The 115,343-nt window shown below is 63.2% G+C and carries 96 protein-coding genes and 3 pseudogenes (1 of these 99 running past the window's edge); 38 read left to right on the plus strand and 61 right to left on the minus strand.

Annotation, left to right across the window (positions count from 1 at the left end):
• The 3 genes from hyi to G6P99_RS40250 form a co-directional block, all read right to left on the minus strand.
• Window positions 1-727, minus strand: the 5' portion of a protein-coding gene (hyi, locus tag G6P99_RS40240; protein WP_029082731.1) for a hydroxypyruvate isomerase. The gene continues 59 nt to the left of window position 1, outside the view; 727 of the gene's 786 nt are visible here — the first part of the coding sequence; its start codon is at window positions 725-727; its stop codon lies beyond the left edge, outside the window.
• 38 nt (window positions 728-765) lie between these two features.
• Window positions 766-2,553 carry a glyoxylate carboligase gene (gene gcl / locus G6P99_RS40245; protein ID WP_029082730.1) on the minus strand — a complete coding sequence of 596 codons (1,788 nt, stop codon included), beginning with the start codon at window positions 2,551-2,553 and terminating at the stop codon, window positions 766-768.
• A gap of 181 nt (window positions 2,554-2,734) precedes the next feature.
• Window positions 2,735-3,583 (minus strand): IclR family transcriptional regulator, encoded by an 849-nt coding sequence (locus tag G6P99_RS40250; protein ID WP_165126103.1) that lies wholly within the window; start codon window positions 3,581-3,583, stop codon window positions 2,735-2,737.
• 238 nt (window positions 3,584-3,821) lie between these two features.
• On the opposite strand from G6P99_RS40250, the gene G6P99_RS40255 reads away from it, so the two are divergent.
• From G6P99_RS40255 to pyk, 6 genes are all read left to right on the plus strand, one after another.
• Window positions 3,822-4,238 carry a CBS domain-containing protein gene (locus tag G6P99_RS40255; RefSeq protein WP_029082728.1) on the plus strand — a complete coding sequence of 139 codons (417 nt, stop codon included), beginning with the start codon at window positions 3,822-3,824 and terminating at the stop codon, window positions 4,236-4,238.
• Between the two features lie 85 nt (window positions 4,239-4,323).
• Window positions 4,324-5,343 (plus strand): 2-dehydropantoate 2-reductase, encoded by a 1,020-nt coding sequence (locus tag G6P99_RS40260; RefSeq protein ID WP_029082727.1) that lies wholly within the window; start codon window positions 4,324-4,326, stop codon window positions 5,341-5,343.
• Between the two features lie 5 nt (window positions 5,344-5,348).
• Window positions 5,349-6,131, plus strand: a complete 783-nt coding sequence (locus G6P99_RS40265; protein ID WP_035977426.1) for a fumarylacetoacetate hydrolase family protein — start codon at window positions 5,349-5,351, stop codon at window positions 6,129-6,131.
• A gap of 77 nt (window positions 6,132-6,208) precedes the next feature.
• Window positions 6,209-7,570: an oxalate/formate MFS antiporter gene (oxlT, locus tag G6P99_RS40270; RefSeq protein WP_029082725.1), complete on the plus strand. Its 1,362-nt coding sequence runs from the start codon at window positions 6,209-6,211 to the stop codon at window positions 7,568-7,570.
• An 81-nt stretch (window positions 7,571-7,651) separates the two neighbouring features.
• Complete coding sequence (locus G6P99_RS40275) at window positions 7,652-8,977, plus strand: glycerate kinase type-2 family protein (RefSeq protein ID WP_165126106.1); 1,326 nt, start codon at window positions 7,652-7,654, stop codon at window positions 8,975-8,977.
• Between the two features lie 3 nt (window positions 8,978-8,980).
• Window positions 8,981-10,396: a pyruvate kinase gene (gene pyk, locus G6P99_RS40280; protein WP_029082723.1), complete on the plus strand. Its 1,416-nt coding sequence runs from the start codon at window positions 8,981-8,983 to the stop codon at window positions 10,394-10,396.
• Between the two features lie 119 nt (window positions 10,397-10,515).
• Here the strand turns inward: pyk and G6P99_RS40285 are convergent, their stop codons facing one another.
• The gene (locus tag G6P99_RS40285) at window positions 10,516-11,148 is read right to left on the minus strand and encodes a LuxR C-terminal-related transcriptional regulator (RefSeq protein ID WP_245284772.1); all 633 of its coding nucleotides are present in this window, start codon (window positions 11,146-11,148) and stop codon (window positions 10,516-10,518) included.
• A 421-nt stretch (window positions 11,149-11,569) separates the two neighbouring features.
• Between G6P99_RS40285 and G6P99_RS40290 the strand changes: the two genes are divergently transcribed.
• Window positions 11,570-12,487 (plus strand): LuxR C-terminal-related transcriptional regulator, encoded by a 918-nt coding sequence (locus tag G6P99_RS40290; RefSeq protein ID WP_029082721.1) that lies wholly within the window; start codon window positions 11,570-11,572, stop codon window positions 12,485-12,487.
• A gap of 131 nt (window positions 12,488-12,618) precedes the next feature.
• Here the strand turns inward: G6P99_RS40290 and G6P99_RS40295 are convergent, their stop codons facing one another.
• From G6P99_RS40295 to G6P99_RS40325, 7 genes are all read right to left on the minus strand, one after another.
• Entirely contained in the window at window positions 12,619-14,046 is a 1,428-nt protein-coding gene (locus G6P99_RS40295) for an HlyD family type I secretion periplasmic adaptor subunit (protein WP_029082720.1), read from the minus strand.
• Complete coding sequence (locus G6P99_RS40300) at window positions 14,046-16,727, minus strand: type I secretion system permease/ATPase (protein WP_084518560.1); 2,682 nt, start codon at window positions 16,725-16,727, stop codon at window positions 14,046-14,048. The genes G6P99_RS40295 and G6P99_RS40300 overlap by 1 nt, the downstream gene beginning before the upstream one ends.
• 162 nt (window positions 16,728-16,889) lie before the next feature.
• The gene (locus G6P99_RS40305; protein ID WP_165126109.1) at window positions 16,890-19,412 is read right to left on the minus strand and encodes a glycoside hydrolase family 16 protein; all 2,523 of its coding nucleotides are present in this window, start codon (window positions 19,410-19,412) and stop codon (window positions 16,890-16,892) included.
• A gap of 381 nt (window positions 19,413-19,793) precedes the next feature.
• Window positions 19,794-20,804 (minus strand): UDP-glucose 4-epimerase GalE, encoded by a 1,011-nt coding sequence (galE, locus tag G6P99_RS40310; protein ID WP_165126112.1) that lies wholly within the window; start codon window positions 20,802-20,804, stop codon window positions 19,794-19,796.
• 44 nt (window positions 20,805-20,848) lie between these two features.
• Entirely contained in the window at window positions 20,849-21,853 is a 1,005-nt protein-coding gene (locus G6P99_RS40315) for a glycosyltransferase family 2 protein (RefSeq protein WP_165126115.1), read from the minus strand.
• The gene (locus G6P99_RS40320) at window positions 21,850-23,118 is read right to left on the minus strand and encodes a glycoside hydrolase 5 family protein (protein ID WP_156928977.1); all 1,269 of its coding nucleotides are present in this window, start codon (window positions 23,116-23,118) and stop codon (window positions 21,850-21,852) included. Before G6P99_RS40320 ends, G6P99_RS40315 begins: the two co-directional genes overlap by 4 nt.
• Before the next feature lie 337 nt (window positions 23,119-23,455).
• Window positions 23,456-24,589: a GNAT family N-acetyltransferase gene (locus G6P99_RS40325; protein WP_051346715.1), complete on the minus strand. Its 1,134-nt coding sequence runs from the start codon at window positions 24,587-24,589 to the stop codon at window positions 23,456-23,458.
• 214 nt (window positions 24,590-24,803) lie between these two features.
• Here G6P99_RS40325 and G6P99_RS40330 point away from each other — a divergent pair, with 214 nt between their 5' ends.
• The 9 genes from G6P99_RS40330 to G6P99_RS40370 all read left to right on the plus strand — a co-directional run bounded on the left by G6P99_RS40330 (window position 24,804) and on the right by G6P99_RS40370 (window position 35,789).
• Window positions 24,804-26,357: a glucosamine inositolphosphorylceramide transferase family protein gene (locus G6P99_RS40330; RefSeq protein WP_051346716.1), complete on the plus strand. Its 1,554-nt coding sequence runs from the start codon at window positions 24,804-24,806 to the stop codon at window positions 26,355-26,357.
• A gap of 272 nt (window positions 26,358-26,629) precedes the next feature.
• Window positions 26,630-27,886 (plus strand): FAD-dependent oxidoreductase, encoded by a 1,257-nt coding sequence (locus G6P99_RS40335; RefSeq protein WP_035978078.1) that lies wholly within the window; start codon window positions 26,630-26,632, stop codon window positions 27,884-27,886.
• Window positions 27,883-28,674 carry a glycosyltransferase family 2 protein gene (locus G6P99_RS40340; protein ID WP_029084520.1) on the plus strand — a complete coding sequence of 264 codons (792 nt, stop codon included), beginning with the start codon at window positions 27,883-27,885 and terminating at the stop codon, window positions 28,672-28,674. The genes G6P99_RS40335 and G6P99_RS40340 overlap by 4 nt, the downstream gene beginning before the upstream one ends.
• A gap of 39 nt (window positions 28,675-28,713) precedes the next feature.
• Window positions 28,714-29,868: a glycosyltransferase family 4 protein gene (locus G6P99_RS40345; protein ID WP_063618992.1), complete on the plus strand. Its 1,155-nt coding sequence runs from the start codon at window positions 28,714-28,716 to the stop codon at window positions 29,866-29,868.
• Window positions 29,865-31,829 carry a hypothetical protein gene (locus G6P99_RS40350; protein ID WP_029084521.1) on the plus strand — a complete coding sequence of 655 codons (1,965 nt, stop codon included), beginning with the start codon at window positions 29,865-29,867 and terminating at the stop codon, window positions 31,827-31,829. Before G6P99_RS40345 ends, G6P99_RS40350 begins: the two co-directional genes overlap by 4 nt.
• Complete coding sequence (locus G6P99_RS40355; protein ID WP_029084522.1) at window positions 31,816-32,574, plus strand: hypothetical protein; 759 nt, start codon at window positions 31,816-31,818, stop codon at window positions 32,572-32,574. The genes G6P99_RS40350 and G6P99_RS40355 overlap by 14 nt, the downstream gene beginning before the upstream one ends.
• 10 nt (window positions 32,575-32,584) lie before the next feature.
• Window positions 32,585-33,862: a glycosyltransferase family 4 protein gene (locus G6P99_RS40360; RefSeq protein WP_051346718.1), complete on the plus strand. Its 1,278-nt coding sequence runs from the start codon at window positions 32,585-32,587 to the stop codon at window positions 33,860-33,862.
• On the plus strand, window positions 33,853-35,187 hold the full coding sequence (locus G6P99_RS40365; RefSeq protein ID WP_165126118.1) for a hypothetical protein: 1,335 nt from the start codon (window positions 33,853-33,855) through the stop codon (window positions 35,185-35,187). Before G6P99_RS40360 ends, G6P99_RS40365 begins: the two co-directional genes overlap by 10 nt.
• Window positions 35,188-35,543: 356 nt before the next feature.
• Window positions 35,544-35,789 (plus strand): hypothetical protein, encoded by a 246-nt coding sequence (locus tag G6P99_RS40370; protein ID WP_029084525.1) that lies wholly within the window; start codon window positions 35,544-35,546, stop codon window positions 35,787-35,789.
• 62 nt (window positions 35,790-35,851) lie between these two features.
• On the opposite strand, the gene G6P99_RS47855 is transcribed toward G6P99_RS40370, so the two are convergent.
• The 12 genes from G6P99_RS47855 to G6P99_RS40425 all read right to left on the minus strand — a co-directional run bounded on the left by G6P99_RS47855 (window position 35,852) and on the right by G6P99_RS40425 (window position 49,284).
• A complete protein-coding gene (locus G6P99_RS47855) occupies window positions 35,852-35,965 on the minus strand; it encodes a hypothetical protein (RefSeq protein WP_414645604.1) in 114 nt (37 codons plus the stop codon).
• A gap of 92 nt (window positions 35,966-36,057) precedes the next feature.
• The gene (locus tag G6P99_RS40375; RefSeq protein ID WP_165126121.1) at window positions 36,058-37,305 is read right to left on the minus strand and encodes a dienelactone hydrolase family protein; all 1,248 of its coding nucleotides are present in this window, start codon (window positions 37,303-37,305) and stop codon (window positions 36,058-36,060) included.
• Window positions 37,306-37,454: 149 nt separating this feature from the next.
• Window positions 37,455-37,904: a serine hydrolase gene (locus G6P99_RS40380; protein WP_029084526.1), complete on the minus strand. Its 450-nt coding sequence runs from the start codon at window positions 37,902-37,904 to the stop codon at window positions 37,455-37,457.
• The gene (locus G6P99_RS40385; protein WP_165126124.1) at window positions 37,901-38,062 is read right to left on the minus strand and encodes a hypothetical protein; all 162 of its coding nucleotides are present in this window, start codon (window positions 38,060-38,062) and stop codon (window positions 37,901-37,903) included. Before G6P99_RS40385 ends, G6P99_RS40380 begins: the two co-directional genes overlap by 4 nt.
• A gap of 407 nt (window positions 38,063-38,469) precedes the next feature.
• The gene (locus G6P99_RS40390) at window positions 38,470-39,735 is read right to left on the minus strand and encodes a GNAT family N-acetyltransferase (protein WP_051346893.1); all 1,266 of its coding nucleotides are present in this window, start codon (window positions 39,733-39,735) and stop codon (window positions 38,470-38,472) included.
• On the minus strand, window positions 39,732-41,378 hold the full coding sequence (locus G6P99_RS40395; protein WP_165126127.1) for a polysaccharide biosynthesis/export family protein: 1,647 nt from the start codon (window positions 41,376-41,378) through the stop codon (window positions 39,732-39,734). Before G6P99_RS40395 ends, G6P99_RS40390 begins: the two co-directional genes overlap by 4 nt.
• A gap of 283 nt (window positions 41,379-41,661) precedes the next feature.
• The gene (locus tag G6P99_RS40400; protein ID WP_165126130.1) at window positions 41,662-44,001 is read right to left on the minus strand and encodes a hypothetical protein; all 2,340 of its coding nucleotides are present in this window, start codon (window positions 43,999-44,001) and stop codon (window positions 41,662-41,664) included.
• 100 nt (window positions 44,002-44,101) lie between these two features.
• Window positions 44,102-44,707: a DsrE family protein gene (locus G6P99_RS40405; protein ID WP_029085635.1), complete on the minus strand. Its 606-nt coding sequence runs from the start codon at window positions 44,705-44,707 to the stop codon at window positions 44,102-44,104.
• A gap of 34 nt (window positions 44,708-44,741) precedes the next feature.
• On the minus strand, window positions 44,742-45,320 hold the full coding sequence (locus G6P99_RS40410; RefSeq protein WP_245284989.1) for a hypothetical protein: 579 nt from the start codon (window positions 45,318-45,320) through the stop codon (window positions 44,742-44,744).
• Between the two features lie 32 nt (window positions 45,321-45,352).
• Window positions 45,353-46,417 (minus strand): TAXI family TRAP transporter solute-binding subunit, encoded by a 1,065-nt coding sequence (locus G6P99_RS40415; RefSeq protein ID WP_156929187.1) that lies wholly within the window; start codon window positions 46,415-46,417, stop codon window positions 45,353-45,355.
• A 709-nt stretch (window positions 46,418-47,126) separates the two neighbouring features.
• On the minus strand, window positions 47,127-47,924 hold the full coding sequence (locus G6P99_RS40420) for a MetQ/NlpA family ABC transporter substrate-binding protein (protein WP_035978718.1): 798 nt from the start codon (window positions 47,922-47,924) through the stop codon (window positions 47,127-47,129).
• A gap of 34 nt (window positions 47,925-47,958) precedes the next feature.
• A complete protein-coding gene (locus G6P99_RS40425) occupies window positions 47,959-49,284 on the minus strand; it encodes an O-acetylhomoserine aminocarboxypropyltransferase/cysteine synthase family protein (RefSeq protein ID WP_029085631.1) in 1,326 nt (441 codons plus the stop codon).
• Between the two features lie 412 nt (window positions 49,285-49,696).
• Here G6P99_RS40425 and G6P99_RS40430 point away from each other — a divergent pair, with 412 nt between their 5' ends.
• Window positions 49,697-51,100, plus strand: coding sequence for an LLM class flavin-dependent oxidoreductase (locus tag G6P99_RS40430; RefSeq protein WP_029085630.1), 1,404 nt, complete (start codon window positions 49,697-49,699; stop codon window positions 51,098-51,100).
• 40 nt (window positions 51,101-51,140) lie between these two features.
• On the opposite strand, the gene G6P99_RS40435 is transcribed toward G6P99_RS40430, so the two are convergent.
• The 5 genes from G6P99_RS40435 to G6P99_RS40455 all read right to left on the minus strand — a co-directional run bounded on the left by G6P99_RS40435 (window position 51,141) and on the right by G6P99_RS40455 (window position 55,761).
• Window positions 51,141-51,923 carry a MetQ/NlpA family ABC transporter substrate-binding protein gene (locus tag G6P99_RS40435; protein ID WP_029085629.1) on the minus strand — a complete coding sequence of 261 codons (783 nt, stop codon included), beginning with the start codon at window positions 51,921-51,923 and terminating at the stop codon, window positions 51,141-51,143.
• Window positions 51,924-51,987: 64 nt separating this feature from the next.
• A complete protein-coding gene (locus tag G6P99_RS40440) occupies window positions 51,988-52,653 on the minus strand; it encodes a methionine ABC transporter permease (RefSeq protein ID WP_029085628.1) in 666 nt (221 codons plus the stop codon).
• The gene (locus G6P99_RS40445; RefSeq protein ID WP_029085627.1) at window positions 52,643-53,767 is read right to left on the minus strand and encodes a methionine ABC transporter ATP-binding protein; all 1,125 of its coding nucleotides are present in this window, start codon (window positions 53,765-53,767) and stop codon (window positions 52,643-52,645) included. The genes G6P99_RS40440 and G6P99_RS40445 overlap by 11 nt, the downstream gene beginning before the upstream one ends.
• A 48-nt stretch (window positions 53,768-53,815) precedes the next feature.
• Window positions 53,816-54,136 carry a 4Fe-4S dicluster domain-containing protein gene (locus G6P99_RS40450; RefSeq protein WP_029085626.1) on the minus strand — a complete coding sequence of 107 codons (321 nt, stop codon included), beginning with the start codon at window positions 54,134-54,136 and terminating at the stop codon, window positions 53,816-53,818.
• Window positions 54,133-55,761, minus strand: coding sequence for an FAD-dependent oxidoreductase (locus tag G6P99_RS40455; RefSeq protein ID WP_165126133.1), 1,629 nt, complete (start codon window positions 55,759-55,761; stop codon window positions 54,133-54,135). Before G6P99_RS40455 ends, G6P99_RS40450 begins: the two co-directional genes overlap by 4 nt.
• A 315-nt stretch (window positions 55,762-56,076) precedes the next feature.
• On the opposite strand from G6P99_RS40455, the gene G6P99_RS40460 reads away from it, so the two are divergent.
• The gene (locus G6P99_RS40460) at window positions 56,077-57,417 is read left to right on the plus strand and encodes an LLM class flavin-dependent oxidoreductase (RefSeq protein WP_029085624.1); all 1,341 of its coding nucleotides are present in this window, start codon (window positions 56,077-56,079) and stop codon (window positions 57,415-57,417) included.
• A 5-nt stretch (window positions 57,418-57,422) separates the two neighbouring features.
• Here the strand turns inward: G6P99_RS40460 and G6P99_RS40465 are convergent, their stop codons facing one another.
• A complete protein-coding gene (locus tag G6P99_RS40465; RefSeq protein WP_029085623.1) occupies window positions 57,423-58,514 on the minus strand; it encodes an LLM class flavin-dependent oxidoreductase in 1,092 nt (363 codons plus the stop codon).
• A gap of 272 nt (window positions 58,515-58,786) precedes the next feature.
• Here G6P99_RS40465 and G6P99_RS40470 point away from each other — a divergent pair, with 272 nt between their 5' ends.
• The 3 genes from G6P99_RS40470 to epsC are packed head-to-tail and all read left to right on the plus strand — an operon-like array spanning window position 58,787 to window position 61,602.
• Window positions 58,787-60,016 carry an acyl-CoA dehydrogenase family protein gene (locus tag G6P99_RS40470; protein ID WP_029085622.1) on the plus strand — a complete coding sequence of 410 codons (1,230 nt, stop codon included), beginning with the start codon at window positions 58,787-58,789 and terminating at the stop codon, window positions 60,014-60,016.
• Window positions 60,017-60,057: 41 nt separating this feature from the next.
• Complete coding sequence (locus tag G6P99_RS40475) at window positions 60,058-60,630, plus strand: flavin reductase family protein (protein ID WP_051346892.1); 573 nt, start codon at window positions 60,058-60,060, stop codon at window positions 60,628-60,630.
• Between the two features lie 18 nt (window positions 60,631-60,648).
• Window positions 60,649-61,602, plus strand: coding sequence for a serine O-acetyltransferase EpsC (gene epsC / locus G6P99_RS40480; protein ID WP_084518895.1), 954 nt, complete (start codon window positions 60,649-60,651; stop codon window positions 61,600-61,602).
• 115 nt (window positions 61,603-61,717) lie between these two features.
• On the opposite strand, the gene G6P99_RS40485 is transcribed toward epsC, so the two are convergent.
• From G6P99_RS40485 to G6P99_RS40505, 5 genes are all read right to left on the minus strand, one after another.
• Window positions 61,718-62,587: an ABC transporter permease gene (locus tag G6P99_RS40485; RefSeq protein WP_198031310.1), complete on the minus strand. Its 870-nt coding sequence runs from the start codon at window positions 62,585-62,587 to the stop codon at window positions 61,718-61,720.
• Entirely contained in the window at window positions 62,580-63,446 is an 867-nt protein-coding gene (locus tag G6P99_RS40490; RefSeq protein ID WP_029085618.1) for an ABC transporter ATP-binding protein, read from the minus strand. Before G6P99_RS40490 ends, G6P99_RS40485 begins: the two co-directional genes overlap by 8 nt.
• Window positions 63,443-64,498, minus strand: a complete 1,056-nt coding sequence (locus G6P99_RS40495) for an ABC transporter substrate-binding protein (RefSeq protein WP_029085617.1) — start codon at window positions 64,496-64,498, stop codon at window positions 63,443-63,445. The genes G6P99_RS40490 and G6P99_RS40495 overlap by 4 nt, the downstream gene beginning before the upstream one ends.
• Window positions 64,499-64,525: 27 nt before the next feature.
• On the minus strand, window positions 64,526-65,455 hold the full coding sequence (locus G6P99_RS40500; RefSeq protein WP_029085616.1) for a TauD/TfdA dioxygenase family protein: 930 nt from the start codon (window positions 65,453-65,455) through the stop codon (window positions 64,526-64,528).
• Between the two features lie 103 nt (window positions 65,456-65,558).
• A complete protein-coding gene (locus G6P99_RS40505) occupies window positions 65,559-66,995 on the minus strand; it encodes a flavin-containing monooxygenase (RefSeq protein WP_165126136.1) in 1,437 nt (478 codons plus the stop codon).
• Here G6P99_RS40505 and G6P99_RS40510 point away from each other — a divergent pair.
• The 5 genes from G6P99_RS40510 (at window position 66,987) to G6P99_RS40530 (ending at window position 70,484) form a co-directional block, all read left to right on the plus strand.
• Window positions 66,987-67,244 (plus strand): hypothetical protein, encoded by a 258-nt coding sequence (locus G6P99_RS40510; protein ID WP_156929186.1) that lies wholly within the window; start codon window positions 66,987-66,989, stop codon window positions 67,242-67,244. The two genes, G6P99_RS40505 and G6P99_RS40510, sit on opposite strands and share 9 nt — an antisense overlap.
• Before the next feature lie 149 nt (window positions 67,245-67,393).
• Window positions 67,394-68,008 (plus strand): class I SAM-dependent methyltransferase, encoded by a 615-nt coding sequence (locus G6P99_RS40515; protein ID WP_246709771.1) that lies wholly within the window; start codon window positions 67,394-67,396, stop codon window positions 68,006-68,008.
• The gene (locus G6P99_RS40520) at window positions 67,996-68,217 is read left to right on the plus strand and encodes a hypothetical protein (protein ID WP_246709774.1); all 222 of its coding nucleotides are present in this window, start codon (window positions 67,996-67,998) and stop codon (window positions 68,215-68,217) included. The genes G6P99_RS40515 and G6P99_RS40520 overlap by 13 nt, the downstream gene beginning before the upstream one ends.
• Window positions 68,218-68,244: 27 nt before the next feature.
• Window positions 68,245-69,585, plus strand: coding sequence for an LLM class flavin-dependent oxidoreductase (locus G6P99_RS40525; RefSeq protein WP_029085613.1), 1,341 nt, complete (start codon window positions 68,245-68,247; stop codon window positions 69,583-69,585).
• A gap of 80 nt (window positions 69,586-69,665) precedes the next feature.
• Window positions 69,666-70,484 (plus strand): MetQ/NlpA family ABC transporter substrate-binding protein, encoded by an 819-nt coding sequence (locus tag G6P99_RS40530; RefSeq protein ID WP_029085612.1) that lies wholly within the window; start codon window positions 69,666-69,668, stop codon window positions 70,482-70,484.
• A gap of 64 nt (window positions 70,485-70,548) precedes the next feature.
• Here the strand turns inward: G6P99_RS40530 and G6P99_RS40535 are convergent, their stop codons facing one another.
• The 12 genes from G6P99_RS40535 to aceE all read right to left on the minus strand — a co-directional run bounded on the left by G6P99_RS40535 (window position 70,549) and on the right by aceE (window position 89,088).
• Window positions 70,549-72,267, minus strand: a complete 1,719-nt coding sequence (locus G6P99_RS40535) for a PHA/PHB synthase family protein (RefSeq protein WP_029085611.1) — start codon at window positions 72,265-72,267, stop codon at window positions 70,549-70,551.
• A gap of 151 nt (window positions 72,268-72,418) precedes the next feature.
• On the minus strand, window positions 72,419-73,792 hold the full coding sequence (locus G6P99_RS40540) for a sigma-54-dependent transcriptional regulator (protein WP_029085610.1): 1,374 nt from the start codon (window positions 73,790-73,792) through the stop codon (window positions 72,419-72,421).
• Complete coding sequence (locus tag G6P99_RS40545) at window positions 73,782-75,680, minus strand: sensor histidine kinase (protein ID WP_165126139.1); 1,899 nt, start codon at window positions 75,678-75,680, stop codon at window positions 73,782-73,784. Before G6P99_RS40545 ends, G6P99_RS40540 begins: the two co-directional genes overlap by 11 nt.
• Entirely contained in the window at window positions 75,673-75,822 is a 150-nt protein-coding gene (locus G6P99_RS40550; protein ID WP_156929185.1) for a hypothetical protein, read from the minus strand. The genes G6P99_RS40545 and G6P99_RS40550 overlap by 8 nt, the downstream gene beginning before the upstream one ends.
• 26 nt (window positions 75,823-75,848) lie before the next feature.
• Window positions 75,849-77,171: an NAD(P)/FAD-dependent oxidoreductase gene (locus G6P99_RS40555; RefSeq protein WP_029085607.1), complete on the minus strand. Its 1,323-nt coding sequence runs from the start codon at window positions 77,169-77,171 to the stop codon at window positions 75,849-75,851.
• Between the two features lie 49 nt (window positions 77,172-77,220).
• Window positions 77,221-79,497 (minus strand): NADP-dependent malic enzyme, encoded by a 2,277-nt coding sequence (locus tag G6P99_RS40560; RefSeq protein WP_165126142.1) that lies wholly within the window; start codon window positions 79,495-79,497, stop codon window positions 77,221-77,223.
• A gap of 140 nt (window positions 79,498-79,637) precedes the next feature.
• On the minus strand, window positions 79,638-80,363 hold the full coding sequence (gene phbB / locus G6P99_RS40565; RefSeq protein ID WP_029085605.1) for an acetoacetyl-CoA reductase: 726 nt from the start codon (window positions 80,361-80,363) through the stop codon (window positions 79,638-79,640).
• Window positions 80,364-80,428: 65 nt separating this feature from the next.
• Window positions 80,429-81,601 (minus strand): acetyl-CoA C-acetyltransferase, encoded by a 1,173-nt coding sequence (locus tag G6P99_RS40570; protein ID WP_029085604.1) that lies wholly within the window; start codon window positions 81,599-81,601, stop codon window positions 80,429-80,431.
• 66 nt (window positions 81,602-81,667) lie between these two features.
• Entirely contained in the window at window positions 81,668-83,002 is a 1,335-nt protein-coding gene (locus tag G6P99_RS40575; protein WP_029085603.1) for a dicarboxylate/amino acid:cation symporter, read from the minus strand.
• A gap of 48 nt (window positions 83,003-83,050) precedes the next feature.
• A complete protein-coding gene (gene lpdA, locus G6P99_RS40580) occupies window positions 83,051-84,796 on the minus strand; it encodes a dihydrolipoyl dehydrogenase (protein ID WP_029085602.1) in 1,746 nt (581 codons plus the stop codon).
• 17 nt (window positions 84,797-84,813) lie between these two features.
• A complete protein-coding gene (aceF, locus tag G6P99_RS40585) occupies window positions 84,814-86,382 on the minus strand; it encodes a dihydrolipoyllysine-residue acetyltransferase (RefSeq protein WP_029085601.1) in 1,569 nt (522 codons plus the stop codon).
• 24 nt (window positions 86,383-86,406) lie between these two features.
• Window positions 86,407-89,088, minus strand: a complete 2,682-nt coding sequence (gene aceE / locus G6P99_RS40590) for a pyruvate dehydrogenase (acetyl-transferring), homodimeric type (RefSeq protein WP_029085600.1) — start codon at window positions 89,086-89,088, stop codon at window positions 86,407-86,409.
• Window positions 89,089-89,730: 642 nt separating this feature from the next.
• Here aceE and lipA point away from each other — a divergent pair.
• From lipA to G6P99_RS47865, 3 genes and pseudogenes are all read left to right on the plus strand, one after another.
• Window positions 89,731-90,699 (plus strand): lipoyl synthase, encoded by a 969-nt coding sequence (gene lipA / locus G6P99_RS40595; protein WP_029085599.1) that lies wholly within the window; start codon window positions 89,731-89,733, stop codon window positions 90,697-90,699.
• A gap of 765 nt (window positions 90,700-91,464) precedes the next feature.
• Window positions 91,465-91,746 (plus strand): annotated as a pseudogene (locus G6P99_RS47860) (GAF domain-containing protein); the annotation flags it as partial.
• 486 nt (window positions 91,747-92,232) lie between these two features.
• Window positions 92,233-93,135, plus strand: a pseudogene (locus tag G6P99_RS47865) (sigma 54-interacting transcriptional regulator); the annotation flags it as partial.
• 96 nt (window positions 93,136-93,231) lie between these two features.
• Here G6P99_RS47865 and G6P99_RS40605 read toward each other — a convergent pair.
• From G6P99_RS40605 to G6P99_RS40650, 10 genes are all read right to left on the minus strand, one after another.
• Window positions 93,232-94,860 carry a molecular chaperone GroEL gene (locus G6P99_RS40605; protein ID WP_029085597.1) on the minus strand — a complete coding sequence of 543 codons (1,629 nt, stop codon included), beginning with the start codon at window positions 94,858-94,860 and terminating at the stop codon, window positions 93,232-93,234.
• Window positions 94,861-94,938: 78 nt separating this feature from the next.
• Window positions 94,939-95,637, minus strand: coding sequence for an iron-sulfur cluster assembly protein (locus G6P99_RS40610; RefSeq protein WP_245284988.1), 699 nt, complete (start codon window positions 95,635-95,637; stop codon window positions 94,939-94,941).
• Between the two features lie 95 nt (window positions 95,638-95,732).
• The gene (locus G6P99_RS40615) at window positions 95,733-96,776 is read right to left on the minus strand and encodes an amidohydrolase family protein (protein WP_165126148.1); all 1,044 of its coding nucleotides are present in this window, start codon (window positions 96,774-96,776) and stop codon (window positions 95,733-95,735) included.
• Between the two features lie 112 nt (window positions 96,777-96,888).
• Window positions 96,889-97,245 (minus strand): MmoB/DmpM family protein, encoded by a 357-nt coding sequence (locus G6P99_RS40620; RefSeq protein WP_029085595.1) that lies wholly within the window; start codon window positions 97,243-97,245, stop codon window positions 96,889-96,891.
• A 44-nt stretch (window positions 97,246-97,289) separates the two neighbouring features.
• Window positions 97,290-98,393, minus strand: coding sequence for an aromatic/alkene monooxygenase hydroxylase subunit beta (locus tag G6P99_RS40625; protein WP_165126151.1), 1,104 nt, complete (start codon window positions 98,391-98,393; stop codon window positions 97,290-97,292).
• A gap of 49 nt (window positions 98,394-98,442) precedes the next feature.
• Window positions 98,443-99,486, minus strand: a complete 1,044-nt coding sequence (locus G6P99_RS40630) for a 2Fe-2S iron-sulfur cluster-binding protein (protein ID WP_029085593.1) — start codon at window positions 99,484-99,486, stop codon at window positions 98,443-98,445.
• Between the two features lie 95 nt (window positions 99,487-99,581).
• Window positions 99,582-101,252 carry an aromatic/alkene/methane monooxygenase hydroxylase/oxygenase subunit alpha gene (locus G6P99_RS40635; protein WP_165126154.1) on the minus strand — a complete coding sequence of 557 codons (1,671 nt, stop codon included), beginning with the start codon at window positions 101,250-101,252 and terminating at the stop codon, window positions 99,582-99,584.
• Between the two features lie 183 nt (window positions 101,253-101,435).
• Window positions 101,436-101,651 carry a hypothetical protein gene (locus tag G6P99_RS40640; protein WP_029085591.1) on the minus strand — a complete coding sequence of 72 codons (216 nt, stop codon included), beginning with the start codon at window positions 101,649-101,651 and terminating at the stop codon, window positions 101,436-101,438.
• Window positions 101,652-101,671: 20 nt separating this feature from the next.
• Window positions 101,672-102,043 carry a hypothetical protein gene (locus G6P99_RS40645; protein WP_029085590.1) on the minus strand — a complete coding sequence of 124 codons (372 nt, stop codon included), beginning with the start codon at window positions 102,041-102,043 and terminating at the stop codon, window positions 101,672-101,674.
• A 57-nt stretch (window positions 102,044-102,100) separates the two neighbouring features.
• A complete protein-coding gene (locus G6P99_RS40650; protein ID WP_029085589.1) occupies window positions 102,101-103,144 on the minus strand; it encodes an NAD(P)-dependent alcohol dehydrogenase in 1,044 nt (347 codons plus the stop codon).
• A gap of 338 nt (window positions 103,145-103,482) precedes the next feature.
• Here G6P99_RS40650 and G6P99_RS40655 point away from each other — a divergent pair, with 338 nt between their 5' ends.
• Both G6P99_RS40655 and G6P99_RS40660 read left to right on the plus strand, forming a co-directional pair.
• A complete protein-coding gene (locus G6P99_RS40655) occupies window positions 103,483-105,360 on the plus strand; it encodes a sigma-54-dependent Fis family transcriptional regulator (RefSeq protein WP_029085588.1) in 1,878 nt (625 codons plus the stop codon).
• Between the two features lie 95 nt (window positions 105,361-105,455).
• Window positions 105,456-105,878, plus strand: a complete 423-nt coding sequence (locus G6P99_RS40660; RefSeq protein ID WP_029085587.1) for an SseB family protein — start codon at window positions 105,456-105,458, stop codon at window positions 105,876-105,878.
• Between the two features lie 65 nt (window positions 105,879-105,943).
• Here the strand turns inward: G6P99_RS40660 and G6P99_RS40665 are convergent, their stop codons facing one another.
• Genes G6P99_RS40665 through madL form a run of 3 tightly spaced genes read right to left on the minus strand, consistent with a single transcriptional unit; the run spans window position 105,944 to window position 107,866 of the window.
• The gene (locus G6P99_RS40665) at window positions 105,944-106,660 is read right to left on the minus strand and encodes a GntR family transcriptional regulator (protein WP_029085586.1); all 717 of its coding nucleotides are present in this window, start codon (window positions 106,658-106,660) and stop codon (window positions 105,944-105,946) included.
• Between the two features lie 7 nt (window positions 106,661-106,667).
• Window positions 106,668-107,429, minus strand: coding sequence for a malonate transporter subunit MadM (madM, locus tag G6P99_RS40670; protein ID WP_029085585.1), 762 nt, complete (start codon window positions 107,427-107,429; stop codon window positions 106,668-106,670).
• The gene (gene madL, locus G6P99_RS40675; RefSeq protein WP_029085584.1) at window positions 107,426-107,866 is read right to left on the minus strand and encodes a malonate transporter subunit MadL; all 441 of its coding nucleotides are present in this window, start codon (window positions 107,864-107,866) and stop codon (window positions 107,426-107,428) included. Before madL ends, madM begins: the two co-directional genes overlap by 4 nt.
• Before the next feature lie 193 nt (window positions 107,867-108,059).
• Here madL and mdcA point away from each other — a divergent pair, with 193 nt between their 5' ends.
• From mdcA to G6P99_RS40710, 7 genes are read left to right on the plus strand one after another with little or no spacing between them, the layout of a single operon-like run.
• Window positions 108,060-109,706 (plus strand): malonate decarboxylase subunit alpha, encoded by a 1,647-nt coding sequence (mdcA, locus tag G6P99_RS40680; RefSeq protein WP_029085583.1) that lies wholly within the window; start codon window positions 108,060-108,062, stop codon window positions 109,704-109,706.
• Between the two features lie 10 nt (window positions 109,707-109,716).
• Entirely contained in the window at window positions 109,717-110,034 is a 318-nt protein-coding gene (gene mdcC / locus G6P99_RS40685; protein WP_029085582.1) for a malonate decarboxylase acyl carrier protein, read from the plus strand.
• A complete protein-coding gene (locus tag G6P99_RS40690) occupies window positions 110,031-110,945 on the plus strand; it encodes a biotin-independent malonate decarboxylase subunit beta (RefSeq protein WP_029085581.1) in 915 nt (304 codons plus the stop codon). The genes mdcC and G6P99_RS40690 overlap by 4 nt, the downstream gene beginning before the upstream one ends.
• A complete protein-coding gene (gene mdcE, locus G6P99_RS40695; protein WP_029085580.1) occupies window positions 110,932-111,669 on the plus strand; it encodes a biotin-independent malonate decarboxylase subunit gamma in 738 nt (245 codons plus the stop codon). Before G6P99_RS40690 ends, mdcE begins: the two co-directional genes overlap by 14 nt.
• A 55-nt stretch (window positions 111,670-111,724) precedes the next feature.
• Complete coding sequence (gene mdcG / locus G6P99_RS40700) at window positions 111,725-112,309, plus strand: malonate decarboxylase holo-[acyl-carrier-protein] synthase (RefSeq protein ID WP_246709776.1); 585 nt, start codon at window positions 111,725-111,727, stop codon at window positions 112,307-112,309.
• The gene (mdcB, locus tag G6P99_RS40705) at window positions 112,306-113,154 is read left to right on the plus strand and encodes a triphosphoribosyl-dephospho-CoA synthase MdcB (RefSeq protein WP_165126160.1); all 849 of its coding nucleotides are present in this window, start codon (window positions 112,306-112,308) and stop codon (window positions 113,152-113,154) included. The genes mdcG and mdcB overlap by 4 nt, the downstream gene beginning before the upstream one ends.
• On the plus strand, window positions 113,154-114,074 hold the full coding sequence (locus G6P99_RS40710; protein ID WP_051346890.1) for an acyltransferase domain-containing protein: 921 nt from the start codon (window positions 113,154-113,156) through the stop codon (window positions 114,072-114,074). The genes mdcB and G6P99_RS40710 overlap by 1 nt, the downstream gene beginning before the upstream one ends.
• Window positions 114,075-114,256: 182 nt before the next feature.
• Here the strand turns inward: G6P99_RS40710 and G6P99_RS47870 are convergent, their stop codons facing one another.
• Complete coding sequence (locus tag G6P99_RS47870; RefSeq protein ID WP_084518898.1) at window positions 114,257-114,622, minus strand: penicillin acylase family protein; 366 nt, start codon at window positions 114,620-114,622, stop codon at window positions 114,257-114,259.
• Window positions 114,623-114,690: 68 nt separating this feature from the next.
• A pseudogene (locus G6P99_RS47875) lies at window positions 114,691-115,161 on the minus strand (penicillin acylase family protein); the annotation flags it as partial.
• Window positions 115,162-115,343: the final 182 nt, after the last annotated feature.

Here is a 115,343-nt window from a genome sequence, read left to right on the forward strand (position 1 = left end):
GCTTGTATTCGCATCCGATCCAGCCGCGATAGCCGATGCTGTCGAGATGCTTGAACAGATATGAATAGTTGATCTCGCCGGTCCCCGGCTCATGACGGCCCGGGTTGTCGGCGAGCTGGACATGCGCGATCCGGCCGAGATGCTTCTCGAGGGTTCGCGCCAGATCGCCCTCCATGATCTGCATGTGATAGATATCGTACTGGATGAACAGGTTGGGCGACCGCACGTCGGAGATCAGCTGCACCGCCTGTTCCGTCCCGTTCAGGAAGAAGCCCGGAATGTCGAGCGTGTTGATCGGCTCGACCAGAAGCTTGATGCCATGCTGGGCGAGCGCGCCGGCGGCGAAGCGCAGATTGGATACGAGAACTTCGTGCAGCTCTGCCGCATCCGCGCCAGTGGGGGCGATGCCGACCAGGCAGTTCAGCTGCCGGCAATCCAGTGCCTTGGCATAGTCGATCGCCCGCGCGACGCCGTCGCGAAATTCATCGGTTCGATCGCGCAGGATCGCAATGCCGCGCTCGCCGGCAGCCCAATTGCCGGCCGGAAGATTGTGCAGCACCTGGGTCAGTTCGGATCGCGCCAGTTCCTCGCGCAATTCGCCTTTGTCGTAGTCATAGGGAAAAAGATACTCGACCGCGTTGAAGCCGGCGGCTTTGGCGGTCGCGAACCGATCGAGGAACGGCAGCTCGTTGAAGAGCATGGTGAGGTTGGCAGCAAATTGGGGCACGGTTGGTATCTCCGCTTGAGGCAGCGCTAATGATGTCGTCAGGCCGGCAACAGCGTTCCGGATCGTGCTGCACTCGGCACCTCATCGAGCGGAAGGTCGAGCACCTCCTCGAATTCGACGATGTTGTCGATCTCCGTTCCCATCGCGATGTTGGTGACCCGCTCGAGGATGAACTCCACCACCACGGGCACGCGGTGCTTGGCCATCAATTCGCGTGCGGTCGCGAACGCCGCCTGGGCGTCGTTCGGGTCGGTCACCCGGATCGCCTTGCAGCCCAGCCCCTCTGCGACGGTGACGTGGTCGACACCGTAGACGCCGATCTCGGGTGCGTTGATGTTCTCGAACGAGAGCTGCACGTGATAGTCCATGTCGAAGCCGCGCTGGGCCTGCCGGATCAAGCCGAGATATGAATTGTTCACGACGACGTGGATGTAGGGCAGATTGAACTGCGCCCCGACCGCAAGCTCTTCGATCAGGAACTGGAAGTCATAGTCGCCCGACAGCGCGACAATGTCGCGATCGGGGTCGGCGGCGCGCACGCCGAGCGCGGCCGGCAGGGTCCAGCCGAGCGGACCGGCTTGGCCAGCATTGATCCAGTTGCGCGGACGATAGACGTTGAGGAACTGGGCGCCCGCGATCTGCGACAATCCGATCACGGTCACGTAGCAGGTGTCGCGGCCGAAGGCCTTGTTCATCTCCTCGTAGACGCGCTGCGGCTTGATCGGGATGTTGTCGAAGTGGCTCTTGCGCAGCATCGAACGCTTGCGGTCGCGGCAGGCGGCAGGCCAGGCCTGCCGATCCCGGAGCTTCCCTGACTTGCGCCACTCCTTGGCGACGCTCACGAACATCTCCAGCGCGGCCTTGGCGTCCGACACAATGCCGAGATCCGGATTGAAAACGCGTCCGATCTGGGTCGGCTCGATGTCGACATGGACGAATTTGCGCCCCTTCGTATAAGTCTCGATCGAACCGGTATGCCGGTTGGCCCAGCGGTTTCCGATGCCGAGCACGAAGTCGGATTCCAGCATGGTGGCGTTGGCGTAGCGATGACTGGTCTGCAGGCCGACCATCCCCGCCATCAGCGCGTGATCGTCGGGAATGGCGCCCCACGCCATCAGCGTCGGGACCACCGGGACGTTGACCGCTTCCGCGAAGGCGACCAGCAACTCGGATGCATCGGCGTTGATCACGCCGCCGCCGGCCACGATCAGCGGCCGCTCCGCGGCGTTGAGCATCTCGAGCGCCTTCTCGATCTGCTTGCGGGTCGCCGTCGGCTTGTAGACCGGCAGCGGCGAATATGTCTCGTCGTCGAATTCGATTTCGGCCAGTTGCACGTCGAGCGGAAGGTCGATCAACACCGGCCCCGGCCGTCCCGACCGCATGACATGGAAGGCCTGGCTGAACACGCGCGGCACCAGCGCCGGCTCGCGCACGGTGACGGCCCATTTCGTCACCGGCTTTGCGATCGCCTCGATGTCGACGGCCTGGAAATCTTCCTTGTAGAGCCGCGCCCGCGGCGCCTGACCGGTGATGCAGAGGATCGGGATCGAATCCGCGATCGCCGAGTAGAGGCCGGTGATCATGTCGGTTCCGGCGGGTCCCGATGTGCCGATGCAGACGCCGATATTGCCCGCCTCCGCCCTTGTATAGCCTTCCGCCATGTGCGAGGCGCCTTCGACGTGCCGCGCCAGAATGTGCCGGATCGAACCGTTCCGCTTCAGCGCGGAGTAAAGCGGGTTGATCGCGGCGCCGGGAACGCCGAACGCGCACGTGATCCCTTCGCGTTCGAGAATGCGCACTGCTGCATCGATTGCTCGCATTTTCATCTGATGATCCCGCTTCGCTAGGAGTTGGCCTGAGCATGATCATCAGACCCGCACGCATCGATCTCAACGCAATCGATGGGATTTTCCACGCTATGGCAGCGCACGCGATTTCTTGCGCGGCTTCAAGCGATTAACGTCGGCGAAGAAATGGAAATCGTGATGGACGAAAATGCGGAAAGCCTCACGCCTGCTCTTGCTGCGTGCGGCTCCCGCGAAGCTCGGCCGTGAGTTCGGCTGCGATCTGGTGCACGATCGTACCGATGTCCGGCAAGCGTTCGTTCGTCAGCCGGTCCGCCGTGCCCGATACCGAAACCGCGGCAAATGGCTCGCTGCAGTCGTTGAAGACGACCGCAGCCACGCAGCGCAGGCCGAGGCGGGCCTCTTCATCATCCACCGCATAACCCTGGCGCCGCACGTTCTCCAGTTCCTTGAACAGCTCGCCTGGCCGCACGATCGACTTTTCCGTCAGCCGCGGCATGCCCTGACGGCGGATGATCGCGTTGACGTCGGCATCGGAATAGGTCGCCAGCACCGCTTTGCCCACGCCCGAGGCGATCATTGCGACGCGTCCGCCCACCTTGGTCAGCGAACGCATGATCTCCCTGCTTTCAATGCGGGACACGACGATGATGGACTCATCATCGACCACGGCCAGGTTGGCGGTTTCCCTGGTCTGGTCGCGCAGCTTGCGCAGATAGGGCAAGGCCTGCGCCGCAAAATTCCGCCGGCGCATGAAGGTCGAGCCGACCACGAAGCTTTGCGCGCCGATGTGCCATTTGGATTCGTCGCGGTCGAACTGCACGAATCTGCGGTTCTCGAGCGTCGTCAGCAGCCGATGAACGGTCGACGGCGACAAGCCGGTGCGGATCGCGAGATCGGTCAGCCGATAGCCTTCGTCGTCCTCTGCAAGCGTCTCCAGGATCTGCAGCGCACGATCGACAGATTGAACGCCGCCGTCTCGTGCGTCCGGGTCCGGCTGCGCGCGAAAATCGGGTTCGGTCGGCTTGCGCCGGATCGGCTCTCTTTTCATCACGACCCTGCCCCTAACCAGTTGCGATTCAGAACGGTATTGCGTCCGAAGGACGAGCGTCAGGTTTGGTATATGGCATGCCAATTACATCAGGAGTCAAGCTGCAGAGATCACCAGATAGGTCAGTATATTTGCCGTTTTCTTCAAAATCTTTCTGATTCTTTCGTTTGACAACTGGGATAATGTATACCACGATTATTTTACAACGACCTGATCAGACAAACGGGAGAACGCTGCCATGTACGTCGGGGACATCCTTCGCAACAGCCCGCTCCTCGTGACGATCGGCTCGAACGAAACCGTGAGCATTGCGGCGAACCTGATGTACGCGAGCAATGTCGGCGCAGTCGTGGTCAGGAACGTCTCGCGCAGCAAGGACGCCGCGGTGATCGGAATGTTCAGCGAGCGCGACGTTGTCGCTGTGATCGCCGAGCACGGCACCGGTGGGCTTGCCATGAAAGTCGCGCAGTTCATCTCGCGGCCGCTGGTGTCCTGCAATTCGCAGGACACGCTCGCGGATGCCGAACATCTCATGGGCTGTCACGGCATCCGCCATGTCCCCGTCATCGACAACGGCCGGCTCGTCGGCGTCGTCAGCATGCGGGACATCACCACTGCTTACGACGAGGCCACCTGCGCAGTGCAGGCGGCCTGACAGAATTTTCCAAGACAATTGCCACGCAACCCGGTTCGAGCCGCTGCGGCTCGAACTGTGTCCCCACTCTGCTCGCGAGGATTTCATGAGGATCTGCATCTACGGCGCCGGCGCCATCGGCGGTTATCTCGGTGTCGAATTCATGCGCGCTGGCGCCGATGTCAGCCTGGTCGCGCGCGGCGCGCACCTTGCCGCGATGCGACAGAACGGTCTGAAGCTCCTGATCGGCGACGAGGAGCGCGTGGTGCATCCGCGCTGTACCGACGACCCCGCCGAGCTCGGCGAGCAGGATTTCGTCATCGTTTGCCTCAAGGCGCACTCGATCACCGGCGTCATCGAACGCATGCAGCCCCTGCTCGGTCAGCGCACCCGCATCGTCACCGCCGTCAACGGCATTCCCTATTGGTATTTCTACAAGCACGGCGGACGGCACGAAGGATCGGCGCTCGAGAGCATCGACCCCGGCGGACGGCAATGGAAGGAACTCGGCCCCGAGCGCGCGATCGGCTGCGTGGTGTATCCCGCCACCGAAATCGAAGCGCCCGGCGTGATCCGCCACGTCTACGGCAACAACTTTCCGCTGGGCGAACCCTCCGGCGAGATCACCCCCGAGGTCGAGAGCCTGTCCGCCCTGTTCGCGGCAGCCGGCATGAAGGCGCCGGTTCTCGATCGCATCCGCGACGAGATCTGGCTCAAGCTGTGGGGCAATGTCTGCTTCAACCCGATCAGCGCCCTGACCCATGCGACCCTCGACGTGATCTGCAGCAACCCCGGCACGCGCGCGCTGTCGAAAGCGATCATGCTGGAAGCCCAGGCGATCGCGGAAAGCCTTGGCGTCAAGTTCCGGGTCGATGTCGAACGCCGCATCGAAGGTGCGCGCAAGGTCGGCGCGCACAAGACCTCGATGCTGCAGGATCTCGAGCGCGGACGTCCGGTCGAAATTGATCCGCTGATCACCGTCGTCCAGGAGATGGGCCGGATGACGGGGATTGCAACGCCCGCCCTCGATGCGGTGCTGGCCCTGGTCGCGCAGCGTACCAGGCTGGCGGGCCTCTACGACGGGGCGGCCGGCGTTGCCGAAACAAAATCGCTTGCGGTGGCGTGATCCTGATGAGCAACGTCACACGCTGGGTCCGCTTCCGCCACCATGCCGACATCGGCTTCGGGCAACTCACACCATCCGGCATCTCGGTGCACGTCGGCGACATGTTCGGCGACGCGCGGCCGACTGGACGAACGCTGGCACTCGACGCCGTCGAGCTGCTCGCACCGACGCAACCAAGCAAGATCATCGCGCTCTGGAACAATTTTCACGCGCTGGCCGCCAAGCTGAATTCGCCCGAGCCGGCCGAACCGTTGTACCTGCTGAAGGCGCCGACCAGCGTCACCGCGCCCGGCGCCGTGATCAGGCGTCCCGCGGGTTACGATGGCAAGACGACCTACGAGGGCGAGCTCGGCATTGTCATCGGCAAGACCTGCACCGCGGTCGCGCCCGAACAGGCCGACGCCTTCATCTTCGGGTACACCTGCACCAACGACGTCACCGCCGCAGACATTCTCAATCGCGATCCGACTTTCCCGCAATGGGCCCGGGCCAAGGGCTTCGATGGCTATGGCCCCTTCGGTCCCGTTGTTGCGTCGGGCCTCGATCCGGCAAGCCTTGTGGTGCGCACCATCCTCAACGGCGTAGAGCGCCAGAATTATCCGATTGCAGACATGATCTTCAGCGCGCAGGCGCTGGTCAGCAAGATTTCACACGACATGACGCTGTTGCCGGGCGACCTCATCTGCTGCGGGACATCGATCGGTGTCGGCGTGATGAAAGAGCCGGTCAATACGGTCACCGTCGCGATCGATGGAATCGGCGAACTGACCAACGAATTTTGCCAGTAAGCGGCCGCGGGACGAGAGCCCGACGCCGCCGGACTAGCAGCCATTAATACCACAAACTCCTGCTTTGGGGGGGACTTATGAACTCCAGCACGAAACCGGTATCATCGCCCGGCGGCTTCCGCTGGCTTCAACTGGCGATCGGCATCGTCTGCATGGCGATGATCGCCAACCTGCAATATGGCTGGACGCTGTTCGTCGACCCGATCGACGCGCAATATCATTGGGGCCGCGCCGCCATCCAGCTTGCCTTCACGATTTTCGTGATGACGGAGACCTGGCTTGTGCCGGTGGAAGCCTGGTTTGTCGACAAATACGGCCCGCGTATCGTCATCATGTTCGGCGGGCTGATGATCGCCCTGGCCTGGGTGCTGAACGCATACGCCTCCTCGCTCGTCACGCTCTATGCGGCAGCTGTCGTCGCCGGCATCGGCGCCGGCGCCGTCTACGGCACGTGCGTCGGCAACGCGCTGAAATGGTTTCCGGACCGGCGCGGCCTGGCCGCCGGCGCAACCGCCGCCGGGTTTGGGGCAGGCGCGGCGCTGACCGTCGTGCCGATTGCCAACATGATTGCCGCGAGCGGCTACCAGAGCGCCTTCCTGACGTTCGGCATCGGGCAGGGACTGACTGTTATCCTGCTCGCCACGTTCGTCCGTCCGCCTGATATCACCGTGTCCGCCAGAAGGAAGCAGCTCAATCTGCCGCAGACCGCCGTCGATTACACGCCGGTTCAGGTGTTGCGCGCCCCGATCTTCTGGATGATGTACCTGGTGTTCGTGATGGTGGCTTCCGGCGGCCTGATGACCGCCGCCCAGATCGGGCCAATCGCCCATGACTTCAAGATCGCCGATACTCCGGTTACGTTGGCCGGCTTCCAGATGGCGGCGTTGACGTTCGCCATCTCGCTCGATCGCGTGTTCGATGGTTTCGGTCGCCCGTTCTTCGGCTGGATCTCCGACAATATCGGCCGTGAGCACACCATGTTCATTGCGTTCGCGACGGCGGCGCTGATGTTGCTGACGCTGTCGGTCTACGGCCACATTCCGGTTGTCTTCGTGTTGGCGACGGCCGTCTATTTCGGCGTTTTCGGGGAAATCTACAGCCTGTTTCCGGCAACATCGGGCGACACGTTCGGCGCCAAATACGCGACCACCAACAACGGCATGCTCTATACCGCGAAGGGCACTGCTGCGCTGCTCGTGCCGCTGGCGAGCATCATCTCCTCCCGGTTTGGCTGGCAGGCCGTGTTCATCGTCGCAGTCGCGCTCAATGCCACCGCAGCCCTCATGGCCGTGTTCGTGATCAAGCCGCTGCGCCGCGCGTTCATTCTCGGCAGTGAAAGCACGGCACGTGCCGTGGTTGCTCGTGCGACGGCAGCTCACAGCGAAAGCGATCTGCCAAAGGGACAGCTATCGTACGACAGCCTCGAGAAGGCTCCCTGACGGAGGACTTCTCCCGGCCCGGAGCTGGGCTCGATTTGAGATGGCTGCGTCGTTCGAGAGAGCCATTGACCGTTGGACCATATGGCCGGAGTGCAGCGATTGAACGCGAAATGGACTGACCTGCGAGCCCGCACTGCGCTACGACGAATCTTCGACGCCGCAATCGCCAGCGCCGATCCAAGGATCACGATCGCATCTGCGCTGCCGGCAAAGCCCAGGGGCAGATGCATCGTCATCGGCGCAGGCAAGGCTTCGGCGGCGATGGCAGCCGGCCTCGACGCGGCATGGCCTGACGTCGACCTTTCAGGCGTCGTGGTCACACGCCACGGCCATTCGGTTCCCGCGGGCCGGATCGAGGTGCTGGAGGCATCTCACCCCGTGCCGGACGATACGAGCAAAGTTGCCGCCCTTCGCATGCTGCGTGCCGTTGAAGGACTGTCGTCGGATGATCTTGTGGTCGTGCTGATGTCCGGCGGCGGCTCGGCGCTGATGACGCATCCTGCATCCCCGATGACGCTCGCCGACAAGCAGGCGGTCAACCGGGCACTGCTTGCAAGCGGCGCGACGATTGCCGAGATGAATGTCGTCCGCAAGCATTTGTCCGCGATCAAGGGCGGGCGGCTGGCGCTGGCCGCGCGTCCCGCCCGCGTCGCGACCCTGGTGATATCGGACATTCCCGGCGACGATCCGGCGGCGATCGGTTCCGGTCCCTCACTCCCGGACAGCAGCACAAGAGCCGATGCGCAGGAGATCGTTGACCGGTTTGCAATCGACTTGCCGGCAGCAGCGCGAGTTGCACTCGAGCAGGCCGACGAGACACCCAAGCCGGGCGAGATCGACGCGGATGTCCGCATCCTTGCCGCGCCGTTCCAGGCGCTCGACGCTGCGGCCGATGTGGCCCGGGACGAGGGCCTCACCCCGATCCTCCTTGGAGATGCTATCGAGGGCGAGGCACGGGAACTCGGAGCCGTGATGGCCGGCATCGCCCGGTCGGTCGCGATGCATGCTCAGCCAGGCCAGGCCCCCGCGGTGCTGCTGTCGGGGGGAGAGACAACGGTCACGATCGGACGCGGGCCGGCGGGCCGCGGCGGCCGCAACACCGAATTCTTGCTGGGACTTGTCATCGCCCTGTCGGGCGCAGCCGATATCTGGGCCATCGCGGGAGACAGCGACGGCATCGATGGAACGGAAGATGCGGCTGGTGCTTTGATCGGTCCGGATACACTCTCGCGCGCCGCCGCGAAACGCCTCGACGCACGGGCTTGTCTGGCGGCCCATGACAGCTACACGTTCTTCGATGGCCTTGGAGACCTCGTGCGCACCGGGCCGACACTGACCAACGTCAACGATATCCGCGCCGTGCTGATCGGAGCCGGCAAGCCGGGAATCAAGTTAAGGATGAGGTGACCCATGCGTCGTCATCGACGGGCCAAGATCGTTGCAACCGTCGGCCCCGCAAGCAGTTCTCCCGAAATGCTCAAGGCGCTGCTGGAAGCGGGCGTCGATACGTTCCGCCTGAATTTCAGCCACGGAACCCAGAGCGATCACGCCAGGATTCACGCCGCGATCCGAAAGCTGGAACAGGAAGTCAACCGGCCCATCGGCATTCTGCTGGATCTGCAAGGCCCGAAGATCCGCGTCGGCACCTTGCGCGATGGCAAGATCACCGTCGCGGCCGGAGAGACCATCCGCTTCGTACTGTCCGGGTCGGATGGGGATCGTGGCGCGATTCCGCTCCCGCATCGCGAAATCTTTGCGGCCGTGGCTCCCGGTCACGATCTCTTGATCGACGACGGCAGGGTCCGCGTTCGCGTCACCGGGCTGGGTGACGATTTCATCGAAGCCAAGGTGATCGTCGGTGGCACGATCTCGAACCACAAGGGCGTCAATCTGCCGGGGACGGTGCTTGATCTTTCACCGCTGACGACAAAGGACCGTCTCGATCTGGAGTTCGGCCTGAAACTCGGCGTCGACTGGGTCGCCTTGTCGTTCGTGCAAAAGCCCTCCGATATCATCGAGGCGAGAAGCCTGATCGGCGACCGCGCCGGTCTGATGGCCAAGATCGAGAAGCCAGCAGCGCTTGAGCGGATCGACGATATCATCCAGCTGTGCGACGCCATCATGGTTGCGCGGGGCGACCTCGGCGTCGAGATTCCACACGAAGACGTGCCGGGCCGTCAGAAAGAACTGGTGCGGGCCTGCCGGCTTGCCGTGAAGCCCGTGATCGTCGCAACGCAAATGCTGGACTCCATGGTCGCCGCCCCCACGCCGACCCGCGCCGAGGTCTCCGACGTTGCGACCGCCATCTATGATGGCGCCGACGCGGTGATGCTGTCGGCGGAATCTGCCACCGGCCGCTATCCGCAGGAGGCGGTCGAGATGATGGACCGCATCATTCGCAGCACCGAGCAGCACAAGATGTACCGCTCCATCGTCGAGGCGACCCAGCCGGGCGAAGAGCAGACCGCGCCCCATGCTGTGGCAACGGCCGCGGCCGACCTCGCTTCCGTCGTTCACGCCAAGGCCATCGTGGCCTATACGTCGAGCGGAACGACCGCCGCGCGCGTGGCGCGCAAGCGGCCGAGCTTGCCGATCCTCGTCATCACCCCGAGCCGCGAAGTGTCCCGCCGCCTGTGCCTGCTGTGGGGCGCGCACAGCGTGCTGTCCGACGACGTTCGCAGCTATGAGGAGATGGTCGAACGCGCGACTGCATTCGCGCTTGCGGAGCAATTCGCATCAAGCCGGGATCTGCTGGTTGTCGTCGCCGGCATTCCGTTTGGACAAGCGGGTACGACAAACAATCTGCGCGTCGTTTCGCTCCCGTGACAGAACCAGGATTGCGTCATCAGCCCATCGCCAAGCTCGTGGTTTGCCGGAGCAACGCGTGGGCCATGCCAGCGAGAAAGCGCTGCCGTTCCTCCCAAGATCAGCCGGTATCTCATCCGTCAGGTAGAGGATGAGATCGCGAGCGTGGCAAGAACGGTCCTGTTGCTGATCTCGAGCTTGCGGAAGATGTGGTGGAGATGAACCTTGATGGTTCCGTCGGCCACCTTCAGACGGCGGCCAATCTCCTTGTTCGACAAGCCTTCCGACACCAAACGCATGATCTGACGTTCGCGCTCCGTCAGCACCGCAAGATACTTCTCCGGGATTGCTGTTCGCTCACGAGAGATGACTTCCTCGGACGCGGGCGACGGCAACACTCGCTGGCCGTCGGCGACCTGCCGCAACATCTGTATGAGCGTTTCAGGCTCCTCCTCGCTCAGGATGACGCCGTAAGCGCCCGCTGCCGCCAACATGGCGAGATCGGGATCCTCAACAGAGGTAGCGAGGAACACGAGCCGCACACCAGGCGTCCCGGAATTTGCGATATCGGGCGTGGCCTGCGCAAAAATGTCAGGCATCGACATGTCCAAAATAGCGATGTCGGGCGCGAGGCTCCGGATTGCCTTGAAACAGCTCGCTCCATCATTGCAGCGAGCAACAACTTTGAAATCACGCTCTGCTTCGAGCAGGCAATTCAGACCCAATAAAACGACCGGATATCTGCTAGCAATTACCACACGACTGAAATTCATTTACGTCCAATCCTCAGTCCCTCCAATTCAGCAAGGCGCCCATTTCATTAAGAAGCTACTCCAATATGAGGCTTTTCAGTAAGCTTTTGTTGTTGCGGCGCCCCGTGAATTTACTGGCCGAGCGCCCAAGCACAAGCGATTTTGCGCAACGTTTGATTGCAGCGACGGACCAAATTAACCCTAAGCGAGCGTCCAAAATGCCTATAACCAACGGTATATAGGGATATTGGGGATTAGCATTTAAAATTCCTAAATATTGAGAGACTGGGCTCGGGATTTTTCGTCCCAAATTTGTGTCCAAATCTACCAAGTCTGAAGAGTGGTTTTGTTGCGTTTTTTTAGCTGGGCGGTCCATCAAGAAGAATGAGCCGGATTCAACTGACCCGCCCCCTGTATCATTGTAGCGTCCGGGAGAGTTTCCATGAGACGGCGATATCCTTTTACTGCTGTGCTTGTTGGTGAAAATAGTCTTCGTAAAGAAGGTCTTGCCAGAATTCTAAATTCCGAGAATTTTCAAGTCCTTACTTCAATAACCGATGCCAACGATTTGCTAGGCGATGACGCGCTTCAGAAGGTGCCCGTTGCTTCGGCATTGTTTCTGATTGTTCACAATGGCGATGATTTTCGCCCGACAATCGAGCAAATCGACTCCCTCAAGCGCCGTCACGCGGACGGACGCGTGGCGGTCGTCGCAGATCAATATCGACTGAGCGATCTGGCGGCCGCATTCCGGGCCGGTGCCACCGGATATTTCATCGACGTGATGAACTGTGACGCGTTCATCAAGTCCATCGAGCTCGTCATGATGGGCGGGACGGCATTCCCGCCGGCATTCCTCACCTCCGCCCTCGATGCCGAGAAGCGCGACGTGGACGATGCTCCCGCACCCGCCGATGCCAATCATGTCGTCGCAAAGGCGGATGACAAGCTTGCCCAGCAACTTTCGCCGCGGGAAATTTCAATTCTGCAGTGCCTGATCGAAGGCGATTCCAACAAGTGCATCGCGCGCAAGATCAGCATTGCCGAAGCCACGGTGAAGGTTCACATCAAGGCGATCCTTCGGAAGATCCGGGTTCAGAACAGAACCCAGGCAGCGATCTGGGGGTTGAACCATCGGTCTGCGGCGTGGGCGAACAACAACAGGGCCACGCATCAGGCCGCTGATGGAGCTGAGCGGCCTCTCCCTCCTCAGAGAGAACTTCCCAAGATCGCGCTGGCGGGTCGGCCGGCACCACTTGGCACAATCGACCACGCAGCGAACTATTTTGACGTGTCGCTCACAAACGGCCACGTCCGCAAGGACTCAAAAATTGACGGGGCGATCCGGCTACGTAAATAGCCGAAACCCGTCCAGTTCGGCATCCCGCCGGGTAACCTTCGGCGGGATGACGGGCTTCGACTGTATGCCGCACAGATCGATGCGATGCGCGACGGCCAACACGGCGGTTCGCGCAAACGTCGGCGGTTTGCTTATCGTTCCCGCAACGATTCCTGCTGGTGTCTTGCCAACGGCGAGAGCAGATAGCTGATGATCCTGCGGGTACCCGTCTTGATCTCAACCGTCACCGCCATGCCAGGACCGAGCTTGACTTGCTTGTCCTCGACCTGCATCTGCGTGCGGTCGAGGGAGACACGCGCAGCATATTCCAGCTCCTGGCCTCTCGACTCGCTGCCACTCTGCACGCTCCCCTGCGCCCGATCATTCGACGCGCTCTGCGGTCTGTCGCGCGTGATCGCGTCCGACGATACGCTGAGGACTTCGCCGTGGAGGAGCCCGTAACGGGTGAAATTGAATGTATCGACCTTGATCTCCACCTGCTGTCCCGGATGAACAAATCCGATATCGCGATTGGAGAGCATGGCTTCGATCTCGAGATGGCTCTCGCTGGGAACCACCACGGCCAGCGCCTGCGCCTGCGCGACCACGCCTCCTACCGTGTGAACGGCAAGTTGCTGCACCACGCCATCGACCGGCGCCGTCAAATGCTGCAGCTTTGTACGCTGCTCCGCCTTCACCACCTCTTGCGCAACGCCCGCAGCCTTCTGCTCCGCTTTCGCAAGAGCATCATAGGTCGTACGCCGATATTCGGCGGCGGACCTTTCCCTCGTTTCCTTCAGCAAGGCAATGGCGGCGTCGGACTCGTGCAGCCGGCTCTGCTGCAGGATGAGATCCTGCTGAAGGCCGACCAGGTCCTGATACTCGGAGAGATAGGTAACCTTGGAGCCGAGCGCCTTGTCGAGCAGCGTTTTCCGGATTTCGACCCGCTCGGTGAGCACCGGTATCGTGGCCTGGATCTTCCCGACGTTCGCAGAAATGGTCGACCGTTCGGCGTCCTTCTGGCCTTGCTGCCGCTCGATCTCGGCAAGCTTGGCCTGCTGCTCCGCGCGCTGGCTGATCAGAAACTGACGATGCAGATCGATATCCGCGGCGCTTGCGCCGCGCGGCGGCTGGAAAGCCGCGAGCGGATCGTCCGCGAGCGCCGCGCGAAGCCGCGCAACTTCCAGTTCGGCGGCCAGGAGATCGCTGCGGTAACGTTCCTGATCGGCTCCCGTCATCGTGGGATCCAGCTCGATCAGGACATCGCCGGCCTTGACCCGCTGTCCGTCTCGCACATGGATCGCACGCACGACGCCCGACTCGAACGGCTGAATGAGCTTGGTGCGCCCACCCGGCACGATCTTGCCGGTCGCCGTTGCGACGATATCGACGTGACCGAGCGATGCCCATAGCAGCGCGACGCAAAATGCCGCGATAATGCTCGCCCCAATCGCGCGCCCGATCGGTGACGGCGGCGATTCGGTGATCTCAAGCGCCGCTGGAAGAAACGCTATCTCCTGCTCGCGTCGGCGAACCTCGGCTTTTGGAAACGGGATGATGTTCCGGCTGGCGAGCGTCATTAGATACCTGCCTGCAGCTGGTGCAGTCTCGCGTAGCGCCCATTCGAGCGGATCAACTCATCATGGTTGCCGTCCTCGACGATGCGGCCATGTTCGACCGAGATGATCCGGTTTGCGTGACGAACGGTGGAAAGCCGATGCGCGATCATGAAAACGGTCCGGCCGGCAGAAATACGCTTCATGTTCTGCTGGATCGCGCGCTCGCTTTCGTAGTCCAGCGCACTGGTCGCCTCGTCGAAAATGAGGATGCGTGGATCGGTGACCAGCGCCCGGGCAATCGCGATGCGCTGGCGCTGTCCGCCGGAGAGACTGCTGCCGCGTTCGCCCACGACGGTGTCATACCCCTCGGGCAGTTCCAGGATGAAGTCGTGGGCGCCGGCGAGCGAGGCCGCCGCGATGACACGCTCCATCGGCATGGCCGGGTCAGCGAGCGCGATGTTCTCGCGAATCGAGCGATTGAAAAGCACGTTCTCCTGCAGCACGACGCCGATCTGACGCCGAAGCCAGGCGAGATCGACCATCGCAAGATCGACGCCGTCGATAAGCACGCGCCCGCTTTCCGGCACGTAGAGACGCTGAATCAGCTTCGCGATGGTGCTTTTGCCAGAACCGGAAGACCCAACAATTCCAATAACTTGTCCGGGATCGACACTGAAGGATACGTTGTGCAGCACCTCGGGACCGTCGAGGCGATAGCGGAACGTGGCGTGCTCGAACGAGACCTGGCCACGGATCGCCGGCAGCGCAGCGCGGCCGGGACTGGAGCTCGGCTCGGGAATGGTGTTGAGGATGTCGCCAAGCCGATCGATCGACAGCCGCGCCTGATGGAAATCCTGCCATATCTGCGAAAGCCGCAGCACCGGCATGCTCACGCGTGACGCCAGCATGTTGAATGCGACGAGTTCACCGACCGTCAGCGCGCCGTCGATCACGAGCCGGGCGCCGAAATACAGGGTTGCCGCCACGACCAGCTTGTTGATCATCTGGACCGACTGGCTTGCCGTATTGTTCAAGCTCAGCACGCGAAAGCTCGCGGCCACATAGGCGGCGAGTTGCTCCTCCCAGCGACGCTGCATTTGCGGCTCGACCGCCATGGCCTTCAGCGTTTCGACGCCGGAGACGCTCTCGACCAGGAAAGCCTGGTTCTCGGAACCGCGATCGAATTTCTCGTCGAGGCGCCGGCGAAACAGCGGCGCGGCGCCCGCCGAAATGCCGATATACAACGGGAACGACGCCAATACGATGAACGTCAGCGTCGTGGAGTAGTAGAACATCACCGCGAGGAACACGACGGTGAACAGCAGATCGATCACGAGCGTGAGCGCCGAGCTGGTCAGGAACTGACGGATATTCTCCAGCTCGCGGACGCGCGCCACGGAATCGCCGACACGGCGGGTCTGGAAATATGCAATCGGCAACGCCATCAAGTGATGGAACAGCCGGGCGCCAAGCTCCACGTCGATACGATTGGTCGTGTGCGCGAACAGATAGACGCGCAGCGTCCCGAGGATGGTCTCGAAGACCGTGAGCGCGACAAGGCCTGCGACCAGCACGTCGAGCGTGCTCATGCCGCGATGCACGAGCACCTTGTCGATGACCACCTGGAAGAACAGCGGCGAGACGACCGCGAAGACCTGGAGGAAGAACGATGCGACCAGGACCTCGCTGAGCAGGCGACGATACTTGTGGATTGCGCCGAAGAACCAGCTGATATCAAAGCGCCGAGAGGTATCCGTCAACGCCGCGCGCCGCGTCATCAAGATGACGTCGCCATTCCACACGGCCTCAAGCTCGGCCTGTGTCATCATCTGAGGTTGGGGATGCGATGGACGCTGAACGAGGAGCTTGTCGTCGACGACCTTGCCGAGAACCAGGAATCCGCCGTCGCGCAACACGGCGATCCCCGGGAGCGGCGTTACAGCAAGCCGATTCCAGCTGGTTTTCTGCAACCGGGCCTTCAGCCCGAAACTCCTGGCGCAGCGGACGATGTCGGTGACGCCGAGGCGGGCCGCACCGGTCCGGTGTCGAATCTGGTCCGGGTCGGCCGCGATCCCGTGGCAACGCAGCATGACCGCCAGCGCCATCGGCCCCGAGTCGTCGCCGCTGTCAGGTTCGATTGCGCTTGTCTCAACCGCGACATCGCGGCGCGCGGACCACATTGGAAGCTCGCGGACGCGTCGCAGCAGGCTCTCGCGCAGCTGCCGCAGTCGCGGCAGGCTCTCGCCCAGCTGCCGCATCAGATTGCGCCCGCGCGCGCTCAAACCAGCGAGCAGATCAAGCGCCTGGTGCGCGACCGGACGTGAATCGGCCGAGATCAGACGGCCGTCCCAGATTTCCTCGAATTCGGCGCGCGTGACGCGCCGCGGATGCGACGACGACGGGTGCAGCACAAGCGCTTCGTTGCCGTCGACTTTGCCGAGCAGCAGAAATCCACCATCCCGCAGCGCCGCGATTCCGGGCAACCGGATATTCGCAAGCCGCGTCCAATCCGTCGTCCACGAGCAGGCCTTGAGATCAAATTCGCCGGCGCAGCGCAGCATTGCGCGGATATCGATCGCCCGGCTTCCGCAAAGATCACGGATCCTGTCGAAGTCAGTGCTCACACCATGAAGTCGCAAGAACAGAACCAGGGCCCGGAGCCCAAGGTCTGCGGCATCGGCATTTCCATTCTGGATCGCCATAATCAACTCAATCGTTATGCGGTCACGCGACCGGCTTCAACAATTCCCTTTCAAGCATTCACAAAAAGCGAGACCGCGCCAGACCCATTTGCGGAAGCGGTCGAACCCGGTTTCCACGCCGCTGATCGGCGGCGTGGAAACCTTGCCGGGTGAGCCGCCGCATCAATGCTGCGGCTTGCTCAGATACGATTGTTCGTTCCAGCCCCCTGCCTGCGCAGCGGCCGTGAGGAGCTGCCCCACACCACTGCTACCGTGATGACTTGCCAGATACTGGCTCAGCACCGCAAAGTTCAGATTCGCCGATGCGCTGATGGTGGAAGACGATGGCGGCGGGTCCGTCACCGTGATGCTCTGCGACGCAGACCTCGTGACGGAGCCGGTCGACGGGTCCCTTCCAGTCGCCGTGATGGAGAGTGTAGCAACCGGATGGTCGCTGCCCCGGTAGTTCGATTGCAGCGTCAATCCACTTTCGACCTGCGCGGCGGTCAGCGTGATGTCTCTCCCGCCCCTGTATGTCCGGCCATCGAGGTTGTCGGTGATGGTCTCGTACCTCGGCAACCCCTTGATGGTCACGGTCACAGCATCATTCGGGTCGGTGGTCGCCACCTTGACGCCCAGGTCGACGGTCCCGCCTCTTCCGTCCACCGACAGCGAGGTATCCGCGATCATGAGCACCGGCGCGACGGACGACGTCGGCGTTGACGGCGCCGTGACGCTCGGAGATATCTGGAGACCGGCGAACGTCTTCACTGCGCCGGCAAGATTCGCTGCGGCACCGCCGGCGTCCTTGATGCTCGCGCCGCTGGGCAGGTTGACCCCGGTGATGGCAAGGGCGGACGTCTGAGTATCGGTCGACGCAACGGTCGTTCGGAAGGTGAGCGCACTGGTCCCCGAACCGCTGACATAGGTAGCCGTGCTTCCGTCATTGAGCGACAGCGTCGGTTTGCCGGCCACATTCACGGCCTCGTTGAACCCGAGCGTGAATGTCACGGTATCGCCAACATGCTCGACCCCCGTCCCCGGCGAGGCGACAACCTGCGTCACCGTCGGCGTAACCGCTGGCGTGGTCGGCTGAGACGGTAGCGTGGGGCTCGTCGGATCGATCTGGAGACCGGCGAACGTCTTCACCGCACCGGCAAGATTCGCAGCGACGCCGCTGGCGTCACGGATGGTCGCACCGCCCGCAAGGCTGACCCCGGTGACGGCAAGGGCCGACGTCGCTGTATTGGTCGACGCAACGGTCGTTCGGAAGGTGAGCGCACTGGTCCCCGAACCGCTGACATAGGTAGCGGTGCTTCCGTCATTGAGCGTCAGCGTCGGCTTGCCAACCACGTTCACGGCCTCGTTGAACCCGAGCGTGAATGTCACGGTATCGCCAACATGCTCGACACCCGTCCCCGGCGAGGCGACAACCTGCGTCACCGTCGGCGTAACCGCTGGCGTGGTCGGCTGAGACGGTAGCGTGGGGCTCGTCGGATCGATCTGGAGACCGGCGAACGTCTTCACCGCACCGGCAAGATTCGCAGCGACGCCGCTGGCGTCATGGATGGTCGCACCGCCCGCAAGGCTGACCCCGGTGACGGCAAGGGCCGACGTCGCTGTATTGGTCGACGCAACGGTCGTTCGGAAGGTGAGCGCGCTGGTCCCCGAACCGCTGACATAGGTAGCGGTGCTTCCGTCATTGAGCGTCAGCGTCGGCTTGCCGACCACGTTCACGGCCTCGTTGAAGGCGAGCGTCAATGTAACGGAATCGCCAACATGCTCGATACCCGTCCCCGGTGAAGCCGTAACCGACGTTACCGCCGGCGTAACCGTTGGCGTGGTCGGCTGGGTCGGTGGCGGGGGTGTCGTCGCACTGACGTTCGCTCCAGTAACGGAGCCGGCGCTGCCGGGCAATCGATAGAGCTGGATCTCGTCGATCTGCATCTGCATCGTCGAGGGGGTAGAGCCATCAAGCGCAGTATGCCAGCCGGCCGCGTTTGAATTCGCGACCTGATTGCTCATGATCAGCTGCATCGGCTGGTTCGGAATCTGCACCTGCGCGCTGGTCACCGTCGCGATCTGTCTTCCGTCGAGGTACCAGGTGATCGATTGGCCGGGCACCCAATTGATGCCGTAGGTATGGAAGCCGGCCGTGAGATCGACGCCGGTGTCGACAACACCGCCGACCGTCCCTGACGGCGAGTGAAGATGCCAGGAGAAGGCCTGGTTTGCCGGTCCCGAGCCGGTATATCCCCCCTCCTGGATATCGATCTCGAAATTGTCGCCGCTGCTCGAGCCCGCGCCGGGCATCAGCCAAAGCCCTGGCCACGCACCATTGCCGCTCGGCGCCTTCATGCTGATCTGAAGGTAACCGCCGTTAAACTCGAAGTTGCCGTAGCTGCTGACGGCGCCCGACGTAATCGGAAATGACTGCACCGAGCCCTGATTCATGCCGGTGACGGTCTGCTTGGCCGCTGTGAGATTCAGCAGACCGTTGCTCACGGTCACCTGGCTCGGCATGTCGTAATCGGCATCGTACGCGCCGCCCGGCCCGCTTCCACCCGATCCATAGCTGTTCCACGCCCAACCGTTGGCGGCGCGGCTCGTGATGTAGGTGTGCCAGTCGCTGTCTAGCGAACTGGAAAAGGTATCCTGATAGACGAGATTGCTTGAGGTAAAGCCTGCTGGTGCGGCAAGGGCCATTCCATGTTCCTTCCAAGGATTGAACCGAGAATTCCACCGTCGCGAACCGCGCGACGTACCGCATGCTCGCAGCGCATGGCGCCGCGGGCAGATTTCAGTCCAGTAGCGATTCGGTGGTACGCCCCTTCGACTGCTAGGTCGGTTGGCTAAAGATCAAGTATGGCGAAAAATCGTTTCAAAATGATCTTCTCACAGGCGTTTTTCGCGCACGCGCCCCATTCGGACGGTACGTCGACGCTCAATCTTAACATTTGCTAGGATTTAATTCTTTGCGGCGGCTATGCGAAAAAGCCGTTACGTGGAGGCCGCGTTGACAAAGTGGCAAGGGTGCCATCCGCCAAGACGCCGCGATCACGCAGGCGTGTGTGGACCACTCACGTGCTAGATGTCGCGGTAACCGTCGGGATTCTTCAGCTGCCAGTGCCAATGATCGGCGCACATCTGCGCCAGCGACCGCGCCGATTTCCAATCCAGCGTTCGTTGCGCAAAGCTCGGATCGGCGCAGCAGATCGCGACATCGCCGGTGCGGCGATCTGCGATCTCGTACGGAATTGACCTGCCGCTCGCGGTCTCGAACGCGCGAACGACCTCCAGGACGCTGCTGCCGCTTCCCGTTCCCAGATTGACTGTGAACACGCCGGGCTGCTCGAGGTGGCGTAAGACACTGAGATGGCCGGCAGCAAGGTCGACGACATGAATGAAATCCCGGATACCGGTGCCGTCCGGAGTGTCGTAGTCGTTGCCCCAGATCCTCAGCTTCGCACGCCTTCCGATCGCCACCTGTGCCACAAGCGGCACCAGATTGTTCGGAACGCCGATCGGGTCTTCTCCGACAAGGCCGCTCTCGTGCGCGCCGGCCGGATTGAAATAGCGCAGGATGCCGATGCGCCAATCGTCCTCGGAGCGATAGAGATCCTTCAGCATTTCCTCGACGATCAGCTTGGTGCGACCGTATGGATTGGTCGGCGCGAGCGGATGCCTCTCGTCAAGCGGCAGATAGGTTGGCATGCCGTAAACGGTGGCGGACGAGCTGAAGACAAGCGTCTTGACCTTCGCCCGTTTCATTGCCGACACGAGCCGCATCGTCCCCACGACATTGTTGTCGTAATAGGTCATGGGATCAGCGCTGGACTCGCCAACCGCCTTCAGCCCCGCAAGGTGGATGACCGCGGTCACGCCACATGCGCGAAGCACCTCGAAGACGGCCTCTTCATCCCGGATGTCGACGTGTCGGAAAACAGGCGCTCGCCCGCAGATCGCTTCGACCCGGTCGAGAGAGGCCCGGTTGCTGTTGCAGAGATTGTCGATCGCCACGACATCGAAGCCCGCGTCCAGCAATGCGATGCAGACATGGGACCCGATATAGCCAGCGCCTCCCGTCAACAAGATCATATCATCACCGTGTCAGTCCAACAGGCCTTCCGTGCAACGCCGCTCTAGGATCTCCAGATCTGGGCCCGCGACGACAGATTCTGCGAGAAATCTTCGGCCATTCCGCCGAGACGCGTCGCGGTGTAGGCAAAGGCGGTCAGGCAAAAGCCGGCTACAATCGCCCCGGCCCGCCGGGCGGAGCTGAATTTGCCAAGCATCGCGGCCTTGAGCTCGCTCGCCACGGCCCGCGGCAAGACTTCGCGAACATAGCGCTGTTCGGTCTTGAGTCCGTCGCCGGAGCCCGCGAGATTCCTCAAGACCGCCTTGGCGGTGCCCTCGATCAAGCAGCGATTGACGAAATACGCCCACGTCGCCCGCTGCGCCGGCACGACATGGTGCACCCGCGCTCGCTGGCGATAGGCAAAGTAGCCGCCGGGAAACAGACGAGAGGCGCGGATGCAGAGTTCAGTCTCTTCGCAGCTCTCGGCCTTGCCGCCGATCCTCGCGCGACCGCTGACGGAAAATCCAAGCTTGCGGCGACCGAGCTCCGAGGCGAAGCCACCGGCGCGGCGCAACACATCGGCGCGCACTGACATGTTGGCGCCGATCGGGTTGCGAATGCGCCCGTCCTGCACATCCATGCCGGCATAGGTGCAGCCGACGACCCAAGCGAATTCGGCAGGAAACCAGGACGGCGGCGGCGCCTGCCACATCGGCACCACCGGTCCACCCGCTCCCAGCACCGCTGGATCCCGGTAGGCCTCCAGCAGATCCTCAAGCCAGCACGGGTCAGCAGCGGCATCGTCATCCAGGAAACAGATAACCAACGCCGTGGCGTGCTCCGTTCCTGTCATGCGGCCACCCGACAAGCCGGGTTTCCCGGCATTCGCGAGAACGGTGACGCCGGCAAATTCCTGCGCGGCCCGCGCTCGCAGGGCTTCGTTGTTGTCGATCACCACGATGATTTCCCGGGGCGCGCGGGTTTGGGCGCGGACTGACGCGACGGCGCGTTGCAGCGCGCCCCAGCGGTCGAGCGTGTGCGCGCAAATCACCACGGATGCATCAATCATGGCAGCTTCCGTCCGTTGTCCGGGGCCCGGTTCGTTTCCTGGGACCGCGTCGCCCGCGCTGTCGCCGCCTTGAAGGCACTCCAGATCGCGCTTCCGTCATTGCGGATATCAAACTGATCATGCTCGTCGACGGGAAAGCGCCCGCTGTCCTGACGCGACACAAGCCGCCACACCAGCCACCCCGCGCAATCGGGGTCGCGGCCAAGCTTGTCGAGCCACATGGCGTAGGCCGCGGCAGCGTCCGGATTGGAGCGGGCGTAGCCGAACTCCTCGAGCAGAACCGGTTTGTTGGCGCGAACCCCCAACTGGCAAAACTCGGTGATGGTGTCGCCGAACTGCTGAACCGTCTGGTTGAAAAAGAGCGGGTAACCGTGCCAGGTCCCGTAATCGAGGGTGGGAATCGTCAGGTCGGACAGCTTGTCGGCGGCGCTGATATTTCCGGCATTTCCTGAACTGACGAGATGATTGGGATCGAGGAACTTGACGTAGGCAGACATCTCTCTGGTCCAGGCCAATCGCAGGCTCTCCGGACTCGCATTGCCTTCGTTCATCAACTCCCAGGCCATGATGTTCGGATCGTCGCGGTAGGCGATCCCGGTGAAGGAGTTGACGCGCTCCACGACGTGGCGAACCCAGGTCATGTAATCGCGCCGGGTGCGCCGGTCGCGAAAGAAGAAGCCGGACTTGTCCTGGCTCCCGTACCAGGCCCGCATCTGCTGAGCGCCGCCCGTATAGTCCCAGAAGTCGAGGAAGGCGATGATCAGTCTCAGGTGTCGCTTGCTGGCTTCGGCGACCAGGAAATCAATCTTCTGCATTCCGTTCGCGCCATCATTGATGGCCATCCCGCCTTCGCGATCGTCCCAGTAGAGCAGGTACGTCCCCTTGACGCCGAGATCGCTCGCGTCGGCCTGCATCTTCCACTGCCAGACGGTCGCCATGCTGCCGTCAAGCGATCCGATGACCGGCTGAAGAAAGGTGCGGACCACGTTGGCGCCCATCGCCACCGCGTCGTCGAGAACGCGAGTGACTTCGTTCTCCGAACCGAAGGTGAGATAATGGTTGTTCACGCCAGTCACAAAGAACGGTCTGCCGTCAAGCGTAAAGCGCGTTCCCTGAGCTTTGACGAAGGGTGCTGCCGGCGGACCGTCTGCCGCTTGACCATCCGCTGCGCTGGCGATGGTTGGGGCACATAGCAGCGCACACACCAGTACGCGCAGTCCGGTGTTGCGTAGCCTGTCTCCCGCCCATTTCCAGCCAACAATCATGCCTCCACGTGACTATCGCACGCGGCCGAGCGCAACTTCCCCGAAGGGTTACTCCCTTCGGCGCCGCGCTCCGAAGGGCCGGCTTCCGATCAAGTGAAGGTGATTAGCCGGCTGGCGAGGAAGGCATTGGCTGGAGTATCCAGCGCAGGCTGCGCGTCTCCATCGGCGCGGCAAATCGCCGCCGTTTGCGGATCGGCATGACCTTAAGACGGAAATCAGTTTGTGCCTGAAGGATCGGCGCAGCGCCCGCGGGGTCGCCTTGTCACAAGGCAAGCACATGACAGTGATGCGGCCAGCATGTGACCAGGTTCGGAAACTGTGACGCGCTCTGCGCGCCTTACCCGGAATGCTGGATCGTGTGCCACATTCGGCTACGCTCGCCGCCAAATTGCAGACGGCCCTCGTGCTGCGCCACTTCCATCGCGAACGCCTGCGAGCTGCGCATATGCACATCGATCAGGGCATCGACCATGGTGCGTCGGCCGGTCCACAGCTGCGACATGATTCCATCCGCCAACGAACATGAGTCGATCGCGGCGATCTGATCGGATTCAAGCAGCTCCTCCGTGATCCTGCTGATCAGCAGAGCCCCTGGGGAAAAGCGCGCGAAGGACGCATCGAATGCGGTCTTCCACGTATAGGCCTGGCGGCCGCTGTAGATCAGGACTTGGCCAGCGATCGCAACGTCATCGACGCGCAGAAGGGCGACCGAGGCCAGGTTGTGCGCGGCGAGGTTTCGGATCAGCTGACGGGCAAATTGTGCATCGCCGGCGTCGCACAGCAGCGCTGTACCCTCCTCACCCTTCCAGCTCGCCGCCTCGAGCGCGAGAAAGACCTCGAACGCGGCTTCCGTTTCGGCCGGTGACCGGCCGTTCACAATCTCCACCTTTCCTGTCGCAGAGAGCCGATTCCAGTCCTGGCGCAGCTTCTTGCGGGTCGATCCCGATTTCTTGGTCCCTGAGCACCGATCGGCAAACGGACGTTCGACGCGCACAAGCTCGCGGTGCCGGCCCACGCCCTCGAGCTGCCGGAGCATTGCCGGATAGACAACGGGGTCAGCTTCGAATGACCGCAATCGGATGATCTTGGGCAGGCTGAGGTCGTGCCTGATCACGTCAAAAAACGCTGCCATCACCTCGTCAGCGCGAGCACGGTCGATCACGGCATTCGAGGTGGACGCGTAAATCGGGATCGCTTCCAAAAAAGCGGGCGTGGACGGCAAATTGCGCCTTTCGCACAAGGCCCAGAAGCCAACCGGACAGCGAGGCTCCACCCCCTCGTCCCACGCGATCAGGACGTGGATCTCGGCAAAGCCGGTCTCGGCAGTGGCAAGCAGCGCCGCGGGATGCATGAACGCATTGCCGTCGACGCGCGCAACGAGATCGTCCCACGGTTCGCAGAGTTCGGCACTCGGCGAGCAGCGGTACGCTGCAATCAATCCATTCTTGGCCCGTTGCCAGCCGACATTCATGCATCCAAATGACCTTCCCGACCGGCCGAGCGCAACTTCCCCGAGGGATTACCCCGTCTGACATCACACATCCCAGCGCTGTTTGGGCCATAGTTTTGCAGCCGATCGCCCTGGCGTGACCGTGTGCCGTCAGACCGAAAAAGGTGCTGCCTTTCCTCGTCGGCAAGGCACGCGGTTACGGCGGGCGAAGAAACCGAACGGGCTCGGGGAGTGAATGCGCGTTTGCCTGCATCTTGATCCGTCGCGGCTGCTGCGCTGGCATCTGTGGCTCGCGGAGGCGCTTGCCAAGAATCCGTGCAACGAGGTCTCGTGCACTTTCGGCTCCGATCGCCACCCGATGCCGCAAATTTGCCGCTGGCTGCTCGAGCTGGAACGGCTCGTCTACGGCGTTCGCGGAGATTGCGCCACCGATTCCATCCCGGCCGCACTCCGAGCGCTGGCGCCCCCGACCACCACGCCGGATGTCGTGATCAATCTCAGCGGCGAGACACCCGTCACGCGCGCACGGCGCGTGCTGACACCGCTCTTCAACGGCGTCCCCGGCGAACTCGGAGTGCTGGCAGCGCTGGCGAATGGTGAGGACCTGCTCGTCGAACTGCACGATACGACTTGCCCCTGGGGCCCGTGGACGGCGCGCCCCGCCAGTGCAGACCGCGACGTGTTCGCGGTGAGCCTTGATGGCACCCTCTCATGCGCTATCCTCTTGATCCTCAAGGCCGTGCGCGGGGACAAGCGGACAGCTGCATCCGATGCCGCCCGTCCACGGATGGCCAGCCCTCCAGGCAGCGCTGCGGCCCTCATTTGGGCGAGTGGCACGGTGGCATCGAAGGCCATTCGGCTCCTGAATATCATTGCAAAAGGCGGAAAGATGTGGGGCGTCGGCTGGCGCCGCAACGAAGGGACAAGCCTGCTCGACAAGGGCAAAGCCGTCTTCAAGGTGCTCGCTGCGGATGCCGACAGCTATCTTGCCGACCCGTTTCCGTTCAGCCACCACGGGCAGGATTTCATCTTTGTCGAGCAGTACTCCTACCGGAAAAAGCGGGGATGCATCGCGGTCGCAAGAGTGAACCGCGACGGCACGACCAGCGCCCCGCGGATCGTCCTGGAGGAGCCGCACCATCTCTCCTATCCGTTCGTGTTCGAGCGGGACGGACAGATCTGGATGATCCCGGAATCCGGGGAAGCGAGCAATGTCAGCCTCTATCGGGCCATCGAATTCCCCTACAGGTGGACCCGGGAAGCGTGCCCGATCGACCGCGTCGAGGCCTACGACTGCACGCCGCTGTTTCGCGACGGCCGCTCGTGGTTCTTTGTCAGCCCGAGACGGTGGAGATCCTCGGCATGGGACGTGCTCGACGTCTACCACGCGGAGGGCCTGACCGGGACCTGGGTACCTCATGCGGCAAACCCAATCCTGATCGACGCCTCGCTCAGCCGTCCTGCCGGCGCCTTCATCGAGCACGGCGGGCAAATCCTGCGCCCGGTCCAGAACTGCTCCCGCGGTTATGGCGATGCGATAACGCTATGCCGGATCGATGCGCTCGGACCGTCGGAATTTGCTCAAACCCCGGTCGGTGTCATCCGAGCGGCAGGCTTCGGGTGCCATACCTACAACCGTGGGTCTGGCCTTGAGGTGATCGACATGTTCGGTCGGGTCAGGCGATTGCGAGAGGTCACGGCCTCCTACGAGCCGCTGTCACCGGAGGTGTCGGCCGCAGTGAATCGGCAGCCCGCCGCCCTGGCTTCGATGCCGGCTGATTTCGCGTGAGAAACACGCGCAGTTGCTTTCCCGCGCGACCGAAATCATCACCGGCGAAGTGGTTGCTGATGCAGGGCTATTTCGTCGGCATCGGAAGCGATCTGAACGGATAACTACAAAGAGCTAACCACCTATCGTGCTTCCACTGTGAAGCGGCATCAGCGATCCTTGGCGTCGAGGGTAGCCGGAAGAGGGCCGCAAGGAGAGACTTCAGCGTTGGTAATCTCCCGATCTCTTTTTCATTTCAACTTCTGTTTTTATTTCGTGCGGGAGGTGCACATATGGGCCGATTAAGCACATCCGTAGATGTGGCCGTCATAGGCGCCGGCCCCTACGGCTTGTCGCTGGCTGCGCATCTGCGCGCACGCGGTGTGGAGCACCGGATTTTCGGTGAACCCATGGGGCCCTGGAAGCACAACATGCCACGCGGCATGCTGCTGAAATCATATCCCTGGGCAACAAGCCTCTCCGATCCCGGATCGGAATTCACGGTGAAATCGTTCTGCACCGAACGCGCCATGCCGTATCATGACGTGCTGACGCCGCTGACGCTCGACCGGTTCATCGAGTACGGCGAGGCATTCCGGATGCGGTACGTGCCCGCCGTGGAAAGCAAGGTTCTCACCGCGTTGGAGACCGCCGATGGCGGCCTTCGCGCCAGCTTTGACGACGGCGAGACGATCAACGCGCGGCGCGTCGTGGTGGCAGTCGGCCTGCAGCCCTTCGAGCACCTGCCGCAGGACGTCGCACATTTGCCTGCCGAGTTGTGCTCGCACAGCGGCAAGTACGGTTCGCTCGAAGCATTGGACGGCAAGGAAGTCGTCGTGGTCGGATCCGGATCGTCCGCGACAGACCTCGCCGCGCTGCTCCATGAACGAGGGATTTCGGTTTCGCTCGTCGCGCACGCAAAGCAACTGCGTTTCGCCAACCGTCCCCACAACCGCTCTTCAATCGAGCGTGTGATGGCGCCGTTGAGCGGCATCGGCCCGGGTTGGACACTGTCGGCCTACGCAAAGTATCCTCAGCTCATCCGGCTGCTGTCGAAGGAGCGGCGTATCGGGATCGCCAATCACGCGGCGCTGGGCCCGCTGGGTGGCGCTTTCGTGAGGGACCGCGTTGTCGGAAAGGTGCCGACGCTACTCGGCACTTCCCTCCAGAGCACCGAGACCCGCAACGGCAAGGTCCTGCTCAATCTGGTCGACGCCAGCCATGCCAAGCAATCGCTGCAGGCCGACCATGTGATCTTCGCGACCGGGTACAAGATCGATGTCAGCCGGCTCGGCTTTCTGAACCAGGCGCTGCTTCGCCACATCCGTCTTGAAGAAGGTGCGCCGCAGCTTTCGTCGCATTACGAGGCGTCGGTGCCGGGCTTGCATTTTATCGGTCCCGCCGCAGCAAACAGCTTCGGCCCGGTGTGTCGCTTCGTATACGGGACCTATCATCCTGCGCGGACTCTTGCCCAACACCTATCAAGTATCCTTGTCCGGTCGCGGCCTGCGGTGCAGGTCCGGCCATTTGATCGTACGGTGCTGCCATGAACGCTCCTGTCCCCAACAATCTCTCCTACGTCAGTACCGTATGGGTGCCTGACCCGGTCAATCTCGCGCTCGCACACTCGCTGACGATGCCGCGAGTGAGCTTCGTGGTCCCGACACTCAATGAGGCCAAAAATCTGCCCTGGCTGCTGCCGCGTATCCCGGCATGGGCACACGAAGTGATCATCGTCGACGGACGTTCGACCGACGACACGGTTGCGGTGGCGCGCAGCCTGCGCGAGGACGTGAAGGTTGTGATGGAGCCACGGCGCGGCAAGGGCGCCGCCCTGCAGGCCGGTTTCCGCGCCGCCACCGGCGATATCATCGTCATGATCGATGCCGACGGCTCGATGGTGCCGGAGGAAGCCATCGTCTTTGTCGGCGCGCTAATCGCGGGCGCGGATATGGTCAAGGGCTCGCGCTTTCTCCAGGGCGCAGGCACCGACGATATGTCGTTGTTCCGGATGCTCGGCAATTGGGGGCTCACCCTGATGGTGCGGCTGCTCTATGGCGGCTCGTTCTCCGACCTCTGCTACGGGTACATGGCATTCTGGACCAAGCACGTCCCCACGCTCAATTGCGACTGCGACGGATTCGAGATCGAGACTCTCATCAACGTACGGGCCCTGAAGAACCAGTTGAACATCGTTGAAGTCCCGAGCTTCGAAGCTCCGCGCATCAGCGGCCTGAGCAATCTGCGCGCCATTCCGGACGGCTGGCGCGTCCTCAAGACGATCCTGCGCGAGCGGGTGCGGTCTCCGGCCTCTCTTGTTGCCTATGGCTATCCATAGGCGACACGGGCGGATCGCAAGTCCAGGTGGGTGAGCCGAATGCGTATCCTGATGGTTGCCGCTCGCTGCCACCCCTTCGTCGGCGGTATCGAAACCCACATCCAGGAGGTGGGTCCTCGCTTGGTGGCGCGCGGCTACTCGGTCGACGTACTGACGACCGATCCGTCGGGAAAGTTGCCGGTTGAGGAGAACGTCCGTGGCATGAGCGTGCGGCGCGTGCCGGCCTGGCCGAAGGAATTGGATCTCTATATCGCACCACAGGTCTATTCCGCGATCCGGCGCGGCACATGGGACCTGATCCACTTTCAGGGTTACAGCACTTTCGTCGTGCCGATCGGGCTGCTCGCGGCCGTCCGCACTCAAGTCCCGTTCGTCCTGACCTTCCATAGCGGCGGGCATTCCTCGCGGCTGCGCAATGCCGTGCGCGGCACCCAGCGCGCGGTGCTCCGTCCGCTGGTGGCGAAAGCCGCACGGCTGATCGGGGTCTCCGAATTCGAGGCCAGCTTCTTCAGCACGAAGATGGGCATCCCGCGGGAGCGGTTTGTGGTCATCCCGAATGGCGCCGCGATGCCGGCCGCCAGCCCCGGCGTCAAGGTCGATCCCGGCCTGATCGTCTCGAGCGGCAGGCTTGAGCACTACAAGGGCCATCACCGGGTGATTGCGGCCATGCCGGAGTTGATCCGCAGAGTGCCGAACGCGCGCCTGCACATCGTCGGGACGGGGCCTCACGAGGGCGCGCTGCGCCGTCTCGTCAGTACGCTTGGTCTTGAAGATCGGGTCACCATCACGGCCATCCCAGGATCCGAGCGGCAGAGAATGACCGACCTGCTGGCGAGCGCCGGCCTGTTCGTGCTGCTGAGTGAATACGAGGCTCACCCTGTCGCCGTGATGGAAGCGCTGTCGCTGCGCCGGCCGGTCCTTGTCAGCGACACGTCAGGGCTGAGGGAGCTGGCGACCAACGGCCTGTGCCGCGCGCTTCCGCTCAACGCGAGCCCGGGCGAGACCGCCGCTGCGATGGCCGAAGAACTCGCGGCGCAGCGAGAGATCCCCGACCTGGCCTTGCCGGATTGGGACGCCTGCGCGCAAGCGTTGAGCGACGTCTATCGTGATGTGGCTGGCAACCGGTCAACGGTCAGTCTTCTGCTCGACGACGCACTGAGCTTGCGATCCGTCACGAGGGCACGGGGCGGATGATACGAGCCCATCTCAACGCCGAAATCGCGATCGCACCGGCGCGTGCCTGGATGCATTCCATCCTTGCCATTATCGGCCCTGACCTGCGCGGCGACGATACGACGTCGGAGCCTGCGAACGCGAACTGGATTGCGACGCTGTGCCTCATCGTCGCCACGGGCCTGCTGCTGGTTGTGGCCGGACAGGGAGCCGGTCGTCGCGGCGCTGAAGTGGCATCGCTGCTGTTCTGGTCGGGCACCATCCTGGTGGTCGCTCCGACCAGCTTTCGCATCGCTTGGCCGGGTGTGGCCCGCAGCGAGCGTCTCTTCCTCCTGGTTCTCCTTGCCGGAGCCCTGTTCTTCCACAAGTCCGTCTATTCGCCCACGGGTCTCGGGTACCACGACGAATTCCTGCATTGGGCCGCCGCTGATGACCTTGTGACCGCCCGCCGGCTCTTCCTGCCCAATCCATTGTTGCCGATCGCGTCGGCGTATCCCGCCCTCGAGATCGTGACGACGGCGATCATGAATCTCACGGGCCTGCCTTTATTTGCGACTGCGACCCTGCTGTTGGCGGTCCTGAAAGGCACCCTCGTCGCAGCCATGTTTCTGTTCTACGAGAGGATTACCGGGTCTCCGCGCATCGCAGCCATCGGCTGCCTGACATACATGGGCTGCTCGACTTTCGTGGTATTCGAGTCGATGTTCTCCTACGAGAGCCTCGGCTTCGTGCTGTGCATGTTGATCCTCGCGGTCGAGGCTGGATCGAAGGATCTTGCCGGGCGACAAAAATTGAGCGCGCTCGGTCTGATTGCTCTTCTGTTGGCGAGCCTGGCGGTCACCCATCATGTCACGGCGGCCTTTGTCGCTGTCTATCTTGGAATGGTGGCGGCCCTGGAGGCATTGCGGCGGGACGTCTCACTCCGGTTCGAGGCAAGGATCGCCATGGGCGTCACCGCCGTGCTTGCCATCGTTATACCGCTCGTATGGGTGATGGCGCACGGCAATCCCTTCACTGGTTACGTCGGCCCCGTGGTCGAATCCGGCTTCAAGGCACTGCTGGCAAAGGTCCTGGGCACCAGCACCCCACAGTCAGAGCAGGTGGCCGCGCCGTCCCAGCCCCTCTTCATGCGCCTGACCACCTTGTTCGGTATCCTGTTCGTGGCCCTCGGGCTGGCGACGGGCTTCTTTCGGTCGCTGGCGATGACAGCGCCGGGCAATCTGCGCTCAGGCTGGCTTGCAATCTACGGCATTTTGAAACGACGCTGGACCGACAGCCGCGTCGTACTGCTCACCGTGCTGGCCTGCGGCTTTCCTATCTCGGTTGCGTTCCGCTTGACCGTGAACGGGTGGCAAATCGGCAACCGGATGGGAACGTTTGTCTTTATCGGTGTCGGACTGGTCGTCGGGGTGGGCATCGTCCATTTCTGGCAGGGTCGCGCCGCCCGCGGTTGGCGCCGGATCGTGCCATCCACTGCGCTGGCGGTGATCGTCATGAGCGGGGTCACTGCGGCATCGGTCGATCCGATCCGTGGCCGCTACAGGGTGGCTTCGGACGCGCAATCCATCGAGCACCTGGGAATCGAAACGGCGCTCTGGACCAGGGAGTGGCTTGGGCCCGGCAACCGCTTCACCGGCGATCGGGTCAATCGTCTGCTGCTTGCCGGCTACGGCCGGCAGGACGTGAGAACCAAGATCAATGATGCCGTCTATGCTGCCCGCGCGTTCAGGAACGAAAAACTCAGTTCAGACGATTTCTACGCGCTCGCCAGGAGCGAGCTTGATTTCCTGCTGGTGGATCTCCGCCTGACCACCGGGTCGCCAGTCCTAGGCTTCTACTTCGAGCCGTGGGAAACGCAGCAAGGAAAGCGGCTCTCGGCTGCCGAGTTGCTGAAGTTCAATGACGTCAAAGGTGTCACGCGCACTTACGACAACGGCTCGATCATCATCTACGACATAAGAGGACTGCATGCCGAGCCCTGACAAGCGCGACCTTTTCGGTGCCTGCTTGTGGGCAGGAGCCACGGTGGCCCTGGTCGCGGCCAGTGACAGCACGTTCCTGCGCTTCATCCTGGGCGTGCCGATGGTTCTGCTCATCTCCGGTCATGTCGTGCTGCGCGTTATCGGCGTAACGAACTCGTCGCTGTCCGAACATCTTGTCTGTTCGATCGGTGCGAGCCTCGCCGTCACCATCGCCGGAGGCTTTGTGCTGAACGCGATCGGCTCGCTCACTCCGCTTGGCTGGGCGTTCTGGTACCTGGCGGTGACAACAGGAGCGATGCTGATACCTGCCAGCGGCAGCGATGTCTCGATTCCGAGCGCCTGGCCTGGTTCAGTGCGAATCCGCTCCAGGCAGGGAGCTGCGGTCGCATTGGCGATGCTTTTGGCAACGGGAGCCTACGCTCTCGCCGTCCGCGATGAGGCCAGCGACCGGCAGTTCAAATACACCGAGCTATGGATGTTGCCACCGGCCAAAGGAGTTCCGGGCCAACTCGTCGTCGGCGTTCGCAGTGCAGAGACCGAGGCTCGGCGATACGACCTGGAAATCACCCTCAACGGCCAACCGTTCGCCGTCTTCCGCTCGCTGACGATCGCGCCGGGCGACACCTGGGTGCGGAAGTTCTCCGTGCCCACCCTTGCCACCCAGCAGAACGCCGAGGCCCGGCTCTACCGGCCGGACGACAACCGGCTCTATCGCAGGGTCTCGGCGCTGGTGCCGGGTACCTGAGGGGGAGGTCATGCGCATCTTGCTGCTGTCGCAATTCTATCCCCCAGTGATCGGGGGCGAGGAACGCCATGTCCGCAATCTCGGCGCGGCGCTGGCGCAGCGGGGCCACGACGTGAGCGTTGGGACATTGATGCGTCCGGGATCACCGGAGACCGAGTTGGACGGAGCGATCCGCGTCCACCGGTTGCGCGGTACGCTGCAGCGCCTGTCGGGACTACATGCCGATCCCGAGCGTCAGCACGCGCCGCCGTTCCCCGATCCCGAACTTGCGCTCGGCTTGAAGCGGCTGATTGACCGGGAAAGACCTGATGTCGTCCACGCCCACAACTGGATCTACGCATCCCTGCTGCCGCTCAGAGCCCTGAGTGGGGCCCGCTTCGTGGTTACCCAGCACGATTACGGGCTTGTTTGCGCCAAGAAGAACCTGATGCATCTCGGGACTCAATTGTGCAGCGGCCCGGCGCTGACGAAGTGCCTGCCGTGCGCGGCCCGGCATTATGGCGCCGCGAAAGCGACCGCGACCACCTTCGGCAACTGGGCCTCGAGCTTCGCTGCCCGACGCATCGTGGACCGCTTCATCGCGGTGAGCCACGCAGTGGCCCGTCACACCGGGCTCACCCAAGGCAGCGCACCCTACGAGGTGATCCCCAACTTCGTGCCCGACGATGTCGAGGTGCCTGGCCCGGAAGACCCCTGCCTGCGCGAACTACCTGACGACGGCTTCATTCTGTTCGTCGGCGACATGATGCGTCTCAAGGGCATCGACGTCCTTCTCAAGGCCTATGCCGGGCTGGAACGGGCGCCGCCGCTTGTCCTGATCGGACGCCGGCTCGCCGATACGCCGACCGAGTTCCCGCCAAACGTGCACACCTTCAGCGCGTGGCCGCATTCCGCCATCATGCACGCCTGGCGGCGATCCCTGTTCGGGGTGTTGCCATCAACCGGCCCGGAGGCGTGTGCAACCGTCATCATGGAAGCGATGGCGTGCGGCAAGGCCATCGTCGCAACCGATATCGGCGGCATGCCGGATCTGGTCGATCACGGCGAGACAGGATTTCTCGTACCACCCGGCGACGCGGCGGCGCTCGCCGACGCCATGCAGGCGCTGCTGGACGACCGCACCTTGCTGGCCCGACTCGAGGCAACAGGCCTGGCCCGCGTGGGGCGCCTCAAGGCCAAAGCGGTCGTGGCCCGGATCGAACAGGTCTACCGGGATGTCCAGCTCGCAGCTCCCGCCGAGGTCGCGATAGCCGCGTACCGGGACACGGGAGAGCCATCATGCCGATAGGCCTCGCCCGAATGGCCATCATGCGGCTGCGCCAGGCACTGCAAAAGAGCGCTACCCTCGTCATGAATTCCGGCGCGCTGGCGACCGGAACGGTGGTAACGGCTGGTCTTGGCTTTGCCTATTGGTGGGTCGCAGCCCGGCTGTTTCCGCCTGATGTGATCGGCGTTGCTTCCGGCCTTCTGGCTATGATGAGCCTCGTCACCCTGCTCGGCGAGGGCGGGCTCACCACCTTGCTCACCGGTGAGCTGGTTCGGCATCCCGGCAAGGAACCCGGGCTCGTCGCGGCCGCAGCTTCCGCCGGCGTGGCACTGACGGTCGGTTTGGCCCTGTTGTTTGTCGTCGGGGAGACGCTCTTCAACGGTTCGACCGGGCCGATCGACGGTTGGCTTGCAGGCCTGGTCTTCGTCATCGGCTGCGGCCTGAACAATCTGACAGTGGTGGGCGATCAGGCATTTGTCGGCATTCTGCGTAGCAGCAGCAAAATGATCCGACTGGTCCTGTTCTCCATATTCAAGTTGCTGCTGGTTGCTGCGGCGGCCGCCCTCGGCTTTACCTCCCCTACCGCGCTCCTTTTGACCTGGGTGGCGGGAATGCTCGTGTCCTGGATCGGCGTCGATCTTTTGACGAGGGGAGGAGCGCGCCGCCTCGTTGGGCCCCCGGATTTCCGACTGCTCCACATCCATCGCCGTCGGGTCCTCGACCATTATGCACTCGATGTCGCGTCAATGGCACCGGTCTTCGTCATGCCCTATCTCGTTCTGGTGCTCCTGACGCCGGTCCTCAACGCGACGTTTGTGGCGGTATGGATGATGGTCTCCGTCGCCTCCCTGATTCCGTCAGCCATGGCGATGGTCCTGTTCCCGGTTGTCCGAGCAAACCCGAAACAATCCCGACACAACATCCTGGTGTCGCTGACGGTATCACTGCTGTTCTCGCTGGCATGCGCCGTCTTCATCTTCACCTACTCACAGGAGATCCTGGCAATCTTCAATCCGGCATATCCCAAGATCGCCGGTTCGAGCCTGAGCTTGCTCGGCTTCAGCCTGCTCGGATCAACATTGAAGTTCCATGCCTGCACGCTCGTGCGGGTGGCAGACAGGATGCTCAAGGCAGCGCCCTGGTTTGCGCTCGGCGGGCTGCTGGAGCTGTGCGGTGCGGTCCTGGGAGCGAAGCTCGACGGACTTCAGGGTCTGGTGCTGGGCTGGACGCTCGCCGTCAGCATCGAGGGAGCATGCGCAGCCCTCTGGTTGGCATCGGCTACGAAGCTAGCTGCCGACACTGACCCTGTACTCCAAGACCCGACGTCATCGCCGGTCCAGACCTGAGAAGACGTTTTGATGGTAGCCGGCAAGCCGGCGATGGCTCGAGCAGCCGCCCCCAAGACTAGCGCAGCATCCACGGGAGTAAGGCCGGGACCGTCAGACTGCAAGTTTGCGGTATTATGGCGCAAACGCCACAAGGCTTGTCCGTCGTTCCTCTCGAGCATAAGATTCGCAGGCTCAACCCCTTGGAACGAATGATGGCGACAGGCCTTGAACTTGAGGTGTCCGCCTTCCTAAACCAATACAACGAAGCCTTCGCTACTTTCGATGGCGAGCAAATCGCAGGGCTGTACTGCGTTCCCATGACTACGATGCGCGGCGATGGGTCGATACATTGATTTCAGTCGCGTGAGGAGGTTGTGAAGTTCTTCCAAGGCGTTGCAGATACCTACAAGGGCGCCGGCACGACAGGTGCTACCGCGACCGATTTGGTGGCCGTTCCGCTCGGCGAGCGCAGCGCTCTTGCAACGGTGACATGGAGACAACTTCAAGCCGAAGGTAGCTTGGGAAGACAGTGGCGGCAATCGTACAACATCGTTCGTTTTGTTGAAGGCTGGCGCATCTTAGCCGCGACATTTCACTTAGACGCCGCGTTGGAGCAGTGACTTCCCGGTTTGGGTCCAGGAGCGGAAGAACCAGAAGGGGGTTGTCGCACAACGACCAAGGCCTATTTGAGAACCGCCGCCGTCCGGGTCAGCCATCCGCTTCGCGACGATGTTAAGCCATAGCGCACGGACCGGCGGCGCTTGTCAGCTTTTCTCCGCGCATCCGAGAGCGACATGGTCGGGTAGCTGCCGAGCGCCACGCGCTTTCGTTCGCCACCAACGCATCACGGTTTGAGATGCCTTGAAATTAAGCCGGAACGACCATCATTCACTTCGCGGCCTCGCCCACGACCGATGTCAGGAAATCGCGTAGCGCATTGCGCGATTGTTCGGCCGCTGCTTGATTGAACTCGATGCGGTGTCCGTCATATTGGAAAGTCGGGCCCGGACGGTCGAAGTCGTGATAGGCGCCAGGATAGACGATGAACTGGATCGGTGGGCCTTCGGCCTTCGGTCGGGACATACCCCAATCACCCTCGCCGTTGACCAGCTTGCGGCAGGCATCGGCGGGCGTCCAGTCATCGCGCTCCCCGATCATAATCAAGGTCGGGACGGTCATCGGTCCCTTCACTTCGATGCAGGCGGGATAGAACGCGACGGCCGCGCGAAACTTCCGCTCTGATGATTGCTCCACAGAGCCACGCTCGACAGCTGCGAGACTGAACCAGCCGCCTTGGGAAAATCCGGCAACGACAACGCGTGCTGGATCGACATACGGCTGCTGCGCTAGAAAATCCAGAGCGCGGTAGGCGTCAAAGAGCGAATCTGCAGGCGCGCCGCCGCGGCAGGTATTCTTGATGCCGCGCGGACCGTGCCTGTCGATAGTCAGCGCGACATAACCCCAGGCGGCGATCTTCACGCCCCAGTTTTGATCAAGTTGATCCGAAAAGCCACCGCATCCGTGCAACAACACTACCGCGGGAAAAGGTCCTGGGCTCGTGGGACGCCGCAGATAACCTTTCAACATGAGCGGCGTCGGGCTCTGAGCCGGACCAGCGAATTGCACCACTTCGGCGGGGGAGGACGATCGCTGATCGCCGGAACAAACCAGCGGCCCGTTCAGGCAAAGCGACAGGTACAGGCTGCGCTCGACGGCTCTCCGGGCGTCAGCATCCGAAACACCATTGGCGTCGTAGCTGCTGATCACTTGTACTGCCGAAGCGCTTGCTTCCGCAATGACACGGACGGTCGTGCGATAGTTCGTAACAGACGTCGTTACAGAGTCTGCCGCATAGGCAAGACTGCGACCGACATCGTCCCGGGCCTCTAGCGTCTCCACGGCCGTGCGGCTGGTGCCGAAAAACCGCAACGTGCGAATCTTGCCGTCGGCGCTGAGATCGCATCGCTCGACCGCCGGATGCCACGATGGTATCCCGCAGAACTCGCCGATTTTGGTCCACAATTCGTCGGCCGACAGTATAGAGGTCGCGGTCAAGCGCGACTCAAGCGCCGGCGTTGAAGCTGTTGCAGAGACCAGCAAGGCCGTTGCAGACAGAGCCGACGCAACACGTTTCACGCGATATCTCCCGCTATCCACCCCACATCGGTGCGTTCACTCTAGAGCCTCCGAACTCAATCGTTGGAAGGCGGCGCGACGGTCAAACTAGGATATTTCTCGGCGGAGGTCCGCACCGGGTCAATCGCGTCGTTTTGGTCTGCCGCCGATCACTTCCGATCTACCCCGCAGAACGGACATTCCCGGAGCCGGTTGGCGTGTCTCAAACGGGCCACAACCGGCGGAACGGGTGTTTCGAACAGCCGGCAAGGATAGTCGGCGCGCTGGAGGCCTATCACGCTGGGTCCGTTCGGAGCGCGCGCAGGGCAGCTCCGCCCTTCCTCGTCCCAGGCCACGCCCGAGCACATGCGCATGACATTGCGAACCGTGACGCCCTCATAGGCCGAGCTGCGCAGCCGCGGCAAATAGAGGTCGCAGCAATCGTCCAGGCTACCGATCGCGCCATCGTGCAGCGCAGCGCCGACGAGCGTCGCGACGATCGATTTCGTGGTCGAATAGCCCTCCCGACGCCTGCCCGGACCGCTTTCCATGCCATAGCGCTCCAGCGCGATCTCGCCGCCCTTCAGGATCAGGACTCCGGCCGTGCGGCACCTGGTCATACAGTCGCTGACGCTGAGATGCGGCCGCCCACCTCGACGGTCAGGTCCGCGAGCGAGCGGGTGTGCGGCGGCAGCGGCCGCACCGTGTCGCTGCGCCGGATGATGCGATGCGGCCAGTCGCGGAACGTCGCCGTATTCGTCGGTGTGTCCGAGGTCATGGATTGCTCCTCCCGTTAAGACGGCCTCAGATCGCCCGATCTGGAGGGGCTTGCAATGCAAGTTAAGTTGGTTTGTACTGACCTTGTCGCGCTGGCGCGCTCGCGCCCCGACTGCCATTCCGGAAATCACACTGTCAGGTGTTCGCGAATGTTCCCTCGGGGGCGCTTCTCTCCGTTGGGGGCGGGTCAAAAGCTCCCGTTCGGCGCCCGGCCACCTCATCGTCCTGAAGCCTTCCGAATGTCCGCTTTGGGGCGACACCCCTGCGGTCGAGGCGGCATGACCCTGAGTAGCTGCGATTCAACATGGATCGGAAGCGCCCATCCCCGGGTCATTTTCTGACCGTTGTGGCGTTTGCGCCATAATACCTCAAGTTTGAGCCAGGCTGCGCACGATCAAACGAGGCTGCTTATGGCCCTTGGATGGCTTGAGGCGAACTGCCATCGCCATGTCCGGTCGGGGCCGTTCGTACGCTCATTTGCTTTCGCACGAACTGTCCCAGCGCTTGCCTGGCGCGCCGAAGCCTTGCCTCGACGCGGCGCTCCAGGGTGTCCCCGCCTATGATGCTCCACGTCAGCGCGTGCTCGGCATTGGCGAGCTGGGATTTGTGACGGGCGAAGCCGGCCAGGAAATCGTAACCGCGCTCGCCGCGCGACATACTATCCTCGATCGACAGCACATGGCTGACCAGGCCAGGCTTCACCCGGCCATCCTCCTCGTAGAGAAGCCCGCTTTGGTAGTTCAGGACATAACCGTCGTGCACGAAATTGTACAACACTCCGACCGTCTGCCCTCCAACCAGCGTCCGTGAGATACGGATGGCGCCGCTGGGGACCCCGCGTGCAATCAGGTCTTCATGAAAAGTGCGGAAGCCGGGGTTGGCAAAGGATCCCTTGGCTCCCCATCGCGATTGATGAAAGCCGGCCAGCACATCGAACGCGGCGAGCGCTTCCGACGTCGTCTCCATGACCCGGAACTCGACAGGGCCGCGTTCGGCATACAGCCTGATGGCGCGGTTGATGGCCTGGCGGGTGTTGCGACCCAATGAGGCTCGGTAGTCCCCGCTCTTCTCACCGATCTTGGTGAAGTCGACCCACCGCGCAACGTCTGCTTCCCTCACTTCACTCAAAAGCCCGACCCGATGAGCTGCGCGAGAGGCGAGCGCCCCAAAGTCCAGATCAATTCCGGAGAGGACAAGCTCGTCGGAGACACTTAGGCTGCCCGCAAGAGCGTCGAGGCATGCCGCCATGACGGGAGCAGCCGAACCTTGCTCGGCAAGGATGCCGTTATATTCGATGAACAGCCGGTCGAAGCGAGCGTCTCCGGTTTCGTTGAGCAGCCAGCGCGCCCGCCCCTGCGGTCCGAAGCTCCACACCGTCCGCCGGCACACGATCGCCAGGCCGACGGTTCTCCCGGACATCCGCGCGACCAGCACATGTGGTCGTGCGCCGCGCGGGAGGTGCGCGAGCCACGTGCCGACCCAGAGCCAGGACAGATAGAACGAACCTGCCGCTCGCCGCTCCAGCTCCTTCCAGGAGACCTCAAGTTCTGCAATGTCCCCCAAGGGCTCAATGCGGACATCGATCGGCTCATGGCAACTGGCTTGCTCGACCGAAGCCGCGCGATCGACATCCGGCGAGGATTTCAGACGGGATGACGTCCTGCCGGGCATCATTTTGGAGCAGTCGTTTGATCCGCGACCGCTCGGCCAATCTCCTTTCGGTCGGAAGTTCGCCCAACTGGCGGTCGATCGGTCGGTGACGTGGCCGGGGCCGACGGACCGGCCTGGTTCGAATTGACCTGACTCGAATTGACTTGGCTCGGGTTAACTTGGCTCGAATTGGCTTGGTTCGAATTGGCTTGGGTCTTCGCGTCGCCCTCGTTCACAATGATGTTCACGAGATCGCCCGGCTGCAACACGGTCATCCCGTTAGACTCGATAGCGACCGGCCCGGTCGCTGTTTGCCGCACCACCTGGTAAGTTGTCCGGTTTGCCTCTTTCTGGGCCCGGACCGCAGGTAATGTGTTGAGGACCCCGTCACTGATATTGTACTCGCGCTCATTATCCGCAATCTGGCGTTCGATGGCCTCGATCTCAAGCTCCAGGTCGTTCCGGATATCGGCCTGGATTCGAAATCCTTCGGCCTCGAGCGTGGCAAGGCGCTGTTTGGCCGTCGCATACTGATTGAGCGCCTCTCGCTTACGCTGCTCGGCATCGGTCAACTCGATCTGAACCTGATTCATCACCGTTGCGCTGATGACATTGCGGTCCGCGAGCGCGCGCATGCTGTTGGCACGCTCCTGACGCAGCTTGACCAGGTCGTCGAGCGCTTCCGTGCGGCCATACACGGCAACATCCTGCTTGGCCGCTTCCAGCGAGCTCTGAAGCGTGCGCTCGCGGTTGATGCGGGCAGTGGCGATCACCTTACGCCGATCCGCCTGTTCGCGGACAAGGTTAGCTGCTTCAGCCGCTCCCGCCAGATCGATCAACCGAAGCGGAATCTTGGCCTCGGCGCCGTCGCGTTCGGCCTTCAGCACTGCTGCGCGTGCCAACAGCTTGAGCATGGCGTCAGCCGAGCCGCTCCGCCTCAGGGATTCCCGCACCGCTTCGATCTTCTGCCATGGCTCCGAGGCGGCCCGGTCGAGCCCACCGGCCAGCGCCATCGCGTGCAGCACGGTCATGCCCGAAACATACTTGAATGAGCCGGGGCTCTTGACCGGCCCCAGCACGTAGATGGGTGCGTGCTCCACCGACAGAATGTTGACCACGCCCTTGTGGCCGAGCAACTGATCGAAGGCCTCTGCCAAATCGGTGCGAACCTGTAGTGTTGACCGCTCGGCAACCCGAATGGCGCCAAGCAAGGGGACCGAAATCGTGCCGTCGTCCTGAACAGTGTATGGGCCGCTCAGTTCCGGACGCTGCACGAGACCGCGCAAGGCCGAGCCCGAGCCGCGCCCCCATTTGTCCTCCTCGAGTTCGACGCGCTCGTAGAAGGCAATCGTGAGTTTGTCGCCGATGCCGCACAACTCTCCGGCCGGCGCAGCCCGCGCCGGGCCGGCGATCTTGGAGCGTTCCGCGATTGCGGAGGCAGGCGTGCCGTTCGATACGACCGGCGTCATCGACGGCCGGCCTGACGAATCCGGCTTTGCTGCCGCAGCGGCTTGTGGCACGGCCTGAGCCGACCTGTCGTACTGGGCACCGAGCGTGGCAAACGCCTTTTCCACCACCGCGTGCGAGAGTATCTCGACCGCGCCCCAGTTCCAGATCGCTGCCACACCGACGACGGCAAGACCGGCGATTGCAAGGATAGTTCTCATTCCTCCGCGAGCTCGGAATGGCGTGGGCCGAGCGGGCTTGGACTGGTGTTCGACAACCATAGACGCGACTTTCGCGTTCGACGATGGCTACCACGTCGCCGAACGCGACCGTGGCTCCAAAAGCGGCACTACGACAAGCAGAGCTCAGCCATCGTGACCCCTGGGAGGAGGACGCACAACTATCCCATTGTGGGCACCCCTTTTGAGTAAACCGCGGCAAGCCCCGCGCAGACGGCTGTTGGTCGTTAAGTCAATGAGATCGCCCGGTTAATTTGCACATGCGCTACTGGCGCAGCGCTTCCAGCCGCGATTTCGCCTCCCGGACTCCCGCGGCGTCGGCATTGACATAGAGATCTTGCGCCCTGCGGGCGTCACCGCGCGTGCCGTAGGTCCCCCATTTCGCAAGAATCAGCGGATCGTAGGTCTCTGCCAGCGCGAAGCTCGCCTGGGCGCTGCCCATTTCGATCGCCCGCTCCAGTACGAGCCGCGCCGCGCCGATATCCCCCTGCCGGAGCAGCGAGCTCGCTCGCGCGACCAGCCCTGCAGCTTCCGCGGCTTGCTCGGGAGCAGGCGGAGCAGCGGCACGAGCAGGAGCTGGCAAGGTTTGCTGGGCGACTGGATGAGCGGTCACCTCAATGGACTTGGGCTTGTCCCGCGGGATTGAACCGGTCGTCACGGCGTTTGGCGCAGCGCCACGCGCGTTGCGGACCTGGGCCTCATACGCATGGACTGTGCTCAGCCACAGGGAGGAACTCTGTGCCTGGGCATCCATCCTTGCGCGCAATTGCCTCAACTCGGAAGCACCGGCTTCCGCTGCCTGCCTCTGCAGCGAGACTTGCTCGCTTGCCTTTGCCGCTCGCGCCGTCTGGGCTTCACCATCGCGACGCGCTGCCGCAAGATCCTGCTCCAGCCGCGCGGACTGTTCTCGCTCCTTTTGCAGATCCGCGGCGGCGCTCTTCCCCGCCGCTTGCAGGCGGGACGCTTCCTCCCCTGCCTTGGTCACGAGCACGGTCTTGCTCTCGATGTCACGTCGCGCCGCCGCCAGATCCTGTTCCAGCCGGGCGGTTCGCTCTCGCTCCTTTTGCAAATCCGCCGCGCCGCTCTTATCAGCCGCTTTCAGCCGGGAGGATTCCTCCCCTGCCTTGGTCGCGAGCGCGGTCTTGCTCTCGATATCGCGTCGCGCCGCCGCCAGATCCTGCTCCAGCCGGGCGGACCGCTCTTGCTCCTTTTGGAGGTCCGTGGCGGTGCTCTTCCCCGCCGCTTGCAGCCGGGAGGATTCCTCCCCTGCCTTGGTCGCGAGCGCGGTCTTGCTCTCGATATCGCGTCGCGCCGCCGCCAAATCCTGCTCCAGCCGAGCAGACCGCTCTTGCTCCTTTTGGAGGTCCGTGGCGGCGCCCTTCCCTGCCGCTTGCAGCCGGGACGCTTCCTCCCCTGCCTTGGTCACCAGCACGGTCTTGCTCTCGATATCGCGTCGCGCCGTCGCCAGATCCTGCTCCAGCCGCGCGGACCGCTCACGCTCCTTTTGCAGGTCCGCAGCGGCGCTCTTCCCCGCCGCTTGCAGGCGTGAGGTTTCTTCTCCTGCTTGCGTGACCAGCGCAGTCTTGGTCTCGACGTCGCGTCGCGCCGCCGCCAGGTCCTGTTCCAGCCGCGCTAATCGTCCAGAGTCGTCGGGGGTGGATTTGCGGGGCGAAGCCGTGGCCTTTTCAGCCGCCTGCCTGAGGTCCGTCGCTTCTTCCGTAGCTTTGCGGGCCTGCGCCTCATAGGCGAAGATCGAACTGCGCGCCCGGGAGAGGTCCTGTGCGAGCATGTCCGCTTTCTCGCGCGATTGCTTCAGCTCCGCGGCCCCGGCTTCTACCACCCGCTTCTGGCGCAGGACATCCTCGCCCGCCTTTGCCGCCGCCGCCGTCTGGGCCTCGACATCACGCCGCGCCGCCGCGAGACCCTGTTCCAGCCGCGCGGACCGCTCACGTTCCTTTTGCAGGTCCGGCGCGCCACGCTCGCCTGTTTGCTTCAGCCGGGAAACCTCCTCGCCTGCCTGTGTCGCGCGCGCAGTCTGGGTCTCGACATCACGCCGCGCTGTCGCAAGATCCTGTTCCAGCTTTCCTGCCCGCTCGCGCGCCTGTTGCAGGGCGTCCTGCAACTCCGCGCCGCCCTGCGCGGTCTGCTTGGTCGGGGCAGCGCCTTCGGCCGCTTTCGCCGCCAGCGCAGCCTGGATTTCGCGTCGAGCCGCGGCGAGGTCCCGCTCCAGCCCTTCCGCCCGCCCGTGCTCGTACTCGATACGCTGCATCAGGCTGATATCAAGCCTTGCACTGGAGAGTTCGCAGGACAGCTTCTCCGCCGACTGGGGCTTCTGTTCCGGAGGCTGCGCAGTCTCAGCGGTCGCTCCCTGCGCAACCTGCACCGGTTTGCCGGTGTCCCCCGCGCCCTGCGGCACGACTTCGGATGCCGAGGGGCGCGCCGGATCGGGCGACGCCCGTGTCTCCGGCGCCCACGCCATCGCCAGCACGACCGCGGTCGTCCACAACAGCGCGGGTCGTCCGAGCTTGAGCGCGTGTCGACGCTGCGAGCCCGCGATGTTGCAGAGAGTACCTACTTCATCGTTGAGAAGAACCGTGCGACCCATCCGCAATCACCCGTCGCAAGGCGACACGATCTGTTGAGGTGCGGCATTATGCGCCCCAACTCCGCGCGAAGCCATCCACCCCTTTCGGGTTAGGCGGCGGTCACGGCTTCACGTAGGACCAGCCCTTCTCCTGCAGTTCCATCACGCGCACGACGCCCGACTTCACCACCTCCGCCTGACGAATGATCGGGATGTCCTTTTTCTCCGCATTGTGCATTTTTTCCTGCGTGTTGCCGCAGGCCTTGAACGTGATCTCGGGTGTGCTCAGCGCTAACTCCTCGATACGGGACTTCACCGGCGACGTGTCATCGCGCAGCATGTGCAGGCCGGGCCCGAACGTGACCACCTCGATTTTTACCTTCTCGCCGAGATCCTTGTAGTATTGCGCGACGTTGGTCGCATTGTTGAGCGCGAGATTCATCGCGGCGGGATCATTGGTGTTCACCTGCAGGATCAATCGGTGCGGCTTGCTGTCGGGCTGCAGCCGGGCGTTGGCGGAAAGCGGCGACCGCTCCCTCTTCTGTTTGGCCGCCCTGTGCTTGAGCGTTTTGCTTTCTGCAATCTGCTTGCTGTCGACAGCGGGATTTGTCGTGCCCGGTGTCCAGTACCGTCCGCCACTTTGCTGCGCCGCTGCAAACGACGTGGCGAGCAAGACCGTTACGGCTCCGATGATGGCTACTCTCGCAGTATGTTGAAACACGCGCATAATGCCTCTCCTGTCGAACACACGTTGCTACTTGTTACCCATTGGGCTTGGCGACTGGCTGCGGCCACTTGCACGCGGCGGCGATCTTCACGCGCACCGCGTCCAACCCGCCGAGCGGGAACACTGCATCCAGGGCTGGCCCTTTCCGGGATGTGAGATGAATATTGAGGCCTCCGTTGCCCGGAAGGGACTGCAGCAGGCGAACGACATCGCCGCCGAACGCAACGCCGGTCCCCGACGCCGGCACGGCTGCCGCGACCTGCAGCGTCTGGTCGTCGTTGACGCGATAGGAGATTGCATAATCGTCGCCGCGACCGGACACACCAGGCCCGGCGACGATCAGTTCGTTCCGTCCGCCGTGGCAGCGAATCGAAAGCGTCATCCCGGACCCGCCGGCGCCATCGCGCGACGATGTCGTGGCGGTGGCGACCGGTGAATAGTCGACCGGCGACGTCGTCAGGCTGACGATCCAGTTGCCCGTCGAGTTCGCCGGGCGAGGCGCTGATGTGCGCGGCGACTTCTCGGGGCACTCCATCCCTTCGGGACATGCGCGAAGCTGCGCGATCCGACGATCGTCTGCCGCCTGCGCCCAGGACATCCCGCCCAGAAGCATGATTCCAGCCACCACGCGGGTCGCCGCGCCTCTCATTGCGATCGATTTGCCGCGGCGCGCGGCTCGCGATCGAGCCACGCCTGCGCCGCGGGGAAGCGCGCCAGGCCGGGAACGGTCGCCGCGAGATTGATCGCCTTCCACTTCGGGTCGAAGCCCGGCTGTTGCAGCTTGTCGATGCGCGAGAACAGATACTCTACAAAGCGCGCAATGCGCTCATAGCGGTTCGACTTGGCCGGGAAGTTGAAGGCCACCAGAGCGGTCGGCACCGCAATTGTCGTGACGCGCTCACCCGGCTTGATGAGGTTGGGATACTCCGATGCCTCGAGCGAGGCGGGAAGATAGAAGTCCTCGAACTTCTTGTCATAAGGCACGGGCAGGAACTTGAACCCCGGCTCCCAGCGGCCGCGCACGAAGGCATCAATCGGCTTCGAGGTGATGAAGACGACCGCGGCCATCTCGCCCTTGCGCATCTGCTCAAGCGCGACCTGATGCGGAATGAAGGTTTTTTCCACATCGAGGCCGAGGCGGCTGAAGATCAGGGGCCCCGAATAGGCCGCGGCGGTCCCCAGATTGTTGAAGTTGACCTTCTTGCCGGTGAGATCGCTCAGGCTCTGAATCTCGGGACGAACGAAGATATGCAGTTCGGACGGAAACAGGTTCAGCACGTAAGCCAGCCGTTGCTGGATATCCGGCACCTGGCTCTTGTACTCCTCGAGCGCGTCGGAGTTGATGATGGCGGCATCGATGCCACGCAAATAGAGCAGTGAATTCACATTCTCCGTCGGCCCGCGCGTCACGACCGGCAAAACGTGCAGCTTGTCGCCATCGTCCACGACGCGGGCGATTTCGGACGCGAAGCGAATGGGCGCGCCCTCGAGCAGGCCTCCGGCGAGGCCGACCGTCCAGGCATTCATCGTCACCTGCGGCTTTTCCGGCGGTGGATCGCGCCGCACTTGACGAGGTGCAGCACGTTGCGCCTGCGCATCCGTGCTGGACGGCGGAATGGTCGTGAGCAGCGGAACCAGCGCCGCCAGCACGAGCAACTGGAGCACTTTCCGCTTTGCGGTCAGCGCCCCACCTGAAATCACCTGTCTCATGGGGGGCTCCACCCTCGCCGATCCGATATTTTGCTGTAGTCTCATGCAGTTCGGCTGCGCGCGCCACTTCCCGCATGGAGAGCCCACCTACTCCTTCCGGATTATGCGCGTGCCTCCCCCAACGCCGCAGCAGCGAGGGATCGATCGGTATCGGTCGAGGCCCCGGTTGCGCGGGCGGCGCGCGATCCGGCCCGGCATCTCGGGACGCCAGCGCCGATCACCGACTGCTCGGAGAACGAACTTTCTTTATCCGCGCGGCCGACAAAACGACCGTTCTGCAAGATCGCCTCAGTCCGATCCATCGATTGCAAACTTGCGACACTGGTTGGCGTCTGCGCTCAGGCGGAGCAAGGACGTGCTATCGTGCAGTCAAACGACACTTAGGTGGAGGTTCTATGCATCCGGCGTCTTCTTGGCTCCACGCGCTTGGTCGTGTGGCCCGGCGGGTGCGGCGGTGGCGCAGGAGGCTTGCGCGCGCCGCAAATCCCGACGGACAGCGCGACTCCCGTGAGATCTTCCTGTTCGGGCCGCACGGCTAGTCGAGCCCGTGCGCACAAGATGCCTACATCTTTGGCTGACCCGCGACACCTACGGCTGACATTCCAGGCTTCGGCCTACACCCAGCGGCTATGGCGCGAATTCCTTGCTGCCCTGCTCTCCCGTGCCGAAGAGACAGGGCAGCTCCCGCTCCGCCGTGAACCGACAAGCACTAGCTGCTGAAGCCGGCGGGAATGAACGCCGGCAGCTTGTCCTCTATGAATTTCTTCACCTCAGGCGAGTTGAAGACCTGGATAAAGGCCTTGAGGCGCGGATCGTCCTTCTTGTCCGGCCGCGCCGTGAAGCGCAACACCAATCCGTCGTCCACGGTACGATCGATCAGCAGCGCCGATTTCGGATCGCCGCCCGCGGGGATCAGATAGGTGATGTTGACGAGCGCGAGCGTGACGTCGTCGAGCGAACGATAGGTCTGGGCCGGATCGAGCTCGACGATCTTCAGGTTCTTGGCGTTCTCGATGATGTCGAACCGGCTCACCGAGAAGCCCTTGCCCGGCGCCAGCTTGATCAGGCCGGCCCGTTCGAGCAGGATCAATCCCCGCGCACCGTTAAGCGGCTCGTTCGGAATAGCGACGCTGTCACCGGGCTTGATCTCGTCGAGCGACTTGATCTTCTTCGAGAACAGCCCGACCGGGGCGATCACGCCGACCTTGTCCACCTGGACCAGATTTAAGCCGCGCTGCTTGTTCTGGATCGCGAGATAGGTGGCGTGCTGGAACAGGTTCGCGTCGACGTCGCCGCTGTTGACCACCTCGTTCAAGGCGACCCAATCGGACAGCTCGACGATCTTGACGTCCTGTCCCTTGTCCTTGGCGAGCTTGGCGGCGAACGCCGCCAGCTGGCCGACCGGACCGGCGCTCGTCGCGATCTTGAGGGGCTCGTCGGCGACGGCGTTGGCCGTCAAGGCAAGGAGGACGCCTGCCGCTTGCGCCAGGCGCAACAATGTCTTCATCATCTCAATCCTGTTCCAATGCTGTCGAGTGCGATCACGCTGCCTTGCGGGCGCTGCCACCGGCCTCGGCCTGCGCCAGGGCCTGAACGAGGTCTGCGATGATGTCGTCGGGGTGCTCGATCCCGACCGAGAGCCGCACGTAGCCAGGCGTGACGCCGGCCGCGAGCTGCTCCTCACCGGTGAGCTGCTGGTGGGTGGTCGAGGCCGGATGGATCGCCAGCGACCGCGCATCGCCGATATTGGCGACGTGATAGAACAGCCTCAGCGCGTCGATGAAGCGGCGGCCGGCCTCGACGCCGCCTTGCAGCTCGAAGCCGACGAGCGCGCCATAGCCCCCCTTCAGATAGGTGTCGGCGCGGCGCCGGTTCTCCCCCTGCTGCAATCCCGGGAAGATCACATGCGAGACGGCGGGGTGCCTGGCCAGGAAATCCGCCACCTTGATCGCATTCTCGCTGTGCTGGCGCAGCCGCAACGGCAGCGTCTCGAGCCCCTGGATGAACTGGAAGGCGTTCTGTGGCGCGATCGCGGCGCCGAGATCGCGCAACAACTTCACGCGCGCGCGCAGGATGTAAGCGATCGGCCCGAGCGGCTTGGCCGCCTCCGTCCAGATCGCGCCGTGATAGGCGGCGTCCGGCTGGGTCAGCAACGGAAAGCGCTCGGCATGCGCCGCCCAGTCGAAATTGCCGCCATCGACGATCGCGCCGCCGATCGACGTGCCGTGACCGCCGATATATTTCGTCGTCGAATAGACCACGATCGCAGCGCCATGATCGAACGGGCGCGCGACCAGCGGCACCGCCGTGTTGTCGAGAATGAGCGGCACACCGAGCGAGCGCCCGATGTCAGCGACTTCCCTGATCGGGAACACGTTGAGCTTGGGATTGGGCAGGGTCTCGGCAAAGTAGGCGCGGGTCTTCGCGTCGGTTGCGCGACGGAAATTCTCGGGGGCGGCCGGATCGACGAACCGCACCTCGATGCCGAACTGCTTCAGGGTTTGCGACAGCAGCGTCCAGGTGCCGCCATAGAGATCGGTGGAGGAGACGATGTTGTCGCCGGCCTGGGCAATGTTGAAGATCGCAAAGGCCGATGCGGTCTGGCCCGACGCCACCGCGAGCGCGCCGACGCCGCCTTCCAGCGCAGCGAGCCGCTCCTCGAAGGCATCGGCCGTCGGGTTCTTGATCCTCGTGTAGATCTGCCCGATCGATTCCAGCGCGAACAGCCGCGACGCATGGTCGGTGCTCTCGAACTGGAACGAGGTCGTCTGATAGATCGGAACTGCTACTGCGCCGGTCGCAGGATCCGACCGGTAGGACCCGCCATGCAGGGCGAGCGTCTCGAGATTCTTCGTTTCGACCGGCATTTCGAAATCTCCTGGGATCGGTGAACCAAGCGTTGCAAGTCGCGAAATGATGCGCAGCGACTTTGCGGCTGTCGAGATGTCCAGGAAAATAGCGATGGACGTACTGGCGTCTCACGGAACGGCATCGTGAATTTTTCAGATGGCACATCCGTCGCGACGCATTTGTTTCGTGCGCGACCGCCATTGCCGGCGCGCGATATCGCGCGTCACACAGCGCGGATCGAGCAGTTGATCGCCCGCGCTCGCGGATTCCCGCAGACTTCCGACCGGACCGGAGGCGCCAATGAGCGTGACCCTGCTACCCGGGATTTCCGATATAGCAGGATTTTCACGCTTCCTCGCCGAATACAAAACAAAGTCGCGCAGGCAAGCTGTTACGTTGTTCCGACGCGATCCCTATCGGAACAGGTCGATGGCCAAATCAAAAGAGCTTCGCTTCAACGCGTTCAACATGATGGCGCCAAGCCACAACTGGGCCGGCCTGTGGTCGCATCCGCGCGACACCTCGCTCAACTACAACTCGCTCGACTATTGGGTCGAATATGCCAGGACAGCCGAGCGCGGACTGCTCGACGGCATCTTCCTGGCCGACGTGTTCGGCATTTATGACGTCTACGGCAACACCCCGGACGCGGCGCTCAGTCAGGCCGTTCAATTGCCGAACGCCGAACCGACCCTGCTGGTCTCGGCCATGGCGCTGGTCACCAGGCATCTCGGCTTCGGCATCACGTCCAACCTCACCTACGAACATCCCTACCAGTTTGCCCGTCGCTTCTCGACGCTCGATCATCTGACCAACGGGCGGATCGGCTGGAACATCGTCACCGGCTATCTCGACAGCGGCGCCCGCGGCATGGGGCTCGAGGCGAACCGCGCGCATGATGAGCGCTACGAGGCGGCCGAGGAATTCCTCGCCGCGAGCTACAAATTATGGGAGGGCAGTTGGGAGGACGGCGCAGTGCGCCGGGACCGTGCGGCGCGCATCTTCACCGATCCGGCGAAAATCCATCCCGTCCGTCATCAAGGGCAGCACTACAAGGTCGACGGCATCCACCTCGCGGAGCCGTCGCCGCAGCGCACGCCGCTATTGTATCAGGCGGGCACTTCGAAACGCGGCCGGGCCTTTGCGGCGCGGCACGCGGAGGCGATCTTTCTCAACGGCCAGACCCGGCCAATTCTCGCCCGCGCCGTCCGCGACATCAGGAGCGCGGCAAAGGAGTTTGGCCGCGATCCCTACGATATCCACCTGTTTGCCGGTGCGACCGTGATCGTCGCGCCGACCCGTGCAGAGGCCGAGGATCTGCTCGCGGACTATGCCGCGCATGTCGACCAGACCGGTCAGCTGGCTCTGCTCTCGGGCTGGACTGGAATCGATTTCTCGACTTATCGCCCCGACCAGGCGGTGCAATATGTCGAGAGCAACGCGATCCAGTCGATGGTCGAGAACTTCACCTTGCGCAGCGACCGCCCGGTCAAGGTCGGCGATCTCGCGACGCTGAGCCGCGTCGGCGCGCGCTCGCCCTTCGTGGTCGGCTCGCCGCAGGATGTCGCGGACGAATTGATCGCCTGGGCGGATGAAACCGATGTCGACGGCTTCAACCTCTTCCGCCTGGTCGCACCGGAATCGCTTGATGCCTTCGTCGACCTCGTGGTGCCGGAGTTGCAGTCACGCGGGGTCTACAAGACGGCCTATCGCGAGGGCACGCTGCGGGAAAAGCTGTTCCCCGGGCGCGGGCCGCGGCTTCACGCCACGCATCCCGGCGCAAGCTACCGGCTCGCGCCTTCGAATGCAGTCCGTCCCGACGCTGCCGAATAGGATGGCGTACCGGCAACGGATACCCATCACCAGGTTGCGGCTACCAGCTCGGCAGCACGGCGCCCTTGAACTTGGTCAGGACAAACTCCTTGACCTCGGGCGTGTGATAGCTGTCCACGAGGACCTTAACCCACGGCTTGTCCTTATCCGCGGCGCGAACCGCGATCAGGTTGACGTAGGGCCCCTTCGGATCCTCGCGCAGGATCGGATCCTTGACCGGATCGAGGCCGGCCTGGGTCGCATAGTTGGTGTTGATGACGGCCGCGTCGACATCGTCGAGCGCACGGGGCGCCTGCGCCGCATCGACCTCGACGAATTTGAACTTCTTGGGATTGTCCGCGACATCGAGGACCGTTGGCTTGAAGCCAACGCCGTCCTTCAGCTTGATCGCACCCTTGTCGCGCAAGAGCAGCAACGCCCGGCCGCCATTGGTGGGATCGTTCGGGATCGAGATCTTGCCGCCGTCCGGAATGTCGGCCCAGCTCTTGTGCTTCTTGGAATAGACGCCGATCGGAAAGTTGACCGTCAGGCCGACCGGCTCGATCTTGTAGCCGCGATCGGTCTTCTGATTGTCGAGATAGGGCTGGTTCTGAAACGAATTGGCCTGGATGTCGCCGGCATCAAGCGCCGCATTCGGCACCACATAATCGGAGAACTCGACAAGCTGGATATCGAGCCCGTTCTTGGCCGCGATCGGCTTCACCGCCTCGAGGATTTGCGCATGCGGCCCGGGCGTCACGCCGATCTTGATCGTTTCCGCCGAGGCGGCGGCCGACCAGATCGCCAGCACGCCGGCAAGCACAATAATGGGACGAAAGGACATTTTGGTCTCCGTAGGAACTTAGCAATGACAAACAGCCCCGAAGGGATCGTGACGGATTCCCGTCTCAGCGGTGGCGCAAGCGGCGGTTGACGCGGCGGGCGAGATAGTCGCCGGCGGTCTGCACCGTCTGCACCAGCGCGATCAGGACGACGACCACCGCCAGCATCATTTCCGGCATGAAGCGCTGGTAGCCGTAGCGGATGCCGAGGTCTCCGAGCCCGCCGCCGCCGACCGCTCCCACCATCGCCGAATAGCCGAGCAGGCTGACCACCGCGAGCGTCAGCGCGAGCACCAGGCCGGGCAGCGCCTCGGGGATGAGCACCTTCAGCACGATCTGCAGCGGACTGGCGCCGAACGACGATGCGGTCTCGATCAGTCCGGCATCGACCTCGCGGATCGCGGCCTCGACCAGTCGCGCGATGAACGGCGTTGCCGCGATGGTCAGCGGGACGATCGCTGCGCCCGAGCCGATCGAGGTGCCCGCGATCAGCCGCGTGAACGGGATGATGGCTACCACCAGGATGATGAACGGTGTCGAGCGCGTCGCGTTCACGATGATGCCGAGCACGCTGTTGACCGCCGGCGCCGCGAACAACTCCCCTTTGCGGCTGGTGGCCAGGAAGACGCCGATCGGAAGCCCGAACGCGGTGGCGATCAATGCAGCGATCGACACCATGAACAGGCTCTCGCCGGTGGCCTGAACGATCAGGTTGATGAGTTCACGCGACATAGCCGAGGCGCTCCACCGAAAGGTTGTGCTGGGAGAGATAGGACGCTGCCTTGTCGGCCACGGGCTCGCCGCCGGGAATGCCCAACGTCAGTGAGCCGACATGCTGGCCTCCGATCTCGTCGATCCGGGCCGACAGGAGCGCCACGTCGATCGACAGCTCGCGCGCCAGCCGGGCGACGATGGTGTCGCCGGCATCGGCACCACGAACCTGCACGCGAATGACGGCCCGGCCGCCCGCGACCGGTTGCCGCTGCAAGCGGCTTGCCAGCGACACCGGAACGCTGTCGCCGACCACCTCCGACAGAAAGGCCTGCGTGACCGGATGGCCGGGATGCGTGAAGATATCCGCGACATGGCCGCGTTCGACGATGTGGCCGCCGTCGATCACCACGACTTCCTTGGCGAGCTGACGGACCACCGACATTTCGTGGGTGATCAGGATGATAGTGACGCCAAGCTCCCGGTTGATGTTGGCCAACAGATCGAGGATCGAGCGGGTGGTTTGCGGATCGAGCGCCGAGGTCGCCTCGTCCGACAGCAGCACGTTCGGCCGCGTCGCCAGCGCGCGGGCGATGCCGATGCGCTGCTTCTGGCCGCCCGACAGCTCGGACGGGTAGCGATCGTATTTGTCGGCGATGCCGACGAGCTCGAGCAGCTCCGCGACGCGAACCGCGATATCAGCTCGCGACCAACCCGCGATCTCGAGCGGCAGGGCGATATTGTCGGCGGCGGTGCGCGACGACAGCAGGTTGAAATGCTGGAAGATCATGCCGATCGAGCGCTGCGCCAGCCGCAGCTCGCGGCCCGCAAGCCCGGAGATGTCGCGCCCATCGACAATGACGCGGCCGCTCGATGGCTTCTCCAGCCCGTTGATCAGCCGCACCAGGCTGGATTTGCCGGCGCCGGAACGGCCGATCACGCCGGTGATCGAGCCGCGCGGAATTGCGAAATCGATATCCTGCAGCGCCTGCACGCTCGGCTTGTCGCGGTAGGCCGGATAGGCCTTCGAGACCTGCTCGAACCGGACCATCGCGTCCGCCACGCTCGGCGGATGCGCGGCGGGCAGCAGAGGCTCGACGGGCCGAACCGCCGTCAGGGATTGATGCACGTTCATTCAGTCAGTCCATTCGGTCGCTTTGGTCGCCGCCATCGCGGCCGGGCTTCAATGACCAAAGAGCAGATAGCTGCGGTCGATGCCGCGGCGATCGCTGGTGTCGTCGGTCCAGCCCACCGCCCGGCGGTAGCTGCCCATCCTGTCCGTTTGCCTGAGCGCAACGAGGTCGATCGGTTGCGCCTGATCCGCAAAGGGCGAGACATAGAGCGCATCCTCGGGACAATAGAGCTCGCAGAGGAAACAGGTCTGGCAATCGCTTTGCCGGGCGATTACCGGAATTCCATCGGTCTTGTCAAATACGTTGGTCGGGCAAACGTTGACACAGATGTCACAGGACGTGCAGCGCTCGGCATCGATAATTTCGATCACTCCGCAGCCTCCGCATAGCTGGCCTCGGCATGGGGCCGGGCCGCAGTCCAGATCTCGTCGAGACCGCCGGTCGTCACATAATGCCGCTGCCGATCGTCCTGGTTGGGGAAGTCGTCGCGGCGATGCATGCCGCGGCTTTCCTGACGGGCGAGCGCGCTGCGGTACATCCATCGTGCGGTCGCCAGCATCGCCGCGGCCTCGCGCGCCCGCAATATCTCGGACTTGCCGGCGGCGTCGGCGTCCGACACATCTCGCCACGCCTCGTCGAGACGTCCGAGCGCTCCCTGCAGTCGCGACGCTTCCCGGAAATAGTTCAGCTCATAAGGGAAGACCTCGTCCTGAACCGTCTTCGCCAGCGCGGCCGGCTCGAACGCACGGCGCTGCCGGCTCCGAAAGCCGACGGCTCCGGCGGACGATAATCTGCGCCTGGCGGTCGGCCCAACCTGCCTGGCGTAGTCGGCTGCGCCCTGCCCCGCCCAGGATCCCGACGACATTGCCCAGGCGGCGTTGTGGCTGCCGCCGCCGGTGAAGCCACCGCAGATCAATTCACGCGTCGCCGCGTCGCCCGCCGCATAGAGGCCGGGCACGCTGGTGGCGCAGCTGTCGTCGACGATACGAAGGCCGCCGGTGCCGCGAACCGTGCCCTCCAGCCGCAATGTCACCGGAAAGCGGTCCTTGAACGGATCGATCCCGGTGCGATCGAACGGCAGGAAGAAATTCGGCTGCGATGCGCGCATGTGACGCTGCACGTCGTCATCGGCCTTATCGAGCCGGGCAAAGACCGGCCCCTGGAGCAGTGCGCGCGCGATCGCCGATCGTCCGCCCTTCGACGCCGCGCCGGGCACCACGCTGCCGTCGTCATAGCTGAAGGTGGCCCAGCCATAGAACAGTGTCTTGGTCACCGAGCCGAATGCCGGCGAGATCGCATAGGGGTTGGAGAACTCCATGCTGCTGAATTCGGCGCCGACCTCCGCGGCCATCAGATAGCCGTCGCCGGTCAGCACGTTCGATCCGAGCGTCTTGCTGAGGAAGGCGCAGCCCCCGGTCGCGATCACGACCGCCTTTGCACGCACCGTCCAACGGTCGTGCTTTTGCCGGCGTACGCCGCTGGCGCCGGCGACGGCCCCGTCGTCGTCAACGAGCAGTTCGAGCGCCGGACTGTGATCGAGAATGGTGACGCCGGCCTGCTTGGTGCGCTTGCGCATCAGCCGCATATACTCAGGCCCTTGCAACGAATTGCGCTGCGACGTGCCACGATCGTCCTCCGGATAGGGATAACCCCAGTCGGCCAGCCAGCTGCTCTGCTGATAGGTCCGGTCGAGCACGCGCGCCATCCAGCGGCGGTCCTGCAGATAGCCACCCATCTTCTCGCGGTTGGCCATCGCGGTCTCGCGCAGGGCCGGATCGGGATCGATGTACCAGACACCGGTTCCGGCCGCCGCGGTCGCCCCCGAGGTGCCGCAAAATCCCTTGTCGGCGAGCACCACCCGCGCACCGCGCTCGGCCGCGCTGACCGCAGCCCAGGTCCCCGCGGGCCCGCCGCCGATCACCAGAACGTCGGCCTCAAACGCCACCGAGCCTTCGGGCCCGGACACGCGCTCGGCGCGATGAGTTTGGTTCGACATGATTCACGGCTCCAGGCAGGATCGATCGCGATGATGCGGCGCGTCGCGATATCGTTGCCCGCGCGGACCCACTCTGGCAATTTCAGATATTCGCGGAGAGTTGGACGAAGCTTTCACCCGCATCATCGCACGAAGAAGATTCATGTTGCGGCGTGCCGGATGTTGCGTCATCGGCAGGCAGCACGACATGGACTTGCGCACAGGATCGCTGCGGGGGAACGGATATTTCTTTTTGCCTGCACCCGCCCACGACGCATTCTCGCGCACGCATCAGGCCGATATCTAGCGTCAAGCATCATCGCAGATACGGCAGCCATGTCTCATCGTCAGCTTCATCTCAACGTCAATCTTCTGCATTCCGGCGTCTATGCGTCCGCCTGGCGACTGCCGGACAGCGACCCGCGTGCCTGCTTCGACGTCGGCCATTACGTGCGCGTCGCAGAGATCGCGGAGCGTGGCAAGCTCGACGCGATCTTTCTCGCCGATACGCCTGCCATCACCGACCGCATCGACTACCGCTCGTTCATGTCGCTCGAGCCGACCATCGTGCTGGCGACCGTCGCCGCCGCGACCACCCATATCGGGCTGATCGCGACGGCCTCGACGACCTACAACGAGCCCTACAACATCGCTCGCCGCTTCGCGACGCTGGACCTGGCGAGCGGTGGCCGCGCCGGCTGGAATGCCGTGACCACGGCCGATGCGACGGCCGGCCGCAATTTCGGTCTCCCCAACGTGCTCGAACACAAGGCGCGCTATGATCGTGCCAAGGAGTTCGCCGAGGTCGTGCATGCGCTGTGGGACAGCTGGGAAGACGATGCCTTCGTCGGCGACAAGACGAGCGCGCGGTTCGTCGATACGTCAAAAGTTCACTCGATCGGACATCGCGGCACCCACTACAGCGTGGCCGGACCGCTCAACGTCCCGCGCTCGCCGCAGGGACGTCCCGTCACCGTTCAGGCCGGCGGATCGAGCGACGGCCGCGACCTCGCCGCCGCGCAGGCCGAAGCGGTGTTCACGCTTGCGCAGACGATCGATGACGGCGTCGCCTATGCGCGCGATCTGCGGGCGCGTGCCGTAGCCTGCGGCCGCGCAGGAGGGTCCATCGTGATCCTGCCGGGGCTGGCCACCGTCATCGGCAGCACGGAAGCCGAAGCCAAACGGCGCCAGGACGAGCTTTGGGAGTTGGTCCCGATCGAATACAGCCTTGCGCGGCTTGCCGGCACATTGCAGGTCGATCCTGATAGTCTCGATCTCGACAAGCCCCTGCCCGATCCGTTGCCGCTGCCGGCCAACGCCAACCACACCATGTTCCAGGGAACGGTGAACATCGCGCGACGCGGCAACCTTACCGTCCGTGAGTTGCTGCGCGCCCTCGGCGGCGGCGTCGGCCACAGGATCATCGTCGGTACGCCCGAACAGATCGCCGACGACATCGAGGCCTGGTTCAAGGCGGGTGCGGCCGATGGCTTCAACCTGATGCCGGATGTGCTGCCCACCGGATTGGAGGTCTTCGTCGACACGGTGGTGCCGATCCTGCAGCGCCGCGGCCTGTTCCGCACCGACTATGCCGGCACCACGCTGCGCGAGCACTTCGGATTGCCACGACCGGTCAGCCGGTTTGCGCAAGCGCCGGCGGCCGCGACAAGCGCCTGATCCGGTCACCGCGAGCCGGCCAGAAGGCCCGGCTTGCCATCGGCCGTGACTGGAGCCCGACGCACGCGCGGGATGATCTCCTTCGCAAAGCGCTCCATCTCGGCTTCGAACGGCTGGAACTGCAGCATGAACAGTTCAATGCCGGCGGCATGAAATGCCCGGACACGCGCAGCCACCTCGTCATAGCTTCCGACCAGCCCGGCGGCCGTTCCGCCATTGCTGCCGACCCGCGCCGATTTCTGCATCGTCTGCATCATCACGACCTTGGGATCGGTGTTCTGCCTCTGGATCGCCTTGATCGGCGCATCCTTCCTCGCGAGTTCCAGCAGCCGCTCATAGGTTGCCTCGGCCTCGGCCTGCGTTGGGCGCGCGATCACAAAGGCGGACAGCCCGAAGCGGAGCGGAGCCGTTGCTCTCGGCCGTACCGCGACATCGGCGATCAGGCCCGCGACGTCGTCGAGCGGCTGCCCATTGATGAACCAGACGTCGCCATGCTCGGCGACCAAGGCACGCGCCGGTTCGGATTCGCCGCCGACATAGATCAGCGGTCGTGGCCGGTAGAGGCTCGCGGGCCGCAGAACATAGTCCCTGATATCGAAATGCTCGCCCTTGTAGGCCAGCCGCTCGCCCTGCATCAGGCGCGACATCACGGCGATCCACTCGCGGCCGTAGGCATAGCGGGCATCATGCTCCGCAAAGCCGATGCCTGCCTTGTCGAGCTCGGGCCGGTTCCAGGCATTGACCAGATTGATCGCAAAACGGCCGCGGCTGATGTTCTCGATCCCGAGCGCAAGCTTCGCGAGCACGACCGGATGATAGAGATAGGGCTTGATGGCGGCGATGATCTCGATCCGGCTGGTCAGCGCGGCCAGTGCGGCCGCCGCGCTCCAGGCCTCGGGCTGATCGAGATCCTCCTGATGCGGATTGATCGTGTGCTGCGCAATCAGCGTGGAGTCGTAGCCCAGCGCCTCTGCCGCGAGCACGAGATCGCGGTTGCGCTCCCATGACGCATCATAGGGCTCTTCGGGATCCTGATAGGCCGCGCGCGAACCGTGCACCAGCGCCCAGATGCCGAAGCGATGCGGTCGTGTCGTCATTGGCGATCTCCGAGTTGCGTTTGCCGCTCCGCTTGTGTGGAAATCGCGGCGCGAGATCAAGCAACGGCGCATCAAAAGATTTTCCTTGCTGCTCGGCGCGCGCGGACAAATCAGAAAACTCCGAATCCCGCGACAATTGAAAAACCGCTCTATTTCTGTCCGCGAAAAATCGTGGGACAGTTTGCAACATGTGCACGATGCCGGCACTCGACCTCCGGTCGAACTAGAAACCGAGCAAGATCACCAACCATCGCCATCCCAGGTCGACATCCATGAACAAGCCCGTGCCCGCCACCTCACTGCGACCGTCCGACCGCCTGGATAGCCATCCCCCCGACATCGACGCGCTGCTGAGCCGCATCGCCGAGGGTGCGAGCAAGCGCGAGCGCGAGCGTGTCCTGCCATTCACTGAAATTGATCTCATCCGCAAGGCACGTCTCGGCGCGCTACGGCTTCCGGTCGAGGCCGGCGGCGCGGGGGCGTCGATCCGCGCCCTGTTCGAGATCGTCATCCAGCTCGGCGCGTCCGACGCCAATGTCGCGCATATCCTGCGCAACCATTTCAGCGTGGTCGAGCGGCTGGTGCGCCGGCCGAAGGACGAGCAGCATCGGCAATGGCAAAAGGCCGTCGCCGATGGAGGGATCATCGGGCTCGCGGCCACCGAACTCGATACGCCGAAGGTCGGCAATGTCACGCCGAACACGACGCTGACAGCCGACGGCGACGACTATCTGCTCAACGGCACAAAATACTACAGCACCGGCACGCTCTATTCCGACTATGTTCTGGTACGCACCGCCGACACGACAGGCGCCAATGCGGCCGTGCTCATCCCGGTTGCCCGTGAAGGCATCGAACTGATCGACGATTGGGACGGGCTCGGACAGCGCCTGACCGCGACCGGCACCACGCATTTCCGCAACGTGCGCGTCAAGCGTCAGGAGACGGTGTTCGATGCACCCGATACCGGATACGGCATTCCCTACTCCAACACATTCGCGCAATTGTTCCTGACCGCCATCAACGCCGGCATCGCGCGCGCCGTGTTGCAGGACGCCACCGAGCTGGTGCGATCGCGCAAGCGGACCTTCTACTATGCGCCGAGCGAAATTCCGGCTGATGACCCGTTGCTGCAACAGACCATCGGTCAGATCGCAAGCGGGGCGTTTGCGGCCGAGACCGTCGTGCTCGCGGCGGCGGAGGCGCTCGATGCCGCCACCGACGCGTTCGATGCCGGCGACGCCGGCGCTGTCGATGCCGCCCACAAGGCGGCACTGCTCTCGGCAAAGGCAAAGCTCGTCGCTGACGAGTTTGCGATCCGCAGCGGCAGCCTGCTGTTTGACGTAGGCGGCGCGTCCGCCATCAAGAAGGCGACCAACTTCGACCGTCACTGGCGCAATGCGCGGACCCTGGCGTCGCACAATCCAAACACCTTCAAGGCTCGCTCGATCGGGCAATTTGAGATCAGCGGCACGCTGCTACCTGCCAAGGGCTTCTTCTGATCGGAAACGATCCGGCGAGGCGAAGAGAGGGGAGAGACTCGATGAGCAAGCCGGACCTCCATTTGGTCGATGCCGACCATGAGATCGAGCAGCAGTTTCGGCTCGTGATGCGCCGCCTCGCCGGCGGCGTTTCGATCATCACCGCGGGACAAGGCGACGACATCACCGGGATGACCGTCACCTCGCTGACATCGCTCAGCGCCGCTCCGCCGCGGCTGCTGGTCAGCATCAACCGGCAGGCCTCATGCTTTGCCCCGATCGCACGCCATCGCCTGTTTGGCGTCAATATCCTCGGCTCCGACCAGCAGGCGCTGGCGGAGCGTTTCAGCAACCGCCGCCTGAACGGCCAGCAACGCTTCGAGGGAACGGCCTGGACATATGGCCCTTCCGGCGTCCCGCTGCTGCAACACTCGCTGGCCATGGTCGAATGCCAGGTCGAGGAGATCATCGAGCGGCATTCGCACGGCATCATCGTGGGCCGTCTCTCCAGCATGGAACTATCGCATCGCCCAACCGGCCTCACCTACTGGAATGGGCAATATGTGCAGATCGATCACGAAGCCGATCTCGATCTCCTGGCCGAGGTCAGCATTCCCCTGGCGCATGTCCGTTAGGACAGGGAAAGGCAAAGCATGAAACGCGAAATGCCGCCACCGTCGGCTCCGGCATCGGCCGGCGCGGTCAGCAGAGCACCGGGCCGCTGGCAGCTGGACCGGATCGTGGCCGAGTTGCGGACGTCCCGCGAGGAGACCCATAGCATCCGGCGGGACGGCGAGGCTCATCGTGCCCCCTCTCGCGACGCGCTGGAGGCGATCCTCGACGGCCTTACCGAAGCGCTGTTCCCGCGACACTACGGCCAATCTGACCTCGACGGCGAGAACATCGACTATTTCGTCGGCAACACGCTAAGCACCGCACTCGATTCCCTCAGCGCGCAGATTCATCGCGGCGCATTGTTCGTTGGCGACGAGCTGGAGCCGGGCTTTGTGCACGAAGAGGCGATCGAGCTGACGAGGGCGTTCGCTACGCAGCTGCCGTCGGTCCGCGGACTTCTGATCAACGATCTGCGGGCGGCATTTGTTGGAGACCCGGCGGCGCGGAATTTTCCCGAGATCCTGATTGGCTATCCCGGGATGACCGCCATCATTCACCATCGCCTTGCCCATCTCCTCTACCAGGTCGGCGCACGGCTGGTGGCCCGCCTGATGTCGGAGATCGCACATACCCGGACCGGCATCGACATTCATCCCGGCGCCCAGATCGGCTCGGGCTTCTTCATCGATCACGGCACCGGCGTCGTGATCGGGGAGACTGCGATCATCGGTAACAACGTCCGTGTCTATCAGGCGGTCACGCTCGGGGCGCGGCATTTCCCGACCGACGACGAGGGACATGTAATCAAGGGCGACGCACGCCATCCAATCGTCGAAGACGATGTCGTGATCTACGCCGGCGCGACGATCCTTGGCCGGATCACGATCGGCCGCGGCTCCACCATCGGCGGCAATGTCTGGCTGACCAGGGATGTTCCGCCGAACAGCGTGGTGACCCAGGCCACGGCGCGCAATACGCCGGCGTCTGGCTAGAGCGTTTTCGAGCGAAGTGGACACCGGTTCGCGTGAAGAAAACGCGTCAAAACAAGAATCTAGAGCTTCGGTTCTGATTCAATCAGAACCGAAAATGCTCTAGACGTTCCTTATCTCAGCCTGCCACCGGCGCCTTCCAGCGCATGAAGTGCCGTTCGATCGCCTCGAGGACGGCATTGAACGCCAGGCCGATCACGGTGATTCCGAGAATGCCGAAATACATCTGCGGGATCAGGAAGCTGTACTGGCTGTTGATGATGAGATAGCCGAGACCGGCCTTGGCCCCGACCATTTCGGAAGCCACCAGCACCAGCATGGCCGACGCGCTGGCCAGACGAATGCCGACGAAGATCGTGGGCAGTGCGGCAGGCAGGATCACCTTACGGAACAGTTGCTGCGGGGTCGCTCCCATGGTCCGCGCCGATTTGATCAGCAAGGGGTCAACCTGCTTCACCGCGGCGATCGTGTTGAGCAACAACGGCCAGGCGCAGCTGTAGATCACCATCGTGACCTTCGACAGCTCACCGATCCCGAGCAGCAGGATGAACACCGGCAGCAGCGCCAGCGGCGCGGTGTTGCGGCAGATCTCGATGAACTGGTTCAGGAGATCGCCGAGCCGGGCGTACCAGCCGACGGCAAGGCCCAGCGGCACGATCAAGGCAACCGAGATCAGAAATCCGCTCAAGGCGCGCAGCAGGCTGGCAGAAACATCGTCATAGAGTTCGCCGGTTTGCGCGAGCTGCCAGCCGGCCGCGATCACCTCCGAGAACGGCGGCAGGAACACCGGATCGATCAGCCCAAGCCGCGGCGCGGCCTCCCAGGCGGCGAGCAGGACAATCAGTAACAACGAACGTCGCCCGCGTGCCGCCAGACCGCGGATGCCTGCGCGCAACCGATCTGTGATCGGCGGCAGGCGGCCTTCCACCGCCTGCTCGCGCCGCCCATGCGCCAGTTCCAGCAATGTCAGCATTTCGAGACTAGACATGAGCAACCTCCGCAGCTTCAGGGCCCGCACGGCGTGCGCCGGTACCGTCCGCCAACTGGCCCTGCTGGGCCTTCCGCACTTCCTCGCGAAGCAGGCTCCAGACCTCATGCCTCACGCGACCGAACTCCGGCAGCGACCGCACATCCTCGGATTCGCTGCGCAAGCGCTCGGGGATATCGACCACCTGTTTGATCCGCCCCGGGCGCGACGTCATCACCGCCACCCTTTGGCCGAGCACGACGGCCTCGTCGATGCCATGGGTAATGAAGACGATGGTCTTGCCGGTGGCGCGCCAGATCCGCAGCAATTCACCCTGCAGCGTCTCGCGCGTCTGCGCGTCGAGCGCGGCGAACGGCTCGTCCATCAGCAGCACCTCCGGGTCATAGGCGAGGCTTCGCGCAATTGCGACACGCTGCTTCATGCCGCCGGAAAGCTCGTGCGGATAGCGGTCGGCAAAGCCGGACAAGCCGACCAGATCGAGGAAATGCTGCGCAATCTCGCGCCGCTGCCTGGCCTTGAGGCCTGCGATGTCGAGCCCGAACTCGACGTTCTGCGCCGCAGTTCGCCACGGAAACAGCGCGTATTGCTGGAACACGATGCCGCGATCGCGTGCAGGTCCGGCGATCGGCCGGCCATCGAGCAGGATACGGCCGCTGGTCGGCGCGGTGAGCCCGCCCAGAAGGTCGAGCAATGTGGATTTGCCACAGCCGCTCGGACCCACCAGCGCGAGGAATTCACCCGCACGAACATCCAGCGTGATGTCCTCCAGCGCGGTGAAGCGACCGGACGGCCGGCCGCCGTCGCCTCGCGTCACAAACTCCTTGCGGACCTGCTCGAAGCGGATCTTGACCGTGCTCATCGCGCCTCCGCGGTCTTGCCGGGACGGAAATAGTTGAACTCGTTGGTGTAGGTGTCGGACGCCTTGACCTGCCCCGGCTTGAACAGCCCGTCCTTGACCAGCCAGTCGATCCACACCTGGATCTCACCGTCCGATATCACGCCGCCCTTGGATGCAACCCCGGTGCTCTTCCAGTACTTGATCGAGGATGCATCCTCATTGCGCTTGCGCTCCGCGATGATCTTCTCGAACCGGGCCCGCACTTGTTCCGGCGGCGTCGTCTGCGCCCACTGGATCGCCCGCGAAATCCCTTCCACCAGCTTGCGGGCCGTGTTGGGATTGTCCTTGATGAACTTGTCGCGCAGGACATAGGCGCCGCCGGTGAACTGGCCGAACAGGTCGGTATCGGCGAACAGCGAGCGGATGCCGCCACGCTCCAATGCCTTGTCGCGCAGCACGCCGCTGAGCACGCTGACTTCGACCTGACCTTGCCGCAAGGCCTGCTCGCTGCTGACCGGCGGGATCGCCACCAGCGTCACCTGCTTGGCGTCGCCGGCGCTGAGGCCGTTACGGGCCAGATATTCGCGCAGCACAAATTCCAGATGCGCGCCCAGCGTGTTGACCGCAACCTTCTTGCCGATCAGGTCGCGCGCCGTCTTGATCGGGCTGTCCTCCTTCACGAAGTAGCCCTGATAGGTGTTGGCATCGGAGCCGTAGTAACCGACCACGGCCTTGATCGGCGCCCGCGCCGCGATCAGCTTGAGAATCGCGCCATAGAACGCACCCCCGATGTCAATGTCACCGGTGACGACGGTCTGGATGTCCTGCGGCCCGCTGATCGTATTGCCGACCCATTTGAGCTTCAGCGGCGCGAGATAGCCGAGGTCTTCGGCCAGCTCCGTGAACGTCACCTGGCCGGCCCAACCCTGGTAGCGGATCTCGGTCTTTTCGAGCGGCGGCTCGGCGAAAGCCGAAGCCGCCAGCCCCAGTGCCACGGCACCGGCAAGGATGAGCCGCGCGGCCGCGCGCGCGGCGAAACGCCGGGCGCGAAGAATTCGGATCAATGCATTCATGTTCGCAACTCCCACAATCAAACGAGATCAAGCCGCCTTCGCGGCCTGCTGCTTCGGTGCCTTGATGCGCGTCACACTCCGGCGGCCGTCGATTGACACCGGCACTTCGCCGTCGATCGTGGCACGGCGCACCACGCGGTGCTGATCGCCGTAATCATTGACCGCATAGTGCTGGGTGGCGCGGTTGTCCCAGATCGCGACGTCGCCGGCCTGCCAGCTCCAGCGCACGGTGTTCTCGGGCGCGGTGATGTGCGACTGGAACAGGTCGAACAGCTTCTGGCCGTCGTATTTCGGCAGGCCGACGAAACGCTGCACGAAATTTCCGAGCACCAACGTCCGCTCGCCGGTCTCGGGGTGAACGCGCACCACGGGGTGCTCGGTCTCGTAGACGGTGCCGGTGAACACTTCGTCGAAATGCTTGCGGTCGGCTTCGCTTGCGCGGGCCTTGACGGCATAGTCATAGGCGTTGCTGTGAACCGCCCACAGCTCGTCGGCGAGCCGTTGCAGCGGCACCGGCAGGTCGAGATAGGCGGCCGCCGTACTCGACCACACGGTGTCGCCGCCATAGGGCGGAACCACCACCCCACGCAGCACCGAGATTTTCGGATAGGCGTCGACGAAGGTCACGTCGGTGTGCCATTGGTCGGCGCGGCCGCCGCCGCGGCCCGAATCCAACTCGAGGATCGACGACGTCCCCTTGGTCGCACCGACCGTCGGATGCGGCACGAGCTTGCCGAGCCGCACCGCAAAGCGCTCCTGCTCGGCATCGTCGAGATGCCCCTGGCCGCGGAAGAAGATCACCTTGTGCTCGAGCAGCACCTGGTTGACGGCGCGGATGACCTCGTCGGACAGATCGCCCGACAGCCTGACGTTCCTGATCTCCGCTCCAAGCCTCGCCGCGCGCTTGACGATGTCCGCGCGGGGAATGACGTTGTCAATGGTCGTCGCATTGCTCATGATCGTGCTCTCACCACCGCGATCTCCCAGACAAGGCTCCGCCATGCGCCGGTCGCGGGAGCGACGGCGGAGACAAACAAATTCAGTACAGTGCTGCTATGCCCTACTCGGCCGCCACGTACTCCGGTGGCCGCCACACCGCCGGCGCATAAAGCTCGGCGCCGAAATCGTCGGCGATCGATCCGTTGATGCGCGCTTCGTGCGCCGGCAGATCGTCCAGAAACAGATCACGGCTGATCCGTGCCACAACGGCAGGAATGTCGCGCCTGAAGCTTGGGACATCGCCGACCGGCAAGCCAAAACTGACGAAGGCCGCCGGGTTGAAGACGTGAATATTTTTCAGGAAGGGCGCGCGGCCGGGCTCCCTCTCCAGATATTCATGCCCCGATCCGAAATAGGGATACGCCGCCAGCGTCTCGTCGCGCTCATCGTCACGCGGCGTGAACCGGTCGCGCCACAGCAGGATCTCGTCCGCGAAGTCGCGGAGCTCGGTCTGCGCGCCGAGGTCCACCGAATATCCGGTGCCGCCGATGGCAAAGTCGAACGCAAATTCACCCTGCGGCGTTACTGCGACGGCCCGCCCGCCCTCCTGCCTCACCGCTTGCCACGGTGCGCCCAGGTGAACGTGGAAATTGGGAAACGCGACGGCGCGCGAGATCGCGTCCGGCGGCGGCGTCGAGCCGGCGCGGCGGAAGCAGATCGCCTGTTGCCAGCGGACGGCATCGGGCAACGCTCCGTAATTGTCGTAGGCACCCGGATAGCCCCGGATCCGGATCACCGGGAGCGACGCCAGGGTTTCGCGCCGCGCATAGAGGTGGACGTCGCGCGCGCCGGCTTCGAGCGCGACGGCGGCGGCGTCGAATGCTGACGCGGCGCTTCCGACCACAGCGACCGATCGCCCTCGCAGGGCCCTGAAGTCGATCTTTTCCGAGGTATGCGCATGAAATTGCTTCGGCAGGTTGCGCAGTGCTTCCGGAATATGGGCGCCACCACTGCCGGCAAAGCCGGTCGCGAGCACAAGCTTTCGCGTGGTTTCGACTGTCGTGCGACCGCCCTGCTCCAGATGCAGCCGCAGATGATCTCCCGCGGGTTCGATGCGAACCAGCCGCGTCCCATAACGAACGGCAACGCCTGTGACCCTGCGATACCAGTCGAGATAGGCCGCCCAGTCGAGCCGCAGAATGCGATCGAGCGCATCGTATGCGGCGGCGCCGTAACGCGCCTCGTACCAGGCCTGGAATCCGAGACCAGGCAGGCCGAGCTCGGGGCCCGGCAAGCTCTTGGGCGTGCGCAGCTTGTGCATCCGCGCACTCGTCAGCCAGACGCCTGACGTACTGCCGTCGGCCGCGGCATCGATCACGGAGACCTTGCCGATCCCGGCCCGCCGCAGCGCAAATGCAAATGCCGAGCCGGATTGTCCACCGCCGACGACGACCGCATTGTGATCGATCCCGCCGCGATCAGGCACCCAGTTTTGCGGATCGGGTCCGATCAGGCGCAGGGCTTCGCGGGCAACGCTGTCGGGATCGGATTGCGGCATGTTGATCGGCCTCGCTTTGACGCTGTAAATCGTAAAAGCCAGAGATCGCCAGTCAATGAAACGAAACCAGCTTTGTTTTCGACGGCGCGCAACGATCGCTTCGCGGTCGACGCAGCCGTTGAAATATTTGCGGCGATCGTCGCCTTGCTCGCTCCGGCTGCGCGCAAGAACCGCAAGACAGCCCCGTCTCACGCGCGCGATCAGCGCAAAGCGCCTGCTGATTTCATCATGACGGCTGCACTCGTCTAACATCGCCGATCAACTCACAAGGTTCATGCTTGCTTCCCGCGCAACAATGCAAGTTCATTTCATCGACAGGCTTGCGATCACCGACGTAGAGTCAAAGTCCAGCTCGCACGCCGAAGCGCGCACAGCGCCGCAATCATGGATCATCGGACATGCCGCAAACGAGTGGCGCCATCAGCCTCGAACACGATACTCCGGAGCTGGCTCGCTCCTACGATGAAGCCGGGCTGGTCCAGTTCCGTCACGGCAAGTTCCTGATCGGACCGTTGGCGATCAAATCCGGCGAGCATGTCCTCGACATCGGGACCGGCACCGGCCGCCTCGCCGAATTCGTGGCAGATCTCGTCGGACCGAACGGTCAGGTGATCGGCATCGATCCGCTCGCCGGCCGCATCGAGATCGCGCGGCTTCGCCAGTCGGACAATCTGCAATTCCACACCGGCCGGGCCGAGGACCTCTCGCGCTTCGATGACCGCCAGTTCGATGCGGTCTATCTCAACAGCGTGTTCCATTGGATCGCCGACAAGGGCGGCGCCTTGCGGGAGATCCACCGGGTGCTGAAGCCGGGGGGCCGGCTTGGGCTGAACATGCAGGACCCGTCGCGTCCGCATCAGTCCCGCGCACTGCTGCGCCAGGCCATCGCCGAGGCAGGGCTCGCCGATCATCGCGAGGATTCCAACCCGGTGCTTGGCCTGACCGATGACGAGCTCAGGCCGCTGTTTGTCGCCGGCGGCTTCGCCGATTACCGAGCGAGTTGCGCGCGCTGACCGACGTCCATGCAGATGCAAATTCGCTGCTCCGCTGGTCGGAAGCCAGCGCCTTCGGCAACTTTCTGGAGGCATTCTCACCGACCGAACGTGAACAGGTCCGCAGCGCCTTTGCCCGCCTGGTCGAAACCAAACGAACGCCGGAGGGGCTGATCCTGGAGCGTTATTTGCGTTTCGCGTTTGCGCGCAAGGCGCCGGCTGGCAACTGACACCACCAACATTCCCGAGTTTCAGGCATGAGCGATCGACGGCTCTCTCTCAATCTCTTCATCTATCCGGGCGGCCATCACGAGGCGGCGTGGCGCTACAAGGGCTCCGCCGCGAACCGCATCCTCGACGTCACCTTTTATCAGGAGCTGGCGCAGAAGGCCGAAGCGCACAAATTCGACGCGATCTTCTTTGCCGACGGACCGGCCCTGGCCGACAATGTCCGCTACGCGCAGCGCTTCCGCTTCGAGCCGATCACCTGGCTCGCCGCAATCGCGGTCGCCACCAAGCGGATCGGCCTGATCGCGACCGCGTCAACGACTTATAGCGAGCCTTACAACCTTGCCCGCCTGTTCGCCTCGCTCGATCATCTCAGCGGCGGCCGCGCCGGCTGGAACATCGTGACGACAAGCACGGCGCAGGCGGCGCAGAATTTCGGCCTGCCGGAGCATCCGCCGCATCACGAACGCTATGAGCGGGCGCGGGAATATCTCGACGTCGTCACCCATCTCTGGGACAGCTGGGAAGACGACGCGCTGATCAACGATCCCGTCTCCGGGGTGTTTGCCGATACCGGCAAGATCCACGCGATCGACCATTTCGGGAAGCATTTTCGGGTTCGCGGGCCGCTCAACATCTCGCGGACGCCGCAGGGACGGCCGGTCTACGTCCAGGCGGGCTCGTCGGACGACGGCCGCGCCTTTGCCGCGCGCTTTGCGGAAGCGATCTTCACCGCGCATCAGACGCTGGCGAGCGCCCAGGAATTCTACGCCGACATCAAGCGTCAGGCGCGCGTCTTCGACCGCAGCCCCGATCAGGTCAAGGTCCTGCCGGGCATCAGCCCGTTCATCGCCAGCACGCAGGCCGAGGCAGATCGGCTGCAGGACGAGTTCAATGAACTGATCCAGCCGGAATATTCGCTGACCCAGCTGCGCCAGATGATCGGGCTCGACCTCTCCGGTTTCGATCTCGACGGTCCGTTCCCGCGCCATCTGATCGACACCGACGGTGCGCGCGGCGTGGCCAGCCGTTTCAAGCTCGTGGTCGATATCGTCGATCGCGAGAAGCCGACGATCCGCCAGCTGGTCCAGCGCCTCGCCGGTGCCCGTGGCCATTGGGTGATTGCCGGTCCGCCGGAGAAGATCGCCGACAATATCCAGACCTGGTTCGAGAACGGCGCCGCCGACGGCTTCAACGTCATGCCGCCCTGGCTGCCCGGTGGATTCGACGTGTTTGCCGAGCAGGTCGTTCCGATCCTGCGCAAGCGCGGCCTGTTCCGCGACGACTACGCCGGCACGACCTTGCGCGATCATTACGGTCTGAACCGGCCGCCGAGCGCCTTTTCCGGCTCGATTCAGGCGATCGCCTGATCGCCTCACATTCCCCAGATCGTTCGGCCTTCCGCGGCAAATGCCGCCGCGCGGCTCTCATCAAGGATGTAATAACGACCATGCAGACTGCGCGTTTCTCCTGGCTTTCCGCTTTCCTGCTTCTTGGCGCCGTTGTCGGCGCCACTGTGCGCGCAGAGACGCCTGCCAAGCCCGAATTGAAAGTCGGTTTCGTCCCGGGCCCCTATATCGACGAGTTCAAGGTCGGCGTGGCGCCGGAGCTGCAGAACAAGGGCTATCGCGTCAAATATGTCGAGTTCTCGACCGGACTCGAGGCCAACAACGCGGTGTTCAAGGGCGAGATCGATGCCAACGTGATGCAGCACACGATCTTCCTGAACTCCTATAACGAGCGGCAGAGCACCGATCTCGTCGGAATCGTCCACGTGCCGACGCCCCCGATGGGGCTCTATTCCAAGAAGCACCCGCCGGGCACGCCGATCAGGCCGGGCTCGACGATCGCGGTGCCCAACGACCCCGTCAATCTGCAGCGCGCATTGTGGATCCTGCGCGACCTCGGACTCGTCGAGATCCGCGACTCAAAGCCGGTCGACGTCAGCGAGCTCGACGTCATCAAGAACCCCGGCGGCATCAAGATCGTGCCGCTGGAAGCAGCCCAGGCGCCGCGCGCGCTCGACGACGTCGACTTCGCCGCGATCCAGGGCAATTTCGCGATCTACAGCGGATTGAAGCTGACCAATGCGTTCGCGCTGGAAAAGATGACGACGCCCTACGTCAATGTGGTTGCCGTCAAGAAGGCCAATGCCGATGCCGCGTGGGCACAGGACATCGTTGCCGGCTATAAATCGCAGACCTTCAAGACCGCTATCCTTTCCGACCGCTTCTATGACGGGTTTGCCTTGCCGGACTATCTGAAGTGATGGCCGAACCGCCCGGAGCGCCGCAAATCATCCAACGCGTCGCTCGGACGGCCCGCCATAGCTGTCAGTTCGCTTTCGCCTTCACGTATCGGCCCGGCGCGGATTCCCCTGGAGGATAGAGATTGCTGCCGAGTTGCGGGCGGGCGGGCACCTGGTCTTCAGCCCACGGCTTGAGCCAGGCGATCCAGTCGTTCCACCAACTGCCCGGCTTTTCGGCCGCGCCCGCCAGCCAAGCCGCCGGGTCGTCGCATCGCTCGTCCGACAGCCAATAGCTTCGCTTGTTCTTCGAGGCGGGGTTGATCACGCCGGCAATATGCCCGCTCGCGCCCAGCACAAAGCGGGTGTTGCCGCTGAACAGGCCCGTGGTGCGATAGGCCGATCGCCATGGCACGATGTGATCCTCAACGGTCGCCAGGACATAGGCAGGCAGGTCGACCCGCCCGAGATCGATTGGCGTATCGCACATCGTCAGGCGGTTCGGCTCCCGAAGGTTGTTCTCCAGGTACATGTTGCGGATGTACCAGCAATACATCGGCCCCGGCAGGTTGGTCACGTCGGCGTTCCAGAACAGAAGATCGAAACGCTCAGGCGATTTTCCCTTCAGATAGTTGTTGATCACGTTCGGCCAGATCAGCTCCTTCGACCGCAGGGTCTGGAACACAAACCCGAGCTCTGAGCCGCGGTAGATGCCGCCGTTGCCGATGGTCTGCTCCCGCTGTCGCGTACTCTCCTCGTCCACGAACACGCCGAGGTCCCCCGGCTCGCGGAAGTCGAGCATCGTCGTCAGCAACGTTACGCAGGCGACAGACTCATCACCCCGCGTCCGCAGGATCGCCAGCGCGGATGACACGATGGTTCCCCCGACGCACCAGCCGACGACGTTGACCTTGTCGGCACCGGAGATCGAGCGAGTGACCTCGATCGCGCGCATGGCGCCCTGTTCGACATAATCGTCCCAGGCAAAGTGCCCGCATGAGGCATCCGGATTGCGCCAGGAGACCATGAAAACGGTCAGGCCATGCTCGACCGCAAAGCGGACGAAGGAATTGGCCGGCTGCAGGTCGAGAATGTAGAACTTGTTGATGCAGGGCGGCACGATTAGCAGCGGCCGTGCCGTCACCTGCTCGGTCGCCGGTTCATATTGAATAAGCTGAAACAGCTCGTTCTCGAAGACGACCGCGCCCCTTGACGTGGCGACGTCCTTTCCGACCTCGAAAGCCTCCTCGTCGGTAATCGTCAGGCTGCCTCTGCCCAGATCGGTCATCAGGTTCTCGAGGCCGGCCTTGAGGCTCTGACCTTCGCTATCCGTCGCAAGCTTGATGACGTCAGGATTGGTGGCGATGAAATTGGTCGGGCTCATCGCCTCGACAAGCTGGCGCGTGAAGAAGCGCAGGCGATGCTTCTCCTTCTCATCGAGCTCGAGCGCTTCAACGAAGTCGACGCAATAGCGCGCGTTCAGCAAATAGCATTGCTTCAAAACGCTATAGGCCGCGTTGTCCCGCCATTCCTCGGCGTTGAACCTCCGATCGCCCCGCGCAGGCTCGATGCCCCCTTCGCTCGGCACCCCGGATGCCGATCTGATGATGTGCTCGGTGAGCTGGTACAGGCGCTTGAGGTGATCCGCCTGCAATTCGGCGAAGCGTTCCGACGAATTCAGGGTTGAGCCGAGGTTCGCCCCCTCGCGATCGACGTTCGTCGCCCACCCGAGCGACCGCCACAGGCTTTCCCCCGCTTTCATGAAACCCTCGACAAATTCGTCGGGCATGTTGAATGGCCGATTCATGACGTCCCTCGCTAGGCAAGATTGACTGGTTCGCTTCCGATTTCGGGCAGCTTCTAGCTGGCGCCCTTTGCCCTCGGATGCACCGAGAGCCTATTATGTTTCCGGGCGCTTGCGCGTGACCGATTTCAGCCGGTCCCGCCGCGCCGCAGTCTCAGGACCCGGAGCGGACAGCGCCCTCCCTGATCCCGTCGACGCTGACGGAGAGGCGCTTGATCTTGTCGTACAGTGTCTGCTTCGGGATGCTCAGAAGCGCGGCGGTCGCCTGGACGTCGCCTTGCTTGCGGCGCAGCGCGTCCTCGATCATCGATCGCTCGATGTTCTCCAGTTGCCGCGGCAATGACATATCCGACGTCCCGAAGCCCGCCTTATTGATCGTCTTGCGGTCGAGCACACCAAGCACGAAACGATCGGCGACGTTGCGAAGCTCCCGCACATTGCCCGGCCATGAATAGGCCAGCAAATGCGACATGGTCTGCTCGTCCAGGATCGGCGCATCGCGCTCGAACCGCCGCGCCGCGTCTAGGGTGAAATGCTCGAACAGCAGCGGGATATCCTCGCGCCGCTCGCGTAGCGGCGGCAGCTCGATGAATGCGACGCCGAGGCGATAGTAGAGATCGGCACGAAACAGCCGCTTTTCGCTCAGTTCGAACAAATTCGCCTTGCTCGCGGCCACGACCCGGCAATCCACAGAGATCGGCTTGTTGGTTCCGACGCGCTCGATGGATCTGTCCTGCAGCGACCTTAGCAACTTGACCTGGACACTCAGCGGCATGCTCTCGATTTCGTCGAGGAACAGCGTCCCGCCATTGGCATATTCGATCTTTCCGATCCGTTGCCGGGTGGCACCGGTGAACGCGCCCACCTCGTGGCCGAACAGCTCGCTCTCGACCAGCGATTCCGGAAGGCCACCGCAATTCACCGCGACATAGTTGCCGCCGCGGCGGCCGCTGTGATTGTGCAGGCAGCGCGCGACCACGTCCTTGCCGGTTCCGGTTTCACCATAGATCGTGACGTCGACATTGGTCGTAGCCAGGGTGGAGACGAGCCGGCGCACTTCCTGGATCTGCGGCGATCGGCCCTGCAGGCTCGCCTCGATTCCCTGGCGATCCGCCAGGGCCGATCGCAGCGAACGAACCTCCAGGGTCAGCCGCCGCTTTTCCGCCGCCCGGCGCACCACCGAGATCAGCAGCTCCGAGGAGCACGGCTTCTCGATGAAGTCGTAGGCGCCGGTCCGCATCGCCTGCACGGCCATTGAGATATCGCCGTGACCGGTGATCAGGATCACCGGCAGATCCTGGTCCAGTCGGCGCAGATCGGACAGCCATTCCAGGCCGCTCCGCCCGCGCAGGCGTACATCGCAGACCACGACGAAGGGCATGTCGGCACGAACGGATCCGTTGGCGGTCTCGACCGAGGCAAATCCGGAAACGGAAAATCCTGCGAGCTCGAGCGCCTGGACGCCACCGATCCGTACGTCGTCGTCGTCCTCGACATAGATCACGCCGATCGATTGGTCATCGCCCATGCGAAGCCGCCTCTGCTATCTCAGCCAATGGAAGGATCACGACAAACTCGGCACCATCAGGCATCAGGTTTCGCGCACGCAGTTCGCCGCCGAAAGAGCGCGCGATGTGGTTGGAGAGCATCAGGCCGAGGCCCAGTCCCTTGCCGGCGGGCTTGGTCGTCACGAATGGTTCGAACATGCGCTGCAGGACGTCGGACGCGATCGCGGGCCCGCTGTTGCTGATCGCGATGCGGCAGCGCGCGGTCTGCGCCTCCTCCCTGCTCGCCCGGATCAGGATCGACTTCTGTTCGACGTTCTCCACCGCATCCAGCGCATTGGCCACGATGTTGCACAACAGCTGCTCCAATCGCGTTTGATCGGCGACGACGGCCAGCTTCGCGTCGATATCGGTCGCGACGGCGACCCCGCCGTCCTTGACTCGCCCGGCGAGTATCTTGAGCGCCTCGGCGACGGCCTGTTCGACGGAGACCGCACCAAGCGGGCTGCTCGACTTGTATGCGAAAACCCGCAATTGGCTGGTCAGACGTCCGAGCCGGCGTACCAGTTCGCCAATTCGGGTGAGATTTCCGCGAGCATCGCCGATCGAACCACGGTCGACCAGCAGGACCGCATTGTCGGCAGCAGTCTGCAGCGCAGCCAGCGGCTGGTTCAGTTCGTGCACGATGCCGGCCGACATCTGGCCGAGCGCGGCCAGCTTGCCGGCGTGAACGAGTTCATCTTGCGCTGCCCGCAATTCGGCGGTGCGCTCCTGCACCCTCGTTTCGAGCATGTCGTTGGCCGTCTGCAACGCGGCCTGGCTGGCCAACCGGTGCTTGATCTCTCTCCGGCGTTGCTCGACAAGGCCGAGCGCCAGCAGCGCAACGACCGCGACGAGACCCGATATGCCCCCGATGATGAGTGCGATCTGCCGTGTGGGCGCCTCGTCATCGAGAAGGACCAGGTTCCACAAGCCGCGGTTGATCGGAAGCTCGCTGACCGTGTAGGCGGTTCCGTTCTGCGTGGTGATCTGTGCGGCATCGTTCTCGGACTGGGCGGCGAAGGTCCATCCGAGCGGCGCCAGGTCGTGGTTTCCGTAGGGTTTGGACCGTGCAATGTCATCGCGGGTCTGAACCGACAGCGGTGCCATCGGGCGGTAGCGCCACTCGTCGCGCGAGGCAAGGATCGTCACTTTGCGCTCGTCGACCAGAAGGATGTCGTTTTCGGTGTTGCGCCACGCACGCTCGAACGAGTCCAGATTGACCTTGACGGTGGCGACCCCTTTCGTCGTGCCGCCCTGCTTCAGCGCATAGGACAGATAGTAGCCGGCGCGCGCCGTGGTGATACCGATACCGAAGAATGCCCCGCGGCCGCTCGCGAGTGCTTCGCTCACATAAGGGCGATACGACAGGTTTTCGCCGAAGGGTGTCCCGGGCTGGTCGAAATCGGCCGCGGCCAGCGTCGCACCGGAGACGCCCAGGACATAGAGGTTGTCGGCTCCTGCAAGCAGGTTGATCGACTTCAGATAAAGGCTGACGGTCTGTTGCAGTGCGGGATCGTTGGGGGCCTCGAGCAGCCGGAATACACTGGGTGACGTCTCCAGCAGGGACGGCAGGTATTCGAATCTCGAAAGATAACCGTCGAGCCTGGCGGCCTCGACCGCCAACCGCTGTTGCGCCGCGGCGTGCAAATGGTCGAGCCCGCGGCGAAACGTGATCGCATATCCGAGCCACGATGCCGCGGCGACCAGCGCAAGAGCAAGCGCGCCGCGAACCAGCCACCGCGTGGAAATGGGGATCACCAAACCGACTTTGGGAGGCCCCTTGATGTTCACCAGGGATGGAAGCTCCGTCATCTTGTGAACCAGCACAAAGCGGGGAGCGCCGGCCACTGCGGACGACCACTCACGCATGGGCCAACTCTATGGTCTTGCCCCGGAATACGCGACAGGAAAATCCGGTGTTGACCGGCAAGGTCACGCACATCCCGATCAGGATGACCTTGAGCGTGGCAGGACCGCCGGCGGTCTGCAAAACGGTGAGCTGGTCGATCACGACATCGATCTCCTCCGCGACCCCAATCAATGCAGCTTGACGTGCGGCTCGGTCCGCCGGGTGATCAGGCGGGCCAGCGTGTCGAGCGCGACCTTCGCCGGACCGTGCAGGGCGTATTCGTGCATCTTGTACAGCGACAGGTACATCATCCGGGCGAACATCCCCTCGAAGACAAGGCTGCCACCCACCAGCGCGCCCATCATCGAGCCGACCGTGCTGAATTCGCCGAGCGACACCAGCGACCCGAAGTCCCGGTAACGATAATCCTTGAGCGCCTCGCCCTGCAGAAGCCGCGGGATCTGGGAATAGAGGTGCGAGGCCTGCTGATGCGCCGCCTGAGCGCGCGGTGGCACATTGCCCCGTTCGCCCCATGAGCAGGCCGAACAGTCGCCGATCGCGAAGATGTTGTCGTCGCGCGTGCTCTGCAGGGTCGGCCGCACCACCAGCTGATTGATGCGGTTGGTTTCGAGGCCGGCAATATCCTTCAGGAAATCCGGCGCCTTGACTCCGGCAGCCCACACGATCAGCTCGGCAGGAATCGTCCGCCCGTCGGTCAGGCTGACATGGTCGCAACCGACCTCGGAGACCTTGGCGCCGACCAAGAGATCGACGCCAAGCCTGACGAGCAGTTTCTCCGTCTCTTGCGAAACCCGTTCCGGCAGCGCGGGAAGCACCCGGTCCGCGGCTTCAATCAGCGTGATCCTGATGTCCTTGTGCGGATCGACCTGATCGAGGCCATAGGCCACCACCTCCCGCGTCGTCCGGTGCAGCTCCGCCGCAAGCTCGACTCCGGTCGCGCCTGCGCCGATGATTGCGACCTTCAACTGGTGCTCCCCGAGAGGCGACGATTGGGCGTGGGCGCGGATGCACGCATTGACCATGCGTTCGTGGAAGCGCTTCGCATCGACCTGCGATTCGAGCTTGATCGCGTGATCCACGACACCAGGCGTGCCAAAGTCATTGTTCTGGCTGCCGACGGCGATGACGAGGACGTCATAGTCGAAGCTCCGCTTCGGCGTCACCTCGCGACCTTCGGCATCGAGATACGGCGCCACCTGCACCTGGCGCCGCTCCCGGTCGATCCCGATCATCTCGCCGATCCGGTAGCGAAAGCCGTGCCAGTAGGATTGCGCGAGATAGTCGACCTCATGGGCGGCGATATCCATGCTGCCGGCCGCGATCTCGTGCAGCTTCGGCTTCCAGACATGGGTGCGGTTGCGCTCGATCAGCGTAACGTCGAGCTTTCCCTTGCGGCCGTATTTGTCGCCGAGCCGGGTCGCGAGTTCCAGTCCGCCCGCGCCGCCGCCGACGATCACGACCCGCCGCTTTCCCGATTGCACCTCACTCATGATGGCCTCGACCGATCGCGTTCACAGTCCGCCCATCCCGTCTTTCCGGTCAGGTTCGCTCGGAAACCGCATCCGCGACGGCGACTGCAGCCATGTTCACGATGCGGCGGACAGTGGATGATGGCGTGAGAATATGCGCCGGCTTTGCCGCGCCGAGCAAAATCCCGCCGACCGTCAGCCCCTGCCCCGCGGCCATCCGCAACAGATTGTAGGAGATGTTGGCGGCGTCCAGATTGGGCATCACCAGCACGTTGGCCGGACCGACGAAGCCGGAATCGAGAAATTCATGATCGAGCACAGACTGCGAAAGCGCCGCATCGCCGCGCATCTCGCCCTCCACGGCCAGATCGGGCGATCGCTCGCGAATGATCGCACGCGCCTCCCGCATCTTGTGCGCTTCCGGCACCGCCGAGCTCCCGAAACTCGAATGCGACAGCAGCGCCACCCTCGGCGTGATGCCGAAGCGCTTGACCTCCTTCGCCGCCAGCAAGGCGATGTCGGCAACCTGCTCGGCGGTCGGGTTGAGATTGCAGTGGGTATCGCAAATGAAAAGCTGATGCTGCGGGAGAATGAGCATCTGCATCACTGCAAGTGTCCGCACGTTCTCCCGCGTTCCGATCACGTTGCGGATGGCAGCCAGATGATCCGCGGTCCGTCCGATCACACCGCACAGCATCGCATCGCCGATGCCACGTTCGAGCAGGATCGACGCGAGCACGGTCGCGTTGCTCCGCGTCTCCGAAAGCGCCAGCGCGGCCGACACGCCATCGCGCTTTCTGCGCGTATGGTAGACATCCGCGCATTTGGAATAGACCCCGGCATCGTGCGGATCGATGATCTCGCAGTCGGTGCCGGGCTTGAGCCGGAGCCCGAACGCCGCGATCCGATCGTCGATCGTCGCCGGCCGGCCAAGCAGGAGCGGCCTGGCTATCCCCTCGTCGACGATGACCTGCGCCGCGCGCAGCACGCGCTCATCCTCGCCCTCGGCCAGAACGAGGGATTTCCCGCTTCCCTTGGCCACGGAAAAGACCGGCTGCATCGCGTTGCCGGATTGATAGACGAACCGGCCCAGCTGCTGGCGATAGGCATCCATATCGGCAATCGGACGTCGGGCGACGCCGCTGTCAGCCGCGGCCCTCGCCACCGCCGGCGCGATCATCTCGATCAGGCGCGGGTCGAACGGCTTGGGAATGAGGTAATCGCGGCCGAAGCGAAGGCCCTCGCCCTTGTAGGCGGCGGCAACGACTTCCGGAACCTCCGTCATGGCGAGGTCCGCGAGCGCGCGGACAGTCGCAAGCTTCATTTCCTCATTGATGGTGGTCGCGCCGCAGTCGAGCGCGCCGCGGAAGATGAACGGGAAGCAAAGCACATTGTTGATCTGGTTGGGGTAGTCCGAACGCCCGGTGCCGATGATCGCATCGGGACGAACCGCCAGCGCGTCCTCCGGCATGATCTCGGGAATCGGATTGGCCATCGCGAAGATCAAGGGATCGCGGGCCATCTTCTCAACCATGTCAGGCGTCAGCACCTTGCCGGCCGACAGGCCGAGGAAGATGTCCGCGTCCGCGATGATGTCGTCCAACTTGCGCGCGTCCGTTTTCACGGCATAGCGCGCCTTGTTGTCGTCCATGCTTTCCACGCGGCCGGCATACACGACACCCTTGGCATCGGTCACGATGATCCGCTCGCGGCGCAATCCGAGGCTCACGATCAGATCGAGGCAGGCAAGCGCCGCGGCGCCGGCGCCGGAGCAGACCAGCTTGACGTCCGCGATGTCCTTCTTGACCAGCTTCAGTCCATTGAGGATCGCCGCGGCAGCGATGATCGCGGTGCCGTGCTGATCGTCGTGGAACACCGGGATCTTCATCCGCTCGCGGAGTTTCTTCTCGATGTAGAAGCATTCCGGCGCCTTGATGTCCTCCAGGTTGATGCCGCCGAAGGTCGGCTCCATCCTGGCGATCGTCTCGATCAGCGCGTCGGGGTCTTCCTCGGCGAGCTCAATATCGAAGACATCGATTCCGGCGAACTTCTTGAACAGGCACGCCTTGCCTTCCATGACCGGTTTGCCGGCCAGCGCGCCGATATTGCCGAGGCCGAGCACCGCGGTGCCGTTGGTGATGACGGCGACGAGATTGCTGCGTGCCGTCAGCACATCGGCCTGTAGCGGGTCCTTGGCGATGACTAGGCAAGGCTCCGCCACACCGGGTGAATACGCCAGCGCCAGATCGCGCTGGGTGGCCATCGCCTTGGTCGGCACCACGGAAATCTTTCCCGGCGTCGGCAGGCGATGATATTCGAGGGCGGCTTCCTTCAGATCCTGGTCCATCGTATTCCTCGGCTTGATGTCTTGGTTCGAGGGGCCGCCATGGGCTTGTCCCTCGCTGTCATTTTCGCCCTCGGCCGACCCGAGGCAGGCGCGCCTTGAACGCACGTGCCGCCACCGCCGCGGACCGTTGCCGGAACAGTTCAGACCACGTGCTGACCGCCATTCGCCGAGATCGTCGAGCCCGTGATGAAGCCGGCATCGTCGGACGCCAGGAACAGCACCGCGCGCGCGATCTCGTGCGGTTCACCCAAGCGGCCGACCGGAATCTGAGGCAGGATATTCTTGGCCACGATCTCCGGGTTGATCGCCTTGACCATCTCGGTGGCGATATAGCCGGGACAGATCGCGTTGACCGTGATGCCGGCGCGCGCGCCTTCCTGGGCCAGCGCCTTCACGAATCCGATGTCACCCGCCTTGGCGGCGGAGTAGTTGACCTGGCCCATCTGGCCCTTCTGGCCGTTGATCGAGGAGATGCAGATCACCCGGCCGAACTTCCGCTCGCGCATGCCGTCCCACACCGGCCGCGTCATGTTGAACAGCGAGTTCAAATTGGTGTTGATGACCGCGTACCATTGCTCCGCCGTCATCTTGTGGAACATGCCATCCTTGGTGATGCCGGCATTGTTAACCAGCACCTCCACCGGCCCGAGATCGGCCTCGACCTGCTTCAGGCCGGCGACGCACGCCTCGTAGTTCGAGACATCCCATTTGTAGACGGCGATGCCGGTCTCGCTCTTGAACTTCGCGGCCGCTTCGTCATTGCCGGCATAGCTCGCCGCCACCTTGTATCCGGCCGCCTTGAGGGCGATCGAGATCGCCTCGCCGATACCGCGCGTTCCACCGGTTACCACTGCAACTCTGGACATGATTGCCTCCCGATCTTGATTGATTTGCACCCGCCCGGCCCTTGTTGGGGTGAGCCCGGCCTCGCTCAGCGCTCGACCGTCAGGGCGACGCCCATGCCGCCGCCGATGCACAGCGTGGCGAGACCCTTTTTCGCGCCACGCTTTTGCATCTCGAACAGCAGCGTCGTCAGCACGCGCGCGCCGGACGCGCCGATCGGGTGGCCGATGGCGATGGCACCACCGTTCACGTTCACGATCGACGGATCCCAGCCCATGTCCTTGTTGACCGCGATGGCCTGCGCTGCAAAGGCTTCGTTGGCTTCGACAAGATCGAGGTCCTTGACCTTCCAGCCGGCCTTTTCCAGCGCCTTGCGCGATGCCGGAATTGGCCCCGAGCCCATCACCGCCGGATCGACGCCGGCAGTGGCCCACGAGACGATCTTCGCGAGCGGCGTCAGGCCGCGCTTCGTCGCTTCATCGGCGCTCATCAACACCAGCGCGGCCGCGCCGTCGTTGAGACCAGAAGCGTTGCCGGCGGTCACCGTGCCTTCCTTGTTGAAGGCGGGCTTCAGCTTTGCAAGCGCGTCCAGCGTCGTGCCCGCGCGGATATATTCGTCCTGGTCGACGACGACGTCGCCCTTCCGGGTCTTGACCGTGACCGGAACGATCTCGTCCTTGAACCGGCCACCCTTCTGCGCATCCTCGGCCTTGTTCTGCGAGCCGGTCGCGAACGCATCCTGCTCCTCGCGGGTGATCTGCCATCTGGCGGCGATGTTCTCCGCCGTGACTCCCATGTGGTAGCCGTGGAAGGCATCGAGCAGGCCATCCTTCAACATGGAGTCGACGAACTTGACGTCGCCCATCTTGGTGCCGCCGCGCATATGCGACAGATGCGGCGCCATCGACATCGACTCCATGCCGCCGGCAACGATGATCCTGGCGTCGCCATTGGCGATCTGCTGCAGGCCAAGCGCCACCGACCGCAGGCCCGAGCCGCAGAGCTGGTTCATGCCCCACGCCGTCTTCTCCTGCGGAATGCCGGCTGCCATCGCGGCCTGCCGCGCCGGATTCTGGCCCTCACCGCCGGACAGCACCTGGCCCAGGATGACCTCGTCGACGTCTTCAGACGACACCTTGGCACGTTCGAGGGCGCCCTTGATCGCGATCGCCCCGAGTTCGTGAGCAGGTATCGTCCCGAACGCTCCATTGAATGAGCCTACCGGTGTCCGCGCCGCGGAAACAACAACCACGTCCGTCATGACCAACTCCCCTGATATACTTCTGATGAACTGGCGGTGATCGTCGGCGACCACCTTCCGTATTCGCTAGCCTGTCGTTACGGCGACTTCGATGTCGCGCGGATCGATGTCGCGATCGAGCCCGGCACGCAGCTTCTCGCGGTCGAGTTCGCCTTCCCACCACGCCACGACGACGCAAGCGACACCGTTGCCGCACAGGTTGGTCAGTGCCCGGCATTCGCTCATGAACTTGTCGATGCCGAGCACGATCGCCATGCCGGGAAGCAGCTCGGGCCTGACAGCCGCGAGCGTTCCGGCGAGCGTGATGAAGCCGGCGCCGGTGATTCCGGAGGCGCCCTTCGACGTCAGCATGGCAACGATGAGGATCGTGATCTGCTCGCCGAAGCTGAGATCGACATTCATCGCCTGGGCAATGAACAGCGTCGCCAGGGTCATGTAGATGTTGGTGCCGTCGAGGTTGAAAGAGTAGCCGGTTGGCACGACGAGACCGACGACAGATTTGGAGCAACCGAGACGCTCCAGCTTTTCCATCAGCTGCGGAAGCGCGCTCTCCGAGGATGACGTGCCGAGCACGATCAGCAGCTCGTCCTTGATGTATTTGAGGAACTTGAAGATCGAGAAGCCGGCGATGCGGGCGATGATGCCGAGCCCGACGACCACGAACAGCAGCGCGGTGAGATAGAAGGTCGCGATCAGGCCGGCGAGATTGCCGAGCGCCTGCGGCCCGTAGCGGCCGATCGTGTAGGCCATGGCGCCAAAGGCGCCGATCGGCGCGACCTTGACGACGATCGAGATCACGCCGAACATCGCGTGCGCGACGTCATCGATCATCGAGCGGACCGTGTGGGCTCGTTCGCCGAGCCCCATCAGCGCGAAGCCGAACAGGATGGCGAACAGCAGCACCTGCAGGATCTCGCCCTGGGCGAACGCTCCGACCACGGTGTCCGGAATGATGTGCAGGACGAAGTCCACTGACTTCATCTCGCTCGCCTGCTTGGCATAGCCGGCGACCGCCGCGGCGTTCGACTGGCCCTGGAAGCCCGCTCCCGGCCGCAGCACGTTGGCGACGATCAGGCCCAGCGCCAGCGCAAAGGTCGAGACGACCTCGAAATAGACCAGCGACTTGATCGCGACGCGGCCCACTTTCTTCACTTCGGAAATGTGGGCGATGCCGGAGACGACCGTGCAGAAGATGATCGGCGCAATGGCCATCTTGATTAGTTTGACGAAGCCGTCGCCCATCGCCTTGATCCAGTCGTTCTTGGCGAGATCAGGCCAGAGCCAGCCGACAATGACGCCGAGCACGATCGCCGCGAGCACCTGAACGTACAGAATCCGGTAAAACGGCTTCTTCAGCGTGACAGGCAACGTTCCGGACGTCGCAGTGGTCGCTGCAGACATTGTGTCTTCTCCCTGATCTCTCTGTGCCTGCGTATCGGCAGGCAAACGTCATTTCTTCTTCTGTGGCGGCAGATCGGTGCAGTGGCCTTCGAAGACCTCCGCCGCCATGCCTATGGACTCGCCGAGCGTCGGGTGCGGATGAATGGTCTTGCCGATATCCGCAGGCTCGCACCCCATCTCGATCGCAAGGCAGACCTCGCTGATGAGATCGCCCGCATGGGTGCCGACGATCCCGCCGCCGATGACGCGATGGGTCGCCGTGTCGAACAGCAGCTTGGTGAAGCCCTCATCGCGTCCGTTGGCGATAGCCCGGCCGGACGCCGCCCAGGGAAACACCGCCTTGCCGAACTTGATGCCCTCGGCCTTGCATTGCTCCTCGGTCTTGCCGGCCCAGGCCACTTCGGGATCGGTGTAGGCAACGGACGGAATCTGTCGCGCATCGAAATACGACTTCTCGCCGTGGGCGACCTCTGCCGCCACATGGCCTTCGTGCACAGCCTTGTGCGCCAGCATCGGCTGCCCGACGACGTCGCCGATCGCAAAAATGTGCGCCACGTTGGTGCGCATCTGCCGGTCGACGTCGATGAAGCCGCGGTCCGTGACCGCGACACCGGCCTTCGCGGCGCCGATCTTCTTGCCGTTCGGGCTGCGGCCGACCGACACCAGAACAAGATCATAGAGCTGCGGCCCGGCGGGTGCTTGCTCGCCTTCGAAGCTGACCTCGATCCCGGCTTCGGTCGCCTTCCCGCCGACCGTCTTGGTCTTCAGCATCACCTTGTCGAAGCGATGCGTGTTCATCTTGTCCCAGACCTTCACCAGGTCACGGTCGGCGCCCTGCATCAGTCCGTCGAGCATCTCGACGACGTCGATGCGTACCCCGAGGGTCGAATAGACTGTCGCCATTTCGAGCCCGATGATGCCGCCGCCGATCACCAGCATGCGCTTCGGGATCGACTTAAGCTCCAGCGCGCCGGTCGAATCGACGATGCGCGGATCCTCGGGCAGGAACGGCAGCTTCACGGCCTGGCTGCCGGCGGCGATGATCGCCTTGGCGAACCTGATGGTCTTCTTGCCGCCCGCCACGGCGACCTCGAGATGATGCGAGTCGAGGAACACGCCGACGCCGGTCACCACCTCGACCTTGCGGGCCTTGGCCATCCCGGCGAGCCCGCCCGTCAGCTTCTTGATCACGCCGTCCTTGAAGGCACGCAGCTTGCCCAGGTCGATCTGCGGCGCGCCAAAGGAAATCCCGTGGTCCGGGAGATGCTTCACCTCGTCGACGACGGACGCCGTATGCAGCAGCGCCTTGCTCGGGATACAGCCGACATTGAGACACACGCCGCCGAGCGTGTCGTAACGCTCGACCAGCACGGTATTCATGCCGAGATCAGCGGCGCGGAAGGCGGCCGAGTAACCGCCGGGACCGGCGCCCAGCACCAGCATGTCGCATTCGATCTCCGCCTTGCCGGAATAGGACGCGGCGGCGGGCGCAACCGGCGGCGGAGCGGCCGCCGGCTGCGATGTGGGCGCAGGTGCCGGCGCGGCCGCGGCGCCTGCGGTCTCCAGCACGAGGATTGTCGACCCTTCGCTCACCTTGTCGTCGACCTTGACCCTGACTTCCTTGACGACGCCGGCGTGCGAGGACGGGATCTCCATCGACGCCTTGTCGGACTCGACCATGATCAGGCTGGTATCAACTGCGACGGTCTCACCGGCCTTCACCAGGACCTCGATGACGGCCACGTCCTTGAAGTCGCCGATATCGGGCACCTTCACTTCGATCTGCTGAGCCATGCTGCTCTCCCCCGATCTCAGAACAACACGCGCCGCAGATCGGCGAGCACATTGGCGAAGTAGACGTTGAAGCGTGCGGCGGCCGCGCCGTCGATGACGCGGTGATCCCAGGACAGCGACAGCGGCAGAGTGAGGCGCGAGGTCCAGGTCTTGCCGTCAGGCGAATGCTGCTTCCAGTATCCCTTGCACACGCCCATGATCGCGACTTCCGGCGCGTTGATGATCGGCGTGAAGTAGATGCCGCCGATGCCGCCGAGCGACGAGATCGAGAAGGTGCCGCCCTGCATCTGGTCCGGCTTGATCTTGCCCTCGCGCGCCAGCTTGGCGAGTGCGTTCATCTCGTTGGCAATTTCCGGCACCGACTTCTTGTCGGCATCGCGGATCACCGGCACCATCAGGCCGTTCGGCGTGTCCGCGGCAAATCCGATGTGCCAGTAGTTCTTGTAGACCAGCGTGTCGCCGTCGAGACTGGCATTGAACTCCGGGAATTTGTGCAGCGTCGCGACCGCCGCCTTCACCATGAAGGGCAGGAGCGAGAGCTTCACGCCGCTCTTCTCCAGCTCCTTGTTCATCTTCACCCGGAATTGCTCGAGATCGGTGATATCGGCCTCGTCATGGGTCGTGACGTGCGGAATGACGACCCAGTTGCGGTGCAGGTTAGCGGCCGAAATCTTCTTGATACGCCCGAGCTCCTTGCGCTCGACCGGCCCGAATTTCGCGAAATCGACCTTGGGCCAGGGCAGCAGGTCGATGCCGCCGACGCCGCCTCCGCTCGCTGCCGCAGCCTGCGGCTTGGCGGCGGGCGCTCCGCCCTTGGCAAAGGCCTCGACATCCTCGCGCAGGATGCGACCATGATTGCCCGAGCCCTTGACCTTGCCGAGATCGACGCCCATTTCGCGCGCCAGCTTGCGCACGGCGGGGCCGGCATAGGCGAGCGCAAAGGCCTTCTCGTCGACCCCGCCGGCCTGCGCCACGGCAGCGGCGGCGGGTGCCGACGTTGCCGCTGCCGGCGCGGCCGCTGCAGGGCTGGCCGCAGCCGATGCATCGCTGGTCGCAAGCACGAGAATGATCGCGCCTTCGCTGACCTTGTCACCGGTCTTCACCTTGATCTCGCGCACGGTGCCCGAGAGCGGCGCCGGCACTTCCATTGTCGCCTTGTCCGACTCGAGCGCGATCAGCGGGTCCTCGGCTTTGACGCTGTCGCCGGGCTTGACGAAAATCTCGATGACCGGAACGTCCTTGAAGTCGCCGATGTCGGGGACACGGACCTCGGCGATACCCGCCGGCGCGCTGACCGGCGAGGGCGGCGCGCTGACGACGGGGCGCGTTTCGGCCTGCTCGGCGCCCGCGCCTTCGAACTGCACGATCACCACGCCTTCGCTGACCTTGTCGCCAACCTTGACGACCACTGCCTTCACCACGCCATCGCGCGGCGACGGCACCTCCATGGTCGCCTTGTCGGACTCCAGCGCGACCAGCGGATCCTCGGCCTTCACCTTGTCGCCCGGCTTGACGAAGACCTCGATGACCGGGACTTCCTTGAAGTCACCGATATCGGGAACCTTGATGTCGATCAGACCACTCATCGCTCTGCCCTCGGCTCCCCTGCCTCACACGGTCCACGGCGCGGCGCGCCCGGCATCGATCTGATATTTGGCGATGGCCTCGGCGACGATTGCGGGCTTGATCGTTCCCTCATCGGCGAGCGCCTTGAGTGCCGCGACGGCGACATAGTGGCGGTCGACCTCGAAGAATTTCCGGAGTTTTACGCGATAGTCGCTGCGGCCGAACCCGTCGGTGCCGAGCACGACGTAGCGGCGGCCGGCCGCCTGCACGTACTCCCGGATCTGGTCGGGGTAGTTGCGCATGTAGTCGGTCGACGCCACGACCGGCCCCGGATGCCCCTCGAGCTGCGCTTCCACCCAGCTCTTGCGGCGCGGCTCGGTCGGATGCAGCAGGTTCCAGCGTTCCGCCGCCATGCCATCACGACGCAGTTCGTTGAAGCTGGTTGCACTCCAGACGTCCGCGGTCACGCCGAAGTCCGCCTTGAGCAGATCGGCCGCCGCAATCACCTCGCGCAGGATCGTGCCCGAGCCGACGAGTTGCACGCGAAGTCCCTTCTTCGCGGTCTCGCCGCCGTTCTTCAGGAGATAGAGGCCTTTGAGAATTCCCTCCTCCACGCCCTCGCCTGCGTCAGCCAGCGCCGGGTGCTGATAATTCTCGTTCATCAGGGTGATGTAATAGTAGACGTCCTCCTGCGCCTCATACATGCGGCGCATGCCCTCGCGAACGATGGTCACGACCTCATAGGCAAAGGTCGGATCGTATGAGATGCAGTTCGGGATGGTGGCGGCGAGCACGTGGCTGTGGCCGTCCTCATGCTGCAGGCCTTCGCCGTTCAGCGTGGTGCGGCCGGCCGTTCCGCCGAGCAGGAAGCCGCGCGCGCGCATGTCGCCCGCGAGCCAGGCGAGGTCGCCGACCCGCTGCAAGCCGAACATCGAGTAGTAGATGTAGAACGGGATCATCGGCACGTTGTTGGTCGAGTAGGACGTCGCCGCGACGATCCAGCTCGACATCGCGCCGCCTTCGTTGATGCCTTCCTGGAAGACCTGCCCGCTCTTGTCCTCGCGGTAATACATCAGCTGGTCGGCATCCTGCGGCCTGTAGAGCTGGCCGACCGACGAATAGATGCCGAGTTGCCGGAACATACCCTCCATGCCGAAGGTGCGGGATTCGTCCGGCACGATCGGCACGATGTGCTTGCCGATCGCCTTGTCGCGCACGAGGGCGCCGAGCAACTGCACGAACGCCATCGTGGTCGATATCTCGCGGTCTCCCGTGTTTTCGAGCAGCCGCTGGAACGTCGAGAGCGGCGGAATTTGCAAGGACGCTGATTTGCGCCGGCGTTGCGGCAGGTAGCCGCCGAGCTTTTCGCGCTGCGCCCGGAAATACTTCATTTCCGGGCTATCTTCCGGCAGCCGGAGGAAAGGCACCTTGGCCAAATCGGCGTCGGAGACCGGCACCTGGAAGCGGTCACGAAAACCGCGTAGCGCGTCCTGCGTCATCTTCTTCGCCTGGTGGGCGATCATCTGGCCTTCGCCGGACTCGCCCATGCCGTAGCCTTTAACGGTTTTCGGCAGAATGACCGTGGGCTGACCCTTGTGGTTCACGGCCGCGGTGTAAGCGGCAAAGACCTTCTCGGGATCATGGCCGCCGCGCGCGAGCTGCCAGATATCGTCGTCGCTCATGTCGGCGACGAGCTGTTTCGTTTCCTCGTACTTGCCGAAGAAGTGCTCGCGAATGTAGGCGCCGCTCTTGCTCTTGAAGTCCTGGTATTCGCCGTCGACACATTCTTCCATGAGCCTGAGCAGCAGCCCGCTCTTGTCCTTTTGCAGCAGGCGGTCCCACCCCGAGCCCCACAGCACCTTGATGACGTTCCAGCCCGCACCGCGGAAGATGCTTTCGAGCTCCTGCACGATCTTGCCGTTGCCACGGACGGGTCCATCGAGCCGCTGAAGGTTGCAGTTGATGACGAAGATCAGATTGTCGAGGTTCTCGCGGCCGGCGAGCGAGATCGCGCCGAGCGATTCCGGCTCGTCGGTTTCGCCGTCGCCCATGAACGCCCAGACCTTGCGGTTGGACGTATCGGCCAGCTTACGGTTCTCGAGATACTTCAGGAAGCGCGCCTGATAGATCGCCATCAAGGGCCCGAGCCCCATCGACACCGTCGGGAACTGCCAGAAGTCCGGCATCAACCAGGGATGCGGATAGCTCGACAGCCCCTTGCCGCTGGTCTCCTGCCTGAAGCTGAGCAGCTGCTCCTCGCTCAACCGCCCTTCAAGGAAGGCGCGCGCATAGATGCCGGGCGAGCAGTGCCCCTGGACGAAAATCAGGTCGCCGCCATGGGCATCGGTCGGCGCGTGCCAGAAATGACCAAAGCCGATGTCATAGAGTGTGGCAGCCGACTGGAAGCTCGCGATATGGCCGCCGAGCTCCGAGCTTTCCTTGTTGGCGCGCAGAATGATCGCAAGGGCGTTCCAGCGGATGATGGAGCGAAGCTTGTGCTCGATCGCGCGATCGCCCGGCAGCGCCGGCTGCTGGTCCAGCGGGATTGTGTTGCAATAGGGCGTCGTCAGCGACTGCTCGATCTGAAGGCCGCCGCGGCGCGCCGCCTCGAGCATCGCATTGACGACGAACTCGGCGCGTTCATTGCCGCGATGCCCCTGGACTGCCGACAAGGCATCAAGCCAGTCCCGGGTTTCCTGCGGATCCTGATCGTGAGCGTCCGCCATCGTCATTGCCTTCTCCATTGCATGCCAAGCCGAAGTCGCACGCCCGCGTTCATTGCGACCCGCGTTCGTGCGGAAGCGCGCAATGCAAAACCGGCGATGTTCCGGTCGCGTTAGGTGGTGAGCTGAATGTTGGTTGGCATCTGAACGTCCCCTCGCACTGTATGTTCTGGAGCTGTTGCTCCTTTTGGCAGGTACCCAAGCAGCATTCGTGCCAGACCGCAAAATGCACGATCGATCGCGGGGATGTCGTTCAGTTTGCTTGGTTTTGCGCTGTAGGCCAACGGACCCGCCAGTGCATCGGGGTCGGATCCGTCTGAAGCTCCGGAAAACCGGGCGGAGTGGTCATCCGAAATCTCGGATTGTGCTGGTCGAGGCGTCCGAAGATCGGGGGCGATGCCGTCAAACCGCCCTTCGCACGCGGAGCGAGAGCGTCCCCGCACAGGCCGCACGCGGTCACCAACCGACAGCAGCGCGGAACGACAAATTCAAGTTGACGAGCTTCGCCTCGATGACTGAATGTCTGCGACGAAGCGCGCATCGGCGTTCTCACCGCACGATGGCATGCGCAATTCGGAACGTGTCGTACAGTTTGAGCGGAGTCGCTGGCATGGACGGCTCTCGCACATCACGAGGTTGGGGCGCATGACAGTGATACTCGATCTCCTCAACAACGATCCGCGCACGAAGCTGCGGGCCGACAGGCCGCGTCATCCCGAAAAGGCCAACCGCCCCGACACACCGCTGCAGAGCAAGCCCGCATGGATCCGCGTGAAGGCGCCCGGCTCGGCCCAATGGGCCGAGACGCGGCGCATCGTGCGCGAGAACAAACTCGTGACCGTCTGCGAGGAAGCCGGTTGTCCCAACATCGGCGAATGCTGGACGAAGAAGCACGCGACCTTCATGATCATGGGCGACACCTGCACGCGCGCCTGCGCCTTCTGCAATGTGCGCACCGGCCTGCCCGGTCCGCTCGACGCTGATGAGCCGGGCAAGGTCGCCGAAGCAGTGGCCAAGTTGGGACTGGAGCACGTGGTCGTCACCTCGGTCGATCGCGACGATCTGGCCGACGGCGGCGCCGCCCATTTCGCTGCGACGATTGCCGCCATTCGCGCAACCAGTCCCGGCACGTCGATCGAAATCCTCACGCCGGATTTTCTGCGCAAGAGCGGCGCGCTCGAAATCGTTGTTGCGGCGAGCCCTGACGTGTTCAACCACAATCTGGAGACGGTGCCGTCGAAGTATCTGACGGTGCGCCCGGGCGCGCGCTATTTCCATTCGGTCCGGCTGCTACAGCGCGTGAAGGAGCTCGACGCACGGATCTTCACCAAATCGGGGATCATGGTCGGCCTCGGCGAAGACCGCAGCGAGGTGCTGCAACTGATGGACGATCTGCGCTCCGCCGACGTCGATTTCCTGACCATCGGCCAGTATCTCCAACCGACGCGCAAGCACCACCCCGTCGTCAGCTTCGTGCCGCCTGACGAATTCGAAGCCTATGAGAAGACCGCGTATGCCAAGGGCTTCCTGATGGTCTCGGCCACGCCGCTGACGCGCTCCTCACACCACGCGGGCGACGACTTCCGCAAGTTACGTGAGCGCAGACATCGCTAGCCACTGGCTGCGATCGAGCGGCGCATCGGATTTGATGGAAGGATTCCCGCCAACTGGTCGGCGGCGAGGCCCCAGCGCGCCTTTGCGCACAATTCTGGTAGGGGGGAGCGCTACCGCCTTTTCCTGGATGCTGCGCCGCACTACAGCGGGCCCTGGCCCGGACTTTCGAACACGTCGAGCCGCGGCCCAGCGGAACCTCGATCGCCACCTTTGCTAGAACCATTCAAAACGTATAGGCTGATCTGGTCAACGGGCTTGGGAGAAAAGCCTGGGACGTTGGGGACGTGGGACGCTGAAGGGTTGTTTGATCGGAAGGCGCGATCGTCTTCACTGCGGGTGCGACGGGTAGGGAATTCGATTCAGGCGCCGTCACGGCGGCCTGGAAGGGTCTTACCGTCGGACTTTGCGTGAGCGAACCGGCAGTTGCGGCAGGCACCCCCCGCATTCAGGTGAATGATCGCAGGGCCCGTCATGAGCGGGTCCGGCATCTTTCACGTCGGAGGAGCCGGGATGGACCAACGAGAAGTGCTGGCGGCGTGGGAGAAGTTCGTCGAGCGCGGAGCGTTGTCATCCGACCTGAGATCATCGGTAGCAGCGTCGTGGCAGCGATCCAGGAACCATCACGTCACCGTCGACCGTGCGCGAGCGCCACTCGTCGCGGACGCCGAGCTGTTTCGCCATCGCTCCAAGTACGCGTCGCTCCGTCATGCCGCCCGCTGCGCGCTCGAGAATTCAAGAACATTCTTGCGCGATGCAAACTCGATCATGATCCTCACCGATCCGAGTGGGCTGATCATCGATACGCAGGGTGACGACAGGGTCATTGACGCCGGCCGCGCAGTCCATCTCGAACACGGAGGTCGCTGGAGCGAGGCCGACATCGGCACCAACGCGATTGGCGCCGCGATAGCGGAATCGAAACCCGTCCAAATTCACGGTACAGAGCATTTCTGCTCGGAGGTGCAGCGGTGGACCTGCGCTGCCGTCCCGGTTCATGACCCGACCGATGGCGAACTGCTTGGCGTGGTCGATATCTCGGGTCCTGCAAGCACCTTCAATCCGCAGAGCCTGGCTTTGGCCGTCGCGGTCGGCCATCACGTGGAAAGCGTCCTCGCCCAATCGGTCCGACAGGAACATGAGGAGTTGCTTTGCCGCTTTCTCGCCAAGAGATCGCAATGGGCGAACGATGAATGCATCGTGCTTGATCGTCGTGGCATGATCCTCCACGCCACCGAGCGTGCCCTGAACCGACTCCAGCATGATCGCCACGGCATTCACAACGACGCGCCGACCCGCTTTTTGAAGACGGTTCCCTTCGATGAGTGGCCGAGCAGGTTGAAGGAGCTGCTTCCCAACGCGAGCGTCAACTTCGTCGAGAACGAACGCTCCGGCATCGGCGCCATCGTGGTGCTGCATGCGCGACGACGTCAGTTGATCACGCACCGCGACCTCCAGAAATCGAGATCCGAATCTGAAGGCCGCGAGACCGCGAGCTCATCTTCTGCCCGAAAGGATTCAAGGCCGGAACCACGGTCTCTTCAGAGCCCGGCCGCCGGCTTCGTTGCGCGCGACCCCGCGGTCCGGGCCATCGTCCGTCAAGTCGAGACCGCGGCAGTACGCAAGATGCCCATCCTGATCCGCGGCGAGACCGGAACCGGCAAGGAGCAGCTTGCCCGCCACGCCCATATGGCGAGTGGGCGAACTGGCGCGTTCATCCCCGTGAATTGCGCCGCCCTGCCGGAAAGCCTGATCGAGAGCGAGCTGTTTGGCTATGCCGAGGGAGCATTCACCGGGGCGCGGCGCGGCGGCGCGATTGGACTGGTCAGGGAGGCCGACGGCGGCACGCTGTTCCTTGACGAGATCGGCGACATGCCCGTCGCGCTGCAGGCGGTGCTGCTGCGCCTGCTCGACGACTGGACCGTGCGCCCGGTCGGCGGCGTCAGATCGAAGGTCGATGTCTTTCTGATCTCCGCCACCAACGCCAGGTTGGACAAGGCCATCGCCGAAGGCCGGTTCCGATCCGACCTGCTCTATCGTCTCAATACGCTCGAGGTCACTCTGCCGCGACTCCGGGATCGTAACGACTTTGATGCCATCGTTCGCCATCTGCTCAATACGATCGACCCGAATTGCGAAATCACGCCGACGGACATTGCGCATCTCGCCGCACGTCCCTGGCCTGGCAACGTCCGCGAGCTCCGCAACGTTCTGGCGCAATTCAGCCTTGCCGCTGCGGACGGATCCATCAACGAGGCAAGCGCGGAGAACATCGTTCACCCGCCTGAAACGGAGTCCGGATCACTCCACGACATCCATCGCGCGCGAATCCTTGTTGTCTATGCCGAGACCGCCGGAAACGTCAGCGAAACCGCGCGACGTCTCGGCGTCTCAAGAAACACCATCTATCGCGCTCTCGGGCAGAAGAAGCCCGAGTGATGCCATAGTGCCTCGAACCACCGGATGCTGCGAGTATCGCAGCATGCCCGGCTATGGACGGAGCGCCGGTCACTTCGAACCGATGATCCGTTCCGTTCAAAGCAGCTCAGCACCGCCACCTCGGGCCGGGCCAGAGGTCGGATCGTAATCATCCGGCTTCTTGGCGATCAAGGTCTGCGTCGTCAGGATCAGTCCGGCCACCGATGCCGCATTGCGAACCGCGCTGTAGCAAACCTTGACCGGGTCGATGATGCCAGCTTCGACAAGATCGACCGCCGAGCCATTGCGCACGTCGAGCCCGTGGCCATTCCTGGCCTTGGCAACTTTCGCAACCTCCGCCTCTCCGTTCAGGCCGGCATTGGCGGCAATGTAGAAAAGCGGTCGACTGAGCGCGCGTTGCAGCAGCTCAGCGCCCTGCCTGGCGCCTCCGTCCAGACGATTGATCAATTCGTCGAGCCTTGCAGCGATCCTGAGCAAAGCCACTCCGCCACCCGGCACAATGCCTTCTTCGAGCGCGGCGCGGGTCGCGTTGATGGCATCCTCGATCAACTGGGTCCGGCGTTTTTGCTCGACCGGCGTCGCGCCGCCGGCGAGAATCATCGCCGTGCCGCCGGACAGTTTTGCGATGCGCTCCTGGAACTTGTCCCGCTCGATATTTTCGGGAGCGGCATCGTACTGGCGCAACACCTGTTCGCGTCGCGCCGCGATGGTCTTCTGATCGCCGCCTCCCGCCGTGATCAGGGTCTTCGAGGCGGAAATGCGCACCTGGCGCGCGGACCCAAGGTCGTGCAGTTCCGCCTTCTCGAGCCTTCCGCCCAGATCAGCCGAGATGACGCGCCCTCCGGTCGTGATCGCAATATCCTCGAGCATCGCCTTGCGCCAATGGCCGAACTCCGGCGGGTGAATCGCGGCGACCTTGAAATTGGATTTCTCCCGACGCGCCAGCAATTGCATGATGACCGATGGCGCCACTTCCTCGGCGATGATCAGCAAAGGTCGCCCGCTCTTCTCGATGAGCGAGATCACTCCAGCGAGTTGCTCCCCGGCCTGGATCTTGAGATCGGTCATCACGATGAACGGATTGTCGAGAACCACCTGCATTTTCTCGACATCGGTGACCATGTGGTGTGAAAGATAGCCGCGATCGAAGGCCATGCCTTCAACGATTTCCAGCGTCGTCTCGACCGTGTTGCCGAATTCCACCGCGACGATTCCGTGATTGCCGGCGCGCTCGAAGGCTTCGCCCACCATGTCGCCAAGCGCTGTGTCGTTGGCGGCAATGCTCGCAACAGCCCGCAGGCCGGCAGGCCCCTGCAGCGGTCTCGCCGACCGTCGTAACGCCGTGATGGTCTCGGTAACCGCCAGTTCCAGCCCTTCAACCAGCTCGACCGGATTGGCGCCGGCCGCCAGGCATTTCAGGCCTTCCTGCACAAGAACATCGGCGAGCACGGTGGCCGTGGTGGTGCCGTCCCCCGCCACCTCATTGGTTCGCGCCGAAACCTCGCGCAACACCTGCGCGCCCATATTTTCAAACGGGCATTCAAGTTCGATTTCGCTGGCAATGCTGACGCCATCGCGCGACACGATCGGCGTGCCGATCGGTCGGTCCATGATCGCGTTCATGCCCTTCGGACCCAGCGTCCCGCGTACCGCCTTGGCGAGCTTGGCGACGCCCCGGCCCAGCGCGGCCCGCGCAGCTTCATCGTGCAACATGATCTTCGGCATTCTAAATCCCCGACTTTGCCTTGAGGTCGTCTGGTCTGGACTGGTTATCGATGCTGCGCACCGGCATCACGGCCCCTGTTACGTACCCGGCGACGCCGGCATCGTCCTCGATTTCGGTACGAACGGCGTCTCGAGGTCGAACCGCGCAGCAAGCAGGCCACGGCACAGCGCGCCGTTGAATTCGGCATTGATGCCGACGCGCCGTAGATTCGATACGTATCCGGCAAGGCTGTCGGCGCTAAGCCGTGTTCCGTTCGCGTCGACAAAGGCAGGCTCATCGCCGCCTGTCGGGCCTACGACGGCACGCCGCTCGAGATAGCGCTGAATCAGACTCTCACCTGCATCGTCGAGCGGCAGGCAACCCAGCTCCCTCAATGTCAAGCTCACGATCTCTGTTGGCGACTGCCCCAGCGCAACGAGGTGGCTGAGCAATGCAACCTGCCGGCGCTGGAACGCCTTGACGAGGAATGTCTGACGCAGATCATCGAGGCTGCCATCGGCCTCGGCGCCAAACGTTTCCTGGAACGAGCGTCCCAGGGCGAGGCCCGCATTGATCTTGTCGGCATACATGTGCTCACCCAAGACCACGCTGACGCCCTTGACCCAGTCCAACGCGCTGACGGCCCGGCGCATGTCGTCTGCCATCAGGAATGAGAAATTGGCAGCGCACCAATAGGTCGGCAAGCGAAACTCGATGTGGACGTGGTCCTTCGAGTCGACGTCGGCCTTGGTCACGAAATTCAACTCGGTGACGGACTCGTCGAGTTCCGGATCCATCACGCCCTGCAAGCAGGCCCATATCTGGGACTGCTTGTCATCTGACGAGCGGCTTCTCGGCCGCTCCCTCCCCTCAACGCCACACTTCATGACCGTCACCTCGGCGCGTGAACGGCTTCGGGCAAGTGGGCATAACCGCCGCCGGCCCGGATCTTCTTCTTCTGCGCCTCGACATCGATGCCGTAGATGCGGGCGGCGTTGAGGCCGAGAATCTTGGTCTTGGTCTCCATCGACAATACCGAACCGGTCTCCTTGGTGACGTCGGCCGGGATCTCGAATGCCATGAACTTGTCGATCAGCCATTTCGGCGTCCAGATGCCGTAATCGCTCCCGTAGAGGATCTTGTCCGGTCCAACCCAGAACAACAGTTCCGAAATCACATGGGCGAAATAACCCGGCCGCGAATGGATGAAGGGCAGCGCCACCGCGAGACCCGCATAAACGTTGGTCTCCTGGGTCGCGATCCAGCAGAAATCGTCAAGCCGCGGCAAGCCGCAATGCTCGACGATGAAATTCAGGTCCTGGAACGAGGTCGCGACATCATCGATGTCGGCCACATCGAACGCATCCCGGTTGAGCGGGATGATCGTCGGCCCCTTATGGACGTGGATGTTCTTGATGCCAAGCTTCTGCGCGGCCTCGAGATACTGGTAGGACGCCTTGTCGGTCAGCTTGTAGCCCTTCGATTCGCCGCGCCATTCCGCGGTGTAGAGCTTGACGCCCTTGAGTTTGTGCTTCTCGGACAGCGCATGAAGAGCTTCCAGGCCCTTGGTGCCGTCACGCGGATCGAACGCGCCGTTCAGGATGAAGCGATCCGGATGGCTCTTCTTCATCGCCGAATTTCGTTCAGTGGTGTTGAAACCACTCTTGTAGAAATCGGTGAGGTAGGTCGGTTGCAGGATCGCCATGTCGTCATAGCCGGTGACGAACAGGTCGTCGAACATTGTCTTGGCATCGTATTTCTCGAACTTCTCCTTCTCCCATTTCTCCGAGGGCGGGCTCAGGTTCGAGTGGTAGGCGTAGAAGCAGTCGATGAACTGCTTGCCGTGGATGTTCTTCTGGTTTGCGGGACTTCCATCCCAGAAATGCGTATGCCCATCGATGACAAATATCTCTTCACCCTTGGCTGTCCTGTACATGGCGTTTCTCCCGATCCCGCTGGATGGCGTATTGTTATGAGGCGCGCGATTGATGTCGTCGAATGAGCCGGGCCGGCGTTCGCGCCGGCCAGGGTTTGTTCGCAGGCGGCCGTCAGACGATGTATTTCATCATCTCGTTCATGTCGCCGAACAGCATGACGGTGTTGTCATCCGTCATCACCATGCGGCCGTAATGCGTCGAGGTCGAGATCTCGAAAAGATGCGGGGTCATGACCCGGCCGAGCTCTTCCGAAATCTCGTCCATCTTGAATTCCATCTTGCCGTCGCCATCGATACGAATCATCGCCGGCATGTACGTCACCTTGATGTGGTCGTGACGGCTCATGACCTCGGCAATGGCGCGCGCCTCGACACTGTCGTTCATGGTGACCCCGCATTGATGCGACACCGTGTCCTCGAACGTGATGTCTTTCATCGATTTGAAGATGTTGTCATTCTCGTGCAGCATGTCGATCTCCTGAAGAATTGAGTGAAGACGTGAAGCAGTATTGGTTACGACGCGAGATTTGCCGGAACCGTCAGGCCAAGCTCGGCAGCGATGCCCCTGATGCGATTCTTCGCGTGCGCCAGCGCGTCGGCGAAAGCCGCGACCTTGACACGCGGCTGCGACCAGATCGGCTGCAGATGACTGGCCGCATCGAGCGCGAGATCGGCATGCCTGGCCAACCATTTGTTGAACAACGCAAGGTTCTGCGCCGCGTTGGTCGGATCGGTGCCGAGGATGTGGAACAGCTCGACGGTGTTGGCGAGATTGCGCTCATAGTCGGCTTCCGCGGCGGAGACGACAGCCGGAGTGATGAAGTCGTTCTGCGCAGATGCCGCCTGCATCAGGAAGCCAGAACGGAAGAGTTCTCCGATAAGCGGCTCGAACACCACATTGGTCGCAAAATACTGCTCCAGATAGTCGTTTGAACCCATCACCGACTCAACCGACTTGCGCACGCCCTGCCAAATCGGATCTTCCAGCCAGTGCTTCTTGCCGGCGGCAATGTCGAAGCCTAGAAGGTCGAGGCCGATTTCGCTCAGATAGAGAGTAATGTCCTGCGCGAAGCGAAGCTTGTAGGACGAGTTGGTCAGGATCGCATTGTTGACCATCTGCGTGTAACCATAGCGCTGCGCCTGCATCGTGGAGGTGCCTAGACCGAACTCGGCATGCTTGTAGGCGCCGAGATGGTTCTGCAAAATCTTCACCCAGGCTGGATCGAAGCGGGTTGGCGCTCCCGATTTCCGGCCATTCTCGATGGTGTTCTGCACCATGCCGCAGATCGTCGACTGGCGCTGATAGTGCGTGCGCTCCCATTCCTGGTCGACGGCGCGGAACTTGTGCCAGTTCGAACTCTTCGCAGCCGTCCAATCCTTGGAATAGGTCGGCGTTCCGTCCGGGAAGGAGATGATCCAGTCCTGCAGCAGATAGCGCTCCGGATCCGGTTGAACGTCGACCGTCATGTCCTCGTAGTGGGTCGCCTTGCGGCCCTTGGGTTCGAAGTAGTTGTACTTGCGACTGTCGGAGCCCGGGAAAACCGCGGCCCCCGCCGCCCCGGACTTGACGATTGCTGCCGGCTTGGTCGCTGCTGCTCTGCTTGCTTGCGCGCTCATTGCTCACTCCCTTTTGCCATTCTGTTCTGCGACGAACTTTTGAACGCCGTCATCGCACCGCCGGCGTAAACTTGTCGAAGTAGATGTGGTCAGGCTCGACCCCGCTCATTTGCAGGACGGGCAACACGGCGTCGATCATCGGAGTCGGCCCGCACGCGTACGCGTCGATGGCGCCGCTGAGTTTCTCCTCGCGCAGATGGCGCAGCACGACCTCGTGGATCAACCCGGTCTCGCCGTCCCAGCCGTCATCCGCCTCCGCGTGCGACAGCGCCGGCACGAATTTGAAGTCGTCGAGCCGCGCCGCGATAGCTGCCAGCTCCTCGAGGTAGAACAGATCGGCGCGCGTGCGGGCTCCGTAAAAAAACCGCACCGGCCTCCGCTCCCCGCTCCCGATGTGATCGGCCAGGATCGACCACAGCGGCGACATCCCCGAGCCGCCGCCGATCAGCAGCATCGGACCCGGGCGCTCTTCACGCCGGAAGCAGGTGCCATACGGCCCCTTGGCGGTCACGGCGTCATCGACGCCCAATTTCCCGTCAAGCTGGGACGAAAACGCCCCGTTCGGATATTTCTTGATGATGAAGCGGAGATGGGTGCTCTCGCTGGGCGGGTTCGCCATCGAAAAGGCGCGGGTAATGGTGCCATCCTGAAGCGTCAGATCTACATACTGGCCGGCCCAGAACTTCATCGGCCGCTCGATCTCGATCTCCAGCAATCTGATGTCCGACGTCAGCGCGTGGATCGCAGCCACGCGGCCGGCAAATGCCTTCACCGCGATCGAACGGCTGAGCAGGTCTTCGTCATAATTGAGCAGTTCGACACTGATATCGCTGTAGACGTGCGTACGGCACAACAGCACATGTCCGGTCTCGCTCTCGTAGTCCGGCAAGGCGAAGGTCGAGTACTTCAGCAGTTCGATGTCGCCGTCGACGAGTTTCGATTTGCAGCTGCCGCACTGGCCTTCCTTGCAGCCGTGCATCAGCGAGATGCCCTGACGAAACGCGGCGTCAAGGACGGTCTCGCCCTCCTCCACTTCCATCTCGATACCCACTGGCTCGAAACGAACCTTGTGAATCCGCACGTCCGTCATCATCGGGGCCTTGTCATGGCAGTTGAACAGAACGATCGGCAAAGCGCTTGCCGACCCCGGCAAGAGGGACCGCAAGGAGCGGCCCCTCCCGTCGTCATTTAGTTGCAGGGATTGATCTTGAAGCCCTTGCGATATTCGGCCGTCGCGATCTCGCGTTCGGCGGGCGAAAGTGCCCTGAAGCCACGCAGCGGACTGCCAAGCGTGTGTCCGCGCACGTGATCGAGCGTCCACATGTCCTTGGCGTCGAAGCGCAGATGCGGTTGCGCGATTATGGTCTTGCCGTCAGGCCGGACAAAACCGAGATCCTTGATCGCATCGGCGACATCCCAGCCGTGATAGCAATCTTCCCATTCACGGCGACCGCTGAAGCGGCCCATGGCCGGCGTCGCCCGCCCCTCGTATTCAGCGGCGAACGCCACCTTGTGGGTCCAACGGCAGCCTTCCGAGCAATAGGTGTAGATCTTGCCGTCGACCTCGTCGCAGACGAAGTCTTCACGGATCAGGCACGGAACCATGCAGCTCCAGCACCGATGCGGGTATGAGTAGCCCACTTCGCTGTTGAAGAGGATGTTGGTTTCGCCGGGTACGCTGAGCTTTGCGTGCCACTTCCAGAAGTCGCCGAATTCGGCGTACCAGCCCGGATATTTGTGCTCGAACCACTCGAAGTCCCGCTCGGTCTGAGCCTCGATGCGCCAGAAGTTCACCGACCAGCCGACCGTGAAGAACTGCGCGGTCTTGTGGACATAGTTCTTCTTGACGATCCGATCCCAGGCGGCGGCGACGTCATCGTGATGGATCTTGATGCCGTACTTCTCGAGCGGCAACATGTAGGTCCGGTAATAATCTTCGTAGATCCAGCGATGCCACAGCTCGGCGTAGGACTCCTTGTTCTTGTCGCGGTTGGTCGTGCCGTACTCGATGAACGTCCCGATCGCGGCATCGACAATCGCGTGATTCTGCCAGAAGGCGTACTTCAGGTCGCGCTCCAGCAACTGATGGTTCGACGGATCGTTGATCATCGCCATCAGCATCGAGTGACCGTTGCCGATATGGCGGGATTCGTCCGACTGAACCGACAGGAACACCGTCGGCAACGCATAGTCGCCGTTGCGGGCGGCTTCTGACGGCATCGCCACGAACAGCGTATTGGTGAAGGCGGTTTCCGCGACGACCGTTAGATAGACGTTGGCCGCGGTGATTGCATCACCGGTCAGGAAACCCTCGGCGAACTGGCGGCCGATCGTGGTCGCATAGCACTTGCCGAACGCGGCTTCCGTGATATCGAACCCCGCCGGGTCGATGTAGTTCTCCATGTACCACTTCTTGAGGTTCATCTGGATCGTCGAGTGACGGAACTCATCGACCATCTGCATGGTGAAGCCGGTGCGCAATTCCTCGCCCGGGGCCAGCCGCCCGACCATCGCCATCGAACGCGCCGCCGAGATCTCCGGGAACGGGATGATCGCCAGGAACAGCTTCATCCACTCGACCCATCGCGGCTCGACATTGCGGAACATGTCGCCGCGCAACGCCGCATCCAGCGCGCCATAGACGCGGTTGTCCTTTTCTTCCTGCATCGGGAAATACGATCGCAGGACCTGCTTCATCGGATCGCGCGGCGTCTTCGATATCTTGTAGTCGGTCGGGAAGGTCATCGCTTCCTGCACGTAGCTTGGCGTCCAGCCAAGGTCCGCGACACGGTTGGCCGCTTCAGCGATGCTGATGCCTTTCTGCGCGGTTATCTTGTTCAGTGTCAGACTTGCAGTCATTTCCAGCTCCTTTGAACGTTGCGTTGCTTCCGGCATTCTCGCTTTTGATCCCAGGTCAAAACCCCTGGTTCGCACTGTTGAAATTCTCGGCCGCAAAACTCACTTTGAGTCCGTTAAATGGATTGATCGATCTGCTGATTTCGTCGTTCCCACCAGCCCGGCTTCCCGGCGCTGACGGTCTCGTCACCCTCCGCTGGCTCGTTTGATGAGAGGCTTTCCTTCGGCGACGAATTTCGCCGAGAGAACCAGTGCGCCGGTGGCGAAATCCTTGCCGTGCGCGGCGATCATGGCCTCCGTGATCTCGGCCAGCTGAATGAAGAAAGCGTCTTTCGACCTGGCTTCCTCGCTCATGTCCGGTTGCGGAGACGACATTTGTGGCTGTTCCTTTGATGCAATCATGGTTGCGTTGTTCCTGCTCATCATGCGTGCCCCGTACGTTGGTGGTCGCCGGACGAAGGACCGTTGTCGATCTCACGCAGGGACGTGTTGAGCCATTCACGCTCGGCCACCAGGCGTCGATGTTCCTCCCGGAGCATCTCCAGGCGCGCGATCGCTCCCTCCAGTTCGGCATGCGCGTCGCTTCCGGACTCGGCGCGCGCCGCGCCACGCACGGCGCAGGCAAGTTCGATTTCGGCTCCGCCGCGCGCATGCTCATTCTTGATTTGCATCTCGTTGTTATCGACCATCTCGTCGATCAGCCTGTCCCGAGCAATCATCCGATCGCGGGCGAGCTGCAATTCAGCAGCTTCCTCGACGGTGATCGGTGGCTGGCGTCGGCTGTCCTTTGTCACTCGCGCCACTCCCGTTCGATGATCTGGTCCGATGCTTCGCATGTCGCGCTGCATGCCCTAGGGGATCAGGACCGCACGGCCATGTATGCGTCCATGATGCAGATCATGAAGCGCGTCATTGGCCTCGCTCAGCCTGTATTCCTTGGTGTGGAGTTCGACGAGGCCGCGATCCGCGAGCGCCATCAGCTCGACCAGCTCGGCATATGTTCCGACCAGGTTGCCGACGATGGTCTTTTCCGACGTGATCATGTCGATGGTCGGGATATCGATCTTCCCGCCATACCCGACGATGTAGTAGTAGCCGGCGTTCGCCGTCATCGACAGGCCCTTGGCGATAGCGTCACCCTCGCCAACGAAATCGATCACTGCCTCCGCGCCGCGCCCGCCGGTGAGCGCCAGCACGGCCTCAACTTCATTGCCGTCTGCCTTCACGACATGATGCGCACCGCACTTCTTGGCGAGCTCGAGCGACTGTTCGGCGCGATCGACCACGATGATTTCTGCCGCGCAGAGCGCTGCGAGAACCTGGATGCCGATATGACCCAGCCCACCGGCGCCGATCACCGCGACATACTCGCCGGGCAGCAGATGGCGGGATGCCTTCTTCGCGGCGCGATAAGCCGTCAGCCCGGCATCGGTGTAGGGAGCAACATCCTTCGGTGCGAGCGACTTCGGCAGCTTGATCAGAGAGCGCTGCCCCGTCAGCAGATACTGCGCATAGCCGCCATTGGCATTGATGCCGGGAAACGAGCTGTCCAGCGCATGCATGTCGTCGCCGCGCCGGCATGCGAGACAATGCCCGCTGGTCACCAGCGGATGGCAAATCACGCTGTCGCCGACCTTGACCCCTTCGACACCCGGGCCGATCGCTTCGACCCAGCCGGCGTTCTCGTGGCCCATGATGTATGGAAGCTTGACGTCGACCTTGCTGCGCCAGATGCCTTCAACGATGTGCAGATCGGTGCGACAGACACCGGCACCGCCGATGCGCACGATCACGTCCATCGGGCGCGAGATCTTCGGGTCAGTCACGTCCTGGAATTTGACGAACTCCTTCGCCGTCAGCTTCTCGTCGAACTCATGAAGCACCGCCGCTTTCATTGAACAGCCTCCCCGGCAAAATTTTTTATTCTGTCGATCTGACGCGATCGCCATCCCGCTAGATAGTTCAGCAAGGGCTGTGCCAAGCGCACAACGGCCTGATCTTTCTATTGTTCTTGCCGTCGCGGGAGTGCTCGCGCCGATCCGCCTCGGAGCAGACTTTGCGCGCGACTGTTCCGAGACGGAACAGTTTGGCGGCTGCAACAGCGCGTGCGCAGAAGTTTGGATTTTCAGTTGTTTGATCTATGATCGCGAGAACCGCGCCACGCGCGAGAACGACCCGAACCGGGCTACGACCAAGAGGAATTCGCCAAGCAGCGACTCCGGGAGGAGCTAGGATGCTGACCGCCAGCCGACGCATGGACAATGCTTGGATGACGCTCGATCACCGCGGTGCGCCGCCGGCAGAGCTTTTGTCAGCCGACATCTACGACAGCTGGATGCGCTGCATTTCGCTTGGTCTCGACACATTGCGCCCTCCATCGCCCGAGTTCGTGAGCACCGCAGTTCTGCGTCAGGAGCAGCAGCGCTGTTCACTGATTCGCGGCCTCGCGCTCGCGGAGATGCACACACTGCATCAGCAGATTGCCGGCTCCAATTTCATGATCGCCTTTGCAAATGCCGACGGCCTGCTGCTCGACATCATCTCGGACTCGAGCTTCAGTGATGCCTCGAACGCTGCGAGCATTCGGCCCGGCACCATCTGGACCGAAGCCATCTGCGGCACCAACGGCCTCGGCACCGCCGCCTATCTCAAGCGGGCCATCGTCGTTCACGGGGGCGAGCACTTCTTCTCGCGCTACAACAATCTTACTTGCATCGCGGCGCCAATCTTCGCGCCGGATGGCGAACTCGCCGGAATACTGGACGCGTCATCGGATTGCATGTCGAGGCAGGCGCATACCCAGGCGCTCGTCGCAATGGCCGCAACCCAGATCGAGAATGGTCTGTTCCGCGAGCATCACCGCGGAAACATCCTGATCGCTTTCCATAACCGCGGCGAGTATCTGCATACGTTGAGCGCGGGCCTGCTGGCCGTCGATAACGAGGGCAGGATCCTTGCAGCCAACAGGGCCGCAAGCGTCCTGCTGCATGGCCTGCCAGCCTCGCCGGGTCGTCGCTTCGCCGACGTCTTTCGTACGAAATTCAGCGCCTTTGTCGATGAAGGCCGGCGCAAGGAACGCCAGCGCCTCGAGGACGAGGTCGGTAGCCAGTTCGTCGCAACAATCGAGAACGCACGCCAGTTCTCGATGATGCAGGCCATCTCGCGGCCTCGGCCGCCGACGCCCAAGGACGTCCCCACCCAGTTCGTCTCCGCCGATCCGGCGATCGCTTCCGTTGTCCAACGGGTGGGGGTCGCTGCGGTCCGCAAGATGCCGATCCTGATCCGTGGCGAAACCGGCACCGGCAAGGAGCAACTCGCCCGCCATGCTCATGCCGCCAGTGGACGGACCGGCGCTTTCGTGCCGGTGAATTGCGCAGCGCTCCCCGACAGCCTGATCGAGGCGGAGTTGTTCGGCTACGCCGAAGGGGCTTTCACCGGAGCGAAAAAAGGCGGGGCTGCGGGACTGTTCAAGGAAGCGGACGGCGGAACGCTCTTCCTCGACGAGATCGGCGACATGCCGGTGACGCTGCAGGCCGTGCTGCTGCGCTTTCTGGACGATTGGACTGTCCGGCCGGTCGGCGGCACCAAACGTCAGGTCGACGTCCTCCTGGTGTCTGCCACCAATGCCAATCTCGACGACTCGATAGCGAAGGGCCGGTTCCGATCGGATTTGCTGTTTCGCCTCAACACGCTGGAGGTGACGTTGCCGCCTTTGCGCGAGCGCTCCGATTTCGCCGAGATCGCGCGCCATTTGATCCACAAGATCGATCCCTTGATGGATTTGACCGAAGGGGCGATCGATCGTCTGGCCGAACTCGATTGGGATGGAAACATCCGCGAACTGCGCAACGTGCTTTCCCGATTGTCGCTGGCCGAGCCAGGAGATCTGATCGACGAGACGTCGGTCGAGTCCGTACTTGCACATTCCGGCGGCGAGCGCCTGACTGGCAAGGCGGCGGGTGGTGGGCTCAAGGCCAATCTGCATGAGATTCAACGCTCGCATGTGCTGACCGCGTACGCCGAAACCGGCAACAACATCAGCAAGGCCGCGCGCCGCCTTGGCGTGTCGCGCAATACGATCTATCGCGCCCTGCGCGGCAACAAGGACTAGCATAATCGCGGCGAAGGCGCCGCGACGGCTCGATCCGGCTGTAACTGGAGGCGCTGAAGTCCAGCCCCTCGCCGGGTTCAATTGGGAGTGTCGCCATGTTCGAACCGGAAAACAGTCTCGAAGCCCTGATGCAGGCCGCGGCAAGGGACGCCAGCATCGTTCCCGCATTCTATCGCGCCTTGCTCGAGACGGAGATTTACATTCTGACGCCGGAAGCGCCGATGAAGCCTGGGCGCCGTCGCTCGCTCAAGTTTCAGGAAGAGATCAACGTCGCAACGGTCGAATTCCAGAACATGACATGGCACCCCACCTTCACCTCAAAGAAGCGCATCTACGACTATATAAAGGAGCCTGAGGTGTGCCTTGGCGCCGCTGCGCGCAATCTGTTCGAAATGTTGCCTGACTCTAATTTCTGGCTCAATCCGTTGTCCGAATGTCAGAAGCCGCTGCCCGCCACCGAAATCGCTCTCCTCATGAGCGGCAAGATCTTTGGCATGGCGATGAAGTCCGCGCGATAAGCGCGGTGCTCGTGCGACATTGCGCCCATCCGGTTTGCATCAACAGCGGTTCACAGCCGGACTTGTCAGACGTTGTCGGGCTCAGGCCGATCAACGGGCCTGAGGCGATCATCAATGTAGCGCCTGAGCGCCGCGGCCGCGTTCAGCATATGCGCACGCATCCTGCGCGATGCTGAATCGCCATCGCCCTCCGCGATCGCCTGCATGATCGCCTCATGCTCCTCGCGAGACCGCCGAATACGATCACCCTGGCGCAATTGGGTTCGACGGAAGGCGCTGAGACGGGCGCGGACATCTTGCGCTTGCTCCGCAAGGAACGAGTTGTGCGTCGCCCGGTAGATGCATTCGTGGAACTGCCGGTTGAAGGCATCATAGGCGTCAACGTCGTTCGCCTCGACCATCGCACGCGATCCGTCGTGGAGCTCGATCAGGTGACTGCGCTCGAGCGGCGTCATGCGAAAGGTCGCAAGCCTGACGCACATCGCCTCCACCTCGGCGCTGGTCTCGAACATGTCCATGATGCGCTCGGGTGTCATGCGTGCAACGACGACCCCACGACGCCCACGGACCTCCACCAGCCCGCTGACGGCAAGCTGCCGGAGAGCCTCCCGCACCGGAGTCCGGGAGGCCCCAAAGCGATCGGCAAGCTGCTGTTCTTCCAACGCCGACCCGGCGACGAGCGCGCCGGATGCTATCTCGTCTGTGAGCGCGTTTCGGATGCGGTCGGAAAGCAGACCACCATCGTCTTCCGCTTCGGCTACGACTTTCAAGAGGCTCACCATTTTTCAGCTAACCAGTGATCGCACGCACTGCGAAATACAGGACAGAGGGGGCAACCAGACACCCCAAGCCGGTATGAAATGTCGCAGTCAACGCGCCATACGGGACCAGACGCCGATCGGTTGCCGCAAGCCCTCCGGAAACGCCGCTGACCGTTCCCATCAAGCCGCCGAACACCATTGCACTGCGCGGATTGTCGAGGCCGATCATCTTCGCCACGAAGGGCGTACCGATCATCACGATCACTGCCTTGAATACACCGGTCGCGATCGAGAGCGCAATGACCGGCGAGGATGCGCCGATCGCCGCCCCCGTGACCGGCCCCACGATATAGGTAACCGCGCCAGCACCAATCGTCGTCAATGATTCGGCGTCGGTGTAGCCAAACGCCGCGGCGACGATAACCCCCAGAATGAACGGAACGACGGTTCCCAATCCGAGTGCAATCGCACCGATTACGCCGGCCTTGCGCGCTTGATCGACATCGACCTCAAAGGCGGTGGCGACGATGGCAAAGTCCCGGAGCATCGCGCCTCCCATCAGGCCGATCCCGGCGAGCGCCGGCAGGTCGGCCACGCCCTTCTCACCGCCGGTGGAGATGCCTCCGAAAAAGGCCAGCACGAGACCCAGCATGATCGCGATCGCCGAGCCGTGAATGCGCCCGAAGGTGAGATATTTCGAGATTGATCCGGATATCCACATCAGGATTCCGACGGCGGCGAACGCGGTCACCAGCGAATTGGCGGTGAGAACGTGAGACATCATGTTCATCCAATCCTCCCGGACTTGAAGTGAGGCACTGGCGCGGCGAGCACTTCAGCCTCTCGCGCCTCGATCTCGTCCATCGTCTCGACACGACCGCTGAACCGACCGATCAGGGCCACCATCGCGAAACAAACCGCGACCGCCCCGATCCCCGCAATGACTACGATCGGACCGCCTTTAGCAGCAGCGACCACGTTCTGCTGCGCCGCCATCGCGACCACGATCGGAATGTAGAAGCTGCCCCAGAACTCGACGCCGGTCTTAAGCCCATGGCTGAGCAGGCCGCGCCGCACCAGCCAGAGCCGGGCCGCGATCAGGAACATCATCGCAATGCCGACGCCGCCGACATTGGCCTTAACGCCGAGGGCAACGCCGAGCAGGTCTCCCAACAGGCCTCCGAGCAGGGTGCAAATCGCGAGCAGTGCAACGCCGGAAATGGTCACGGGCGCCTCCCCTCAGAGAATGAAGCGCGATGCCCCTGACTTGGACGCCTTGTATCCATTCGCATCTTAAATTCCCTCCTATGTATGCGAATATCCATCTCTTATAAATCTATGTATACACTAATTGACAATCTAATGCAATATGCATACATTGACGTCCATCGAAGCCAATCCCGCATGCCAAGGAGCCGAGATGAGCGATTGGGGTATGCAAAAGGCCGCCCTCGGAGAGCGCCTGGCGGCCGGTCAACGGCACGCAAAGGGTAAGATTGTCCCGATCCCGAGCCTGCCTGCGTTTCTGAAGGCGGTGATCCGGTCAGGCGATCGGGTGTGCCTGGAGGGCGACAATCAGAAGCAGGCCGACATCCTCGCCTCGGCGCTCGCGAACCTCGATCCCCAGGATGTCCACGACCTGCACATGGTGCAGTCGGGCGTGGTCCTGCCCGCGCACCTCGACATCTTCGAAAAGGGAATCGCGCGGCGGCTCGACTTCTCCTATTCAGGCCCGCAGTCGGCCCGCATCGCGCGGATGCTGTTCGGGGGCAAGATCGAACTCGGCGCCGTGCATACCTATCTCGAGCTGTTCGCCCGCTACTTCATCGACCTGACGCCGAACGTCGCTTTGATCGCGGCGGTAAGCGCCGACACGGACGGCAATCTCTATACGGGGCCCAATACCGAGGACACTCCGACCGTCGTCGAGGCAACGAGTTACAAGAACGGTGTCGTCGTGGCGCAAGTCACCGAGATCGTCGACAAGGTCCCGCGCGTCGACATCCCCGGCGACCTCGTGCATTTCGTGGTCGAAGCTGGCCGACCGTTCTACGTCGAGCCGCTCTTCACCCGCGACCCGGCAGCCATCACTGAAACCCAGATCCTGACGGCGATGCTGGCCATCAAGGGAATCTACGCGCCTTACGGCGTGCGTCGGCTCAATCACGGAATCGGCTTCAATACCGCCGCGATCGAGTTGTTGCTGCCGACCTATGGCGAGAAGCTCGGCCTCAAGGGCAAGGTTTGCACCCACTTCGCGCTCAATCCGCATCCCACGATGATTCCGGCGATCGAAGCCGGATGGGTCGACCAGATCCATTGCTTCGGATCGGAAGTCGGCATGGAGGATTACGTCGCCGCGCGCTCCGATATCTTCTTCACCGGGCCCGACGGATCGCTGCGCTCCAACCGTGCCTTCTGCCAGACGGCGGGCCTCTATGCCTGCGACATGTTCATCGGATCGACGCTTCAAATCGACCTCGAGGGCCACAGCTCGACGGTGACGACCAGCCGCATCGCAGGCTTCGGCGGCGCGCCCAACATGGGCTCCGACCCTCGCGGCCGCCGCCACCCGAGCGAACCCTGGCTCAAGGCGGGCGCCGAGGCCGCGCCCGACTCCTCCCCTGCGCTGCGCCGCGGCCGCAAGCTCGTGGTGCAGATTGGAGAGACCTTTGGTGACCGCAATGTCCCGCTCTTCGTCGAGCAACTGGATGCGCTTGAACTGGCGCGCAAACTCGATCTCGATCTGGCGCCGGTGATGGTCTACTCCGACGACGTGACGCACATCGTTACTGAGGAAGGCATCGCCAACCTCCTGATGTGCCGCAACAAGGACGAGCGCGAGCAGGCCATCCGCGGCGTTGCGGGCTACACGGACATTGGCCGGGCGCGTGATGCGAACCTCGTCGAGCAGCTCAGGCAGCGCGGCGTGATCCGGCGCCCTGAAGATCTCGGCATCGATCCGCTCGACGCGGACCGGCGCCTGCTGGCGGCCCGCTCGATCAAGGATCTCATGCTGGCTTCCGGCGGCCTCTACCGTCCGCCCAGCCGCTTCCGGAACTGGTGAGGAGTTTTGCATGGAAACGCTCAGCTTCAGACTATCTGCCCCGACGCGCGCTGGCGGCACCCGCATGCAGGCGATCGTCGGCGTCGTCGCCTCCGGCAACCTCGAGGTGCTGTTGGAACGCGCTTCGCCGGCCGACACCTGCGTGATCGACATCGCGACCGCGGCCCACGGCTTCGGCGCGGTCTGGGACGCCGTCGTGCGCGACTTCGTCGCCCGCCGCCCTGCCGGTGGCTTACGTATCTCCATCAATGACGGCGGAGCCCGACCCGACACGGTCGCGCTGCGCCTCGCGCAAGGCATCCGCAAGATCGAGGAGCCGGAACGATGACAGCGGCCACAGCCAATACGGTTTCGCTGAGCTGGTACGAGGCGAGCGCCCGGCAGCGCATAGAAGCGCTGGTCGATACCGGCAGCTTTGCCGAATTCATCGGTCCCGAGCAGCGCGAGATGAGCCCGCATCTGGCGATCTTCGACCTGCCGGAGCAGTTCGACGACGGCATCGTCGTCGGACGTGGTCGCCTGGAAGGATCGCCGGTGCTCGTCGCAGCGCAGGAAGGTCGCTTCATGGGTGGCGCCTTCGGTGAGGTCCACGGCGCCAAGCTCACGGGCCTGCTGCGCGCGGCACGCACACTGAACCAGGATGTGCTGATCCTGTTCGACACCGGCGGCGTTCGCCTTCAGGAGGCCAACGCTGGCGAGCTCGCGATCTCGGAAATCATCCGCGCTGTGGTCGAGGCGCGGCGCGCGGGCGTCAGCGTGATCGGACTGATCGGCGGACGCGCCGGATGCTATGGCGGCGGCAGCCTGATCGCCGGCAGCTGCTCGCGCCTCGTCGTCTCCGAGCAGGGGCGGATCAGCGTCAGCGGCCCCGAGGTGATCGAGACCAACAAGGGCGTCGAGGAATTCGACTCACGCGATCGGGCCCTCGTCTGGCGCACGATGGGAGGCAAGCACCGCTACCTCATCGGCGGCGCCGACACGTTCGTTGACGACGAGGCGCTGGCGTTTCGACAAGCGGCGATCGATGCACTCAAGATCAGGCGCGATTGCGGTGTTGCGGTTCTCGAAGCCGAGCAGAAGCGCCTGGAGCGGCGTCTGCAGCGTTTCGGCGCGTCCAAGGATGCTGTCGAGGTCTGGCAGGCGCTGGGCGTCGGTCAGCCGGCCGATATCCCCTCACTTTCGACCGACGCGTTCCTACGCGCGGCAAACAACAGGGAGAACGCCGATGACGCTCGATGACATTCTGGCGAGCCTGTTCCCCAGCGGCAGCGATATCGACGTCACCGCCGCGACGATCGCGGGAAAGGCGGTCCTTCCCGGTGCAGGGCCGGTCCACGTGCTCGGCATCACGCAGGGACAGCCGCTCGGCGTGGACGAGGCGATTGTGCTTGCAGGACGCGTGATCGAGATCGTCAGATCAGGCGATCGGGCTCCGATCCTGTTCCTGGTGGATTCCTCAAGCCAGCGCATGAGCCGACGCGACGAATTGCTCGGCCTCAGCGAATACCTGTCGCATCTCGCCAAAGCCTTGCTGCTGGCGGAAGCGGAAGGCCACCGCACCGTCGCCCTGCTCTACGGCGGCAGCGCGGCCGGCGCGTTCATCGCGACGGCGCTTGCCGCCGACGCGCTGGTCGCGCTGCCCGGCGCGCATCCCGCGGTGATGGATCTGCCGTCGATGGCGCGGGTCACCAAACTTCCGATCGATGTGCTCAAGGCCAAGGCGGAAGCGACGCCGGTGTTCGCTCCGGGCCTCGAGAACATGGTGCAGACCGGCGGCATTCACGTCGTCTGGGATGAAAATGCACCTTTGGCACCGCAGCTTGCGGCCGTGCTGCAAAAGCCGCAAGGACAGGATGATCGCGGCCGGCTCGGCGCCGAACGCGGCGGACGGCGGAAAGCGGCCGAACTGGCTGAGCGAGTTGCCGTCGCGGCAGCCTTAGATCGGGGATCGCAAGATGGTTGAAGCTCTCGCGCGCCACAGCATGGTGAAGGCCTCGGCATCCGGATGGACCGCCGTGATGAGCCGTTATCCCGAACTCGCCAGCGAGCCGATCGTCGCAGGCTGGGCGCACGCCGGCCGTCCCCTCATCGTTCGCCGGCCGGCTTGCAGCGATACTGCCGGCATGATTCCGCTCGGTCTGCCACTGCCGCCGAGCCACGGCAAACGGCGCATTGCGATCTCGCTCGCCGCGGCCGATATCGTCGCATCCGCCCCGCCCCCATTGCTGGCAGAAGCGGCCGCGACGGCGCCCGCAGCTTGGCGCGAGACGATCGACCAGCTCCTCCAACTTTTGCCGGAGACCCGCACCTTTGGCAGCCTGGCCTGGCAGCATCTCACCGGCCTTCCCTATCTTTCGAACAGTTCGGACCTTGATCTGCTCTGGCCGCTGTCGGCAGCCAGGCGAGGAGATACCCTGCCGTCCGACATCGCCCGAATTGCACAACGGGCGCCGATGCGGCTGGACGGTGAGATCGTCGGTCCGGCAGGAGGGGTTCAATGGCGCGAACTGACCGGCACTGACGAGGACGAAGTGCTTGTGAAAGGCCCGACCGTGGTCACCAGCACGACGCGTGCAGCCTTTCTCGCAGGTCACGTGTCATGAACGTTGCACTCAAATGGCAATCGCTGCCGGGATCCGCGCTTCATGCGGAGCAGCTCGGCCATCTCGCATCGTCGTGTCTGAAGCTCGAAGTCGAGACCTATCCAAAGCCGGGGCTGGTCAGCCATGTCGACAATGGCGCGCATTGCGACATGGATGCCGAGCTCTTGTGCCGCAGCGCCGAGACCCTGAAGCCGTTCTTCAGCGATCTAGCAGCCGCGGGCGCCGAGGGCGCCGGCATGAACCGGTTGCGCGCGATCGGAGTTGCGGCGGAGCGCGCCATGCTCGCTGCAACCCGCGGTGTCAACACACATCGCGGCGCGATCTTCGGATTGGGCCTGCTCTGCGCCGCGGCCGGATATCGTGGCGCGCTCGGCATCCACAAATCCCTCGGCGACCTGGTGTCGCGGCGCTGGGACAAAGACATCCTTTCAGGTCCCATATCGCTGCGCAGTCATGGCGCCGTCGCCTCGCGGCGCTACGGCGCCGGCGGCGCCAGGGCGGAAGCCGCCCATGGCTTTCCGTCGGTGTATGACATCGCCCTTCCCGCGCTGCATGCGGCGCGGAAGCTCGTTCCTCATGATGAAGAAGCGGTGCGCATTCAGACATGCATGACGCTCATCGCCGACGTCACCGACACCAACCTGTTGCATCGGGGCGGACCGGAGGGATTGCGCTTCGCGCAGGCCAGCGCATCTGCATTTCTGGCGGCGGGAGGCATCGGATCTGCCGGCTGGCGGAGACGAGCGGCCGACATTCATCACGCGTTCGTGGCGCGCAATCTGAGCCCGGGCGGCTCGGCGGACCTGCTGGCCATGGCCCTCTTCGTCGACCGACTGGAACCGTGATGCTTGCACTGCTCTGCGGCGGACAAGGCACCCTTTCGGACAAGATCTTCGATCTGGTCGCGGAGCAGCCCGCCGCGGAGCCGGTTTTCGCCGCGGCAACCGCCTGTCTCGGCGAGGACCCACGGGAGCTCGTCAGGACACAAAGCGTGGACGTATTGTCGGCCAACCGTGTCAGCCAGATCCTGACCGTCACGTCGGTGCTCGCGATCCACGCCTGCATTGCCGACCTGCTGCCTGAACAGACTGCCGTCACAGGTTACAGCGTTGGTGAGATGGCGGCCTGGAGCATCGCCGGAATATGGACAGCCGACGAAGCCCTCCGACTGACAGATGTTCGCGCGCGCCAGATGGACCGCGCGGCCGGACCAGGTGGCCGCCTCGGCTACGTCCGCGGGCTCGACCGGGCCACGCTCGAACGTCTGCTTGAACACCACCGCTGCGAGTTCGCGATCAAGAACCCCGACCTCCTGTTCGTGATCGGAGGCGCAGAGCGGGACCTCATCGAGCTCTGCCGGGAAGCGACAAGACAGGGCGCCGCGCGCACCGGCCTTCTCGCCGTGAAAATCGCGTCGCACACGTCACATCTCGCGCAGGTCTGCGCGCCGCTGCAACAGGCGCTCGACGGCAGCAGACGCACCCCTGTCGCAAGCGGACGGATTCTGCTTTCCGGGGGCGACGGCGAACGCATCTTCTCTGCAGGGAGTGCAACTGTGAAGCTCGCAGGCCAGGTCGCGTGCCCCATCGACTGGGAAGCGACCTTGGAAGCCCTTGCAGAGCTGGGAGTCACCAGGGTGTTGGACCTCGGCCCAGGACATGCGCTTGCAGAGATGGCGCAAACATTCCTGCCATCCATTCGATGCTACGCCACGGACGGATTTCACACGGTCGAAGGCTTGCGAAGCTGGGTTGCTTCCAACTAGCCGGCACGCATGACTTGAGACGCGGAGTGTCACAGCAGGCGACGCAGAGGCCGCAGAAGCGGCCGCCCAAAATGCCTGCTCGGCAAAGCCGCTTACCCCAACCGGGCAACGGGTGTGTGGAGAAAGGTGGTAACGGGAGGCCGCTACATCGCGAAACCCACTGTTTCAAAGGCCCTATTTTCTTACTGGAGAGCAGCGTAACTCCGTGTGTGGCTGAGTGAAGGGAGCCGGGAAATCCGGCAGCGTAGCCAGAAGGCGCCGTGCTGTACCGGCAAGTGCCGGATCGAGCGCCGCATGCGGCCGTCCGGCCTCGCCGTCTTGCGGCCATAGCTCATCGATCTCCTGCTGCGACAGCTTACCGGCAGGTTGAGCCGGGCGAGCTCAGTCCGCCAGTTGTGCGAAAGCCAGACTCCCATTGTCTCGCCCCAAAGCATGCTATCCACCGGACTCCATGGCTCTGGAGCGCCGAGGAGCAGGAACTCTTCCGCGCTAAAGCGGCCGCGTTCGTCGATCCAGGCGTTGACGCCTCGCGCATAAGCTTCCAGCATAGGCGTGTCGGCTCTGACACAGCGTCAAGGTCAGATGATGCGCGAACACGAAGGCCGAGAGTGCGCATCATTCGATCCATCGGCAGCGCCGCTTGCCCGGCAATCTCCGACAATCGCCCTGACGCCGAGCGGCGCATGAGATCCATCTGGAACATCCGGTCTCGTGCATGCAGATAGCCAAGCGCTGTTGCGGCATCGATCATCGTCGAGGTGCGGATCCAAGGAATGCCATTCGCGTCCAAACGCACGCTTGCGGCGGCGGAAAGTCCGTGGACCTGCAACTCATCATTGAACGGTGGCAATGTCTGCCAGATCAAGGCAGCCATAATGCCAATCCCGCCCAGCAAGAGGACAATGCCGTAAGCGATCGTCTTGATCACTATCGTTCTTATTGATCCGCTTTCCTGCTTCGGGTGTACTTGAAAGCTATCTTCTGTTGGTACCAATCCGTGCGCTGACGGCGTTGCCGGATCCAACCCCCTCAAGCTCGGCTTTCCTTCGAAGAACTGCCATCCAAGTCCTTCGACTATGGCCGACATTGGCTCCACTCAGAAGGCACAGATATTCTTCTTCCAATTCACTGCCTACCGCCTTGGTTGCGCGCTGTTGAAGGCCAAAGGGTCTTTGATGGCAGCAGTATGTAGATCGCCTTCACCTCCATCCTCGGACTTCGAAGCAATATTCGCGATCGGCGCAATAAATTCCCCGGTAGACGGTAAAG

It is taken from the genome of Bradyrhizobium sp. 6(2017) (assembly GCF_011058295.2).
In the GTDB taxonomy this organism is placed as follows: domain Bacteria; phylum Pseudomonadota; class Alphaproteobacteria; order Rhizobiales; family Xanthobacteraceae; genus Bradyrhizobium; species Bradyrhizobium septentrionale.

What these genes read in the sequence shown, in the direction of transcription:
- gcl (WP_029082730.1), bottom strand. Translation starts at nt 2,553, where the DNA reads ATGAAAATGCGAGCAATCGATGCAGCAGTGCGCATTCTCGAACGCGAA.
- G6P99_RS40250 (WP_165126103.1), bottom strand. Translation starts at nt 3,583, where the DNA reads ATGAAAAGAGAGCCGATCCGGCGCAAGCCGACCGAACCCGATTTTCGC.
- G6P99_RS40255 (WP_029082728.1), top strand. Translation starts at nt 3,822, where the DNA reads ATGTACGTCGGGGACATCCTTCGCAACAGCCCGCTCCTCGTGACGATC.
- G6P99_RS40260 (WP_029082727.1), top strand. Translation starts at nt 4,324, where the DNA reads ATGAGGATCTGCATCTACGGCGCCGGCGCCATCGGCGGTTATCTCGGT.
- G6P99_RS40265 (WP_035977426.1), top strand. Translation starts at nt 5,349, where the DNA reads ATGAGCAACGTCACACGCTGGGTCCGCTTCCGCCACCATGCCGACATC.
- oxlT (WP_029082725.1), top strand. Translation starts at nt 6,209, where the DNA reads ATGAACTCCAGCACGAAACCGGTATCATCGCCCGGCGGCTTCCGCTGG.
- G6P99_RS40275 (WP_165126106.1), top strand. Translation starts at nt 7,652, where the DNA reads ATGGCCGGAGTGCAGCGATTGAACGCGAAATGGACTGACCTGCGAGCC.
- pyk (WP_029082723.1), top strand. Translation starts at nt 8,981, where the DNA reads ATGCGTCGTCATCGACGGGCCAAGATCGTTGCAACCGTCGGCCCCGCA.
- G6P99_RS40285 (WP_245284772.1), bottom strand. Translation starts at nt 11,148, where the DNA reads ATGAATTTCAGTCGTGTGGTAATTGCTAGCAGATATCCGGTCGTTTTA.
- G6P99_RS40290 (WP_029082721.1), top strand. Translation starts at nt 11,570, where the DNA reads ATGAGACGGCGATATCCTTTTACTGCTGTGCTTGTTGGTGAAAATAGT.
- G6P99_RS40295 (WP_029082720.1), bottom strand. Translation starts at nt 14,046, where the DNA reads ATGACGCTCGCCAGCCGGAACATCATCCCGTTTCCAAAAGCCGAGGTT.
- G6P99_RS40300 (WP_084518560.1), bottom strand. Translation starts at nt 16,727, where the DNA reads ATGGCGATCCAGAATGGAAATGCCGATGCCGCAGACCTTGGGCTCCGG.
- G6P99_RS40305 (WP_165126109.1), bottom strand. Translation starts at nt 19,412, where the DNA reads ATGGCCCTTGCCGCACCAGCAGGCTTTACCTCAAGCAATCTCGTCTAT.
- galE (WP_165126112.1), bottom strand. Translation starts at nt 20,804, where the DNA reads ATGATCTTGTTGACGGGAGGCGCTGGCTATATCGGGTCCCATGTCTGC.
- G6P99_RS40315 (WP_165126115.1), bottom strand. Translation starts at nt 21,853, where the DNA reads ATGATTGATGCATCCGTGGTGATTTGCGCGCACACGCTCGACCGCTGG.
- G6P99_RS40320 (WP_156928977.1), bottom strand. Translation starts at nt 23,118, where the DNA reads ATGATTGTTGGCTGGAAATGGGCGGGAGACAGGCTACGCAACACCGGA.
- G6P99_RS40325 (WP_051346715.1), bottom strand. Translation starts at nt 24,589, where the DNA reads ATGAATGTCGGCTGGCAACGGGCCAAGAATGGATTGATTGCAGCGTAC.
- G6P99_RS40330 (WP_051346716.1), top strand. Translation starts at nt 24,804, where the DNA reads ATGCGCGTTTGCCTGCATCTTGATCCGTCGCGGCTGCTGCGCTGGCAT.
- G6P99_RS40335 (WP_035978078.1), top strand. Translation starts at nt 26,630, where the DNA reads ATGGGCCGATTAAGCACATCCGTAGATGTGGCCGTCATAGGCGCCGGC.
- G6P99_RS40340 (WP_029084520.1), top strand. Translation starts at nt 27,883, where the DNA reads ATGAACGCTCCTGTCCCCAACAATCTCTCCTACGTCAGTACCGTATGG.
- G6P99_RS40345 (WP_063618992.1), top strand. Translation starts at nt 28,714, where the DNA reads ATGCGTATCCTGATGGTTGCCGCTCGCTGCCACCCCTTCGTCGGCGGT.
- G6P99_RS40350 (WP_029084521.1), top strand. Translation starts at nt 29,865, where the DNA reads ATGATACGAGCCCATCTCAACGCCGAAATCGCGATCGCACCGGCGCGT.
- G6P99_RS40355 (WP_029084522.1), top strand. Translation starts at nt 31,816, where the DNA reads ATGCCGAGCCCTGACAAGCGCGACCTTTTCGGTGCCTGCTTGTGGGCA.
- G6P99_RS40360 (WP_051346718.1), top strand. Translation starts at nt 32,585, where the DNA reads ATGCGCATCTTGCTGCTGTCGCAATTCTATCCCCCAGTGATCGGGGGC.
- G6P99_RS40365 (WP_165126118.1), top strand. Translation starts at nt 33,853, where the DNA reads ATGCCGATAGGCCTCGCCCGAATGGCCATCATGCGGCTGCGCCAGGCA.
- G6P99_RS47855 (WP_414645604.1), bottom strand. Translation starts at nt 35,965, where the DNA reads ATGTCGCTCTCGGATGCGCGGAGAAAAGCTGACAAGCGCCGCCGGTCC.
- G6P99_RS40380 (WP_029084526.1), bottom strand. Translation starts at nt 37,904, where the DNA reads ATGACCAGGTGCCGCACGGCCGGAGTCCTGATCCTGAAGGGCGGCGAG.
- G6P99_RS40385 (WP_165126124.1), bottom strand. Translation starts at nt 38,062, where the DNA reads ATGACCTCGGACACACCGACGAATACGGCGACGTTCCGCGACTGGCCG.
- G6P99_RS40390 (WP_051346893.1), bottom strand. Translation starts at nt 39,735, where the DNA reads ATGATGCCCGGCAGGACGTCATCCCGTCTGAAATCCTCGCCGGATGTC.
- G6P99_RS40395 (WP_165126127.1), bottom strand. Translation starts at nt 41,378, where the DNA reads ATGAGAACTATCCTTGCAATCGCCGGTCTTGCCGTCGTCGGTGTGGCA.
- G6P99_RS40400 (WP_165126130.1), bottom strand. Translation starts at nt 44,001, where the DNA reads ATGGGTCGCACGGTTCTTCTCAACGATGAAGTAGGTACTCTCTGCAAC.
- G6P99_RS40405 (WP_029085635.1), bottom strand. Translation starts at nt 44,707, where the DNA reads ATGCGCGTGTTTCAACATACTGCGAGAGTAGCCATCATCGGAGCCGTA.
- G6P99_RS40410 (WP_245284989.1), bottom strand. Translation starts at nt 45,320, where the DNA reads ATGCTTCTGGGCGGGATGTCCTGGGCGCAGGCGGCAGACGATCGTCGG.
- G6P99_RS40415 (WP_156929187.1), bottom strand. Translation starts at nt 46,417, where the DNA reads ATGAGACAGGTGATTTCAGGTGGGGCGCTGACCGCAAAGCGGAAAGTG.
- G6P99_RS40420 (WP_035978718.1), bottom strand. Translation starts at nt 47,924, where the DNA reads ATGAAGACATTGTTGCGCCTGGCGCAAGCGGCAGGCGTCCTCCTTGCC.
- G6P99_RS40425 (WP_029085631.1), bottom strand. Translation starts at nt 49,284, where the DNA reads ATGCCGGTCGAAACGAAGAATCTCGAGACGCTCGCCCTGCATGGCGGG.
- G6P99_RS40430 (WP_029085630.1), top strand. Translation starts at nt 49,697, where the DNA reads ATGGCCAAATCAAAAGAGCTTCGCTTCAACGCGTTCAACATGATGGCG.
- G6P99_RS40435 (WP_029085629.1), bottom strand. Translation starts at nt 51,923, where the DNA reads ATGTCCTTTCGTCCCATTATTGTGCTTGCCGGCGTGCTGGCGATCTGG.
- G6P99_RS40440 (WP_029085628.1), bottom strand. Translation starts at nt 52,653, where the DNA reads ATGTCGCGTGAACTCATCAACCTGATCGTTCAGGCCACCGGCGAGAGC.
- G6P99_RS40445 (WP_029085627.1), bottom strand. Translation starts at nt 53,767, where the DNA reads ATGAACGTGCATCAATCCCTGACGGCGGTTCGGCCCGTCGAGCCTCTG.
- G6P99_RS40455 (WP_165126133.1), bottom strand. Translation starts at nt 55,761, where the DNA reads ATGTCGAACCAAACTCATCGCGCCGAGCGCGTGTCCGGGCCCGAAGGC.
- G6P99_RS40460 (WP_029085624.1), top strand. Translation starts at nt 56,077, where the DNA reads ATGTCTCATCGTCAGCTTCATCTCAACGTCAATCTTCTGCATTCCGGC.
- G6P99_RS40465 (WP_029085623.1), bottom strand. Translation starts at nt 58,514, where the DNA reads ATGACGACACGACCGCATCGCTTCGGCATCTGGGCGCTGGTGCACGGT.
- G6P99_RS40470 (WP_029085622.1), top strand. Translation starts at nt 58,787, where the DNA reads ATGAACAAGCCCGTGCCCGCCACCTCACTGCGACCGTCCGACCGCCTG.
- G6P99_RS40475 (WP_051346892.1), top strand. Translation starts at nt 60,058, where the DNA reads ATGAGCAAGCCGGACCTCCATTTGGTCGATGCCGACCATGAGATCGAG.
- epsC (WP_084518895.1), top strand. Translation starts at nt 60,649, where the DNA reads ATGAAACGCGAAATGCCGCCACCGTCGGCTCCGGCATCGGCCGGCGCG.
- G6P99_RS40485 (WP_198031310.1), bottom strand. Translation starts at nt 62,587, where the DNA reads ATGTCTAGTCTCGAAATGCTGACATTGCTGGAACTGGCGCATGGGCGG.
- G6P99_RS40490 (WP_029085618.1), bottom strand. Translation starts at nt 63,446, where the DNA reads ATGAGCACGGTCAAGATCCGCTTCGAGCAGGTCCGCAAGGAGTTTGTG.
- G6P99_RS40495 (WP_029085617.1), bottom strand. Translation starts at nt 64,498, where the DNA reads ATGAATGCATTGATCCGAATTCTTCGCGCCCGGCGTTTCGCCGCGCGC.
- G6P99_RS40500 (WP_029085616.1), bottom strand. Translation starts at nt 65,455, where the DNA reads ATGAGCAATGCGACGACCATTGACAACGTCATTCCCCGCGCGGACATC.
- G6P99_RS40505 (WP_165126136.1), bottom strand. Translation starts at nt 66,995, where the DNA reads ATGCCGCAATCCGATCCCGACAGCGTTGCCCGCGAAGCCCTGCGCCTG.
- G6P99_RS40515 (WP_246709771.1), top strand. Translation starts at nt 67,394, where the DNA reads ATGCCGCAAACGAGTGGCGCCATCAGCCTCGAACACGATACTCCGGAG.
- G6P99_RS40525 (WP_029085613.1), top strand. Translation starts at nt 68,245, where the DNA reads ATGAGCGATCGACGGCTCTCTCTCAATCTCTTCATCTATCCGGGCGGC.
- G6P99_RS40530 (WP_029085612.1), top strand. Translation starts at nt 69,666, where the DNA reads ATGCAGACTGCGCGTTTCTCCTGGCTTTCCGCTTTCCTGCTTCTTGGC.
- G6P99_RS40535 (WP_029085611.1), bottom strand. Translation starts at nt 72,267, where the DNA reads ATGAATCGGCCATTCAACATGCCCGACGAATTTGTCGAGGGTTTCATG.
- G6P99_RS40540 (WP_029085610.1), bottom strand. Translation starts at nt 73,792, where the DNA reads ATGGGCGATGACCAATCGATCGGCGTGATCTATGTCGAGGACGACGAC.
- G6P99_RS40545 (WP_165126139.1), bottom strand. Translation starts at nt 75,680, where the DNA reads ATGCGTGAGTGGTCGTCCGCAGTGGCCGGCGCTCCCCGCTTTGTGCTG.
- G6P99_RS40555 (WP_029085607.1), bottom strand. Translation starts at nt 77,171, where the DNA reads ATGAGTGAGGTGCAATCGGGAAAGCGGCGGGTCGTGATCGTCGGCGGC.
- G6P99_RS40560 (WP_165126142.1), bottom strand. Translation starts at nt 79,497, where the DNA reads ATGGACCAGGATCTGAAGGAAGCCGCCCTCGAATATCATCGCCTGCCG.
- phbB (WP_029085605.1), bottom strand. Translation starts at nt 80,363, where the DNA reads ATGTCCAGAGTTGCAGTGGTAACCGGTGGAACGCGCGGTATCGGCGAG.
- G6P99_RS40570 (WP_029085604.1), bottom strand. Translation starts at nt 81,601, where the DNA reads ATGACGGACGTGGTTGTTGTTTCCGCGGCGCGGACACCGGTAGGCTCA.
- G6P99_RS40575 (WP_029085603.1), bottom strand. Translation starts at nt 83,002, where the DNA reads ATGTCTGCAGCGACCACTGCGACGTCCGGAACGTTGCCTGTCACGCTG.
- lpdA (WP_029085602.1), bottom strand. Translation starts at nt 84,796, where the DNA reads ATGGCTCAGCAGATCGAAGTGAAGGTGCCCGATATCGGCGACTTCAAG.
- aceF (WP_029085601.1), bottom strand. Translation starts at nt 86,382, where the DNA reads ATGAGTGGTCTGATCGACATCAAGGTTCCCGATATCGGTGACTTCAAG.
- aceE (WP_029085600.1), bottom strand. Translation starts at nt 89,088, where the DNA reads ATGGCGGACGCTCACGATCAGGATCCGCAGGAAACCCGGGACTGGCTT.
- lipA (WP_029085599.1), top strand. Translation starts at nt 89,731, where the DNA reads ATGACAGTGATACTCGATCTCCTCAACAACGATCCGCGCACGAAGCTG.
- G6P99_RS40605 (WP_029085597.1), bottom strand. Translation starts at nt 94,860, where the DNA reads ATGCCGAAGATCATGTTGCACGATGAAGCTGCGCGGGCCGCGCTGGGC.
- G6P99_RS40610 (WP_245284988.1), bottom strand. Translation starts at nt 95,637, where the DNA reads ATGGATCCGGAACTCGACGAGTCCGTCACCGAGTTGAATTTCGTGACC.
- G6P99_RS40615 (WP_165126148.1), bottom strand. Translation starts at nt 96,776, where the DNA reads ATGTACAGGACAGCCAAGGGTGAAGAGATATTTGTCATCGATGGGCAT.
- G6P99_RS40620 (WP_029085595.1), bottom strand. Translation starts at nt 97,245, where the DNA reads ATGCTGCACGAGAATGACAACATCTTCAAATCGATGAAAGACATCACG.
- G6P99_RS40625 (WP_165126151.1), bottom strand. Translation starts at nt 98,393, where the DNA reads ATGAGCGCGCAAGCAAGCAGAGCAGCAGCGACCAAGCCGGCAGCAATC.
- G6P99_RS40630 (WP_029085593.1), bottom strand. Translation starts at nt 99,486, where the DNA reads ATGATGACGGACGTGCGGATTCACAAGGTTCGTTTCGAGCCAGTGGGT.
- G6P99_RS40635 (WP_165126154.1), bottom strand. Translation starts at nt 101,252, where the DNA reads ATGACTGCAAGTCTGACACTGAACAAGATAACCGCGCAGAAAGGCATC.
- G6P99_RS40640 (WP_029085591.1), bottom strand. Translation starts at nt 101,651, where the DNA reads ATGATTGCATCAAAGGAACAGCCACAAATGTCGTCTCCGCAACCGGAC.
- G6P99_RS40650 (WP_029085589.1), bottom strand. Translation starts at nt 103,144, where the DNA reads ATGAAAGCGGCGGTGCTTCATGAGTTCGACGAGAAGCTGACGGCGAAG.
- G6P99_RS40655 (WP_029085588.1), top strand. Translation starts at nt 103,483, where the DNA reads ATGCTGACCGCCAGCCGACGCATGGACAATGCTTGGATGACGCTCGAT.
- G6P99_RS40660 (WP_029085587.1), top strand. Translation starts at nt 105,456, where the DNA reads ATGTTCGAACCGGAAAACAGTCTCGAAGCCCTGATGCAGGCCGCGGCA.
- G6P99_RS40665 (WP_029085586.1), bottom strand. Translation starts at nt 106,660, where the DNA reads ATGGTGAGCCTCTTGAAAGTCGTAGCCGAAGCGGAAGACGATGGTGGT.
- madM (WP_029085585.1), bottom strand. Translation starts at nt 107,429, where the DNA reads ATGAACATGATGTCTCACGTTCTCACCGCCAATTCGCTGGTGACCGCG.
- mdcA (WP_029085583.1), top strand. Translation starts at nt 108,060, where the DNA reads ATGAGCGATTGGGGTATGCAAAAGGCCGCCCTCGGAGAGCGCCTGGCG.
- mdcC (WP_029085582.1), top strand. Translation starts at nt 109,717, where the DNA reads ATGGAAACGCTCAGCTTCAGACTATCTGCCCCGACGCGCGCTGGCGGC.
- G6P99_RS40690 (WP_029085581.1), top strand. Translation starts at nt 110,031, where the DNA reads ATGACAGCGGCCACAGCCAATACGGTTTCGCTGAGCTGGTACGAGGCG.
- mdcE (WP_029085580.1), top strand. Translation starts at nt 110,932, where the DNA reads ATGACGCTCGATGACATTCTGGCGAGCCTGTTCCCCAGCGGCAGCGAT.
- mdcG (WP_246709776.1), top strand. Translation starts at nt 111,725, where the DNA reads ATGAGCCGTTATCCCGAACTCGCCAGCGAGCCGATCGTCGCAGGCTGG.
- mdcB (WP_165126160.1), top strand. Translation starts at nt 112,306, where the DNA reads ATGAACGTTGCACTCAAATGGCAATCGCTGCCGGGATCCGCGCTTCAT.
- G6P99_RS40710 (WP_051346890.1), top strand. Translation starts at nt 113,154, where the DNA reads ATGCTTGCACTGCTCTGCGGCGGACAAGGCACCCTTTCGGACAAGATC.
- G6P99_RS47870 (WP_084518898.1), bottom strand. Translation starts at nt 114,622, where the DNA reads ATGCTGGAAGCTTATGCGCGAGGCGTCAACGCCTGGATCGACGAACGC.